At 34.5% G+C, this 87,052-nt stretch carries 90 protein-coding genes, 3 tRNA genes, 1 pseudogene and 1 riboswitch; of the genes and pseudogenes, 42 read left to right on the top strand and 52 right to left on the bottom strand.

Annotation, left to right across the window (positions count from 1 at the left end):
* The 3 genes and pseudogenes from J3495_RS19445 to J3495_RS12290 all read left to right on the top strand — a co-directional run.
* Positions 1-109: pseudogene (locus J3495_RS19445) on the top strand (IS982 family transposase); the annotation flags it as partial.
* A gap of 174 nt (positions 110-283) precedes the next feature.
* Positions 284-1,459, top strand: a complete 1,176-nt coding sequence (locus tag J3495_RS12295) for a GlmU family protein (protein ID WP_210666847.1) — start codon at positions 284-286, stop codon at positions 1,457-1,459.
* Positions 1,460-1,686: 227 nt separating this feature from the next.
* Positions 1,687-3,321, top strand: a complete 1,635-nt coding sequence (locus J3495_RS12290) for an ABC-F family ATP-binding cassette domain-containing protein (RefSeq protein WP_210666846.1) — start codon at positions 1,687-1,689, stop codon at positions 3,319-3,321.
* Positions 3,322-3,381: 60 nt separating this feature from the next.
* Here the strand turns inward: J3495_RS12290 and J3495_RS12285 are convergent, their stop codons facing one another.
* Positions 3,382-3,666, bottom strand: a complete 285-nt coding sequence (locus J3495_RS12285; RefSeq protein ID WP_210666845.1) for a GNAT family N-acetyltransferase — start codon at positions 3,664-3,666, stop codon at positions 3,382-3,384.
* 214 nt (positions 3,667-3,880) lie between these two features.
* Between J3495_RS12285 and J3495_RS12280 the strand changes: the two genes are divergently transcribed.
* Positions 3,881-4,540, top strand: coding sequence for an alpha/beta hydrolase (locus J3495_RS12280; RefSeq protein WP_210666844.1), 660 nt, complete (start codon positions 3,881-3,883; stop codon positions 4,538-4,540).
* Positions 4,541-5,091: 551 nt separating this feature from the next.
* Here the strand turns inward: J3495_RS12280 and J3495_RS12275 are convergent.
* Positions 5,092-5,607, bottom strand: a complete 516-nt coding sequence (locus J3495_RS12275) for a DUF2892 domain-containing protein (RefSeq protein WP_210666843.1) — start codon at positions 5,605-5,607, stop codon at positions 5,092-5,094.
* A gap of 166 nt (positions 5,608-5,773) precedes the next feature.
* Between J3495_RS12275 and rpmH the strand changes: the two genes are divergently transcribed.
* Together rpmH and carB are read left to right on the top strand one after the other, a co-directional pair.
* Positions 5,774-5,935, top strand: coding sequence for a 50S ribosomal protein L34 (gene rpmH / locus J3495_RS12270; RefSeq protein WP_008464848.1), 162 nt, complete (start codon positions 5,774-5,776; stop codon positions 5,933-5,935).
* Between the two features lie 145 nt (positions 5,936-6,080).
* On the top strand, positions 6,081-8,936 hold the full coding sequence (gene carB, locus J3495_RS12265) for a carbamoyl-phosphate synthase large subunit (protein WP_210666842.1): 2,856 nt from the start codon (positions 6,081-6,083) through the stop codon (positions 8,934-8,936).
* Between the two features lie 48 nt (positions 8,937-8,984).
* Here carB and J3495_RS12260 read toward each other — a convergent pair whose 3' ends face one another.
* From J3495_RS12260 to J3495_RS12230, 7 genes are all read right to left on the bottom strand, one after another.
* Positions 8,985-9,620, bottom strand: coding sequence for a hypothetical protein (locus tag J3495_RS12260; RefSeq protein ID WP_210666841.1), 636 nt, complete (start codon positions 9,618-9,620; stop codon positions 8,985-8,987).
* Positions 9,621-9,993: 373 nt separating this feature from the next.
* Positions 9,994-10,392, bottom strand: a complete 399-nt coding sequence (gene yiaA, locus J3495_RS12255; protein ID WP_210666840.1) for an inner membrane protein YiaA — start codon at positions 10,390-10,392, stop codon at positions 9,994-9,996.
* Between the two features lie 7 nt (positions 10,393-10,399).
* Positions 10,400-11,074 carry a TIGR02117 family protein gene (locus J3495_RS12250; RefSeq protein ID WP_210666839.1) on the bottom strand — a complete coding sequence of 225 codons (675 nt, stop codon included), beginning with the start codon at positions 11,072-11,074 and terminating at the stop codon, positions 10,400-10,402.
* A gap of 197 nt (positions 11,075-11,271) precedes the next feature.
* On the bottom strand, positions 11,272-11,808 hold the full coding sequence (locus J3495_RS12245) for a DUF4252 domain-containing protein (RefSeq protein WP_210666838.1): 537 nt from the start codon (positions 11,806-11,808) through the stop codon (positions 11,272-11,274).
* Position 11,809: 1 nt separating this feature from the next.
* Complete coding sequence (locus J3495_RS12240; protein ID WP_210666837.1) at positions 11,810-12,337, bottom strand: DUF4252 domain-containing protein; 528 nt, start codon at positions 12,335-12,337, stop codon at positions 11,810-11,812.
* A gap of 16 nt (positions 12,338-12,353) precedes the next feature.
* Complete coding sequence (locus J3495_RS12235) at positions 12,354-12,812, bottom strand: hypothetical protein (protein ID WP_210666836.1); 459 nt, start codon at positions 12,810-12,812, stop codon at positions 12,354-12,356.
* Positions 12,799-13,308, bottom strand: coding sequence for an RNA polymerase sigma factor (locus J3495_RS12230; protein WP_210666835.1), 510 nt, complete (start codon positions 13,306-13,308; stop codon positions 12,799-12,801). The genes J3495_RS12235 and J3495_RS12230 overlap by 14 nt, the downstream gene beginning before the upstream one ends.
* Before the next feature lie 160 nt (positions 13,309-13,468).
* Here J3495_RS12230 and J3495_RS12225 point away from each other — a divergent pair, with 160 nt between their 5' ends.
* On the top strand, positions 13,469-14,911 hold the full coding sequence (locus J3495_RS12225) for a S41 family peptidase (RefSeq protein WP_210666834.1): 1,443 nt from the start codon (positions 13,469-13,471) through the stop codon (positions 14,909-14,911).
* Positions 14,912-14,974: 63 nt separating this feature from the next.
* Here J3495_RS12225 and J3495_RS12220 read toward each other — a convergent pair whose 3' ends face one another.
* From J3495_RS12220 to J3495_RS12190, 7 genes are all read right to left on the bottom strand, one after another.
* Positions 14,975-16,021 carry a YncE family protein gene (locus tag J3495_RS12220; RefSeq protein WP_210666833.1) on the bottom strand — a complete coding sequence of 349 codons (1,047 nt, stop codon included), beginning with the start codon at positions 16,019-16,021 and terminating at the stop codon, positions 14,975-14,977.
* Positions 16,022-16,025: 4 nt separating this feature from the next.
* Positions 16,026-17,879, bottom strand: coding sequence for a TonB-dependent receptor plug domain-containing protein (locus J3495_RS12215; RefSeq protein ID WP_210666832.1), 1,854 nt, complete (start codon positions 17,877-17,879; stop codon positions 16,026-16,028).
* 27 nt (positions 17,880-17,906) lie between these two features.
* Positions 17,907-18,142, bottom strand: a riboswitch (cobalamin riboswitch).
* 67 nt (positions 18,143-18,209) lie between these two features.
* Positions 18,210-18,746, bottom strand: coding sequence for an alpha-ribazole phosphatase (cobC, locus tag J3495_RS12210; protein WP_210666831.1), 537 nt, complete (start codon positions 18,744-18,746; stop codon positions 18,210-18,212).
* Positions 18,731-19,528, bottom strand: a complete 798-nt coding sequence (locus J3495_RS12205) for an adenosylcobinamide-GDP ribazoletransferase (protein WP_210666830.1) — start codon at positions 19,526-19,528, stop codon at positions 18,731-18,733. Before J3495_RS12205 ends, cobC begins: the two co-directional genes overlap by 16 nt.
* A gap of 51 nt (positions 19,529-19,579) precedes the next feature.
* The gene (cobT, locus tag J3495_RS12200; RefSeq protein ID WP_210666829.1) at positions 19,580-21,259 is read right to left on the bottom strand and encodes a nicotinate-nucleotide--dimethylbenzimidazole phosphoribosyltransferase; all 1,680 of its coding nucleotides are present in this window, start codon (positions 21,257-21,259) and stop codon (positions 19,580-19,582) included.
* A 26-nt stretch (positions 21,260-21,285) separates the two neighbouring features.
* Positions 21,286-21,795 (bottom strand): bifunctional adenosylcobinamide kinase/adenosylcobinamide-phosphate guanylyltransferase, encoded by a 510-nt coding sequence (gene cobU / locus J3495_RS12195; RefSeq protein WP_210666828.1) that lies wholly within the window; start codon positions 21,793-21,795, stop codon positions 21,286-21,288.
* A gap of 54 nt (positions 21,796-21,849) precedes the next feature.
* Positions 21,850-22,212: a DUF5522 domain-containing protein gene (locus J3495_RS12190; RefSeq protein ID WP_210666827.1), complete on the bottom strand. Its 363-nt coding sequence runs from the start codon at positions 22,210-22,212 to the stop codon at positions 21,850-21,852.
* Between the two features lie 95 nt (positions 22,213-22,307).
* Between J3495_RS12190 and J3495_RS12185 the strand changes: the two genes are divergently transcribed.
* Genes J3495_RS12185 through J3495_RS12175 form a run of 3 tightly spaced genes read left to right on the top strand, consistent with a single transcriptional unit; the run spans position 22,308 to position 25,293 of the window.
* Positions 22,308-23,450, top strand: a complete 1,143-nt coding sequence (locus J3495_RS12185; protein ID WP_210666826.1) for an ABC transporter substrate-binding protein — start codon at positions 22,308-22,310, stop codon at positions 23,448-23,450.
* Between the two features lies 1 nt (position 23,451).
* The gene (locus J3495_RS12180) at positions 23,452-24,480 is read left to right on the top strand and encodes an iron ABC transporter permease (protein ID WP_236025459.1); all 1,029 of its coding nucleotides are present in this window, start codon (positions 23,452-23,454) and stop codon (positions 24,478-24,480) included.
* 36 nt (positions 24,481-24,516) lie between these two features.
* On the top strand, positions 24,517-25,293 hold the full coding sequence (locus J3495_RS12175; RefSeq protein ID WP_210666825.1) for an ABC transporter ATP-binding protein: 777 nt from the start codon (positions 24,517-24,519) through the stop codon (positions 25,291-25,293).
* A 124-nt stretch (positions 25,294-25,417) separates the two neighbouring features.
* Here the strand turns inward: J3495_RS12175 and J3495_RS12170 are convergent, their stop codons facing one another.
* The gene (locus J3495_RS12170) at positions 25,418-25,873 is read right to left on the bottom strand and encodes a tRNA (cytidine(34)-2'-O)-methyltransferase (RefSeq protein ID WP_210666824.1); all 456 of its coding nucleotides are present in this window, start codon (positions 25,871-25,873) and stop codon (positions 25,418-25,420) included.
* 26 nt (positions 25,874-25,899) lie between these two features.
* A complete protein-coding gene (locus J3495_RS12165) occupies positions 25,900-26,502 on the bottom strand; it encodes a pseudouridine synthase (protein ID WP_210666849.1) in 603 nt (200 codons plus the stop codon).
* A gap of 303 nt (positions 26,503-26,805) precedes the next feature.
* On the opposite strand from J3495_RS12165, the gene J3495_RS12160 reads away from it, so the two are divergent.
* Both J3495_RS12160 and J3495_RS12155 read left to right on the top strand, forming a co-directional pair.
* Positions 26,806-28,518: a sensor histidine kinase gene (locus J3495_RS12160; protein ID WP_210666823.1), complete on the top strand. Its 1,713-nt coding sequence runs from the start codon at positions 26,806-26,808 to the stop codon at positions 28,516-28,518.
* Positions 28,519-28,558: 40 nt separating this feature from the next.
* Complete coding sequence (locus J3495_RS12155) at positions 28,559-29,212, top strand: response regulator (RefSeq protein ID WP_210666822.1); 654 nt, start codon at positions 28,559-28,561, stop codon at positions 29,210-29,212.
* On the opposite strand, the gene J3495_RS12150 is transcribed toward J3495_RS12155, so the two are convergent.
* From J3495_RS12150 to J3495_RS12130, 5 genes are read right to left on the bottom strand one after another with little or no spacing between them, the layout of a single operon-like run.
* Entirely contained in the window at positions 29,175-29,711 is a 537-nt protein-coding gene (locus J3495_RS12150; protein ID WP_210666821.1) for a MepB family protein, read from the bottom strand. The genes J3495_RS12155 and J3495_RS12150 overlap by 38 nt on opposite strands.
* Before the next feature lie 45 nt (positions 29,712-29,756).
* Positions 29,757-31,910 (bottom strand): hypothetical protein, encoded by a 2,154-nt coding sequence (locus J3495_RS12145; RefSeq protein WP_210666820.1) that lies wholly within the window; start codon positions 31,908-31,910, stop codon positions 29,757-29,759.
* Positions 31,907-32,458, bottom strand: coding sequence for an RNA polymerase sigma factor (locus J3495_RS12140; protein ID WP_210666819.1), 552 nt, complete (start codon positions 32,456-32,458; stop codon positions 31,907-31,909). Before J3495_RS12140 ends, J3495_RS12145 begins: the two co-directional genes overlap by 4 nt.
* A gap of 49 nt (positions 32,459-32,507) precedes the next feature.
* Positions 32,508-32,906 carry a hypothetical protein gene (locus J3495_RS12135; protein ID WP_210666818.1) on the bottom strand — a complete coding sequence of 133 codons (399 nt, stop codon included), beginning with the start codon at positions 32,904-32,906 and terminating at the stop codon, positions 32,508-32,510.
* Positions 32,903-33,790, bottom strand: a complete 888-nt coding sequence (locus J3495_RS12130; protein WP_210666817.1) for a protease complex subunit PrcB family protein — start codon at positions 33,788-33,790, stop codon at positions 32,903-32,905. Before J3495_RS12130 ends, J3495_RS12135 begins: the two co-directional genes overlap by 4 nt.
* 195 nt (positions 33,791-33,985) lie before the next feature.
* Here J3495_RS12130 and rmuC point away from each other — a divergent pair, with 195 nt between their 5' ends.
* The 3 genes from rmuC to J3495_RS12115 are packed head-to-tail and all read left to right on the top strand — an operon-like array spanning position 33,986 to position 36,286.
* On the top strand, positions 33,986-35,359 hold the full coding sequence (gene rmuC / locus J3495_RS12125; protein ID WP_210666816.1) for a DNA recombination protein RmuC: 1,374 nt from the start codon (positions 33,986-33,988) through the stop codon (positions 35,357-35,359).
* A 6-nt stretch (positions 35,360-35,365) separates the two neighbouring features.
* Positions 35,366-35,731, top strand: a complete 366-nt coding sequence (locus J3495_RS12120; protein WP_210666815.1) for a 6-phosphogluconate dehydrogenase — start codon at positions 35,366-35,368, stop codon at positions 35,729-35,731.
* 6 nt (positions 35,732-35,737) lie between these two features.
* Complete coding sequence (locus J3495_RS12115) at positions 35,738-36,286, top strand: acyl-CoA thioesterase (protein WP_210666814.1); 549 nt, start codon at positions 35,738-35,740, stop codon at positions 36,284-36,286.
* A gap of 257 nt (positions 36,287-36,543) precedes the next feature.
* Here the strand turns inward: J3495_RS12115 and J3495_RS12110 are convergent, their stop codons facing one another.
* Positions 36,544-36,771 (bottom strand): hypothetical protein, encoded by a 228-nt coding sequence (locus J3495_RS12110; RefSeq protein ID WP_210666813.1) that lies wholly within the window; start codon positions 36,769-36,771, stop codon positions 36,544-36,546.
* 331 nt (positions 36,772-37,102) lie between these two features.
* Here J3495_RS12110 and J3495_RS12105 point away from each other — a divergent pair, with 331 nt between their 5' ends.
* Positions 37,103-37,684 (top strand): YceI family protein, encoded by a 582-nt coding sequence (locus tag J3495_RS12105; protein ID WP_210666812.1) that lies wholly within the window; start codon positions 37,103-37,105, stop codon positions 37,682-37,684.
* Between the two features lie 18 nt (positions 37,685-37,702).
* Here the strand turns inward: J3495_RS12105 and J3495_RS12100 are convergent, their stop codons facing one another.
* Positions 37,703-38,614, bottom strand: a complete 912-nt coding sequence (locus tag J3495_RS12100; RefSeq protein ID WP_210666811.1) for a TIGR01777 family oxidoreductase — start codon at positions 38,612-38,614, stop codon at positions 37,703-37,705.
* A gap of 95 nt (positions 38,615-38,709) precedes the next feature.
* Here J3495_RS12100 and J3495_RS12095 point away from each other — a divergent pair, with 95 nt between their 5' ends.
* The 4 genes from J3495_RS12095 to J3495_RS12080 are packed head-to-tail and all read left to right on the top strand — an operon-like array spanning position 38,710 to position 42,811.
* Positions 38,710-39,369 (top strand): TetR family transcriptional regulator C-terminal domain-containing protein, encoded by a 660-nt coding sequence (locus J3495_RS12095; RefSeq protein ID WP_210666810.1) that lies wholly within the window; start codon positions 38,710-38,712, stop codon positions 39,367-39,369.
* Complete coding sequence (locus tag J3495_RS12090; RefSeq protein WP_210666809.1) at positions 39,369-40,673, top strand: ABC1 kinase family protein; 1,305 nt, start codon at positions 39,369-39,371, stop codon at positions 40,671-40,673. The genes J3495_RS12095 and J3495_RS12090 overlap by 1 nt, the downstream gene beginning before the upstream one ends.
* Positions 40,674-40,699: 26 nt before the next feature.
* A complete protein-coding gene (locus J3495_RS12085) occupies positions 40,700-41,383 on the top strand; it encodes an SDR family NAD(P)-dependent oxidoreductase (RefSeq protein ID WP_210666808.1) in 684 nt (227 codons plus the stop codon).
* Positions 41,384-41,389: 6 nt separating this feature from the next.
* On the top strand, positions 41,390-42,811 hold the full coding sequence (locus J3495_RS12080) for an SDR family oxidoreductase (protein ID WP_210666807.1): 1,422 nt from the start codon (positions 41,390-41,392) through the stop codon (positions 42,809-42,811).
* Positions 42,812-43,001: 190 nt separating this feature from the next.
* Here J3495_RS12080 and J3495_RS12075 read toward each other — a convergent pair whose 3' ends face one another.
* The 8 genes from J3495_RS12075 to J3495_RS12040 form a co-directional block, all read right to left on the bottom strand.
* The gene (locus tag J3495_RS12075; protein ID WP_210666848.1) at positions 43,002-44,297 is read right to left on the bottom strand and encodes a cryptochrome/photolyase family protein; all 1,296 of its coding nucleotides are present in this window, start codon (positions 44,295-44,297) and stop codon (positions 43,002-43,004) included.
* Positions 44,294-44,758: an SRPBCC family protein gene (locus tag J3495_RS12070; protein WP_210666806.1), complete on the bottom strand. Its 465-nt coding sequence runs from the start codon at positions 44,756-44,758 to the stop codon at positions 44,294-44,296. Before J3495_RS12070 ends, J3495_RS12075 begins: the two co-directional genes overlap by 4 nt.
* A gap of 149 nt (positions 44,759-44,907) precedes the next feature.
* Positions 44,908-45,348: a sterol desaturase family protein gene (locus J3495_RS12065; protein WP_210666805.1), complete on the bottom strand. Its 441-nt coding sequence runs from the start codon at positions 45,346-45,348 to the stop codon at positions 44,908-44,910.
* A gap of 39 nt (positions 45,349-45,387) precedes the next feature.
* Positions 45,388-46,227, bottom strand: coding sequence for a phytoene/squalene synthase family protein (locus J3495_RS12060; RefSeq protein ID WP_210666804.1), 840 nt, complete (start codon positions 46,225-46,227; stop codon positions 45,388-45,390).
* A gap of 2 nt (positions 46,228-46,229) precedes the next feature.
* A complete protein-coding gene (locus J3495_RS12055; RefSeq protein ID WP_210666803.1) occupies positions 46,230-47,699 on the bottom strand; it encodes a phytoene desaturase family protein in 1,470 nt (489 codons plus the stop codon).
* A gap of 38 nt (positions 47,700-47,737) precedes the next feature.
* The gene (locus J3495_RS12050; protein ID WP_210666802.1) at positions 47,738-48,637 is read right to left on the bottom strand and encodes a MerR family transcriptional regulator; all 900 of its coding nucleotides are present in this window, start codon (positions 48,635-48,637) and stop codon (positions 47,738-47,740) included.
* Positions 48,638-48,711: 74 nt separating this feature from the next.
* Positions 48,712-49,671: an ion channel gene (locus tag J3495_RS12045; RefSeq protein ID WP_210666801.1), complete on the bottom strand. Its 960-nt coding sequence runs from the start codon at positions 49,669-49,671 to the stop codon at positions 48,712-48,714.
* Positions 49,672-49,806: 135 nt separating this feature from the next.
* Positions 49,807-50,307, bottom strand: a complete 501-nt coding sequence (locus J3495_RS12040; RefSeq protein WP_210666800.1) for a tetratricopeptide repeat protein — start codon at positions 50,305-50,307, stop codon at positions 49,807-49,809.
* 605 nt (positions 50,308-50,912) lie between these two features.
* Here J3495_RS12040 and J3495_RS12035 point away from each other — a divergent pair.
* The 10 genes from J3495_RS12035 (at position 50,913) to J3495_RS11990 (ending at position 61,532) form a co-directional block, all read left to right on the top strand.
* Positions 50,913-51,293, top strand: a complete 381-nt coding sequence (locus J3495_RS12035; protein ID WP_210666799.1) for a hypothetical protein — start codon at positions 50,913-50,915, stop codon at positions 51,291-51,293.
* A gap of 90 nt (positions 51,294-51,383) precedes the next feature.
* On the top strand, positions 51,384-55,724 hold the full coding sequence (locus J3495_RS12030; RefSeq protein WP_210666798.1) for a CusA/CzcA family heavy metal efflux RND transporter: 4,341 nt from the start codon (positions 51,384-51,386) through the stop codon (positions 55,722-55,724).
* Positions 55,725-55,732: 8 nt separating this feature from the next.
* Positions 55,733-56,860 (top strand): efflux RND transporter periplasmic adaptor subunit, encoded by a 1,128-nt coding sequence (locus tag J3495_RS12025; RefSeq protein WP_210666797.1) that lies wholly within the window; start codon positions 55,733-55,735, stop codon positions 56,858-56,860.
* A 32-nt stretch (positions 56,861-56,892) separates the two neighbouring features.
* Positions 56,893-57,330 (top strand): DUF2231 domain-containing protein, encoded by a 438-nt coding sequence (locus tag J3495_RS12020; RefSeq protein WP_210666796.1) that lies wholly within the window; start codon positions 56,893-56,895, stop codon positions 57,328-57,330.
* 11 nt (positions 57,331-57,341) lie between these two features.
* The gene (locus J3495_RS12015) at positions 57,342-58,031 is read left to right on the top strand and encodes a VIT1/CCC1 transporter family protein (protein ID WP_210666795.1); all 690 of its coding nucleotides are present in this window, start codon (positions 57,342-57,344) and stop codon (positions 58,029-58,031) included.
* A gap of 114 nt (positions 58,032-58,145) precedes the next feature.
* Positions 58,146-58,580 (top strand): thioredoxin family protein, encoded by a 435-nt coding sequence (locus J3495_RS12010; protein WP_210666794.1) that lies wholly within the window; start codon positions 58,146-58,148, stop codon positions 58,578-58,580.
* Between the two features lie 40 nt (positions 58,581-58,620).
* A complete protein-coding gene (locus J3495_RS12005) occupies positions 58,621-59,514 on the top strand; it encodes an FAD:protein FMN transferase (RefSeq protein ID WP_210666793.1) in 894 nt (297 codons plus the stop codon).
* A 53-nt stretch (positions 59,515-59,567) separates the two neighbouring features.
* Positions 59,568-59,744, top strand: coding sequence for a DUF4266 domain-containing protein (locus J3495_RS12000; RefSeq protein WP_229976335.1), 177 nt, complete (start codon positions 59,568-59,570; stop codon positions 59,742-59,744).
* An 18-nt stretch (positions 59,745-59,762) separates the two neighbouring features.
* Positions 59,763-60,947, top strand: coding sequence for a DUF3570 domain-containing protein (locus tag J3495_RS11995; RefSeq protein ID WP_210666791.1), 1,185 nt, complete (start codon positions 59,763-59,765; stop codon positions 60,945-60,947).
* A gap of 402 nt (positions 60,948-61,349) precedes the next feature.
* Positions 61,350-61,532, top strand: coding sequence for a hypothetical protein (locus J3495_RS11990; RefSeq protein ID WP_210666790.1), 183 nt, complete (start codon positions 61,350-61,352; stop codon positions 61,530-61,532).
* A gap of 69 nt (positions 61,533-61,601) precedes the next feature.
* On the opposite strand, the gene J3495_RS11985 is transcribed toward J3495_RS11990, so the two are convergent.
* From J3495_RS11985 to J3495_RS11965, 5 genes are all read right to left on the bottom strand, one after another.
* The gene (locus J3495_RS11985; protein WP_210666789.1) at positions 61,602-62,522 is read right to left on the bottom strand and encodes a helix-turn-helix domain-containing protein; all 921 of its coding nucleotides are present in this window, start codon (positions 62,520-62,522) and stop codon (positions 61,602-61,604) included.
* 17 nt (positions 62,523-62,539) lie between these two features.
* Entirely contained in the window at positions 62,540-63,439 is a 900-nt protein-coding gene (locus J3495_RS11980; protein ID WP_210666788.1) for an NAD(P)H-binding protein, read from the bottom strand.
* A gap of 328 nt (positions 63,440-63,767) precedes the next feature.
* A tRNA-Leu gene (locus J3495_RS11975) sits at positions 63,768-63,850 on the bottom strand.
* 42 nt (positions 63,851-63,892) lie between these two features.
* Positions 63,893-63,965 (bottom strand) — tRNA-Lys (locus J3495_RS11970).
* Positions 63,966-64,002: 37 nt separating this feature from the next.
* Positions 64,003-64,075: transfer RNA gene (locus J3495_RS11965), tRNA-Lys, on the bottom strand.
* Positions 64,076-64,202: 127 nt separating this feature from the next.
* Between J3495_RS11965 and J3495_RS11960 the strand changes: the two genes are divergently transcribed.
* Complete coding sequence (locus J3495_RS11960) at positions 64,203-64,721, top strand: shikimate kinase (protein ID WP_210666787.1); 519 nt, start codon at positions 64,203-64,205, stop codon at positions 64,719-64,721.
* Here the strand turns inward: J3495_RS11960 and J3495_RS11955 are convergent.
* Entirely contained in the window at positions 64,713-65,213 is a 501-nt protein-coding gene (locus J3495_RS11955) for a phosphoribosyltransferase domain-containing protein (protein ID WP_210666786.1), read from the bottom strand. The two genes, J3495_RS11960 and J3495_RS11955, sit on opposite strands and share 9 nt — an antisense overlap.
* A gap of 100 nt (positions 65,214-65,313) precedes the next feature.
* Entirely contained in the window at positions 65,314-65,703 is a 390-nt protein-coding gene (locus J3495_RS11950; RefSeq protein WP_210666785.1) for an RNA-binding S4 domain-containing protein, read from the bottom strand.
* Positions 65,704-65,782: 79 nt separating this feature from the next.
* On the opposite strand from J3495_RS11950, the gene J3495_RS11945 reads away from it, so the two are divergent.
* On the top strand, positions 65,783-66,937 hold the full coding sequence (locus tag J3495_RS11945; protein WP_210666784.1) for an FKBP-type peptidyl-prolyl cis-trans isomerase: 1,155 nt from the start codon (positions 65,783-65,785) through the stop codon (positions 66,935-66,937).
* Positions 66,938-67,017: 80 nt separating this feature from the next.
* Here the strand turns inward: J3495_RS11945 and J3495_RS11940 are convergent, their stop codons facing one another.
* The 5 genes from J3495_RS11940 to J3495_RS19205 form a co-directional block, all read right to left on the bottom strand.
* Positions 67,018-67,971: a transketolase family protein gene (locus tag J3495_RS11940; RefSeq protein WP_210666783.1), complete on the bottom strand. Its 954-nt coding sequence runs from the start codon at positions 67,969-67,971 to the stop codon at positions 67,018-67,020.
* Positions 67,972-68,042: 71 nt separating this feature from the next.
* Complete coding sequence (locus tag J3495_RS11935) at positions 68,043-68,891, bottom strand: transketolase (RefSeq protein WP_210666782.1); 849 nt, start codon at positions 68,889-68,891, stop codon at positions 68,043-68,045.
* 266 nt (positions 68,892-69,157) lie between these two features.
* Complete coding sequence (locus J3495_RS11930) at positions 69,158-69,469, bottom strand: hypothetical protein (protein WP_210666781.1); 312 nt, start codon at positions 69,467-69,469, stop codon at positions 69,158-69,160.
* A gap of 158 nt (positions 69,470-69,627) precedes the next feature.
* Positions 69,628-70,161 (bottom strand): GDSL-type esterase/lipase family protein, encoded by a 534-nt coding sequence (locus J3495_RS11925; RefSeq protein ID WP_236025457.1) that lies wholly within the window; start codon positions 70,159-70,161, stop codon positions 69,628-69,630.
* The gene (locus J3495_RS19205; protein WP_236025456.1) at positions 70,106-70,312 is read right to left on the bottom strand and encodes a hypothetical protein; all 207 of its coding nucleotides are present in this window, start codon (positions 70,310-70,312) and stop codon (positions 70,106-70,108) included. Before J3495_RS19205 ends, J3495_RS11925 begins: the two co-directional genes overlap by 56 nt.
* Before the next feature lie 388 nt (positions 70,313-70,700).
* Here J3495_RS19205 and tgt point away from each other — a divergent pair, with 388 nt between their 5' ends.
* The 10 genes from tgt to J3495_RS11875 all read left to right on the top strand — a co-directional run bounded on the left by tgt (position 70,701) and on the right by J3495_RS11875 (position 80,999).
* Positions 70,701-71,831, top strand: coding sequence for a tRNA guanosine(34) transglycosylase Tgt (gene tgt, locus J3495_RS11920; protein ID WP_210666780.1), 1,131 nt, complete (start codon positions 70,701-70,703; stop codon positions 71,829-71,831).
* Between the two features lie 71 nt (positions 71,832-71,902).
* Positions 71,903-72,991 (top strand): LptF/LptG family permease, encoded by a 1,089-nt coding sequence (locus J3495_RS11915; RefSeq protein WP_210666779.1) that lies wholly within the window; start codon positions 71,903-71,905, stop codon positions 72,989-72,991.
* Positions 72,978-73,865, top strand: coding sequence for a DMT family transporter (locus J3495_RS11910; RefSeq protein WP_210666778.1), 888 nt, complete (start codon positions 72,978-72,980; stop codon positions 73,863-73,865). Before J3495_RS11915 ends, J3495_RS11910 begins: the two co-directional genes overlap by 14 nt.
* 112 nt (positions 73,866-73,977) lie before the next feature.
* On the top strand, positions 73,978-74,931 hold the full coding sequence (locus tag J3495_RS11905) for an acetyl-CoA carboxylase carboxyltransferase subunit alpha (RefSeq protein ID WP_210666777.1): 954 nt from the start codon (positions 73,978-73,980) through the stop codon (positions 74,929-74,931).
* Positions 74,932-75,071: 140 nt separating this feature from the next.
* Positions 75,072-76,616 (top strand): replicative DNA helicase, encoded by a 1,545-nt coding sequence (dnaB, locus tag J3495_RS11900; protein WP_210666776.1) that lies wholly within the window; start codon positions 75,072-75,074, stop codon positions 76,614-76,616.
* 131 nt (positions 76,617-76,747) lie between these two features.
* A complete protein-coding gene (locus J3495_RS11895) occupies positions 76,748-77,134 on the top strand; it encodes a hypothetical protein (protein WP_210666775.1) in 387 nt (128 codons plus the stop codon).
* Positions 77,135-77,315: 181 nt separating this feature from the next.
* Positions 77,316-77,777, top strand: coding sequence for a hypothetical protein (locus J3495_RS11890; protein ID WP_229974791.1), 462 nt, complete (start codon positions 77,316-77,318; stop codon positions 77,775-77,777).
* Between the two features lie 70 nt (positions 77,778-77,847).
* Complete coding sequence (locus J3495_RS11885; protein ID WP_210666773.1) at positions 77,848-78,639, top strand: sensor histidine kinase; 792 nt, start codon at positions 77,848-77,850, stop codon at positions 78,637-78,639.
* Between the two features lie 88 nt (positions 78,640-78,727).
* Complete coding sequence (locus J3495_RS11880; RefSeq protein ID WP_210666772.1) at positions 78,728-79,393, top strand: response regulator transcription factor; 666 nt, start codon at positions 78,728-78,730, stop codon at positions 79,391-79,393.
* 346 nt (positions 79,394-79,739) lie between these two features.
* On the top strand, positions 79,740-80,999 hold the full coding sequence (locus J3495_RS11875) for an asparagine synthetase B (RefSeq protein ID WP_210666771.1): 1,260 nt from the start codon (positions 79,740-79,742) through the stop codon (positions 80,997-80,999).
* Here the strand turns inward: J3495_RS11875 and J3495_RS11870 are convergent, their stop codons facing one another.
* The 7 genes from J3495_RS11870 to thrS all read right to left on the bottom strand — a co-directional run bounded on the left by J3495_RS11870 (position 81,000) and on the right by thrS (position 86,662).
* Positions 81,000-81,803: an endonuclease/exonuclease/phosphatase family protein gene (locus J3495_RS11870; RefSeq protein ID WP_210666770.1), complete on the bottom strand. Its 804-nt coding sequence runs from the start codon at positions 81,801-81,803 to the stop codon at positions 81,000-81,002. It abuts the gene before it with no gap.
* Positions 81,804-82,060: 257 nt separating this feature from the next.
* Positions 82,061-82,495 (bottom strand): carboxymuconolactone decarboxylase family protein, encoded by a 435-nt coding sequence (locus tag J3495_RS11865; RefSeq protein WP_210666769.1) that lies wholly within the window; start codon positions 82,493-82,495, stop codon positions 82,061-82,063.
* A gap of 76 nt (positions 82,496-82,571) precedes the next feature.
* Complete coding sequence (locus J3495_RS11860) at positions 82,572-83,144, bottom strand: Crp/Fnr family transcriptional regulator (RefSeq protein ID WP_210666768.1); 573 nt, start codon at positions 83,142-83,144, stop codon at positions 82,572-82,574.
* A gap of 147 nt (positions 83,145-83,291) precedes the next feature.
* Positions 83,292-83,636: a 50S ribosomal protein L20 gene (gene rplT / locus J3495_RS11855; RefSeq protein ID WP_007810721.1), complete on the bottom strand. Its 345-nt coding sequence runs from the start codon at positions 83,634-83,636 to the stop codon at positions 83,292-83,294.
* A gap of 174 nt (positions 83,637-83,810) precedes the next feature.
* Positions 83,811-84,008: a 50S ribosomal protein L35 gene (gene rpmI / locus J3495_RS11850; RefSeq protein ID WP_007810722.1), complete on the bottom strand. Its 198-nt coding sequence runs from the start codon at positions 84,006-84,008 to the stop codon at positions 83,811-83,813.
* A gap of 133 nt (positions 84,009-84,141) precedes the next feature.
* Entirely contained in the window at positions 84,142-84,693 is a 552-nt protein-coding gene (gene infC, locus J3495_RS11845) for a translation initiation factor IF-3 (protein ID WP_160376746.1), read from the bottom strand.
* Between the two features lie 22 nt (positions 84,694-84,715).
* Positions 84,716-86,662, bottom strand: a complete 1,947-nt coding sequence (gene thrS, locus J3495_RS11840; protein ID WP_210666767.1) for a threonine--tRNA ligase — start codon at positions 86,660-86,662, stop codon at positions 84,716-84,718.
* Between the last annotated feature and the right edge of the window lie 390 nt (positions 86,663-87,052).

Here is an 87,052-nt window from a genome sequence, read left to right as displayed (position 1 = left end):
TATTAAAAAATTATTCCCCAGAACAATACATGCTGTTACATTGGAAGGATTTCTAATAAAGCTTACATTGTTTGTATTCGGATTACAATTAAATAAAACAATTAACTAGCAACTTGAATTAATTATTAATATGAAGGCCATGTTTCTTTACTATATTTAGCTTTAACTCTAGAAAGTAATTGTTTTCTTTATTTTGGATAAAATGCTTTTTAATGAAACTCATAAATATTTGTAACTTTGAATTCGGTAACCAAATCAATTTTAACAATATTAAATCAATTTTATGAACTACATTCTTTTTGACGGTCCCGTCCGGAATGCGTTATTGCCTTTTACATTTACCCGCCCGGTCGCCGATATTTTAATCGGAATTATGACTATTCGACAAAAATGGGAAATGCGTTTAGGGTCGACAACAACTACGATTACCGAAGAGTATTTGTCTGAGAAATTCCCAATGGTGGAGCTGGAAGAAAATATAATGATTAATGCTTCTTTTTTGCCTAATGATACGCTGGCCGAAATGGTTTCGGATCTAAAAGTTAATCAGGCAATTTTTAAAGGTGATGAAGTAATTGCTTTTTTTACGTACGAAAATCAGGAAGAAGTTGATTTTGATAGTTACGAAATCATTCAATATGACGGCGATTGTTTAACTGTTGAACATACTTGGGATATTTTTTCTAAAAATGATTTGGCGATTCGCGAAGATTTTAACTTTTTGACTGAAGATAGAAAATCACAAGCCATTCCTAAAAGTGTGAACGTAATAGCGCCAGAAAATATTTTTATAGAAGAAGGAGCAAAGTTGGAGTTTGTGACTCTTAATGCTTCGGCTGGTCCTATTTATATCGGAAAAAATGCCGAGATTATGGAGGGTACTGTAATTCGTGGGCCTTTTGCTTTGTGTGAGAATGCACAAGTAAAATTGAATGCAAAAATATATGGTGCAACCACTGTTGGACCTGGTTCTAGAATTGGAGGAGAAGTAAAAAATTCGGTTTTGTTTGCAAATTCAAATAAAGGTCATGATGGCTTTTTAGGAGATTCTGTTTTGGGCGAATGGTGTAATATTGGAGCAGACAGCAACAATTCAAACCTAAAAAATAACTATGAAGAAGTGAAATTATGGAGCTATGAGACGGAGGGTTTTGCTAAAACAGGACTTCAATTTTGTGGTTTAATGATGGGGGATCATAGTAAATGCGGTATCAATACAATGTTTAACACGGGTACTGTAGTTGGTGTAAGTGCGAATATTTTTGGTTCAGGCTTTCCGCGCAATTTTGTTCCGAGTTTTTCGTGGGGAGGAGCAGCAGGCTTTACAACTTACATCACCAAAAAAGCTTTTGAAACGGCTAAATTAGTAATGGGTAGAAGAAATATCGATTTTGATGCAACCGAAGCAGCTATTCTGGAATATGTTTTTGAAGAGACTAAAAAATGGAGAAAGGATTAATTAGATAATTGGTCAATTTGATAGTGAGATAATTTTTGCGAACCCGACAGGTTGTTAAAACTTGTCGGGTTTTGCTTTTTAGTAGGTTTAGAGAATTATCTAATTCGTAAATTCTCAAATTGACACATTTTCTAATTGCCTAATTATCTAATTAATCTATCTTTGCACCACAAAAAAATGGGTGATCAAAGTAACGATTAACCGATTAAACAAATTCATATAAAATAATGATTACAGTTAACGATATTTCGGTTCAGTTTGGCGGAACTACATTATTTAGCGATGTTTCTTTTGCTATCAATGAAAATGATAAAATTGCCCTTATGGGTAAAAATGGTGCGGGAAAATCGACGCTTTTAAAAATAATTGCAGGTCAAAGTAAGCCTTCTACCGGTAGTATTTCGACTCCAAAAGAGGCTGTTGTGGCCTATTTGCCACAGCATTTATTAACTCAGGATGGGTCAACTGTTATGGGAGAAGCATCCAAAGCGTTTGGTGAAATTTTTAAAATGAAAGCTGAAATGGATGAAATCAACGAGCAGTTGACGATCCGTACTGATTATGAAAGTGACGCTTACATGAAATTAATCGAAAGAGTTTCAGATTTAAGCGAAAAATTTTATGCGATTGAAGAAGTAAATTACGAAGCTGAAGTGGAGAAAATTTTGGTTGGTTTAGGTTTCGAACGTGAAGACTTTGGACGCCAGACTTCTGAATTTTCCGGAGGTTGGAGAATGCGTATCGAACTTGCAAAAATTTTATTGCAAAAACCAGATTTGATTTTACTCGATGAGCCAACCAATCACATGGATATCGAAAGTATTCAATGGTTGGAAGAGTTTTTAATAAATCAGGCAAAAGCAGTGGTAGTTATTTCGCACGATAGAGCTTTTGTAGATAACATTACCAATCGTACTATCGAAGTCACAATGGGAAGAATTTACGATTACAAAGCAAAATATTCTCATTATTTAGAACTTAGAAAAGATCGTCGCGTGCACCAGCAAAAAGCGTACGATGAGCAGCAAAAAATGATTGCTGATAACCGTGCTTTTATTGATCGTTTTAAAGGTACTTTCTCTAAAACAGATGCGGTACAGTCTCGTGTAAAGATGCTCGAAAAATTGGTTATCGTGCAAGTTGACGAAGTAGATAATTCGGCATTAAAATTAAAATTTCCACCTGCAGCGCGTTCAGGACAATATCCTGTTGTGGTAAAAGATTTGTCTAAATCGTATGGTGATCATGTGGTTTTTAAAGATGCAAATATTGTAATCGAAAGAGGTCAGAAAGTAGCTTTTGTGGGTAAAAATGGTGAAGGAAAATCGACTATGATCAAAGCTATTATGAAAGAAATTGGCATTGATGAAGGTAGTGTAGAAATTGGTCATAATTCACAAATTGGATATTTTGCTCAAAATCAAGCTTCCTTATTAGACGAAAATGCTACCATTTTTGAAACTATTGATAATATTGCAGTTGGAGATGTTCGAACTCAGATTAAGAATATTTTGGGCGCTTTTATGTTCCAGGGTGACGATATTACCAAAAAAGTAAAAGTGCTTTCAGGTGGTGAAAAAACCCGTTTGGCGATGATAAAATTGTTGTTGGAGCCAGTAAATTTACTGATTCTGGATGAGCCTTCAAATCACTTAGACATGAAAACTAAGGATATTATCAAAGACGCTTTGCGCGATTTTGATGGAACTTTAATTCTGGTTTCGCACGATCGTGATTTCCTTGACGGATTAGCGACTAAGGTTTTTGAGTTTGGTAATAAACGTGTAAAAGAGCACTTTGAGGATGTTGCCGGTTTCTTGGCACACAAAAAAATGGATTCGATGAGAGAAATCGAGAAGTAATCTTCGATTCGGTATAAAACCAAAAAAGCACAAGTTGAATCTTGTGCTTTTTTTATGAAATTACATGCGTATTCCTGGCGGGAGTAACTCTTTATAAATAGGGTTTTTTTTGATAAACTGTACAACTCTGGGGAAAATAGGCATCAATTTGAATTTTTTCTCGGTAATAATTTCCATGATGTTGGTTAGTACTTCATCAATAACGGCTTCGTCTTCAAATAGATCGGGTTTGTTGATTTTTGTTAGAAAAATTTTCTTTTCTTGAAATGAATATTCTACTGTCAGTAATCCTTCAGGGACTGTAATCTCAAATTGTCGTGCAAACGTATTGTCTTTGATTTCCATAGAGGCGAGAGGTTTCTTAATTATTGGGGATGATTGCAAAGATAATCATTTGATTTTCAATATTGAACTATTTAACAAAGTGGTAATTTTGACTTGTTTTACAACTGAATATAATTTTAAGACAATTAGGTATAAGATTTGCTATTGGTATTACTAAAAAAAGTAATTTTAGCTTTAAATTTTAAAAACATAATTCTAATTCCTTTTCAGAATAATGAGTAAGATTCCCGTTTATTTTATGCCAGGTTTAGCAGCAAGTTCGACTATTTTTGAAAGAATCAAATTGGATGAGTCTGTTTTTGAAATGTGTTTGCTGGAGTGGGAAATTCCGCTTGCAAAAGAATCGTTATCAGATTATGCGCTTCGAATTACTAAAAATATCAATCATGAAAACCCAGTTTTGATAGGGGTTTCTTTCGGTGGGATTTTAGTGCAGGAAATGTCAAAACATATTAAAATCAGAAAAATAATCATTATTTCGAGTGTAAGGAGCAATGTAGAGTTTCCGAGAAGAATGAAAATCGGAAAAACAACAAAAGCTTACAAATTGATTCCGATGAAATTATTACTGAATATAGAAAATCTGGCTAAATTTTCTTTTGGAGAAAAAATTAATAAACGAATTAAGCTCTACGAGAAGTTTTTGGCTGTTCGTGATTTGACTTATTTGCAATGGGCAGTAGAAGCAGTAATTTGTTGGGAAAGAAGTGAAATTGACGAAAAAGTTGTTCACATTCACGGAGATCAGGATGATGTTTTTCCTATAAAATATATCAAAAAATGTATTATTGTAAAAGGCGGAACGCACATAATGATCATCAATAAATACAAATGGCTGAATGAAAATTTGTCCTCGATTATTTTAGAGGATTAAAATTTTAAAAATTCCAATTTTTTGAAATTCCAAATTCCAATTGTTTTTTACGCAAACAAAGTCCTTGCGAGGAACGAAGCAATCTTACTTGCCAGATCAAACTTTGTATTTTATTATTAGTGAGATTGCTTCGTTCCTCGCAAAGACAAACTAAGGGTGAAATTTTTTAAACGTTGACAAAGGTTGCTGCGAAATCTTTACACAAAGTTATTTTGCACAATCTTGTCATTCCGAGGAGCGAGGAGTCTTAGCGAGAAACTAACACAAAGTTTGTTACTTTTTGAGCCGCTTATGGAGATTCATCGTTCTTCGGGATCACAAACTAGACGATAAATCTTCATGTGAAATGGGGTCTCCTAGCTCTGATAGCAGTGGTATCCTTTTTCTTGCTCCTTTAGCAAGGAAAAGATACAAGCGGATAGCAGGAAATAGCTCCTGATTGTTTTGATAATAGGTTTAGTGAGGTTGTTTCGTTGCTCACAATGATAAAAAAAATCCCAAACTCTTTAGAATTTGGGATTTTGAGATATTTTTGAAATTTTTAAAGAAGTTTAGATTTTCTTCATTTGATCTTTCATCATTGTGATTTGCTCTTTTAGCATGCCTTGTTTGTCTAATTTTTTTGCTTCGTTTAATAAATTAGTAGCTTCAAGTTTTCTACGTCTTGACATGGCAACTCCTGCAAGATTTAATTTAGCAACTGCCAAGTCCATATCCATAGAAAGTCCCAGTTCGATTGCTTTTTTAAAATGTTTCTCTGCTTGGTTGATATTGGTCTGCGATAACATGATTCCGTGCAAATAATTGAAGTATCCTTGTTGTTTTCGTACCAATGCAGTTTCAGGATTTTTGATGTATGCCAGCCATTTTTTTGCACCTTCGAAGTCTTGTTTTCTTAATTTAAGGAAGGCCAAAAGAATAAATTCGTTTTTGAAATAAAGAAAAATTGGAATCGCAGTCAATAAAATAAGGAAAATTCCATTCCCGATATTGCTCTCTGTAAATTGCCAAACGCCTGCGACTACAAGAAGTCCGGCTAAAATAAGTTTAATATTTTTGTGAAACATAATAGATGTATATTTGTGATTGCAAATATAGTAAAATGAATTAAAAATATTTTTATTAAAGTACTTGCCAGAAAAAAAAGTCTTTGTATATTTGCACTCGGTTTTAGAATAACGATATTCAAAAACAGAAAAGAGATATTAGATACCATTTTAAAGATACAAAGCAATGAGCAAAAGAACATTTCAACCATCGAAAAGAAAAAGAAGAAATAAGCACGGATTTATGGACAGAATGGCTTCTGCAAATGGAAGAAAAGTTCTAGCGCGCAGAAGAGCAAAAGGAAGACATAAATTGACTGTTTCTAGCGAACCTAGACACAAAAAATAATGTTTGTATAAACATAAATAAGGCGTTACTTTTTTAGTATCGCCTTTTTTTATACCTTGTTGGTAAAAAATTTGCAACGTTCTAGTTTAGAATACACTACGAATGTTTTTTAAAGTACTTTATATAACTACACAATACAAATAAAATGCCTAAAGACACATCAATAAAATCAGTTTTAATAATAGGGTCAGGACCTATTGTTATTGGTCAAGCTTGCGAATTTGATTATGCAGGTTCTCAATCTGCACGCTCTATTCGTGAAGAAGGAATTGAAGTTATCTTGATCAACTCAAATCCAGCGACAATTATGACCGACCCAACTATGGCCGATCATATTTATTTGAAGCCACTAACGACAAAATCGATTATTGAAATTCTAAAGGAACATCCGCAAATTGATGCTGTTTTACCAACAATGGGTGGTCAAACGGCTCTGAATTTATGTTTGGAGGCAGAAGAAAAAGGGATTTGGCAGGATTTTGGCGTAAAATTGATTGGTGTTGATGTAAACGCTATTAATATTACCGAAGACAGAGAGCAGTTTAAACAGCTTTTAGAAAGAATTAATGTGCCAACTGCACCAGCCAAAACAGCTACTTCTTATCTTGAAGGGAAAGAAATTGCTCAGGAATTTGGTTTCCCATTGGTAATTCGTCCTTCGTTTACCCTTGGAGGAACAGGAGCTGCGATTGTGTACAAAAAAGAAGATTTTGATGAGCTTTTAACTCGTGGTTTGGAAGCTTCTCCAATACATGAAGTTTTGATAGACAAAGCTTTGATGGGGTGGAAAGAATATGAGTTAGAACTTTTAAGAGATAAAAATGATAATGTTGTCATTATCTGTTCTATCGAAAATATGGACCCGATGGGAATTCATACTGGAGATTCTATTACGGTGGCACCAGCGATGACATTGTCGGATAAAACTTTTCAGAAATTACGTGATTATGCCATCTTGATGATGCGTAGTATCGGGAATTTTGCTGGAGGTTGTAACGTACAATTTGCGGTTTCTCCAGATGAAAAAGAAGATATTGTTGCCATAGAGATTAATCCTCGTGTGTCTCGTTCTTCTGCTTTAGCATCAAAAGCAACGGGGTACCCAATTGCTAAAATTGCTTCTAAACTAGCTTTGGGATATAACTTAGATGAATTGCAAAACCAGATTACAAAATCTACTTCGGCATTGTTTGAACCGACTTTAGATTATGTAATTGTAAAAATCCCTCGTTGGAATTTTGATAAATTTGAAGGTGCTGACAGAACGTTGGGACTTCAAATGAAATCGGTGGGTGAGGTAATGGGAATCGGACGCTCTTTTCAGGAAGCTTTACACAAAGCTACTCAATCTCTGGAAATTAAAAGAAACGGTTTAGGAGCAGACGGAAAAGGATATAAAAACTACGAACAAATTATCGAGAAGCTAACTTTTGCAAGTTGGGATCGTGTTTTTGTAATTTATGATGCTATTGCGATGGGAATTCCGTTGAGCCGTATTCATGAAATTACCAAAATCGATATGTGGTTCTTGAAACAATACGAGGAACTTTATACTTTAGAGAAAGAAATTTCGAACTATAAAGTAACCAATCTTCCTAAAGAATTATTGCTTGAAGCGAAACAAAAAGGTTTTGCCGACAGACAAATTGCTCACATGGTAAATTGTCTGGAAAGTGAGGTGCATACGTTGCGTATGGATCAGAAGATCAACCGTGTGTTTAAGTTGGTGGATACCTGTGCAGCTGAGTTTAAAGCTAAAACACCGTATTATTATTCGACTTTTGAAGCCGAAATCGAGAAAGCAAACGGCGAGCGTTATGTAGATAATGAAAGCATTGTTACAGACAAAAAGAAAATTATAGTGCTTGGTTCTGGACCTAACAGAATCGGTCAAGGAATTGAGTTTGATTATTCTTGTGTACACGGAGTTTTGGCTGCTAAAGAATGTGGTTACGAGACAATTATGATCAACTGTAATCCTGAAACGGTTTCGACTGATTTTGATACAGCCGATAAATTATACTTCGAGCCTGTTTTCTGGGAACACATTTATGACATTATTCAACACGAAAAACCAGAAGGTGTAATTGTGCAGTTAGGTGGACAAACAGCTTTGAAACTGGCTGAAAAATTATCTAAATACGGAGTAAAAATTATCGGAACTAGTTTTGATGCACTTGATTTAGCGGAAGACAGAGGACGTTTCTCAGATTTATTGAGAGAATTACACATTCCTTTCCCACAATTTGGAATTGCTGAAACGGCAGATGAAGCTTCTGCTCTCGCCGATACCTTAGACTTCCCATTATTGATTCGTCCTTCTTATGTATTAGGAGGTCAGGGAATGAAAATTGTAATTAATAAGAAAGAATTGGAAGAGCATGTTATCAATTTATTGAAAACGATTCCGGGGAACAAACTACTCCTAGATCATTATTTGGCAGGAGCGATCGAAGCCGAAGCAGATGCAATTTGTGATGCCGATGGTAATGTTTACATCATTGGGATTATGGAGCATATCGAGCCTTGTGGAGTACACTCTGGAGATAGTAACGCGACATTGCCTCCTTTTAACTTAGGCGAATTTGTGATGCAACAAATTAAAGATCATACTGTTAAAATCGCCAGAGCTTTAAAAACAGTTGGTTTGATCAATATTCAGTTTGCGATAAAAGATGATACGGTTTATATTATCGAGGCCAATCCTAGAGCTTCTAGAACGGTGCCATTTATTGCAAAAGCTTATGGAGAACCTTATGTAAATTATGCTACAAAAGTAATGTTAGGACATAATAAAGTAACCGACTTTGATTTTAATCCACAATTAAAAGGATACGCAATCAAGCAACCCGTTTTCTCTTTCAGTAAATTCCATAATGTAAACAAAGCATTAGGGCCAGAAATGAAATCGACAGGAGAAAGTATTTTGTTTATTGATGACCTAAAAGATGATCAATTTTACGAATTGTACTCAAGAAGAAAAATGTATTTGAGTAAGTAAAACTCGAAACTTGATAAAAAAAATGCTCCAATTTAGTTGGAGCATTTTTTATTTATTTAATTCATCAAAATTTTGATCCAATTGTTTTATTAATCTTATATATAATATTTTATATATATGCCAGATTGAAAATGAAACAATTGCTGAAAATAGAATTACTATGGTATAAAATATGACAATAATTAAGTTATTATGTGAATGATTTGAATTTATAAAATTTTTATAGTACAAATCATTGTTTAGATATAAATAAGCAAAAACAAGTGAGTTTAAATTGAAAATAATTAAACTGGAGTAAATGTAATTATATACTGATTTTCTTGTATTTAAAATATTTTTAGATAAATTATTTAAATTTGAATTTATATTGATTTTTTTAAAATTAATATAAAATTGTATTACAAAATACATGAAAACTATATAATAAATATAGTCTAAATAAATAATCACTTTGCTATTTTGAATTTGTATTATTTCTTTTGAAAGATATTGCTTACTTTTAAAGCAATATGGTAGTATAGATAGTAAAAATTCTATAAGACTTATTATAAGTATTTTTTTTACAACAGACTGCGAGTTTTGATGAATTATTTTTTTTAATTCAGTTTGCTCTATTATAGGGGTTTTTAAATCCAAACTTTCCCAAGTCTTTTTCAAAGCTTTTAAATCATTTGTATCTTTCATAACTAACTTTTAATAGTTAGACGTATTTTTTGGAATTAGTTACATTAATTTTTAAAAAAATATCCATATTACAATTGGTAATATGGATATTTACAATTTAATAATTTTGATTATTTTAATTGTTTAGATAGCCAATACATTGCGGCAAGAATAGCATTTGTCATAATATAAGTTTATTAGGTTATGAATAATATCAAAAGTCATTTTTACCTCTTGATTTAAACAAATGTACAATTTTTACTCAGAGTTTAAATAAAAATTATAGATAATTTCTTAAAAAAAAATGTTAAATATTGTTATTCTGAACATTGAAAAGAGTTCAAAACAGGTAAGTAAATATTTTAAAACTCGATAGTTTACGTTATTGATTCTTTTATTCAATTTTCTCAAACGACATATTATCTCTAGTGTTTTTCTGTACCGAAATAGCACCAAAAAGCGCTAATAAAAATGCAAAAGCATAAAAACCTTTTTCACTTGGTAAAATAGTCGCATTCCAAAGTCCGACAATCAGTAATACAATGGATAAAAGTGTTCCGAACCAGCAAATCCCATAATACATGTCTGTAACAGGTAATTTTTCTAGTCTGTCTCTAACGCTTTTTTGCAATGAAACTACAGCAAATAAACCGAACATTAAAACGGTAAAATAATATCCTTTTTCGTTCAATAGCATTTCTGCTCTTGCAAGTCCCACTATAAATCCGATTGTTCCTGCTCCAAGAGCTACCCAAGATGCCGCTATAAAGGCATTCGATGTTTTTTGTACCATGTTTACTTTATTTATATTTTGAAAAAATTCCTGAATCTGTCGCTGTCCATAAACAACATTTCTGACCGCTGCTTTTTAAGCCACTATTGGCCCAGGTGTTGCAGGTGCGTAATAAGCTGTAACTTCCGTTGGCTTCGTAAAAAGCATCGGTTTTACCATAATTGGCATCGGTTGTAATGAGTACAAAATTGCCTGAAGCATCTTTTTGAAAACTTTCGTTAATGTATTTTATCAAACGATTGTATTGCTCTTTACTGATCATTATTTTTTTGCAATCTTCACCTTCTTTTAGACTTTTATAGTACGTAGCATGTATGGCTGTGGTGCTTAAACCCGAAGCAGCTTTTAGCGCAACAGAAGCTTTTAGATCTGACCATTCTGGAGTTTCGAGGTAAAAACCTTTGTCACCCCAACCCATTGCTAAGTATTTATAAGTTGTGTCTGCCGACTTGGTGTTTTTAAATTTTATTTGTTTACTCCAATCTATCTGATCATTTTTTGCAGGCATCACAATATCAGTATGAACACCATTTGTCAGGATGTAGATAGGAACTTCTGATTTTGTATCGGATTCTCTTTCAATAGTTATTTTGGAAATTAAATAAGCAGATACAGCATATAAAAAGATAAATCCAACAAAGATTAGGATTGTTTTAAAAAGTACTTTTGCTATTTTTTTCAATTGAATGTATAGTTTTTATCGAAAGAATAAACTTATAAATAAATAATTGTAATTTGAATTATTTTCATCAAATTTAACTAAATATATTTCATATCAAAATAAAATTTAAACAATTACACAGAAAATTCTTTTTAAATATAAAGTATAAAAAAAGCTCCCGTAAAGGAGCTTTTAAGTACTAAAGTAAGATGATTTTATTATTTCATTAATTGCTGCAAAGGCTTCAATTGTTCCATGTCGATTTTTGATTCTTTCAGCACAGACAGTAAAGTCATGATGTTATTCGGATTCATGTCTTTTCCTAAGACACGAACCACTACAAATCCATTTTCTTTTCTGTTGGCAAAAACCACAAATTCTTCGATGTTTTCATCAGTGCCCACATAGCTTATAGATGCTCCGTCTTTACCCGAACCAACCTTTATTAATTGCTGGTATTTTGGATTTTTGATGATCGCATTGACTTTGATTCTTTCAGTCTCAAATTCGGCTTTGTTTTTATCAGTAACTTTAAAGGCAAGAATATTCATTTTATCAAAAGAATTTAAAGCTTCGGTTTGAGTCGCTGATAGTTTTGCCTTATCCAAATTTAAAATATTTGGCGAAACATCAAGGGCAATAAAATCTTTGTTCTCGCTATTTTCTACAAAATATTTTTGCAAAGAAGGTTCATAATTACAACTTATTAAAGTTAGTAAAACCAATAGGGCGGAGGTAAAAACACTTATTTTCATCTTATTTTTTGCCTTTAGAGGCTTTTTTTAAGTCTGCACCTCCAGGAAGTTGCATTTTGTCTGTTAGTACTGAAATTTCGTTTAGATCAAAGTTACCTGTTAGCGATAGTAAAACCGATTCCTGATTTTTTGCTCCGTCAATAAACATTAGTAATTCTTTTACTTGTGTGTCACTGGCACCTGATTTTACTAATATTTTTACGTTTCTTCCGCCATCGTTAATTCGCATTAATTCTTCCAAACCTGCTGTTTTGATATATTTGTCAGCTGTGGCTTTCATATCTGCTTCAACATGGGAACTTTTGGTGGTAAACACTTTTAAATAGTCTAATTTTTTGATTAGATTGATGTATTGTTTCATTTCTTTATCCGATGTGTCTACTTTTACTTTACTCATTAAGTCAAACATTTTTTTGTTGACAATTACTGAAGTTACGTCGTCCTGACCATCAAATTTGTCAAAGGCACTTTGGGCATAAAAAGCTGTTGTAAAAAGAGCAAAAACCAGGGTTATGATGAGATTTTTCATGATATATTTTATTTAATTATTGTTTAAAAATTTTGTTTTTTGATTGTTCGTATTCTTTAATGTATTGTACACTTTCAATACCTACATTTACATTGTTTGACAATAACGCCAAAGCTTTTTGAGTAGCCTCTAACGCTTCTTCGGGATTGTCATAGGTTCCTAATTCTGATTGCGCTACAACCGGTGTTGTGTTTTTTTCGCTCACATAAAAAAAGGTTCCTGCTGCCAGTAAAACAGCAACTGAAGCTGCAATTGATAACCACGCCACATTTCGTTTTTTAGTTTGTAGTGGAATCTCCTGCGTCGATTTTTGCTCTTTTACTTGAGAGAAATAACCAAACATTGGTTGGTATTGCTTTAAATGCTGCGCAACATTTGATGAAGAAAAATAGTCTTTTAATTGTTTTTCTTCTGCAATACTCGTTTCTCCCTGAAAGTATTTTTCTATTATGTTTTCTATATTATTTAATTCCATATTGATGTGTATTAAGCATTGATTCTCTAATTTTTTTTCTCGCTCTCGAAAGTGCTACCCGGATAGCAGTTTCATTCATGTTGACAATTTTCGCAATTTCATCAAATTCATATTGTTCAACATCGCGTAACTGAATTAATATTTGCAACTGTTCGGGTAACTGACTTATAATTTTTTCTACCCATTCTAAACTATTACTGTCTTCTAATTTTTTGTCTAATTGTGGCGCCCGATCGGTGTAATTATCGTGAACTATTTTAAGATTTCCGGCTCTTTTAGATTTTAACTGATCCAAACAATAATTTTTAGTCATCGTCATCGCTAGTGCTTCTACATTATTATAATGGTTTAAATCTTCTTTTTTGTTCCATAATTTTACTATTACTTCCTGAGTCGCATCTTCTGCTTCTTCGGTACTGGTGAGTAATCTTTTTGCCAGACGAAATACTTTGTCTTTAAAAGGATTTATTAATTCGATAAACACAATTTGATTCATAAATCAAAAATTATTCGTTAGCTTATATAGTCAAGACGAGGTACAATTATTTTTGTTACAGCAAGAATAATTTTTTTTTATAAAAAAGAGATATAAATTTCTAGTTGTTAAAACTAAAGGTAGTATTTTTACGTTAATACTATAATTGAAACCCTCTTTTATGAAACCAATATTAAAAACCCTACTATTACTATTTGTCGCTGTCTTTGCTTTGCAGTCTTGTGAAGATCAGGATGATGTTCGTGTTTCATCAGATTTACAAGTAAATGATTTCATCTGGAAAGGACTGAATCAATTCTATTTGTATCAGGCTGATATTCCTAATTTGGCAGACGATCGTTTTGCTAATCAGGATGCTTTAAATTCTTTTTTAAGCGGTTATGACGAACCAAAAACGTTATTTGATGCACTATTGTATAAATCGCAAGATCGTTTTAGCTGGATTGTAGATGATTATACGGTGCTTGAACAAGAGCTTCAGGGTACTTCAAAAAGTAATGGAGTAGATTTTAGACTGGCACGCATTAGTTCGGGTTCTGATAATTTGGTGGGTTTTGTACGCTATATTATTCCAAATTCTGATGCTTCGACAAAAGATATAAAACGCGGGGAACTTTTTACGGGTATAAATGGTACGCAACTTACGATTTCTAATTATCAAGCTTTGATAGCTGCCGATACTTATACTTTAAATTTTGCGACTTTAAGTGGATCAACGATTCAGTCTAACGGAAAAACGTTGTCTCTGACCAAAACAACTTTAGATGAAAATCCTATTCTTATCAATAAAGTGATTACTTCCGGAAGCCATAAAATTGGATATTTAATGTATAATGGTTTTTATGCCAATTACGATGCTCAGTTAAATGCTGCTTTTGGAGAATTAAAAGCACAAGGAATTACAGATTTAATTTTGGATTTGAGATACAATGGTGGTGGTTCTGTACTAACGGCAACTCGTCTGGCAAGTATGATTACAGGTCAGTTTACAGATAAAATATTTGCTAAAGAAAAATGGAATGCTAAAATTAATACTTATTTTGAAAGCGATGATCCCGAATCATTAAACAATAGATTTGTTGACAAAATAGATGGAACGGCTATTAATAGTCTGAATTTGACAAAAGTTTATGTCATTACAACAGATGCAACAGCATCTGCAAGTGAACTGGTTATAAATGGTTTGGTGCCTTATATTTCTGTCGTACAAGTAGGAGAGACAACAGTTGGTAAAAATGTGGGTTCTATTACGTTGTACGATTCTCCAACATTTGGAAAAGCAAACCGAAATCCGAATCATAAATATGCCATGCAGCCTTTGGTTCTTAAAATCATTAATGCTTCTGGTTTTGGTGAATATGCTGATGGGTTAACACCAACTTATGCCCAGAACGAACAAGTGGAGACTATGGGTGTTTTGGGAGATCCGTCAGAACCTTTATTAAGTACGACTATTTCAAAAATTACAGGTTCGGGTAAAAAAGCAATTGAAAATAAAAGTAAGCAATTTAGCGCTGTAGCGGATTCTAAAATATTAAGCGGAATACGCAATCAAATGTATATCGACGAAGCTCCGGAAGGGCTTTTAAGATCGCTAAAGTAGTAAACACAAAAAAAGCTCTCAGTTCTGAGAGCTTTTTTTTTAATAATAAAATTCCAAAAACATTTAATTATTAAAGTAAAAACCGTTTGGGGCTATACCAACCATTAATTCTTTTTCTAAAACTCCGTTGAAGTTGTAGATATAAGCTTTACTGTCTGATGTATAATTTCCACTATCTGCCATGTAAATGCGATTGTTGTTAACAGCAAATCCGTATAAATTAGCAACCGAAGCCGCTGTAACAATTGCCGTTGTAGAAGCAGTAGTGGCAGAACTGTTTATGGCGTACACAGAATTACTTACAGTATAATAAACTTTGTCATTATAAATGTCTAAATATCCGGCTCCGTCTAATGCTTCAGGAAATGTGATTTTAGAAGTTGTTTTGTCTGATAATTTTACTTTTACAATTTCACTTCTGTCGCTGCTAGGACTTCTTAAAATATATAAAACGCCATCTTTTACATCCATACAATCGGCACTAGTACCAATTGTCACTGGTGTTTCAAGTGTGTTTGTACTCGGATTAATTACTAACAATTTGTCGTTGTTGTATGGTTCTGTAATGTATAATTTCCCGTTTTCTAAAAGAATCCTGTTGGCAGTAGCATTTAATGCAATTTTGGTATCTACAGTGTTTGTAGCCAAATTGATCACTGCTACATAATCATCTGTATTTCCTGTTGTTGGGTTGATATAAGAGTAAGTATTTGCATTGGTTACATAGGCTTTTCCATCTTTTACAACACCGTATCTTGGGGTTGCTAATCCTGTCTCTATTTTTGCAATTAATTTAAAAGTATATCTGTTTACGACATTAATTACATTAGAACCACCAGCAATAATGTAAGCTCTGTCACCATCAAAAAAGATGTTTTGAGCATATTTTCCAAGCAAATCAGTTCCGTTGGCAGTAGTGTAAGCATCTTTTGTAAAGGCGTTGAAATCATCACTTGAGAACGAAACGGTACCTTGTCCTGAAGATCCTTCATTCAAAATAAAAAAACCATTATCATAGATTCCTTTTGGTTCATTAGATTCATCATCATTCGAACATGAAACAAATAACGAAACGCTAAGTGCTATTAAAAATAATTTGCTAAACTTCATTATATTAAAATTTTAAGGTTAAATACATATTAAAATTGCGACCCGGCATCGGTCTGTCTTCAAGACTCTCATACTCTTGATTAAAAAGATTCAAAACCTGAATACCAAGTTTGAAAGAGTCTAAAAATTTAAAATCATAATCAATTCCAATGTTGGAAATCAAATACGCATCTATAATTTCGTTAGGATCATTATCTGCCCTTGTGTATACAAAACCATTGTACAGGATTTGATAATTGGCCGAAATGTTGTTTCGGGAATAGGATATGGCTCCCGTGATTTTGTGAAATGGCACAAAGAAAAGTTGCTTTTTGGTGTCAATATTTTCAGAAATTGTGTAAGCGTAAGTCGCATTTGCTGCAAAATAATTTTTGTCAAACTGTTTTTTCCAACCTAATATTGTTTCGGTTCCGTAGCTTCTTACTTTGTTTGTGTTTTGGGGAGACCAAATACCGTTTTGGCCCGGAACCCATTGCAGTAAATCATTGATTTTAATGTAATAGAAGGTCTGAGTCAGCGATAAGTTTTTAAATGTAAAAACATTCCCGATTTCTGTTTGATAGGAATTTTCGGGTTTTAAATCTGGGTTGCCACCTTCTTCCCAATACAAATCATTGTAGGTTGGAATTCTGAAATTTCGGGAAAAATTAAATTTCAAATTATATAATTTACTAAACTGGTAAGAGGATCCTAGTGAGAATAAAATGGGTGATTTATAATTGTCTGTAAACTCTTTTCTAATACCAAATTCATTTTTCCAGTCTTTTGAAACATCTTGTTTGATCAATAAAGAAGCCGAGCTAATTTCTCTTACGTGACTGCCAAAACCAGAACCGTAACCTTTGGTTCTATTATAGTCTAAAATCCCGTTTATTTCTACCGATTTAAAAAGCCGATAACCCAAATCGACTTTGGTAATCAAACTTTCGGTTTTACCATACGTGAAATCTTTACGAGTATTATCAGCAAAATATTGATAATTTTCAAAAATATAGGCCGTTTTAAAATTGGTCGTTAATTTGCCAAAATCACCATTGTACTCAAGTAAATTTCGATTAAAACCATTGATGTATTTGCTCTTTGTTTCGTTTTCAGAAACCAACGAGGTATTTCGATCGGTGTTAGACGTTTGGCTGTATAGTTTTAAGCTGTTTTTAGTATCAAATTTATATCCTAAATTAGCGCTCATCGTAATTACATCATACTGCCCGTTTTGGTTCCAGCGCTGTTCGCCTCTCCAGGTATAACGGTTGAGATATTTATAATCATTGGTAGAGCTGTTTTTTGAAAAACCAATTTGCGTACTCCACTTTTCGTTAGAAATATTCGTTTTGTAATTGATTCCGATAGTGTTGAAGCTACCATAATCTAGTTTTAGATTGTTCTCAAAACGGTTGTAAAAACTCATATCATTGTTTAAATGAACGGTTCCTCCAACGGCACCACTTCCATAGATCACGCTTCCGCCGCCAGCTTTCACACTGACAGAATTGTAATCTGAACCCGAAATGGTGTTAAAATCAGTACTTCCATTCATTTGCGAATTGATGTTGATTCCGTTCCAGATTACGGCAGTCTGCGAAGACGTCGTTCCTCTAAACGATACTGTCGACAGCATTCCACGACCGTATTCTTTGAAATAAATTGAAGAATTAAAATTTAATAAATTGGTCAGTAATGCTGCATTTTTGTTAATAACCGAATCGCTAAGTTTTAATACCGATTGCGAATTGGAATATTTTTTGAGATTTTTATCAGCAACGATAACTTCTTTAAGATTGAGAATAGAGTCCTGCTGCGCCAAAAGTATCTGGCACAAAAATAGAAAGCAAAATGCAAAGCGTTTTTTTAAAGTCATAATTTCTACACTCTTTTTCCCGAGAGCTCGATAATTGTTTCAAAGGCAGGTCTCCTGGCTTGCGTCTTGTTGTTTACCTTCCCACTCGCGGCGGCGAGCAGTGGTTTGTAGCTAACAACAAGCATTCTTTTTACAGAACTAAGCTTACAGTTGCGGGTACAGCTCAAGATTTATAGTTGTCGAATTTTTGTCGATGACTAGTAACTTGATTCCCTTTTAATGTGTTTTGAAATTAAAACACAACCTTAATTGGATGCAAATATAAAGTTAAAATTATATAATTATCAAATTTCTTTGTTTTTAATTGTCAAATTTTAGGCAAAACAATATTTACAGAGCAATTTTTATGACTTGTCCAAAATCTACTTTATTTTGAAAAGCATCTTTTAGAGGTAAAGAAGTATGATGAGATAAGATGCTTCGAATGGCGCCTGCGTGTGTAACGATAACGAGAGGTTTGTTTGTTTTTTTTGAAAGTTGCTCTGATAGAAATTTGCCGATTCTTTGATGTAAATCTGTAAAAGATTCACCATTATAAGCAGGAATGTTTACAAAATCTTCCATCCACGGATTGAGTTGCTCTGGAGGGATTTCGTTCCAGTTTTTCAATTCCCAATTTCCAAAATTCATTTCCATTAATCGAAAATCTTCCTGATACGAAATAGTTTTTATGTTGCTTTGAATGTGTTTTGCTAAAATAGTACAACGTTGCAAAGGACTTGAAAACACAATTGCTTCTGAAGGTAATTGGGTAAGTATTGCATCAAAAGCAGGTTCGAAATTTTCAGCCAAAGCTACATCAGATTGTCCGTAACAAATTCCTTTTTCGCAAATTGTCTCGGTATGCCGAACTAGATAAATTTCCATAAAAAAAGAAGGCTTAGATAATATATAATTTCGCAAACTTGTTGTGTTGCGCCCAAACAATCTCCAGTGTAACCGCCAATCCATTTCTGGAAATAACGAGCCAAAAAATAGCGGATAATAAAAACTGGAATTAACGCAAGAAGTGTTTTGTAATGAAAGAAGGCAAGTGCAAGCAAAGGCAAAAGACCAAAGAAAAAAGCACCTAAAACCTCTTTCCAAGTGTAATTTTTAGCAATAGGTTTGCTTTTGCTGGTGGCGTCATTACGCGAATATTCATGTGTAAAAATAATCGTTATTGCCGCCAAACGACTCAAAGCATGAGCGGAAATGAAGAGCAGATAAACTTTAAAAATAGTATTTGTATCGGATGTTTGAAGCAATACAATCGAGTCTGAAAGCAATTTGTATTTTAGTAAAAAAAGCAAAACCACACCAATCGCTCCATACGCTCCAATCGCGCTATCTTTCATAATTAGCAAAATCTTTTCTTTAGTCCAGCCTCCGCCAAAACCATCACAAACATCTGCAAATCCGTCTTCATGAAACGCTCCTGTTGTAAGTACCGAGGCAATAATTGCCATAATGACAGCGATTTCTACAGATAGAAAAAGTGATGAAATATAGAAGATTGAAAACGAAATGGTTCCCACTATCCAACCAATCAAAGGAAAATAGCGGGTCGCTTTGTTGAGGTAATCCGGATGGTGATCGATGTTTTTTGGACAGGGAATGCGGGTATAAAACATCAGAGAGGTAAAGAAAATATGAAGTTCTTTTTTCATTAAAAAGAAGGTTTTTATTGGGGTTAAAATTATTTTTTAAATGACATCAGTTTATTTTTGACTCACGCCAGCACTTTCAAAACTAGCCATTTTATTCAAAAAAGATTCCGCTGATTTTAAAACAGGAAAAGCAATCGCACAGCCTGTACCTTCGCCCAAACGCAGATCGAGTTGCAAAATAGGTTTTACGTTTAAATAATCAAGTAGTTTTTGATGTGCTTTTTCGGCAGAACAATGGCAAAAAACAGTATTGTTTTTAATTGTGGGATTTATTTTGGATGCAATTAAAAAAGCGACAGTACAAATGAATCCATCTACCAAAATCAACATTTTGTTTTCGAAAGCCGTTAGCATTCCGCTTGCCATTTGTAGGATCTCAAAACCTCCAAAATAAGCCAGTTGCTCCATCAATTCGGCTTGACCGGAATAATTTTCAATTGCTTTTTTTAGTAAATTTTGCTTCACAATAAGTTTTTCGTCATCAACTCCAGTGCCTTTTCCAACACATTCCTCAATAGTGAAACCTGTTAAAACACTCATTAAAACAGCTGCTGTAGAAGTATTCCCGATGCCCATTTCTCCAAAACCGATGCAGTTGGAACAACTTTTGGTGATGTTTTCAACGATGGATTTTCCTTTTTCAAAACACAATTGTAATTCAGCTTCGCTCATCGCTGGAATATGCAGAAAAGACTGGGTTCCCTTGGCAATTTTAGCATTTATTAAATTGGTATTTGTTGGAAAATCATAATTCACGCCAGCATCTACAATCGATAACCGAATATCATTTTGCTGGCAAAACACATTTATTGCGGCACCACCGTCCAGAAAATTGGCAACCATTTGTCGCGTTACGTCCTGTGGATAGGCACTTACGCCATGATTGGCAATGCCGTGATCTGCCGCAAAAACCACTATATTAGGGTTCGTTATTTTAGGTTCTAAAGTTTGAAAAACTGTCGCCATCTGAAAAGCAAGTGTTTCTAAAACTCCCAAAGCACCGAGTGGCTTTGTTTTTGAGTCGATTTTGTCCTTTAAAAGCCGATCAAAATCAGCTGTTGTTTTAAAGGTTTTGGCAGATTGTAGAGGTAAATCTACAATACTACTTTCCATAATATTTTTTATTTCAGTACAATCCGGTGCTTCCGATTTTTGTTTCCAATGCAATTGTTGCAACATCGGCTGATTGTCATAGTTGGTGGCTGGTTTTCCGATGCAAAAATAGCCTAGTGGCTCTATTTCTTCAGGTAAATTTAGTATTTTCTTGAACTGATAATAATTTAAAATCGAAACCCAACCCATGCCGTAACCTTGTTCAGTAAGGGATAACCAAATGTTTTGCGCGGCACAAACCGAGCTAAATTTTACCGCTTCATTGCTTCCAACAGTGCCAATCGTAAATTGATTCAGAACCGAGCGATCATAAGCGATAATAAGTCCGATGGGCGCTTCTTCAATCGCTTCTAGTTTCAATGATTTATAATGTTCTTTTTGTTCTGGATTGTCAGTGAGCGCTTCTGCTTTTTTATTATAATCTAAAAACAAATTTTTAATGGCGCTTTTTACATCAGCAGACTTGATAATATAATATTTTGTGGCATCAGTCAAACCCACAGATGGCGCCCAATGTCCTGCCTGCAAAGCGTTCTGAATGACTTCATCAGGAACTTCATCAGCTGTAAAGTGGCGAGTATCGCGACGTGATTTTAATATATTATCTAAATAACTCATAAGTTTTAACAATCAAGTACCATTATTTATCCCTTTATTTTGACAGGAATTCCAGAAACCATTAAAACAACTTCATCAGCTTTTGAAGCTAGAAATTGGTTCATCCAGCCTTGCAATTCGGTAAATTTTCTGCCAATATGTGTCTCCGCATGTATGCCCATCCCGATTTCGTTTGTTACAATAATTAAAGTTGTATTTTCCTGGCCGGCCATCATGAGGAACTCTTTTTTGGCTTCTTCAAGACTAATATCTACATCGTTTTTTGTGTCAACAAAAAAGTTCGTTAACCAAAGTGTTACGCAATCAATCAAGGCTACTTTTCCTGAAAAATCAATTTCACTCAAGTGTTTTTCTTTTTCAATATTCGTCCAGCGTTCGTCACGTTCTGATTGGTGTCTGTCAATCCTGTTCTGAAAGTCTGTGTCCCATTTTCTAGCTGTTGCCACATACATTGGCGAATTAGAAAGTCTCAATGCCAAATTTTGAGCGTAACTGCTTTTTCCTGAACGTTCGCCTCCGGTAATCAAATAGATCATGGTTTAAATATTTTTTTTTAGTTTTAATTCGTCTTTAAAAGTATTTTTTCTAAACTAATATGGGCAATGTCTGCATTTGTTTCCACAGCAGGAACCTCTTTTTAAGTGAAACCAGGATTTAAATACGAACTTTTCGTCTTCCAGATAATAATCGATTCCTTCTATTAATTTTTCTGCCTTAGGCAAAGATAGGGCTTTATTTGTAAGTGCTTTTTGGGGTGTAATGGTTGCTACATAGTCATCTATTTTGTCGCTACAAGCCTTTTTGAAACAAGAAGGGCACAGACAATCTGCCGATTCTGAGAGCGTAAAAATAGGAGGAAAATCATTGCACCAGCATTTGTTTTCCTTAGAAATATCTCCGCAGCTAAAAGCCGTTTGACAATTGGAACAAACTTTTGTTTTTATGGCATTCATGATGTAAAGATATTATTTGTTTAATTTTTTACAATTAAAAATAAACACTAAATTTAGAAATAGCGCTACCTTTGTCACTATCCAAAACCTAAATCATGAATTTTTATTTGAAAAAAATAGTTTTTTTGGTACTTTTTTGTACCCTCATCGGATGTAAAAAAACGGAAACCGCAGAGGTTGCAAAAACCGCAATAGCCAAAAATAGTATAGAATATGCTTCTGGACTTTCGATTGTAAAACAAGAAGGATATTCTGTAGTTACGGTGACGAATCCTTGGCCAGAAGCCAATAAAAATTTTACTTATGTGCTAAAAGAAAAAGACGTAAACGTACCGGATAGTTTAAAAAGTTATACTACAATTCAGGTTCCTTTAAACTCGGTAGTAGTGACTTCTACAACAAATATTCCTTTTTTAGAAATGCTCGAAGTTGAAAGTAAACTTGTTGGTTTTCCGCACACCGATTATATTTCTTCAAAAAAAACAAGAGCTTTAATTGATAAAGGCGCCGTTAAAAACGTGGGGCAAAACGAAAAATTAAACATTGAACAATTAATTGCATTAGCGCCTGATCTGATTGTTACGTTTGGAGTAGATAATAATAATCCGACTTTGCATAATTTGAAAAAAAGTGGTTTAAATGTATTTATTCAGGGCGATTGGATGGAGCAATCTCCTTTAGGAAAAGCAGAATGGATCAAACTTTATGGCGCCTTATTTGGTAAAGAAGAAAAAGCCAAAGAATTGTTTGACAAAATAGTACTCAGCTATAATCAATCCAAAAAATTAGTAGCCAGTAAACAGGTTACTTCTAGCGTTTTGTATGGGTCAATGTATCAGGATTTGTGGTACGTAGCGAAGGGGAATAGTTGGGTGGCACAATTTATAAAAGATGCGCAAGCCAACTATTTATGGGAAAATTTAAAAGGAACCGGAAGCGAAGGTTTGTCTTTTGAGAAGGTTTTGGATAAAGCAAAAACGGCTGATTTCTGGATTGCGACAAGTTCTTTTAAATCTTTAGACGAATTAGGAAAAAGCAATCCGCATTATAGTGAGTTTGATTCTTTTAAAAAGAAAACAATTTATACTTTTGAAGCCAAAATGGGCGCTACTGGCGGAACGATTTATTACGAATTGTCACCAAGCCGGCCTGATTTGGTTTTAAAAGATTATATCAAGATTTTTCACCCTGATGCATTGCCAAGTTATGAGTTTACTTTCGCAACAAAATTGAATTAAATTGGCAAATAAAAAGCGAAATATATTTTTATTCCTGTTACTGGCTTTTGTGCTTGTAATCATGTTTTTTGTTAGTATCAGTTTAGGTTCTGTAACGATTCCTTTTAAGGAAGTTTGTACTAGTTTAACAGGTGGTCACGCCAGTAAATCTACATGGGAATATATTATAATCAATTATCGCTTACCCAAAGCAATTACGGCTGTTTTGGTAGGTACGGGATTATCAGTTAGTGGTTTGCTGATGCAAACTTTATTCAGAAACCCGCTGGCGGGACCTTATGTTTTAGGACTAAGTTCCGGCGCCAGTTTAGGGGTTGCTTTTGTGATTTTGGGAGCAGGGTTTTTGCCTTCTTTTTTAAGTGAAATTGCCTTATCGTCTTACGGGATCGTCCTCGCATCTACAGTTGGCAGTACCTTGGTTTTATTATTGGTTTTAGTAGTTTCGCAACAATTACGAGATACGATGGCCATCTTGATTGTAGGTTTGATGTTTGGAAGTTTTACCACCGCTATTGTCAGTGTTTTAACGTACTTTAGTACGGCAGAACAGCTTCAAAAATTTACTTTTTGGTCTATGGGAAATCTCGGAAGCCTGTCATGGAGTACGATTTTTATTTTGACTGTTTGTGTCGGTTTGGGTCTGACTTTAAGTGCGGGAAGTATCAAACCCTTAAATGCGTTGCTTTTGGGCGAGAATTATGCTAAAAGTATGGGTTTAAATTTTAAAAGAGCCCGTTTAGTCATTATTTTGGCTACTAGTATTTTAGCAGGAAGTATCACTGCTTTTGCGGGGCCAATTGCGTTTGTAGGTCTGGCTGTTCCTCATATTGCAAAGCTAACATTTCAAACTAGTAATCATACGATTTTGTTTTGGAGCACCTTGTTTTTGGGTGCCATAATAATGCTTTTTTGCGATGTGGTTTCACAAATGCCAGGTTTTGATGTCACCCTTCCTATCAACGCAATTACTTCTATAATCGGAGCTCCGGTCGTAATTTGGCTTTTGGTTCAAAAAAGAAATTTTCAGTAAAAAGGATTCATCTGGCAACGCAGTAAAGCAGTAAAAATGAAAAATATTTTAACCACTTCAAATTTAACTATTGGCTATAAGTCCAAAAATAATACGGTGACCATTGCAGAAAATCTAAATTTGAATTTCGCTTCCGGAAAACTCATCTCGCTAATCGGTGCAAACGGAATCGGAAAATCAACTTTGTTGCGCACTATTACTGGGATTCAGAAACCTTTGGCGGGACATGTTTTTCTCAAAGATAAAACCATCACGGCTTACTCACCCTTAGATTTGGCACAAAATTTAAGTTTGGTTTTAACCGAAAAACTGCCTTCAAGCAATCTGTCTGTTTTCGAGCTCGTAGCTTTAGGAAGGCAGCCCTATACCAACTGGATTGGGACTCTAACTTCAACCGATATCCAGAAAGTTCAGGAGGCGCTGGAACTCACCCAAATCTCGCATCTGGCCAAAAAAAAGCATTACGAAATTAGCGATGGACAATTGCAAAAAGTATTAATAGCAAGGGCTTTGGCACAAGATACGCCGCTCATTATTCTCGACGAACCCACCACACACCTCGATCTATTGCACAAAGTGTCGTTATTCAAATTACTAAAAAAACTCACGCACGAGACCAATAAATGCATTTTATTTTCTACTCACGACATCGATTTGGCGATACAATTAAGTGACGAAATGATTATTATGACGCCCAATTTAGTCGTGCAGGACGAACCGTGTAACTTAATTTCACAAGGAAATTTCGCAACATTATTCAAAGACGAACACATTGCTTTTGATGCAGAAAAAGGCAAATTTGTAATTACCTAATATTTTTCTCAGGAGCTCATCCTGCTGTCCGCTGTATCTTTTGTTTTTTAAAGAAAAAAACAAAAGGATGCCGCTCCCATAAGGGCTAGAGCAGTCGTATTCATAATTTAAAAAAAAAAACATATTAAAGTTTCAACCCAATTTGCCTTTTGGCTTCACCAAGTACAAAAGCCACAGAATTGGCAATATTAAAACTGCGTATCAATTTTGACATCGGGATTGTCAGATGATTTTCAAAAAGAGCCAACACTTCCTTGCTCAGTCCAACGCTTTCTTTGCCAAAAACCAACCAGTCTCCGTCACGAAATTCGGTTTCCAAATACGATTTCTCAGCATGCGAACTCATCAAAAAAACACGTGATCGATCCGGAATTTGCTGCATCCATTCTTCTATATTTTCATATTCAGTTACATCAAGGTGTACCCAATAATCCAAACCGGAGCGCTTTAGGTTTTTATCATTAATTACAAACCCAAACGGATGGATCAAATGTAATCTACTTTCGGTACCCACACATAATCGACCAATATTTCCCGTATTGTTTGGTATTTCAGGTTCTACAAGAACAACATTTAGCATTTTTTTATATTAAAAAGATTAAAAAATTAAAGCTTTTGAGTAGCATCATCGATGTTAAAATTAGAAACCTCTAAAACTTCCCCAGCTTTTAAGTTTTGCAAATATACATTTCCAATGCGTACACGAACCAATCGCAACGTTGGAAATCCTACTGCCGCAGTCATTTTTCGTACCTGACGAAATTTTCCTTCATTTACTGTTATAGAGGCCCATGTAGTTGGTCCATGGCGCTCATCTCTTATTTTTTTTGCTCTTGGCCCGAAATCAGGGACTTCAGTAACGATAAAAGCACGGCAGGGTTTTGTAATGTATTTGCCACCGTCAAATCCAATTTCGACCCCTTTTTGCAATTGCTCAATAGCTTCGGGAGTAATTACACCATCAACCTGAACATAATATTCTTTATCCACTTTTTTACTTCTTATTTGCTCACTTACTTTTCCGTCAGTGGTTAGCAAAAGCAATCCTTCCGAGTCTTCATCAAGACGACCAATGGCCATAGTGCCTTGAGGAAAATTATAAATTTCGCCTAAAAGTTTTTTCTTTCTTTTAAGTTCATAAATAAATTGACTTAAATAGCCATAAGGTTTAAAAAGTATAAAATGTTGATGCTGGGTATTTTCTAACATTGCGCTGTTTTGTAATGATGCTTTGGTGTACAAAAATAAGTAATTATCGAGCGACATAGGTTTTGTTTCGAAAACATTATACTCGTTTTCGTTTTATTATTCAAACCTAAAAACAGGATTTCTATAGTTGCTGTATTTGTTTTTATTGCAATTGACATAAATTACCTGTTAATTAAAATATCGTTCGCGCTAAGTTAGCCGTTAAGTGTTGTTTTTTGTAAGTTTTTGAATATAATTGTAGTACTTTTACAGTATTAAATTACTACAAATTAGAGATTAATTTACCAGGTAAAAAATAGTATCATGCGACTAAAATTTGAATATCGTAAAGCAATACATTACACGTTGTTGTGTTGCGTTATTATTTTGCAGATGGCGGTAATTTTTATTTGGTACCATCAAACATCAAACGAGGATAAGATTGCAAAAAAGTTTGATGAAATGGCTGTTTTGGATAAATTATCGGAGTTTACAATCAAGGTCAATAATTCTTTTATTATTTCTCAAGGATATTTTTATGATTATCTGAATACTAAAGACGAGAAGGCATTAAACAAATACACAAATTCATTAAAGCAAATGAGTTTTTTGATAGATAGTCTTGAGTCTATCACCAAGAATAACAATGCTTTGAAAGAAACATTATTAAAAAGAGATCAAACTCAGCTGGATATTTCTCTCCTAAAACATGCTATAGATTCTGTCTTGGATCACGGTCTAAAGTCAGGCAGTAATCAGCAATCGAGAATTGCGGATTTTACTAAATTTGAATCAGAAAAAATAATAGATAGTATAAAAGTACATTCGACTTTAAAAATAGACAGCATTGCAAAAAAAGGACTTCTTGCCCGTTTAGGAAGCGCCATAGCCGGAAAAACCGAGATACAAAAAGAGCAATTGAATATCGTGGTGACCATGAAATACAAAAATAAAGTGGTCTCAGGAAGTTTAGAGGAGCAAATAGCGAATCTTTTTGCAGAAACTAATGCATTTTATAAAACTGAATTTGATAAAATAAAAAGTACATTTTCTAATTTAAGAGAGAAAGATCAGGAGCTTATCGGCGTTAATAAAGATGTATTTAAGTTAAGCCAGAGCATTCTTCCTAGTTATATCAACACAATAAACGATTTGCAAAAAAAGAATAAAGAAAACATTCTAAATCAATATGAAGTCAACAAATCTGTACGAAGTTATCATATTGTGATATTGATTTTATTGATGTTGTTTATCACGATAATGCTTTTAAATTTTACCCGCATCTCGTTTGATTACGAAAAAAGACTAACTATTGCACAGCAAAAAATCAGTCAAAGTTTGAGTTTTAAAAATAGAATTATGGGAATGATTAGTCACGAAATCAGATCTCCGTTAAGTATTATTTCGATTTACAGTTCAATAATTGATTCGATGGTAAAAGAAAAAGAGGCGAAAGAAGTTTTTAAATCAATTGAGTTTACGACCAATTCATTATTGCTTCTGGCCAATCAAATTTTAGCTTATTCAAAAGATGAAAACCGCAAATTTGATCTGCAGCACAAGGAAATTATGCTGAAATCAGAACTGGATCAAATTATTAGTTCTTTGGCATATCTGGCCGAAAGTAAGGGTAATAAGGTAGAAATGCAATCGAATATAGATGCAAATTGTAAAGTTTACTCTGATGCAGGAAAAATTCACCAACTTTTTTATAATATTATAGGTAATGCCAACAAGTTTACTAAAAATGGACTAATTTTAGTGGTGCTTGATTTAGAAGACAAATCAAATTTGGAATATAATTTGAAAGTGTCAGTAAAAGATAACGGAATAGGTATTGCAGACCAGGATTTGAAAAATATTTTTGAATCGTATTATCAGGGTATGGTCTCAGAAAAAGTATATGATTTGGGTGTTGGTTTGGGACTGAATTTGTGCAGAGAAATAGTGACTTTGTTTGGAGGCGAAATCCATGTTGAAAGTCAGGAAGGAAAAGGAACCACAATCACATTCAGCTTGTTGTTAAATAAAATGTAAAAGAAATTTTAATCAAATAAAATAATTAGTCAAAAAAATAATGACACAACTATCAAAAAAAAATAATTTTTTATTATCAGATGATCATAGTGTTGTAAGGCAGGGCATTGCTTTGTTGATAAAATCTGAATTTCCCAGCGCAGAAATTTATCAGGCAGGAACTTTCAAAGATACTTTTAAAGTACTGAACGAAACTAAAATTGACATCATGATTTTAGATATCAATTTTCCTGACGGAAGTAGTTTAAACTTAATAAGCGATATTTTAAATATTCAGCCAGAGATCAAGATTTTGATGTTTTCTGCCTATGATGAAAATATTTATGCCATGCGATATCTGAACGCGGGTGCTTCAGGCTATCTTAATAAAGGGAGCACGATGGAGGATATGGCGGCAGCGATAAAAAGTATGGTACTCACAGGAAAATATTTGTCTGTTAATGTAAAGAACAAAATTTTGGATACTTATATCTCTAAAAAGTCAATAAATCCAATTGATCACTTGTCTAAAAGAGAGATAGAGGTTGCAAAACTGCTCATCAGGGGTTATGGAAATCTTGAAATTTCTGAATTACTTGACATTAAAAAAAACACGGTAAGTACCTTTAAAAACAGGATTTTTGAAAAACTGGACCTTGATAACGTTGCCGATTTGATTATGTTTTTTCAATTGTATTATGAAGAAAGTCAGTGATCAAATGGCTTTTTTCGGCAGTAATCCAAAAGAAATATTTTAACTGCCATTGTTGTGTTTTTTGTGCCTGCTTGCTGTTTGTTTCGTCCCAAGGCGGATAAACCCGAATTGCTCGCTTACCTTCTTTATTTGAAGTAGAAAAAACTCCTTCTTTAAGTAATATGTGTTTAGGAAAAATAAATTGCCCCAAATCGTTTTCCTTTCTAACACTAACAATTACGGCGTCTATAGGATCATCCGAATCAAAAGGCTCGATAATTTTATCTTTATTTCGTTTCCATAAAGTAACAAACTGCCCCGTTTTTGTAGGTGTGATTTTGGCTGTTCGATAACAAATTTTTATCGAATTAAGAGTAAATCTAAACGCATTATAATCCTGGCTTTCAGGTTCTGACAAAGGTACAGTGCACTCTAATTTATGCCTGTCGTAAATCAATTCTTTTGCAATAATTAAATCATTTGGTACGCTTTTTTCAATCCAATTATTGTGTGGTGTCATTTTAATAAGTATGGTAAATATGGGACTAAAAATACATCAATTTTTTTAGAACGAAACATTTAACCCAAAATTGAATGACCACTGAAACTGGTTGAAAGACTGATTATCCAACGGATTTACATAATAATTCATTCCAGGTTCTATAAAAACATTTGTTTTTTTGTACAAACGATATTGTAAAGTACTGCTTAACAATGAGCCATAGACAAAACTGTTCGCATTCTGGTTCTCGCCAATAGCGCTACCGTTTAGATACACATCATTCGAAATTAATTTTCCAACAAAACCTCCCGTATTCAGACTTACAGTCGTTTTATTTTTATTCAGAATAAAGTAGGAAACTTCAAAAGGCATTTCAAGATATTTCAAACGTTGGTCTACATCGCCACTTTCAAAACTAGCGGTATTCATGACTCCGTTATTTACATTATTAGTAACATTGTCATTGGTAGCAGAAGCTACAAAAACAAAATCAGTACTGTTTGAAATTCGGGTTGATGGTGAGCGATCGGCAGAGACTTCTTCTGGTTTCATAAAAGCAATGCTTTTTGTATCGATATACGAAACATTGGCGAGACTTTGCCCGAGTTCGTTAATTTTTAGCCCAGAACTTACTGCCCATTTTTTATTGAGTTTATAATTTGTTTTTACTCCGTAAGCATTACTTTGTTTAGGCGAGTTTACATTGCCCAAAGTTTTGTCGTTTTTATAGTTTTCAGAATTGGCGATACCTGCAAAAACTTCGACAGACCATTTTTCGGCTTTAGATATCAGACTTGCTTTTTCGTCTATTTCCTTCTCTTTTTTCGGGTTTTTTAGTGATTCTTCCAAGTTATGAAGTTCGGCTAATTGCAGAGAATCGGTTTTGGTCAATAAAACAGTTGCATCGGTATTTTTTCTTTCAGTAAAAGCAATCGCCTTCTGACTAGGTAAATTTTCGGTTACTATTCCAGATTGACTTCCGTTTGTTTTATTTTGAATGTTATTATTTGCAGTGATTGCCGTTTTATTTTCAGCATCGAATTTATCTTTTGCTATAAACTCTTTTGAAGCATTTTTATTTTGAATGTTATCATTTGCCGCGATTGCCATTTTGTTTTCAGCATCGAATTTGTCTTTTGCTACAGACTCTTTTGGAGCATTTTTATTTTGAATATTATCATTTGCAGCGATTGCCGTTTTATTTTCAGCATCGAATTTATCTTTTGCTACAGCTTCTTTTGGAGCATTTTTATTTTGAATATTATCATTTGCCGCGATTGCCGTTTTGTTTTCAGCATCGAATTTATCTTTTGCTACAGACTCTTTTGAAATATTTTTATTCTGAATATTATCATTTGCAGTGATTGCCGTTTTATTTTCAGCATCGAATTTGTCTTTTGCTACAGACTCTTTTGAAGTATTTTTATTTTGAATATTATCATTTGCCGCGATTGCTGCTTTATTTTCAGCATCGAGTTTATCTTTTGCTACAGCTTCTTTTGGAGCATTTTTATTTTGAATATTATCATTTGCCGCGATTGCCATTTTGTTTTCAGCATCGAATTTATCTTTTGCTACAGCTTCTTTTGAAATGTTTTTATTTTGAAGGGAAGTATTTAAAACTATGGCATTAGCATTTTCTACTCCTTTATTATCATTACTTTTAAAGGATGTATTTTGATTTGGAGAAAATCCATTTGGAAGTTTTTCTTCCGTCAATGTTGATTTTGCTGCTATAGTTTCAGATTTGACATTTTCTTTGGTTTTTTCGTGCGATGTTTCAGCATTCACTTTACTTGAAGAATTTGCTTCTACAACAACCAAATTGTTTTGATTGGCCGCATTCTGATTTGATTGTTCTGATTTGTTTTTGATGCTTGAAACTCTGATTGTTTTTTCAGTTTGAATATTTGTATTACTTTTTATTGTACTGTTTTTAGAATCTTGATCAGTATCTATTTCTTTATTTAAAAACACATTTTTATTTTCTATTGCTCCGGGAGAAATTGCTTTGTCAGATTTTGAATTAAAATAAAGCACAGACGGAATCGATAGACCCAACAGTAAACTTGCGGCGGCAGACCACCACAGAATAGCTCTTTTTTTCTTTTTGGGTTGGTCCAACTGCTCTTCTATTTTGTCCCACAATTCGGGTGGTGGAACGCTCGAAAAGTGTTCTATCGATGAAAAAATATCTTCTATATTTTGCTTTTTCATGCTGTCTTAAAATTTTTAATACTCAAAATTCTTTTTTGCAAAATTCGTTTGGCTCGGTTTAAATTTGATTTTGAAGTTCCTTCTGAAATTTTTAATAATTCGGCGATCTCTTTGTGTTTCATTTTTTCAAAAACATACAAATTAAAAACCATCCGGTATTGATCGGGTAAATCCCTTATGTATTCCAGTAATTTTTCTTGTTCTATTGGGAAAATTTCCAGCTCTTCTTCATCAGTAACATTGACATCGGGATCAAAAACATCCAGAAAAAAACTTTCTTTTCTTTTTTTATTCAATGTTTCAATCAGTTTATTGATAAAAATTCGTTTTAACCATCCTTCAAAACTTCCTTCAAATTTGTATTGATGTATTTTTTCAAAAACAATGATAAAAGCTTCTTGAAAAACGTCTTTGGCATCATCTTCGTTTTTCATGTATTTTAGACAAATACCATACAAAACAGGAGAGAACAACTGATAAATTTTCAGTTGTCCTCCTCTGTCATTTTGAACGCATTGCTTGATATATGTCTCTAAATCGTTTTTCAAAAAAGTATTAATTTGATTGTGCAAAAATAAGCTTTTCTATTGTATAGAATTATCTTTTATAAATAGACTTTGCTCCGTCTGTTGCGTTTATTACAATAGTTAGATGTTCATTATCAAGGTTTTCGATCACATACGTTGTGCCCTCAAAACTGATTAAATCGTGTTCTAAACTATCGATAGCACTAATGCCTTTTTTGAGCTCATACGTACTGTTTCTAATTTCTACATTGTTCTTAAAAGTAATAACTCTGCCATCGCTGGTAAAAGTAATTTTTTTGTTATACCCAATACTTTTTGGTGTTGAAACATAAGGATTGTTTGCACTGCCAATAGATTTTTCCCAAACCCATGTATCAATAATGGTATTAGACTTTTTGGTGGCAGATTCTAAAGAATAGGCATTCGAAAAAATACTTAATAAGATAAGGAATATGAAGTTTTTTTTCATGATGAGCTGTATTTTTTTAGAGCTGTAATTTTATCCTGAATCGCTTTTTTGAAAGCTTTGATTTCGACACTCTGGTCTGCTGTGTCTTTGTTATCAATATAAATTTTGGTTGTATTACCATCTTGACGAAGCTCAAAATAAACACCTCCCTGATCTGATGAATCTGGAGCACCATAGGTTTTTGTTTGTCCTTTTAAGTTTAAAATTTCGGCAGGAATGCTTTTTAGAAACAACGTATAATCGCCTACTTTTCCAGTAGTTGTATTTTTGTATTGGCTAAAATTGTACTGATTAAGAACTACGTTTTTAAACTCAATAGTGTTGTAATCGTTTATCTGAAAAAAGTTCAAACAACCACCACCAGCGCAAACACTAGAATAATTACCCACAATCATCGTATTGGCAGACTGTGTCGTTTTGTTAAAATAAATAGTTTTAGAAGTCTTCGGAATCAAAATAAAGTCTGTTGGGTAAGTAGTTCCGTCTGTGATCACTTCGTTTGGAAGTGGCGACTTCTCATAATAATTAATCACGATCTGGCAGTTGTTTTCTACGATAGAACTCATTTTTATAGCATAACCACTAGTAGGTTTTGCTCCGGCGTAAATACCGATCAAATAGTTTTTTGTAAAATCGATGGCTGGATCGCTTGGTACCGTGCAAGTATTTTCATGTTTTGTAAAATTGACTTCCAGTTTTTCTTGCGAATTTACGATTAGTGCGGTTGCATTATTAGGCATAGTTTTCACGCTATAATTGCATAAAAGAGGAAATCCCGTAAAAGAAACGTCTTCATACGCTCCGCATGTATCCTGAATATCATCACCAAGAGAACAAGAACTTAATCCGAAAGCGATCAACAAACTCAACATAATTTTTTTCATGGTCAATATTTTTTTAATAGATTATATGTTAAATAGATGCCTGATATTTGAAATGGTTGCGTCAAAAGAATTATTTTTTTGAGTCCGACTTCGATTTGTTTGTTTAATTTAGGGCTACAAATAAATAGTGAAATTTTATTTTTTGAATCCAGAACTAAGTTTTATGGCGTACTTTTACTCTAAATTAACCGTGATATGTTGCAACAGATTCCGCTTTTCGTAGCTTTTATAATAGCATTATTTTTAGGGATTTACTTGGGTAAATTGCTGTTCTCAGCTCGTTTTCAATCCGAGAAAGTGAGTTTGGATGAAAGATTAAATGCAGCAAACTTTCAATTGCTGGCCTTAAAAGAACAACTGGAAAAAGAAAGGAACAATTTCGATAAAAATTTTTCGCAGCTAAATTTCGAAAAAGAAAACATTCGAACAGAAAAAGACAGTCTGGCCATTCAGCTTTCTAAAAAAGAAGTAGATTTTGAGAATTTATGGGAGCGCCACAAAGAACAAAAAGCAGAGATAACAGAGTTGCAGGAAAAATTTACCAAAGAATTTGAAAATCTGGCCAATAAGATACTCGAAGAAAAATCGGCTAAGTTTACAGAGCAGAATAGCGAAAACATGAAGAACATCCTGTTGCCTTTGCAGGATAAAATTCAAGGTTTTGAGCAAAAGGTAGAGCAAACCCATAAAGAGAGTATCGATTATCATGCGGCATTGCGCCAACAAATTTTGGGTTTGAGTGAGATGAATGCGCAAATGAGCAAAGAAACCTTAAACTTAACCAAAGCTTTAAAAGGCGACAGCAAAATGCAGGGCAATTGGGGAGAGCTGGTTCTGGAGCGCGTTTTAGAAAAATCGGGTTTAGAAAAAGGACGCGAGTACGAAGTCCAGCAAAGTTTTACCAATGCCGAAGGAAGTCGCGTATTTCCTGATGTGGTGATCAATTTGCCGGACGGAAAAAAGATGATTGTAGATTCTAAAGTCTCGCTGACGGCCTACGAAAGATGGACAAACGAAGAATCGGAGATTTTAAAAATCGATTTTTTAAAAGAGCATGTCAACTCGATAAAAAGGCATGTCGAGCAACTCGGCAGTAAAAATTATCACGATTTGTATCAAATAGAGAGCCCCGATTTTGTTTTACTTTTTATTCCAATCGAACCCGCTTTTGCGATTGCGCTCAACGAAGATTCCTCTTTATACAACAAAGCCTTTGATCGCAATATTGTTATCGTAACGCCGACTACTTTATTGGCTACTTTGCGCACGATTGACAGTATGTGGACGAACCAAAAACAGCAGGAAAATGCCTTTGAAATTGCACGTCAGGCGGGTGCCTTATACGATAAGTTTGAAGGTTTTGTAGCCGATCTGGTTAGAATAGGAAACAAAATTAAAGATACCAAAACCGAATACGAAAGCGCCATGAGCAAACTTGTTGACGGAAGAGGAAACTTAATATCAAGTGTAGAAAAATTAAAAAAAATGGGGGCAAAAGCCAAAAAATCGCTTCCCGAAAATATTATCGCCAGAGCTAATAATGCCGAGGAAAATCAATCTTTAAATTAGAATAAGATGAAAAAGTTTATCATAATTGGTGTCGCTGCGGGTCTGTTTGTTGCTGCGGTTTATTTTGCATTTGTTTATTATGTGCCTTATAGCGAAGGGTATCGCTCTGGCGAATTGATCCGAATGAGCCATAAAGGCGTGCTGATGAAAACCTGGGAAGGCGAGCTGAGTCAAGGGGTTTCAGGCTCTCAGATTTTCAGGTTCTCTGTTCTCGACACAGATCAAAAAGTAGTAGACGACCTCAACAAATTTCAGGGGCAATATGTAAAACTTACCTACGAAGAGCGCTATAAAACGTTTAGCTGGTGGGGAGAATCTCGGTTTTATGTTACAGCCGTAGAAAAAGAAAGTTCCCCATTTAAATATAAATAATAGAATATGACTTCAGATTTCAAACCCGTTTCTTCCTCAAAAATTAGTATCTCAGAATTAATGCTGCCGTCACACACCAATTTTAGCGGCAAAATCCACGGAGGATACGTCTTGCAATTGCTCGATCAGATTGCCTTTGCCTGTGCCTCAAAATTTTGCGGAAATTACTGCGTAACCGCCTCTGTCGATACCGTCAATTTTTTAAAACCCATAGAAGTCGGCGAGTTGGTAACCATGAAAGCTTCGGTCAATTATGTCGGGAGAAGTTCCATGATTGTAGGCATTCGAGTAGAAGCCGAAAATATCCAGACCGGCGCCATAAAACATTGCAATTCCTCTTATTTTACAATGGTTGCCAAAGACAAAGAAGGCAAAAGTGTACAGGTTCCGGGGCTTATTTTATCCAATCTTGACGAGGTGCGCCGCTTTAGAAAATGCATCAAACAAATTCAGGCCAAGAAAGAAGTCGAAGAACACGCAAAGCGCACCAATGTCAATTCTATAGAAGATCTGGCGAGTCTCGATCAATACAATGTGCTTCTGGAAATCAATTAGTATTTCGGCAATTTATCCCAACATAAATAATAAAAAACGCAACTCTTCAATCGCTTAAAAATGCTGTACTTTTTGTTGGGCGTGCCACCATCCCGACAAGAGGGCTATAGTACTGTGCGCCTATACGCCCTCTTATCGGGATGCTGTCGGGCTATTCGCGCTACTTCGGTAGCTTGCTGCTATCCCTCACGCAAAACCACACCAGAAGAAGAGCTTTTTCAGGTAATAATCTTCAAACAGAAGTTTATTTTCGAGCTTTACACGTAAAATTTCACCCCTCCGATGCCAAATTTGACGTCTCCGATGTCAAATTTCACATCCCTGACGTCAAATTTCACGTCCCTGACGCCAAATTTCACGTCCCTGACGCCAAATTTCACACCCCTGACGTCAAATTTCACGTCCTTGACGCCAAATTTCACGTCCCTGACGTCAAATTTCACGTCCCTGACGTCAAATTTCACATCCTTGACGCCAAATTTCATGTCTCTGACGTAAAACTTCACATTTATTACCCATAAAATAGAGTGCTACTTCATTACCTACTCCAGAGGGCAGACATTCAAAGCCAATAACTCACAATTAAAAAACATCTCACCTTTCACATTTTTACCTCCCAAAAACATTTCACAAATTTTTAGCATACTGCAAACAACTAAGTGCCATTAAATTGCGTAACTTTAAGTGTGATCATTTGGTTACAGAATAATAGTTACGGAGTACTGCCATCCGATTTTTTTTGTGTTGAATTAATTTCTTTTTTTCCTTCTTTAAATAAAAAAATCGCTTGACATAATTGTTTAAATACTTACGATTATGAAAAAAACTACATTAATTATGTTACTTTTTACTGCTTTTTCAACGCTTGCGCAAGGAAAATTTAAAACCAGCACAGCAATCGTAAACTTTGAAGCATCGGTTCCTTTTTTTGAAGAAGTAAAAGCAGTAAATAAGCAGGGGAAGATTGTGTTGGACCCAAAGACAGGCTCGCTCACATGTGTGCTCGTTATGAGAGATTTTCATTTTAAAATGGAACTTATGGAAGAACATTTTAACGAAAATTATATAGAAAGTCATCGCTATCCTAAAGCGGTTTTTAAAGGTAAAATAGTAAAATTTGACCTTAATGATATCGATGAACTCGATAAAGAGTATAAAATTGCAGGAAAATTATACCTGCACGGAAAATCGAAAGAAATTGTAGTAAACGCATTTCTCAAAAAAATTGGCGGAGGTATTCAGATTGTATCAAATTTTCAGATTATGGTAGACGATTTTGATATTGATATTCCGTACATGATTGCGAACAAAATCTCAAAAACGGTCAATACAGACATAATCGGCACCCTGCAGGGAGAAGGTTTTCATTCTAACCCAGTTGCAGTAGCTAATAAATAATAATCCGGGAAAAACAAATTACGATAAGCAACTTGATAATGCGGTTTTTAGGTCGGTAAATTCAAACTGAAAACCTGTTTTTTCTATTTTTTCAGAAGAAACTCGCTGACCTTCCAGAATGGCAAGGCTCATTTCGCCCAAAATGATTTTCAATAAAAATACGGGAACTTTAGGCAACCAAATAGAGTACCCCAATAGTCTGGCAAATGTTTTTGAAAAGCTTTGGTTGGTTGTGTCATCAGTAACTGCGGCGTTGTAGGCACCACTCGTTTGTTGATCCTGGATGGTTTTTAGGTATATTTTGCACAAATCCTCGATATGAATCCAGGGTAGATATTGTTTTCCGGTTCCCAGAACAGAACCCAATCCTAATTTGAAGCTTGGCTGTATTTTTTCTAAAAAACCTTCGTTTCTGCCCAAAACAATTCCAGTTCTGATTTTTGCGGTACGTATACCCAAAGCACTAATAATATCGACAGCTTTTTCCCATTCCTGACAAGTATGTCCCAAAAAGTCATTGGCCGCAGGGGAGGTTTCGTTACAGATTGTATCGTTGGTAATCGCACCATAAATACCAATTGCAGATGCAGAAACAAAAGCATCTAATGGTTTATTATGTTTCTTTAAAACAGAAGCAATGAGTTCAATTGGTCGCACACGACTATCTAAAATGGCTTTTTTTCGTCGAGCAGACCATCTTTTTTCTACAATGCCTTCACCGGCAAGATGAACAATGTAATCTGCTTTGAGAATGGCTTCCTCTTCGATATAGCCGAGATCTACATTCCATTTGTAGTAAAAGGTTTTCGAAGTGTTTTTTCTTTCAGAACGACTCAAAATAGATACTGTGTAGCCGTTGGCAATCAAGACATCGGTGAGGTATTTGCCAATAAAACCAGTACCTCCGGTAATTAAAACATTTTTAGCCATATCTTTTGGAATATTTAACAAATTGTTTTGTTTAACAAAATGTAAATATACTTAAACATTTTGTATCTTTATAGCAAATTTTAAATTTTATAAAAATGGCAGCTAAAAAAAAGATTCTGACAAAAGAGGATATTGTTTCAATGTACATGAATGATGTTTTGGAGAAGGGAGAAAAGCTAAAATCGGTTTTTCAATTTGTGAAGGGAAAAGATTTTTCGGAGGCAGAATTTTATGCCTTTTTTGGAACTTTAGAAGGATTAGAAAAAGAAATTTTCAAATTGTTTTTAGTCAATACAATTGATTTATTGCATAAAAACACAGATTATCAGGACTATGACATGAAAAATAAAATGTTGAGTTTTTACTTTACTTTTTTCGAAATATTGACAGCCAACAGAAGTTTTGTGCTTTTGGCATTAAAAAACGATTCAAATCCAATCAAGAATTTAAAGCAGTTGAGCGCTCTTCGCGAAAGTTTTAAAGAATATGTTGCCGAAATTCTAACGGATGATTATAGAATCGAGCAGGAAAGGCTCCAGAAATTTCAGGAAAAATCGCTTCAGGAATCTGCTTGGATACAACTGATGTTAACAATTAAATTTTGGATGGATGATGTTTCTCCTGCCTTCGAGAAAACAGATATTTTTATCGAAAAGTCTGTGAATGCTTCATTTGAATTGATGAATATCGCACCGATCAATCATCTTATTGACTTAGGAAAATTTTTATTTAAAGAAAAAATATACAGCAAATAATGAAAACAATAGATTATATACCCACCTCAAAAATAGAAAGAGCCAGTAAATTGGTTCAAACAGGAGCCAAAGTTGGCGTGAATTACATTAAACATTATGCCGAAAAAATGGTCAATTCTGACCTGACGCGTGATAAACTGAACGAAAATAATGCAGAGGACATTTACGACGGACTAAAAAGCCTGAAAGGAAGCGCCTTAAAAGTAGCTCAAATGTTGAGCATGGATAAAAACTTTTTGCCACAAGCCTACGTAGAGAAATTTTCTTTGTCTCAGTTTTCTGTGCCGCCACTTTCGGCACCATTGGTTTTAAAAACGTTTAAAAACAATTTTGGCAAAACGCCTTACGAAGTTTTTGACGAATTTAATGCCAATTCTGTCAATGCGGCCAGTATTGGGCAGGTACATCTGGCGGTGAAAGAAGGTAAAAAATTAGCCGTAAAAATTCAGTATCCCGGTGTTGCCAATAGTATTTCATCAGACTTAGCTTTGGTAAAACCAATTGCCATCCGTATGTTTAACCTGCAAGGCAAAGATTCTGATAAGTATTTTAAAGAAGTAGAAGATAAATTAATTGAGGAAACCAATTACTTGCTTGAGCTAAAGCAAAGTCAGGAAGTGGTTGAGGCCTGTGGAAAAATAGAGAACATGCTTTTTCCTAATTATTATCCGGAGTTTTCGTCAGAAAAAATCATCACGATGGATTGGATGACCGGAATTCATCTTTCTGAATTTACAGCCAAAAATACCGACCGTATTGTTGGGGACAAAATAGGTCAGGCACTTTGGGACTTTTATATGTATCAAATTCATGTGCTGAAAAAAGTACACGCAGATCCGCATCCAGGGAATTTTTTGGTAGACGATCAAAATAATCTGATTGCCCTTGATTTTGGATGCATGAAACAAATTCCGCAAGATTTTTATGTCCCGTATTTTGAGTTAATCAATAAAAATGTAATTACAGATCCGAAGCTTTTCAATCAAAAATTATTCGAACTAGAGATTCTTCGCCCCGATGATTCTCCCGCAGAAATTGATTATTTTACCGAAATGTTTCACGATTTGCTATCTCTTTTTACCAAACCTTTTCAGGAAGAAACTTTTGATTTTTCAGACGAGACTTTTTTTGAAAGCATCGCAAAATTAGGGGAACGTTTTTCAAACGATACCAACCTTAAAAAAATGAATGGAAATCGTGGTTCAAAACATTTTATATACATGAACAGAACTTTCTTCGGACTGTATAATCTGATGTTTGATCTGAAAGCGAAAATTGTAGTAACTAACTTTTTAAAATATTAATATTTTTTACAAAAAAAGAAGAAATAATGAGGAATATTGTAGTTATTGGCGGAAGTAAAGGCATCGGAAGTGCCGTTTTATTGCAGCAATTAGAGACAAATAAGGTATATAATATTAGCAGGAGCGCCCCAGATCTTACGCATCCAAACCTGACTCATTATGGTTTGGATATTTTGCAGGATGATCTTCCGGATATAGAAAACATCGATGCTTTGATTTATTGCCCTGGTTCTATTAATCTAAAACCTATTGCCAGATTAAGCGTTGATGATTTTAGAAATGATTTTGAAATCAATGTGATTGGCGCTGTAAAAGCAATTCAGAAATATTTACCTGCTTTAAAAAACGGGAACGAGCCTTCTATTGTTTTATTTAGCACCGTGGCTGTAAAATTAGGAATGCCTTTTCATGCAAGTATTGCAACGGCAAAGGCTGGGATAGAAGGTTTGGTAAAGTCGTTAGGGGCAGAATTGGCTTCTTTTGTTCGTATTAATGCCATTGCGCCGACTATTACAGAAACATCGCTTGCGGCTTCTATTTTAAGAAACGACCGTATGAAAGAAAATATGGTAGAACGTCACCCGATGAAAAGTTATTTAAAACCCGATGAGGTGGCCGGTATGGTTGATTTTTTGATCTCTGAAAAGGCAAAATCCATATCGGGGCAGATTTTCGAAATGGATTATGGTTTGGTAACTTTTAAAATGTAAGCCAGTATGAAAATTCTCTTAACAGGTGCAACAGGTTATATAGGAAAACGTCTTTTGCCGATTTTAGTGGCGCAGGGACATCATGTAATCTGTTGTGTTAGAGATAAAAACAGGTTTTATATACCCGAAGATTTTCAGCAGAATTTAGAAGTTATCGAGGTCGATTTTTTAGAAAAAGATTCATTAAAAGCGATTCCAGAAGCTATCGATGCCGCTTTCTACCTGATTCATTCAATGTCTGGTCCAGATACAAATTATGACGAATTAGAGAGTCAGTCGGCAGCCAATTTCATAGAAAAAATAAATCAGACTCAGGCGCAGCAAATCGTTTATTTAAGCGGTATTGTAAACGATAAATCGCTTTCTAAACATTTGTCATCCCGCAAAAATGTCGAAACTATTTTGTCGCAATCCACAGTGCCATTAACGACTTTGAGAGCTGGAATTATTGTGGGTTCAGGAAGTGCTTCTTTTGAGATTATCAGAGATTTGGTCAACAAACTTCCAGTCATGATTACGCCCAAATGGCTCAATACCAAATGCCAGCCCATTGCTATAAACGATGTTTTGGAGTTTCTTTCTAAAGCATTACTAAACCCAGCAACGTACCATCAAAATTTTGACATTGGCGGGCCTGATATTCTTACCTACAAAGAGATGTTATTGGGCTTTGCAGAAGCAAAACGCCTCAAGAGATACATTTTTACTGTTCCGGTCATGACGCCAAAACTGTCATCATATTGGTTGTATTTTGTTACTTCAACGTCTTATAAACTGGCTTCGGCGCTGGTAAGCAGCATGAAAGTAGAAGTTGTTTGCAGCAATCAGCATATCAACAAATTGCTAAACGTCACTCCTATGACGTACAAAGAGGCACTTTCCCGCGCTTTGCAGAAAGTAGACGAAGATAAAGTGGCTTCGAGTTGGAAAGATTCTCTGGTAAGCGGTCGCTTTAAAAGCAATATTTCGGGCTATTTAAAGATTCCGAAAAAGGATTGTTTTATTGACAGGCGAAAAAAAGAAATCGTAAACCTCGAATATACGATCAATAAAATTTGGGCCATAGGTGGAGAAAACGGCTGGTACTACGGTGATTGGCTGTGGAGTTTACGCGGATTTATTGACAAGCTTTTTGGTGGAGTCGGCTCTCGTCGCGGTCGCACCCACAAAAACCAAATTTATTCTGGTGATGCGCTGGACTTTTGGCGCGTTTTGTACGCCAATAAAGAAGAAGGCAAATTGATTTTGTATGCCGAAATGAAATTGCCGGGCGAAGCGTGGCTCGAATTTAAAATCATTCACAACACGTTGTATCAGGCTGCAACCTTTAAGCCAAAAGGTTTTTTAGGAAAATTGTATTGGTATTCGGTTTTGCCTTTTCACGGTTTTATTTTCAACGGAATGCTTAATAAATTGATAAAAGAGTAGGAGCTATTTCCTGCTATCCGCTTGTATCTTTTGTTTTTTAAAGAAAAAAACAAAAGGATACCGCTCCTATCAGGGCTATGGCTTTAGTTTTCATGAGGCATTGCGAGGAACGAAGCAATCTCACGCACTATATTCTTGTTAATGAGATTGCTTCGTTCCTCGCAATGAATTCTGCGTAAAAAATTAGAGTTTACTTTAAAATTCCTGCTTTGTATGTTGCAATAGCTCGCTCTCTGGCAAAAGCATGATCAATCATGGGTTTGTTGTAGCCTAAAGTAAATTCCGGAATCCATTTGCGAATGTAAATTCCTTTTTCGTCAAATTTCTTCAACTGAATTTCGGGATTGAAAACTCTAAAATAAGGTGCCGCATCACAACCTGTTCCCGCTGCCCACTGCCAGTTTCCTACATTCGAAGCCAATTCGAAATCTAATAATTTTTCAGCAAAATAAGCTTCTCCCCATTGCCAGTCGATGAGCAAATGTTTGCATAAAAAGCTGGCCACGACCATACGCACACGATTGTGCATATACCCCGTTTGGTTTAACTGACGCATACCTGCATCGACCATCGGGTAGCCTGTAGTTCCTGAGCACCAGCGATTAAAATCATCTTCGTTATTTTGCCACTGAATACCGTCATACGCCGATTTGAAGTTGCGATTGGTCACATGTGGAAAGCTATAAAGGATCTGAATAAAAAACTCTCTCCAGATCAATTCACTCAAAAAGGTTTGGTTTTTGCGGTTGGCCCAATTGACTAATTTTCGGATACTTACTGTTCCAAAACGTAAATGCGGAGACAAATACGAAGTGCTGTCTAAGGCCGGAAAATCTCGTGTTTCTTTATAATTAGCAATCTGACTCAGGTTATGAGGAATAACTTTTATTGAACTTCTTTCAAAACCAATGTCCGAAAGTTGTGGAAATAAATAGTCGTTTTTAGCAAAATTTGCAAAAAAAGGCTGCGTATCATTTTCGGCAACGCTTCCCAAAATACGATATTGCTCCAGCCATTTGTTTTTATAAGGCGTGTAGATGGTATAAGGCAACCCATCTGATTTGCTGATTTCTTTTTCTTCAAAAATAACATGATCTTTAAAGGCAAAAGAGCCAACATTGTTTTCTTTTAATAAAGCAGAAATGGCCACATCACGTTTGATGGCATAAGGCTCATAATCTTTATTGAAGAATACGTTCTGAATGTCAAATTCTTCTACCAGCGATTTCCAAACTTCGGCAGTTTTACCTTTTTTTATCAAAATTGAGGCTTGCACTTTGGCAAGTTCTTCATTTATTTTTTGAAGAGAATCATAGATAAAACTCACCCTCGCATCGTTTTGAGGAAGTCTTTCTAGAATTGCATCATCAAAAATAAACACAGGAATGACAGGTAAAACAGATTGCAGGGCGTGAAATAAAGCGGTGTTGTCATCCAGGCGCAAATCACGTCGGAACCAGAAGAAGTTAACTTTTTGTTTCATTATTTTTTTGAGTTGAACAATTCTTCGATTTTATTGTAACGGTAAGCAAAAATGGTTTTTATTTTTTCTCGTACCATAAGTGTGTTCATAATACGGCCTAAAAATCCTAAAGGCAAGGCGTAGTGTACAACATCGGTCATTTTTACTCCAGTATCCGTAGCTTCAAAAAAGTGTTTGTGGTGCCATAATGCATAAGGGCCAAAACGTTGCTCGTCTACAAAGTATTCGTTTGTTTTGGAAGTAGTGATGATGGTCATCCATGAAATCTTGATGCCCAATAGCGGTTTTAAGGTGTAAGTTATAACTTGTCCTGGATACATTTGTTTATTGTCGTAATCCTGAATTTCGAAACCCATAGTGTCTGGTGTTATCGTTTCGAGGTTTCTAGGGCTTGAGAAAAAATTCCAACATTCTTCTATTGTGGTATTGAGGTGCTGAACTGTTTCTATTTTATAAATTTTCATTGTTCCTGAAAGTTATTTTGTGATTCATTGTTGTTATGAAAACGAGTGCGCGTTAGGGATAGTAGTGGAGCTCTTTTATATCGGGCTTTTTTGCCTGATATAAAAAGCGGGAACGGATAGCTCGACCTTTAGGGAACGCCCAAATAATACTACATTTTGTAATATTTGAAAGGAACAAACAACATCCCGAAACATTCTCCGTCTTCTTTACCGAGGTGTTTGTGGTGTATTTTGTGCGCTTTTCGCAATCCGATGAGGTATTTGTTTTTGGTGTTTTTGAACCATTTAAACCTTTGATGAATCAATACATCGTGAATCATAAAGTAGCAAAATCCGTAGGCCGTGATGCCGCAGGCAATAAAAAATAAATAATTGAAGCCGCCGATGACACCAAAATAAAACAGGGTGATGCTGGGAATGGCAAAAATGACAAAGAAAATATCGTTGCGCTCAAAGGTATTTTCGTATTTTGGCTGATGATGGTCGGCGTGAAAATACCACATAAGACCGTGCATGATGTACTTGTGTGTGAGCCAAGTTACACATTCCATAAAGAGAAAAACACCTAGAAATATTAAAAAAGAAATCATTTTGGTATGTGTTGAATTGTTAAAATTGTGATTGAAATATTAAACTAACTTGAGTTTATAAGTTACGAAAGATTGTGCTAAAAGTCCCGCTTTTGTGTAATTTGAAACCCTGATTCTGGAGTTTCCAATTTCGTAATACGGCGTATTTTTGAGTTTTTTTAATAGTTTTTGATAATAAACATACGCTGTGTAAACGCCAAATTTGGCTTCCATAGGCAATTTTACGATACCTTCGTAAGCGACTCTGAAATCTTCTTCGATTTCGGCGATGATGGCCGTTTTGGCATTTTCATCAAATGTTTTTAAGTCAACTCCCGGGAAATAATTTCGGTTTAAAACGAGATTATCATCTTTTAAATCTCTCAGAAAATTTACCTTTTGAAAGGCCGAGCCCAATCGCATGGCTTCGCTTTTAAGCTGCTGATATTTTTCTTCTTTTCCGTCTACAAATACTTTAAGGCACATTAATCCTACCACATCGGCAGAGCCATAAATATAGTCTTCGTACTCGGATTTGGAGCTGTAAGTCGATTTGATGAGGTCTAATTTCATGCTTTTTAGAAAAGCCTGAATAAGATCATCTGTGATGTTGTATTGTCTTACAGTATGCTGGAATGAATTGAGAATAGGGTTAAGGCTAATATTCAATTCGATTGCTTTGTAATACTCTTTTTCAAAATCTTCGATTAAAATTTCTTTATCATAACCATGAAAAGAGTCTACAATTTCGTCTGCAAAACGCACAAATCCATAGATACTATAAATGGCGTCGCGAATAGTTGGCGACAGCATTTTTACCGCCAAAGAAAAGGAAGTACTGTAGGTTTTAGTTACCAACTTGCTACATTTAAAGGAAACAGTGTCAAATAATGATTTCATTTTTATTGAGTTCTGATTGATTTCTTAATTAATTCAGCTACTAATTTTCCTGAAATTAAAGCAGGAGGAACACCAGGTCCAGGAACGGTTAATTGTCCTGTAAAGTATAAGTTTTTTACTTTTTTGCTTTTTAATTTTGGTCGCAAAAAAGCAGTTTGTAAAAGTGTATTTGCCATGCCGTACGCATTTCCTTTGTACGCATTATAGTCAGCCACAAAATCGTTTTTGCAAAATGATTTCTTAAATATAATGTTATTTTTTATCTTTTGTTGCGTAAGTTCTTCAAAACGAGTAATTATTTTATCAAAATATTCTTCTCTTAAATCTTCAGAATCATCAATTCCGGGTGCCAACGGAATGAGGAAAAAGCCGCTTTCCATTCCGTCAGGTGCGGCAGTTGTATCTGTTTTTGACGGAAAGTTGGCATAAAATAAAGGAGCTTCAGGCCACTTTGGCTTATCGTAAATATCGGAAGCGTGCTGATCAAAATCGACATCAAAAAATAAAGCATGATGACTTATATTCTCTATTTTTTTATCAAAACCGACATAAAAAAGTAAAGACGAAGGGGCGAAAACGCGACTGTCCCAATATTTTTCAGAATAATTGCGATGTTCGGCGTCCAGTAAAGTTTCGGAATGGTGATAATCGGCTCCACTCAAAATAATATCAGCTTTTATCACTTTCCCGCCAATTACAATAGCTGTGGCTGTTTTTTGCTCGACGATTATTTTTTCGATTACCGAGTTGGTTTTGATGGTGACGCCCAATTCAGTAGCGAGTTTTTCCATGCCTCGTACGACGTCAAACATTCCGGTCTTAGGATGCCACGTACCCAAACCAAAATCAGCGTAATTCATAAAATTGTAAAATGATGGCGTTTTGGTTGGTTTAGCTCCTAAAAAAAGTACTGGAAATTCTAGAATTTGAATTAATCTTTGGTTTTTGAACTTCTTTCTAATATCATTACTAACTGTGCCAAAAAACTGATTTAATTTTAATGCCGTTTCAGGTGTTATTAACTCCAGCGGAGAAACACCCGGTCGGTAGACCAAATCTTTTATCGCAACATCATAATTGCTTTTGGCTTGATTGATAAAGTTTTCCAGTTTTTTGCCACTGCCTTTTTCAATACTTTCAAAAGTAGTTTTGATTTCTTCGAGGTTGTCAAAAATACTTACGAAATCATTTACGCCAAAATAAACCCTGTATGCAGGATTTAGCTTAATGAGTTCATAATAATCGGCAGATTTTTTATCAAAATCATTAAAAAACCGTTCGAAGACATCTGGCATCCAGTACCAGCTTGGCCCCATATCAAAGGTAAAACCTTCTTGTTTTAATTGACGGGCTCTTCCGCCAATGGTTTCGTTTTTCTCATAAACAGTTACTTTATGCCCTTGCTGCGCCAAGTAACATGAGGCTGCGAGAGAAGAGAAACCAGATCCTATTATTGCTATTGTCTTTGTCATTTGTTTAACAAATATACAAAAACTTAAAACAAAAAAAATTAAATTTGATTAATTGTTTCATCCATAGAACTGAATACTCGAATTTTCTCTGATAAATTGTCACGATCGATATGTTCTGTCATGCTGCCCATAAGCCAAATTTCGTTATTGCCTTTAAGTAGTTTTTCTTCCATCGTTTTTACATATTGGTTGATAATATTGCGATCGGGCTGGATGGTCATAAAGGAAACAAAGGTGATGTTCTCAAAATGTTTGGTCAGGTCTTCCAGGTTTTCTATCGGCATGCTTTCGCCTAAATAAACCGTTTTATAACCTTGAAGCAGAATTTCGTATTGCAAGTATAACAGGCCTATCTCATGTATTTCGTTAAGTGGCAACGAAAGCACAAATACTTTGTCTGTTTTGGTTGGTTTCAGAATTTGTAAACTTTCGGTATGAATGATTATTTTTTGCTTAATTAAATGGCTCATAAAGTGTTCATTGGCAGGTGTGATGGTTTCGGACTGCCATAATAAGCCCAATTCTTTTAATAAAGGAAGAAAATGATCTTTGAAGACCTCTTTGAATGTTTTTTCTGAAATTAGCCAATCAAATGTATTGAAGAAGATTTCCTGATCAAAATTCATCATAGCCATCTTGAAAGAATTTATAGCGAAATTCTGAGAATTTTTTTTCGAAATGATTTCTCGAATTAATTGTTGAATTTTTTCTTCTGAATAAGTAGCAATTTTTGAAATTTTATAACCATACTGATGCAGTAATGTAATGTTTAATAATTTCTGTAAATTTTTTAAATTATAAAGTCTAATATTGGTGTCCGTTCGCATAGGCTCAAGGATATTGTATCTTTTTTCCCAGATGCGAATAGTGTGTGCTTTAATGCCAGATAAGTTTTCGAGGTCTTTTATACTGAAAACAGTTTTAATATTGTTTATCATTCTTTATAATTTGATAAACAAATGTAGAATAAAATTTGATAAAAAAAATAAAACCAGACTAAAATGATAGGTGACTAAAGGTTTACTGAGTTGTAATGGTTAAGTTTGTCCAAATGCAAAATCGTTTTTGAGCCATCTTTGCTTCTGTTATACATGGTTTCAAATTTTGCTCCGTAGATAATTTCTTCAAAAGTATACGAAGTTCGAGCCGCAACTGTATTACTAAACATATCATCAAAAGTGGTGATGAATACCAGGATTTCGCCATGAGTTTCTTTAAAATCTTCTTCAGTAAAGTTGTATAACGGGCTACTTTCTGTTATAGGATGAACCAAAGTCCAGCTTAACGAAAGCGCATTAATGCTATTTAATTCCAGATCTAAAGTATAAAAAGCGTTAGTTCTTTTTCCGTCTTCCTCTACGCTCATTCCTAAAGTAATATTGGCTTTTGCATCTGTAAAATTGGTATTTTTAAAAGGAACTAACCGAATCATTAATGCTTTTCCTTCTCCATAAGGCGAAATTAACGCATTGTGCGAGAATTTTAAAAAGGCTGTGGGTTTGCTAAATCTCCCAAAAAATAAACCTGTGGCGATGGCAAAACTCAGTAATCCAATTAATGCCTCTGCCGCTGACAAAGCACTTGTCAGGAAACCTGTTGGGCTGATGTGTCCGTAACCAACTGTAGTAAATGTTTGGGCACTAAAAAAGTAAGCTTGTCCAAATTGCGTCCATTCACTTCCCGATTTTGCGATTCCATCCAGATGCTCAATTCCGATGGCGTAATAGATTACAGCAAAAACAAAATTTATCGAAATATAAAAACTAAATAAGATGAGCATAAACTTCCAGTTGGGCATGTCAATCATCGTATGGTACCAGCTAATGCGGCGTAAAAAATGCATGCCTGTTTTTTCGATATTTGGAGTGCCGTTTTTGTTGACAAATCTTCCGCCGTAGCTATTGGCATTGGTTCCAAAGCCTGAGTTTTTGTCTGTTTGTGCTTTATTATTGGCTTTTTTAAGAAGTTCCATTGAAAATTGAAAGTTAATTCGCAAATGTATGAATATCTTTCAAACAAAAGAATATCACTAAACCATAATAAAAAAACAAAGCAAGCTATAAAATTTCTTTTGTAGTTTGCTTTGTTTTATAATTGATTTTGAGTGCTATTTGCAGAAAGTCGCTCTGTTTTTTATAGCGCTTTGGCTGCCCAATTCTATTGCTTTAGAAAAATCTTTACAGGCATTTTTTTTGTCTCCAGTTTTATTATATGCCAAACCACGCAAGTTGTAGGCCACATAATCTCTCGGATTCATTTCCAGACATGCAGAGCAATCATCAATTGCTTCGCGATAATTCATCAATTTATAATTGACGTTGGCTCTTCCTGTAAAAGCATCTGTATTCATGGTGTCCAATTCGATTGCTTTGCTAAAATCTTCAAGCGCGCCTTTTAGATCATTGAGTTTTAGTCTGGCGACACCTCTGTTTTGATATGCTTCTCCAAATTTAGAATTCATTTTAATGGCTCGGGTGTAGTCGTCGATGGCGCCTTTTGTGTTGCCTGCTTCGGCTTTTTTCATGGCTTTGTCAAAATAGCCGGTTGCTGATTGTGCCCAACAAGAGCAGGAGATCAGGAATAATAATGATAGTAAGATCTGTTTCATAAAAAATCTAATTTGGGGTTAGGTTGTTTAATTCTAAAACGAATATAGTAAAGATTTGTTTTGTCAGAGAACATCTTTTGTGAAATATTAATTAAAGAATTTCATATATTTTGAAATGTATCCTGTTGAAGATTTTTTTTATTAGAAATTTATAGTGAGCTTTTAAAAAAAAAACGCCAACTTATATAAATGACTATGATATCTATTTTTGCAAATTAGTATAAAGAAGACTACTAGATATTTTATTAGAGTTTACTTGCTTTATATTTAAGTCTTTTAAGTCGCTGCAGTTAAAGTCTAAAAAAATATCAATCATATCGTTTGTTTTTTTCGACATTGGCCTTTTAATTGATTTTATGAAGTTATAAATTAGAAACTTTTATGATAAGACTTTAGGGATGATAGCAAGTTTTTGCTTTCATGACTTACTCTGCTCATTTTGATAGTATTGGATGTTGATGCTTTTAATTACTACATGTGTGTCTCTGGAATCATATCTTAAAGAGATTTAAAGAAAGACATTGCTGTAAATTAAGTATTATTTACAACACTTCTAAACAGCAAATCACGAAAGATATTATAAGAATATTAGCTATATTTGTTATGTGAAAAAATATTTATCCATATTGTTTTTATCTGTTTACCTGCTGTCAATAACACAGTTAGGTGAATTATTAAAAGTGCCGCTGATGGTAGAACATTTTGTGGAACACAAGGAAAAAAACACTAAACTAACTATTTTGGGTTTTTTACGTCTTCATTATCAAGGTCAAGATGTTTTTGATGACGATTATGAAAAAGACATGAAACTTCCTTTTAAATCACATACTAATATTTGTTGTATTGCCTTTTATCCATTATTACAAGAATTTAAAACAATACAAAAAGTAAACTATAAATATAAAAAGGAGAATTTATATTCATATTCCTTTTTATATTCTTCAACTTTTCTTTCTTCTATCTGGCAGCCTCCCAGAAATTGTTAATCGTTTTTTTATAGCTTACAAATTTTCGCAACAAATTGCGTGTTTTGTGCTATGCTTTACTTTTTATAATCACGATTAACACATAAACGTATGTTAACTAAAATAATTGAGTTTTCCGTAAGGAATAAACTCATCGTAGGGCTTTTTATAATTGCCCTGATGGGCTATGGCACCTACCAAGCCACCCGATTGCCTATTGATGCTGTCCCTGATATAACCAACAATCAGGTCCAGATTATTACAATAGCACCTTCATTTGGCGCGACTGATATTGAGCGATTGGTCACTTTTCCTATAGAACAGGCCAACAGCAATATTTCGGGGATGAAGGAAATTCGCAGCTTTTCCAGATTTGGATTGTCGCTCGTAACGATTGTATTTGATGATGATATTGATATTTATTGGGCACGACAACAAGTTGCAGAACGATTGCAGCAGGTACAAAATGAGATTCCGCAAGGCATTGGAACGCCTACCTTAGGGCCTATATCTACAGGTCTTGGCGAAATTTATCAATATGTGGTGAAACCTAAAAAAGGGTTTGAGCAAAAATTTGATGTAACCGAATTAAGAACGATTCAGGACTGGATCGTCAGACGACAACTTCTTGGTGTAAAAGGCGTTGCTGAGGTAAGTAGTTTTGGCGGTAAGCTAAAGCAATACGAAATCAGCATCAGCCCCGATAAACTGCATGCTTATGGTTTAACGATTAACGATGTTTTTACGGCTGTTCAAAATAACAATCAAAATACAGGCGGTTCTTATATAGAAAAAGGACCAACAGTACTCTACATTCGCAGCGAAGGTCTCATCGGAAATGTTGAAGATATAGAAAACATTGCTATCCAGAATAAAGACAGCGATATTCCTTTATTTATAAGAGATGTAGCTGAGGTAAAAACGGGTTTTGCAACACGTTACGGCGCCATGTGTTACAATGACGAGGGTGAGGTTTCCGGCGCAATTGTAATGATGTTAAAAGGAGCCAACAGTAGCCAAGTCATTAAGGATGTAAAAGAAAAAATTGCCCAGATACAAAAAACATTACCTGATGGTGTAGAAATTGAACCGTTTCTTGACAGAACAAAAATGGTCAATAATGCCATTGGCACAGTCGAAAAAAACTTGCTCGAAGGTGCCTTAATTGTGGTGTTTGTTCTGGTGTTATTTCTGGGTAATTTCAGGGCTGGATTGCTCGTGGCATCGGTAATTCCGCTGGCCATGTTGTTTGCAATTTGTATGATGAATCTTTTTGGCGTAAGCGGCAATCTGATGAGTCTCGGAGCTTTGGATTTTGGTTTAATTGTAGATGGCGCTGTGATAATTGTAGAAGCCATTATGCATCAGCTTTCGAGTACCAAACAATATAAGGAACACGCTTCTCTAACTTCCGGACAAATGGATAAAACCGTTACAAGCTCGGCAAGTAAAATGATGAATAGTGCCGTTTTTGGGCAAATAATAATATTAATAGTGTATCTGCCAATTTTTACCTTACAAGGTATCGAAGGTAAGATGTTTAAACCAATGGCACAAACAGTCGCTTTTGCTCTGCTGGGCGCTTTTATTTTATCTCTGACTTATATTCCGATGATGAGTGCTTTTTTTCTAAGTAAAAAAACAGTGCACAAAGAAAATGCATCCGATCGAGTGATGAAATATCTTGAAAATGGCTATCAGCGCACCTTAAAAAAAGTACTTCGTTTTCCTAAAGCCGTTTTGGGTACCGTTGTGCTTCTTTTTGTCTTGGCCGTGATTACGCTTACTTCGCTGGGAGGCGAATTTATTCCGGCACTTGAAGAGGGAGATTTTGCTGTTGATACTCGAGTGCTTACGGGCAGTAATCTTAATACAACTATAGAAAGTACGCAAAAAGCAGCGCATATTTTAAAAAGTCAGTTTCCTGAAGTATTAAAAGTTGTCACGAAAATTGGGAGTGGAGAAGTGCCTACAGATCCGATGCCAATGGAAGCCAGCGATATGATGGTAATTTTGAAAGATAAAAAAGAATGGACTTCTGCTACAACTTTTAATGAATTGTCGGCAAAGATGAGCAAAGCTCTCGAAGATGTGCCCGGAATTACTACTGGATTTCAATTTCCGGTACAAATGCGTTTTAATGAGTTGATGACCGGAGCGAGACAGGATGTTGTTCTTAAAATATTCGGAGAGAATCTCGATACACTGGCTGTTACAGCAAGTAAACTAGGTAAAATTATTGCCACAGTAGACGGAACGGCAAATTTATTTATAGAACCCATTGCAGGTATGCCGCAAGTAATTATAGCCTACAACCGACCTGCAATTGCGCAACATCGTTTGTCAATAGCCGACATCAACAAGGTGATAAATACTGCTTTTGCAGGACAAAGTACGGGATTGGTTTTTGAGCAGGAAAAAAGATTTGATTTGGTCGTACGCTTAAATGCCACTGAAAGAAAAGATATCGATGATATTCAAAATCTTCTAATTCCTACACCAGGCGGTAGTCAGGTTCCTTTGTCGCAACTGGCTACCGTAGAAATTAAGAACGGTCCTAACCAAATACAGCGTGAAGATACAAAACGTAGAATCGTGGTTGGTTTTAACGTAAAAGACAGAGATGTACAAAGCATCGTGAAGGAGCTGCAAGCCAAAGTAGAGAAACAATTAAAGCTACCAACAGGGTATTATGTTACTTATGGTGGTGCTTTTGAAAATTTAAATCAAGCGAAAGATCGTCTTATGATTGCCGTACCTGTTTCGCTGATCTTAATTTTTATTTTACTGTTTTTTGCATTCAACTCTGTAAAACATGGGTTGCTTATTTATACTGCAATTCCGCTCTCTGCTATTGGAGGGATATTTTTTCTTGCTCTTAGAGGAATGCCTTTTAGCATTAGTGCCGGAGTAGGTTTTATAGCCTTATTTGGGGTAGCCGTTTTAAACGGAATTGTATTAATAGCGGAATTTAACCGACTTAAAAATAATGGCATGAAAAATCTGGTTCAAATTGTTTTAACAGGTACAAAATCAAGACTTCGCCCTGTATTAATGACTGCATTTGTCGCTTCTTTAGGGTTTTTACCAATGGCACTTAGCAACGGTGCTGGTGCAGAAGTACAACGCCCTCTGGCAACAGTAGTAATAGGTGGTTTGCTGGTGGCGACCTTTCTAACTTTGTTTGTATTGCCTTTGCTTTATATTTTGTTCGAAAAAGGATTTAAAACAAAGAATCTAACACAAAAATTAGCAGTTGTTGTGGTTTTCTTTTCTGTACTTTCCGGTGCTCATGCACAGGAAAAAATAAGTTTGGAGACCGCCTTAAAAATGGCAACAGAGCAAAATAATACTATTAAAAACGAAAGACTGAAAACGGCCTATGCTCAAGCACTTATAAAATCGGCTGCTGATATTCCGAAAGCAACCGTTTTTGCAGAAGCAGGACAAATAAATAGTGCCTACAATGATACCCGATTTGGTATTTCGCAAACCATTGCTTTTCCTACTATTTACAAAAAGCAAAAACAGCTTTTATCTGAACAGTGGAAAACGTCAGAATTGAATACTTCGTTAAAAGAACTGGAAACTAAAAAAGCGGTAACAAATGCGTTTTATACTTTTTTATATTTTAAAGAAAAAGAAAAACTACTGCAACAAGCCGATACACTATTTAGTGAATTTTATGCAAAAGCAAACCTTCGTTTGCAAAAAGGCGAAAGTAATATTCTGGAAAAAACAACTGCCGAAAATCAGCGCACTGCAATTACCATACAATTGATGCAATTGCAACAGGAAATACAAGCTAATTTACTGGAACTGCAAATACTTTTAAACTCGGAAGTTTCCGTGATACCTTCGGAAAAAAGTTTAAAATATCCACTTCTTCTGATGAATGGAGGAATTGATAACAATATGCTTTTAAAACTTTCGCAACAGCAGAAAAGTAATGCCATAGCACAAACAGAATTGGAGAAATCCAAATACTGGCCTGATCTTACGATAGGTTATTTTAATAATAGTTTTAGAGGTATGGGACCCGACAATAATTATTATGATGCGAGCAATCGCTTTAGCTCGATACAGGCAGGATTAGGCATACCTATTTTTACAGGAAGCCAAAGTGCTAAAATAAAAGCGTCTAAGGTAGGCGAAAGTATTGCAGAAAACCAGTACGAAATGCAAAGGCAAATTTTGCAAACACGCTACAAACAATTAATGGCTACTTATAAAAGTAATAGCGAGGTAACACACTATTTTGAAGATACAGGTTTAAAAAATGCCACTTTGATTAAAGAGACAGCCAGCAGGCAATTTAGCAATGGCGAAATTAATTTTCTGGATTTTGTAATGGTAGTCAATCAGGCAATTAGTATTCAAAATAATTATTTAGAAGCTGTACGATTATTAAATGAGAGCAGTATCGAACTTAACTTTATCACTTCAAATTAATACATTAGATGAAAAATATATCATTGTTTTTAAGCATGCTATTTATTGTAAGCGCATGTAAAAACACAAAAGAGAATCAGGAAATAGAGCAAAAACCGGCTAACGAAAATAGTGTCACACTTACGGATGCACAGTTCAAAAATGCAGGAATATCAACTGAAGAACTAACAGAAAAAAACATCTCTACCACCATAAAACTGAATGGAAAAATAGACGTGCCGCCGCAGAATTTAGTATCTGTAAATGCTCCTATGGGAGGATATTTAATAAACAGTAAGCTCTTACCGGGTATGCATGTAAAAAAAGGAGAAGTTATTGCAACTTTGCAGGATCAGCAGTATGTACAGTTGCAGCAGGATTTTCTCCTAGCAAAATCTAAACTGCATTTTGCAGAGCTCGAATTTGCACGTCAAAAAGATCTTAACCAGACCAAAGCCAGTAGCGACAAGGTTACACAACTAGCCGAATCTGAGGTGAGTAATCTTCGTATAACGGTCAATGCTTTATCAGAAAAACTGAAACTGATTAATATCAATCCGAATAATTTATCGGCAAATAAAATCTCTAAAAGTATCGTGATTTTGAGCGCTGTAACAGGTTTTGTGAGTAAGGTTAATATCAATATTGGCAAATATATCACTCCTGGCGAAGTAATGTTCGAACTTATAGATCCAAGCGACATTCATTTAAATCTTACTGTTTTTGATAAGAACATTGCACAGCTCGCCATCGGACAAAGAGTAATAGCGTACAGTAATGCGGCACCTAACAAAAAGTATGAATGCACCATTATATTAATTAATAAAGACATTAATGCCACAGGAAATACAGAGGTTCATTGCCATTTTTCAAAATATGACAAATACCTTTTGCCGGGAATGTATATGAATGCCGAAATTGAGACCACAGCTGGTATTGCCAATGCATTACCAGAATTAAGTATTGTAAATTTTGAAAATAAAGAGTATGTCTTTGTAGAATCAGGTAAGCAGCGGTACGAAATAACAGAAGTTACCACAGGTGAAAAAGAAAATGGGTATTTAGAAATTTTAAACCCTGAAAAACTTAAAAACAAAAAAATAGTTACCAATGGAGCTTATACTCTTTTGATGAAAATGAAGAATAAAGAAGAATAAAATAATAACAATTTTAAAAAAAAAAAAATAGTATGAACGAAGCACATTATCACTTAGTATTGAATCACTTTCCTATTATTCTCCCAATTGTAGGTTTGATGGTGATCATCGGCGGATTTATTGTAAAGTCTGAAATTATAAAAAGAACAGCCTATTGCATCTTTATATTTGGCGCACTGGCGGCTTTTGCAGCTATGGCGACAGGAGAAGGAGCCGAAGAAGTTGTAGAACACATGGATGGAATTTCTAAAAGTATAATTCATGAACATGAAGAAAAAGCAGAATTGCTGGCTCTTTTATCGTATGTATTGGGCATAATCTCTGTACTCGCATTGTGGAGCAACTGGAAAAGAAAATCGTATTCAAATTATGTTGCTTACGCCGTGATTGTCTGCTCATTTATAGTTTTATTCTTTGCACAACAAACGGGTACAACTGGTGGCGAAATCAGACATTCTGAAATTAGATAAACGGTAGAATTATGGAAAATGAAAATCATTATATCAACAGAAGCGGCTGGCTCAGGGCAGCCGTTTTAGGAGCCAACGACGGAATTTTATCCACAACCAGTTTAGCCATTGGCGTTGCAGCTGCAAGTGTTACTAGAGAGCCTATTTTATTGGCATCAGTGGCAGGTTTGGTGGCTGGAGCACTTTCGATGGCGGCTGGCGAATATGTTTCGGTAAGTTCTCAGGCTGATGTAGAAAAAGCAGATTTGAAACGTGAAAAAATGGAACTCGAAACGGTTCCAGAATCCGAACTTGAAGAATTGGCTCAAATTTACGTTAAGCGAGGATTAAACAAAGAACTAGCCCAACAGGTCGCCAAAGAACTTACTTCTTTTGATGCCCTTGGAGCGCATGCAAGAGATGAATTAGGAATCAATGAAATCACCCAGGCTTATCCGTTAACTGCTGCTTTTGCTTCGGCGGTTTCATTTGTAATAGGAGGTTTATTGCCGCTTATGGTAGCCATTTTTGCTCCTATAAAAGAAATGGTTCTTTACCAATACGGATTTTCGATACTCTTTTTGGCCTTTTCGGGAATGTTAGCGGCCAAAGCTGGTGGTTCAAATGTTTTAAAAGCGATAATGCGCATTTGCATTTGGGGCACTTTTGCAATGGCGATGTCGGCTCTTGTTGGTTATCTGTTTGGTGTTCAAACTAGTTGAAAATAAATAAATAAATTAAGCTTATTTTAAAAATTAATCGAATCTTAAGCAAATAAAAAAAATAAACCTATTTACTATTCGTTATTTCGTAAATATCTAAAAACAATCTACAAAATGAAACTAATTGCATTGTTCCTCTTATTAATAGTGCTTCCTATTAATTGGGAACCCGACTTTAATAATGCCAAAAAAAAGGCAAAGGAAAAAAATGAATTAATCTTGCTGAACTTTTCCGGTTCAGACTGGTGTGGCCCCTGTATTGTATTGCGAAGGGATTATCTTGAAAGTTCTGTTTTTTCGGACATGGCAGATAAAAATTTAATTTTAGTGAATGCTGATTTTCCCAGAAAAAAGAAAAATATCGGTACTCCTGAGCAAGTAAAACGCAATGAGGATTTAGCCGAGAGATACAACAAAGAAGGAAGTTTTCCGCTCACGTTGCTTCTTGATGCCGATGGCAAAGTAATCAAAACCTGGCATGGAAAACCAGAAACCAGTCCAGAAGAGTGGACTGCCGAAATAAAAGCAATCTGTGATAGTAGAAAATAACATACAGAAAAAACAAAAATATTCGCAATCCCTGAAACTCATGGGAAACAACTTTACGATTACTGTTGTGGCTCAAAATGAGAAGATAGGCAATGAGAATATTCAGCTTGCTATTGAAGAAATCAGGCGAATTGAAAAACTCCTGACGACATACAAGGAGGATAGTCAAACCAATCTGATTAACCAAAATGCTGGTATTGCTCCTGTAAAAGTCGATGCTGAAGTTTTTAATCTTATCGAAAGATGTCTGGGAATATCGAGAATTACTCAAGGTGCTTTTGATATTTCTTATGGTAGTATAGACAAAAGTCTTTGGAATTTTGATCAATCCATGACCCAGCTTCCTGATGCAGAAACGGCTTTAAAAATGGTACATCTTATTGATTACCGAAACATTATCCTTGACAAAGAAAATACAACCGTATTTTTAAAAGAAAAAGGAATGCGTATTGGTTTTGGAGGAATAGGAAAGGGATATGCCGCCGAAATGGCGAAACAAACCTTACTTAAAAATCATGTTGAAAGCGGAATCATTAATGCCAGTGGTGACCTTTCGGCTTGGGGAGTACAGCCTAATGGCAAAAAATGGACGATTGGCGTAGCAGATCCAGATGCTCCAAATGCTGCATTTTCGTATATGGAAATATCCAATAAAGCAGTAGCTACTTCGGGGAATTATGAAAAGTTCGTGACCATTCAGGGCAAAAAATATTCGCATACGATAGACCCAAAAACAGGCTTGCCTATAACAGGCATTAAAAGTGTTACGATTATTGCTTCAAATGCAGAATTTGCAGATGCAATGGCAACTCCAATAGCTGTTATGGGCATCAAAGCTGGATTGTATTTAATAGATCAAATACCTGATTTATATTGTATTATCATTGATGACAATAATAAAATTTATACTTCTAAAAACATAAATTTAAAATGAAAAAGCCAAAGCAAAAAAAAATCGCATTCTTATGTAGCATTGTTTTTACAGGCATGTTGCTTACTTCTTGCACTTCGGTAAAAGAATACCAAAAAGGTAAAATTAACGATTCTGAAATGGTGCTTTCTAACAGAAAAATCGAAAAAACAGAACTCAGTTTTCAATCCTACCGTGAAGGCGCTTCCGGAGCAAATGCAGGTAAAAGCGGCGGTGGCTGTGGTTGCAACTAATTCTTATTCGATAAAAAAATGAAAAGAATATTTATTACAGGACTTGCTTTGTTGGGACTTTTTCAGGCAAGAGCACAAAATGTGCCTACAGATTCTACAAGTTATAAAAGCAAAAAATTAAAAATAGAAGAAGTAAATCTAGTTTCTAGTTATTACACACAAGACGGAAACAATGCTGCTGTTACCGGAGGGATAGGTTCTCAGCACCTTACTGATATCGCCAATACTATTGATGTAAAATTGGTAAAGTACGGAGAAACAGGTATAAAACATACTTTTGATATTGAAGCGGGTATCGATCATTATACCTCTGCTTCTTCAGATATGATCGATTTGAGTGCCAATTCATCAGCATCTTCAGGAGACAATCGTTTTTATCCTTCCTTAACTTATATCAGAGAAAACGAAGAAAAAGGGCAGACTTTAGCCGTTGGAGTTTCGTCTTCAACGGAGTTTGATTACCAATCTTTTGGAGGGAATATTAGTTTTTCGAAAAAAACAAAAGACAAAAACGGAGAATTTACAGCCAAATTACAAACCTTTATCGATCAGTTAAAACTTATCGAACCCATTGAGCTTCGAACTCCCGGAGGCGGAGGTTATGATAGTGCTAGCCGAAATACTTTTGCGGGAACCCTGAGTTATTCTCAAATCATCAACCAAAGGCTTCAGGTTATGCTGGTAGGCGATGTTATTAGTCAAAATGGCTATTTAAGTCTTCCTTTTCACAGGGTATATTTTGCAGACGGATCTGTTCATCAGGAAAAAATGCCCGATACAAGGCTAAAAATTCCTTTGGGACTTAGAGCGAGTTATTTTGTAGGTGACAATGTAATTATTAGGGCGTATTACCGATATTATACAGATGACTGGAATTTGCAAGCGCATACGGCCGATCTTGAAATTCCTGTAAAATTAACTCAGGCTTTTTCATTGAGTCCGTTTTATAGATATTATTCCCAAACAGGGGCCAAATATTTTAAGCCCTACGGAGCGCATACTGCTGCTGATGAATATTACACCAGCAACTATGATTTGTCTAAGTTTGACAGTAGCTTTTTTGGAATGGGAATGAAATTTACGCCGCCCAACGGAGTCTTTGGCCTTAAACACTGGAATACCTTAGAGATTCGTTACGGACATTACACCAGAACGACGAACATGACTTCGGACATTATTAGTATCAATATTAAATACAAGTAGTCAAGAGTAGTAACTGAACTACAGGCTGCAAAAAAAATGATAATTGTATACGATTTCATTAATACAACCGGTCAATTATATTTTGGTATAATTGATTCGGTTTTTTTATTGTTATGACCATTGTTTTGCTTCTAAGTTTTGAATACAATAACATTTCCTCTTTTTAGTAATTTATAGTCAAAATAGCAAGTATTCAGTGTGTGAAAACTACAAATAAGCTCCTGATTTCAGCGGTTAGATTACTTTTTATTTCTTTGTTTTATAACCTACATTTACTTAGAATATAATCATTTTTGTTAAGGATAATTCTTATATTCGTTAAAAAATAATACTCAAATTCAAACCTTAAACTGAAGTATAAAAGGTAAATTTGGGTTAAGAATAAATGACAAAGACAGTATAATGGAGATTGGTCATACAGGTTATCATCCAAGTGAAGGATTTACAGCGGTTAATCTATATTATCCAAAAACTAAAACTAGCGTTATTGTCATAGAAAATCAAGCAAATGAAAATTTTGAGAATGCCTATTATTTTCAAAAAGAAATTAGAAAAATTATTAGAGAAAGTAACCTTTTAGAATAAGTTATAGCTCTAAAATATATATTCTTTATCGCTCTTTTATATCATCGCCCATTTTAAAGCGCCATTTTTTTAATTAAAAGAATTTCTAAACTCTAAAGGAGAAACGCCACTTTTAGCTTTAAACAATTTGCTAAAGGAAGGAGAGTGCTCAAATCCCAACTGAAAAGCAATCTCTGAAATAGATAAATTGGTAGTTGATAATTTTTCTTTTGCTTTTTCTATCAATTTATTATGAATATGTTGTTGTGTGCTTTGCCCAGTCAATACTTTGAGCATCGAACTTAAATAATTGGGAGATACATGGAGCGTTTCGGCAATACTATTGACCGTTGGTAAACTTTTTATTGTTACATCATCATGTTCAAAATAAGTATCTAATAATGCTTCCAGACGAGTTAAAATTTGGTGATTACTAATTTTTCGGGTTAGAAACTGGCGATTGTAAAATCTATCAGCATACTTTAGTAATAACTCTAATTGTGCAATAATTAAATCTTGACTGAACGAGTCAATATTTGATTGGTACTCTTGTTTGATATTCTGTAACATATTGATAATACTGGTTTCTTCTTTTTCTGAAAGAAACAAAGCCTCGTTTATGGAGTAGTCAAAATAATCGTATTTTTTTATTTTTTGTGCCAAACTTGTTCCCCATAAAAAATCAGGATGAACAAGTAACATCCATCCTGTAGTTTGAAAAACCTTACTTTTCTCAGCTTCTATACTGAAAATTTGTCCTGGAGCAATAAAAAACAAAATACCTTCATCAAAATCGTATTTTTGTTGACCGTATTTAATTTTACCATTAATATTTCGTTTTAGAGCAATTGAATAAAAATCCATAGACCAACTAATCGGACTTTCTTCACCCGAATACTTCATTTCTTCAAAATTGATTAAACTGATTAAGGGATGTTCAGGCTGAGGTAACCCTCTGTATCGATGGTACTCACTAATGGTTTTAAATTTATGAATTGAATTGCTTTTCATTTCTCAAAAATAAACATTTATAGCGAATTATAAGCGTTTGCAAAATCCTTAGCAAAATCTTTCAATTGTATCTTACCGATTTCCTTTGGTTTATTTGCTTTATAATCTTCATACAAAAAACCCGTATGAATAGCAGAATACATTTCGGTTAAACCAGCAGCGATTTTTGGTTGTATACCCATTTCTATAAGGCCGTTTTGCATTTCTTCATCAGTAAATTGAACCCATTTCAAGTCTTCTTTGCCAATTGCAGCACCAAGAATACGCGCTAATTCAGTATAAGTTAATTCTTCACTAGCGACATAACGAACATTTCTTCCTGAAATTCCGTTTTCAATTTCATCAACAATCGCGGCCGCAATGTCTATTGGTGAAACCCATGAGTTTACCACATCTTTACCGATATTTGAACCTATAAAACCATTGTTTTTTGCCGAATGAATTTGTGGTAATAAATTATAGTAAAACTCTGTTGGGCGAATATGTGTTATAGCAACATCTGCAGATAAATTGTTTAAAATATTTTCTACATGATGTGCTCCAAGAAGTATACCGTTTCCGTTATTCAAATTGCCTCCAATTGTACTCAGATTAATGACTTTTTTAATTGCATTTTGTTTAATCGCTTTAGCATAGTTGTTGCCTAATTTTTGATAATAACCTAGTAAATCCAAACTATGATCAAAGTAATTTGCTGGAGGAACCATGCTATAAACAATATCAGCATCTTTAAACGTGTTTACAAGAAAATCCAAATCATTCAATGAGCCAATAGCAGCAACAGTTCCTAAATCTTTAATTGATTTTGTTTTTTCAGCATTGCTGCTTATTACAGTTACTTGATGTTCTTTTTGCACTAGCTCTTGTGTTAATGGCTTCCCGATGTTCCCTAAAGAACCTGTTACAATAATTTTCATCTTTTTTATATTTAATTAATGATGCAAATTTCAGTAACATTTGAAGTTTAAAAATAGCCAAATCAACTTTTTAAGTAGCCTTTTATTATTGTTAAGACTATTTTAGATTTGAGTGTTGTTAAAATTAAACAAAAAGTATTTTGCATGTAGTATTTTGAGGTGTTAGAAATGTGGAATACTTCCTTTTTAGACTCACTACTATTTATGCATAATTTTTATCACTCCACAGGTTTTCGTCTTGATCCGTGTTGATCCAAAAATATTGAGAGAATTTTGAATTATAAAAAAGCCTGAGAATCTAAATTCTCAGGCTTTTTGTTTGTTGTAGTGACCACGGTGGGATTTGAACCCACACGCCCTTACGAGCACCACCCCCTCAAGATGGCAAGTCTACCGTTTCTCCACGTGGCCTTGAATAAAAAAAGGTCAAGTAAATAAATACTCGACCTTTTGTGACCCGACTGGGGCTCGAACCCAGGACCCCATCATTAAAAGTGATGTGCTCTACCAACTGAGCTATCGAGTCATTGCATTAAGAATCTTATATTGTGAGTCACAATTTGTGACCCGACTGGGGCTCGAACCCAGGACCCCATCATTAAAAGTGATGTGCTCTACCAACTGAGCTATCGAGTCATATTCGATCCTTGAATGCGGGTGCAAATATAAGGAGTTTATTTTATTATTTGCAAGCATTTTTATTATAAATTTGTGTTTTTTTAACCAAAGTTTACAATGCTCTAGTTTATAGGGTTTTATTAGAATGAAAAAAATTATATTATTAGGGTATATGGGGTCTGGTAAGTCTACTATTGCCCAAAAATTATCAAAAATAACCAATATTCCTTTTTTGGATTTAGATATTTGTATCGAAGAAAGAGCAAGAAAATCGATAAATTTAATTTTTGAAGAACACGGAGAAATTTATTTTAGAAAATTAGAACACCAAATTTTTTTAGAATTGCTTCAGTCTTCAGAAAAGAGTATCATCGGTTTGGGAGGAGGAACGCCTTGTTATGCCAACAATCACGAATTATTAAAAAGAGAAGATGTCATCTCAATTTATTTAAAAGCCTCAATTGAGACCTTGTATAATCGATTGGTGCATAATAAAAGCAAACGACCTCTTATCGCTTCGATGAATGAGGATGAAATGAGAGAATTTATCGCCAAACATTTATTCGATAGAAGTTTTTATTACAATCAGGCTCAGAACAAAGTTTCTGTCGATGGTAAAACAGCTGATGAAACTGTTCAGGATATCTTGGCTCTTTTAGCTTAAAAAAGCATAACTAGAACCGTTTTTGTCAAAAACAACTTGTACATGTTCTAACAAAGAGGTAGAAAGTGAGATTCCTTTAAAATCGGCTTTTACAGGGTATTTTTTGTGGTTTCTATCAACAAGTACTGCTGTTTTGAATTTCTTTAAAGGAACATCTAAAAAGTGTCGAACGGCATAAATTAATGTCGTGCCCGAGTTTAGTACATCATCTACCAAAACTAATCCTTTATTGGTGTATTCGGTAGCTGCTAATGAAGTTTTTATAGGTGATTTTGGATTTTGCTTATCGATAATAACTTCGCACAAAGAAACTTTTAAAGTCGAAATTTTGCTCAATGCTGCAGCTAGTTTTTCTGCAAAAACATATCCATTTGATGCAATTCCGGCAATAATTACCTCTTCTTCGTCGACAAAAGTCTCGTAGATTTGGTAAGCGATACGTTTTATTTTATGCTCGATTTCCTGATTTGTTAAGATGATGTTTTGGCTCATGATTTATTTTTTGTGCTAAAATACAAATTGAATTTTAGATGGAAGATTTTAGATGGAAGATTTCAGGTTTTTAGAATTTGGAATTTAAAAATATTAGAATCTATTCTGTTTCCTCTTCGTCAAATATTTCATTTCCAAATTCGTCAATGTCTCGGCGGTCTTTTTTCGTTGGTCTTCCGGTTCCGTTTTTACGATAGTGCTCTTTTGATAATTTTAGTAGTTCGAGATGTGCGTATGCTTCTGCAGGCGTCTCGTTTTTTCTATATATATCAACCAGTTTAGCGCCCACACGATTTTCGGGTATGTCCAGAACGGTAATGATCTGGGTGATCTGGTCTTTTCTAAATGTTATTTTATCAGTAGGAAAAACTTCTTTTGATGGTTTTGCTACTTGTCCGTTTACGGTAACGTGATTCTTTTTGCAGGCCTCTGTAACCATATTTCGAGTCTTGTAATATCGAACGCACCATAAGTATTTGTCTATTCTCATATTTTTTCTAAAATCGGAGTTAAAATCTTTACAAAAATAAATCAATATTGTATCTTGCGCACCTAAATAATTAAGAATAATGAATAAAATTAAATATTTTTTTATTTTACTAATCGCAGGAGCAAGTTTGGTGTCGTGCAGTAAAAGTGATAATAATGCTGAAATTGAACCATTACGAGATTTTGCAGTACAGTATGCAACAGATAAAGCTACTATTGAAAGCTATTTGAATACTCATTTTATTACAGTTACTGAAAATTCTGGAGATGTGTCAGATATGGATATTAAAATTGATTCTATCAAAGATGCCACAACTCAGGTGCCTATTATGTCTTACAAGGCCAATGTAGGAACTGCAACTTTTCCTCAGTTAAAATCTAAAATAGTTAATTTATACGGAGTAGATTTTGAATTGTATTATTTGGTTTTAAGAGAAGGTATTGGCGAATCTCCTATGAATACAGATGGTGTTCTAACATCTTATAGTGGTCGTTATTTAACTAATGTTGCTGCAAAAGGAATTTATTCAGCTTATATAAAATCAACCTCATTTGAAGAGGTGAAGTACCCGCAATCTTTTTTTGACTTAACAGGTGTTGTAACGGGTTGGAGTGAGGTTTTTCCAGAATTTAAATCGGGTTCAGTTGATTCCAATTCAAATACTGACGGAACTGTAGTGTACAAAGATTTTGGCGCAGGAGTGATGTTTCTTCCGTCTGCTTTAGGATATTATACAGGTAATGGTACAATACCTTCATATTCTCCCTTAGTTTTTAGTTTTAAATTGTATAAGATTACCAGATTGGATCATGATGCTGATGGTATTCCTGATTATTTAGAAGATCTTAATCACGATGGTTATGTTTATGATTACCGTAGCACCACTTTATATCCAACTACACCCGCTACAAATCCTGATGATACAGATGGTGACGGAATTCCTGATTTTATAGATGTTGATGATGATGGGGATAGTTTTACAACTAAACTTGAGATAACCAAGCCAACCACAGAAGTTGGAGTAGTAAATGGCGTTAATTTTGGGCCGAGTAAATATTATCCTTACAATGCTTTTACTGTAGAAGATGATCCAGCTACTCCTAATATAAATGAAAGTTTAAATAGTGAACCAAAAGGTATTCCGGCATTTGCGGCAACAGGCGAGCCAGATTACACTTCTTCCGGAAGATTGAGAATACATCTTGATAAAGCACATCATACAGCGAAGCCGTAATAAGTTTTGTTTTAACCATTAAAAAAAACCTCGAAAATGATTTTTCGAGGTTTTTTTGTATAAAGTAAGAAAGTAAAAAATTATTTTCTTTTGATCACTCTTTCTACAGCTTCAACAATCGCTTGATTGTTTAGTTTGTATTTTTCCATTAATTGTTCTGGAGTTCCAGATTCGCCAAAACTGTCGTTTACTGCAACAAACTCTTGTGGAGCCGGATGGTGTAAAGCCAATACTCTTGAAACACTTTCTCCTAGTCCTCCTAAAATATTGTGTTCTTCGGCAGTAACCACACATTTAGTTTTAGCCAATGATTTCAAGATAGCTTCTTCGTCAAGTGGTTTTATAGTGTGAATATTGATTACTTCGGCAGAGATTCCTTTTGCTTCCAAAGCTTCGGCAGCAATAAGTGCCTCCCAAACCAAGTGTCCTGTTGCTACAATGGTAACATCGGCTCCTTCGTTTAATAAAATTGCTTTTCCAATTACAAACGGCTCGTCAGCAGGCATAAAGTTAGGTACAACTGGACGTCCAAAACGCAAATAAGCTGGGCCATGATGATCTGCCAATGCTAAAGTCGCTGCTTTCGTTTGATTGTAATCGCAAGTGTTGATTACGGTCATTCCAGGTAACATTTTCATTAAACCAATATCTTCCAGAATCTGGTGTGTGGCTCCATCTTCACCTAGTGTTAAACCCGCGTGAGAAGCACAGATTTTTACATTTTTATCAGAATAAGCAACCGATTGACGAATTTGATCGTAAACTCTCCCTGTAGAAAAGTTAGCGAAAGTTCCTGTAAAAGGAATTTTTCCACCAATTGTTAAACCTGCGGCAATACCAATCATGTTCGCTTCTGCAATACCAATTTGGAAAAAACGCTCCGGGTGGTTTTTCTTAAAATCATCAAATTTTAATGAACCAATTAAGTCAGCACATAATGCTACTACTTTTTCATTTTTCTGACCTAATTCGGTCATTCCTGCTCCAAAACCAGAACGGGTATCTTTACTTCCTGTATTTGTATATTTTTTCATTTTTTTATTTGCTGTATACAATAAGCTGCGGCAATAGGCATAAAGCTTCCTGCTTAAAGCTTAAAGCTTTTTTAATAATCTGCTAAAGTCGATGTGTTTTGAGCCAAAGCATTTGCTAATTGGTCATTGTTTGGCGCTTTACCGTGCCAAGCATGCGTGTGCATCATAAAATCTACACCATTACCCATTTCGGTGTGTAATAAAATACAAACTGGTTTTCCTTTTCCGGTTCTTGATTTTGCATCTGTTAGCCCGGCAATGATAGCATCAATATTATTTCCTTCGGCAATTTCTAAAACATCCCAATCAAAAGCTTCAAATTTAGCGCGAAGACTTCCCATGGCAAGAACTTCATCAGTTGTTCCGTCAATTTGTTTTCCGTTAACGTCAATAGTAGCAATTAAGTTGTCTACTTTTTTAGCAGAAGCATACATGATTGCTTCCCAATTTTGACCTTCCTGTAATTCTCCGTCACCGTGTAAAGTGTAAATTAAGTGCTGATCACCATTTAATTTTTTTGCTTGTGCCGCTCCAAGTGCTACAGATAAACCTTGTCCCAAAGAACCAGATGCCATACGTATTCCAGGCAATCCTTCGTGAGTGGTTGGGTGTCCTTGCAGACGAGAGTTTAATAATCTAAAAGTCGCAAGTTCTGAAACTGGAAAATATCCACTACGAGCTAAAACACTATAAAATACTGGTGAAATGTGTCCGTTTGAAAGGAAGAAGATATCTTCTCCAATTCCGTCCATATCAAAACCTTCTTTGCGGTCCATGATGTTTTGGTAAAGTGTTACCAAAAATTCTGTACAACCTAGTGAACCGCCTGGGTGTCCTGAGTTGACAGCATGTACCATTCGAAGAATATCTCTTCTTACTTGGATAGTTAAATCGCTTAATTGTTGTGTGTTAGGCTTCATTTTATATGTAAAAGTTAAACTGATGCAAAAGTAATTTTTATTTTGCGGTAAGACAAATCATTTTTTGCTTTAGTTGATCAAAATTGTTGCATTTTAAATATTTTTTTACAAATAGTAGAAAAAAAATAGTGCTCTTTTGATTTTTATGAACTGTAAAATACATTATGTTGCAGATTTGACGTAAAAAATGTGTTTTTTTTAAAAAAATAGAAAAATAAAAAAAGCCCTGATTTTTCAAGGCTTTAAAGGTGTTTTTATGAGAACAGTTAATCGTAACTTTTTCTGTAAGAGTTGTTTTCTTCCTCTTCTGAGTCAATTTCTTCCTCATCTTCAGTTTCATTATTAGGAACATCTAAATCATCTTCGGGTTTTTCTTTTTCGTCAATGTTAAAAGTATTTTCGTTCCATTCTCCCTCTTTTTTATCTATCGTTTCTTCGTTCGTAATTTTTTCGGGATCAGTGTTTTCTAGTTTTTCTTCTTGATTGTAAATGTCCTCTGAAGCGGGATAGTTTAATTGCTCAAGATTTTTTTCGATTTCATTTTCGCTTCCTGATTTTTTTTCTTCTGAATTTTTCATTATTACTGTTTTTACTGTATTCTATAAAGTTATGCAATCAAAGTTGTTGCATTGTTATATTTTTGAATCAGTATCTTGCAGTATTCACAGCTTTAACATCACTAATTTTTAACACATAAATAGTAAAAAATGTAATTTAAAATTACTGTTTTGTAAGTTTATTTTAAAGCTTTTCTAATTGCTTTTTCTAATAATGGTTCCATTGTTTTATATCCTACTAAAGTTGGATGTACACCGTCTTGGGTGTATTTTTCATCCAGACCGTTTCTTTGGTCAACCATTGCAGAAAAATAATCTACATACACAATTTGATTTTCTTCGCAATAATTTTTTATCATACTATTTAGTTTTATTACTTTTTCTGCTGGTTCTAAGCCTTTTCTCCATGCAAAATCGTAAGCTGGTAAAACAGAAGAAAGTATTACTCTAATCTTATTTTGTTTGGCTAGCTCAACCATCGAAATGATATTTCCAAAAATGTCTTCGAGTGCTATCGGTCCATTATTTTGGGCAATATCATTAATTCCAGCAAGAATTACAACCAATTTGGGTTTAAGAGCAATAACGTCGGGGCGAAAGCGCACTAACATTTGCGATGAGGTTTGTCCGCTAATACCTCTGTTGATGTAGTTTTTGTTAGAAAAAAAAATCGGGATCACTGATTTTCCAGCCTTCGGTGATAGAATTTCCAATGAACACTATTCGGTTTTCGGTAGTTTTATCAAGTTTTAAAGTTTGATTTTCTTTAGAATATTTTGAAATATTGGCCCAGTCTGTTTTCATTTCTTGGCTGAAGGTTTTGGTTACGATAAGAAGTAATGCGATGATTATTTTTTTGTTCATTTGGGTTTTGTTGCTAAAAATAGGATGTAAAATATTGATTTTTCTATTTCTTTCCAAGTAAAGAATTGAATGTTGTTTTTTAGTCAAATTTAGAAATTTCTTATGAAACTTTTAGGTCTTTTTTTGCGTTAGGGATAATAACGGCATCCTTTTGTGATAGCCTAAACGTCTTTCTGAACAACTAATAGTCTAGAACAAAAGATATAGTGGATAGCCCGACCCTTGGGTAACGCCCGAAGGAGATTTTAGATTGAAGAATTTAGATTGAAGATTTTGGAGTTTGTTTTGGTGTGTTTGGAGGCGTACCCGTTTTATGAATTGACAAATTTTCTAATTAATAAAATTTCCCTCAAATTAACCTATCTTTGCCGACTGAAAAAAGAAACAGATGAAGTTTGATTTATTACAAAAAGATCCGCAATCAAAAGCCAGAGCGGGGAGTATTACGACAGATCACGGCGTGATCGAAACGCCTATTTTTATGCCTGTTGGAACAGTTGCTTCGGTAAAAGGAGTGCACCAACGTGAACTAAAAGAAGATATTAATCCGGATATTATTCTTGGAAATACGTATCATTTGTATTTGCGTCCACAGACAGAAATTCTTGAAAAAGCAGGCGGATTGCATAAATTTATGAACTGGGATCGTAATATTTTGACAGATTCTGGAGGTTATCAGGTATATTCTCTTTCTAATAACAGAAAAATTAAGGAAGAAGGAGTAAAGTTTAAGTCGCATATTGATGGTTCGTATCATTTTTTTACGCCAGAGAATGTAATGGAAATTCAGCGTACTATTGGGGCTGATATTATCATGGCTTTTGATGAATGCACGCCTTATCCTTGTGATTACAGATACGCGCAGCGCTCGATGCACATGACACACCGCTGGTTGGATCGTTGCATCAGCCATTTGGATAAAGTGCCGTATAAATATGGGTATGAGCAAACATTTTTTCCTATTGTTCAGGGAAGTACGTATAAAGATTTACGCCAACAATCTGCCGAATATATTGCAAATTCTGGTCAGCAAGGGAATGCGATTGGCGGATTATCGGTAGGAGAACCTGCCGAAGAAATGTATGCTATGACCGAAGTGGTGTGCGAAATTTTGCCGGAAGACAAACCGCGTTATTTGATGGGAGTTGGAACTCCGATAAATATCTTAGAAAATATTGCGTTAGGAATTGACATGTTTGATTGTGTTATGCCAACGCGTAATGCCAGAAATGGTATGTTATTTACATCAAACGGAACGATCAATATCAAAAATAAAAAATGGGAGGCTGATTTTTCTCCAATTGACGAAATGGGACATACTTTTGTTGATACAGAGTATACAAAAGCATATTTGCGTCATTTATTTGCTGCTAATGAGTATTTAGGAAAGCAAATTGCAACCATTCATAATTTAGGTTTTTATATGTGGTTGGTTCGTGAGGCTAGAAAACATATCTTAGCAGGCGATTTTAGACCATGGAAAGAAATGATGGTTAAAAATATGAGTCAAAGACTATAAAAGGATATGTTGATTTGTTTAATCGGTTATTCGGTTAAACGATTAAACAAATAATCGATTAAACTGTTGCTATGCTGACGATAATAGATAAGTATATTTTAAAAAGATATTTAGCCACTTTCTCGGTGATGATACTGTTATTTATTCCGATTGGAATTGTAATTGATGTCTCTGAAAAGGTGAATAAAATGTTAGAAAATAAAATTCCTTTTACTGCAATTGCGATTTATTATTACAATTTTACGGTTTATTTTGCTAATTCTCTGTTTCCGATTTTTTTGTTTTTATCGGTGATTTGGTTTACCTCTAAGCTGGCTAACAATACCGAGATTATTGCGGTTTTAAGTTCCGGAATTTCGTTTACACGTTTTTTAAGACCTTACATTATTGGTGCATCTATCGTTTCGGTTTTTGTGCTTTTGATGGGTTTTTTTATTGTTCCTGCCGCAAGTGAAGGCTTTAATAATTTTAGATATACGTATTTAAAAGGGAACGGGAAAGAGCTCATGCGGGGCGAAAACACCAATGTTTACAGACAGGTAAATGATAATGATTTTATTTTTGTAAATAGTTTTAATGATGAGTCTAAAACGGCTTTTAATTTTACTTTGGAACATTTTGAAAAAGACAAATTAAAATATAAAATTACTGCGAGCCGCATCAAATTCAACCCAAAAAGTAAAACGTATACACTTTACGATTATACCAAAAGAACTCTAGGTGATCTGAATGATGTGATCGAAAAAGCTCCTGAAAAAAATGTCGCTTTTAAGTTTGAGTTAGAAGATTTAACTCCGGTGGTCTACATTGCTGAAACTCTTACTTTGGGTAAATTAATTGATTTTATCGATAAAGAAAAAAAGAGAGGTTCTGGAAATATTAATACGTATTTGGTGGTTCTTTATAAAAAATTTAGTGTGCCAATTTCGGCTTTTATCCTGACCATTATCGCCGTTGCTGTTTCGGCTATGAAGCGTCGTGGCGGTATGGGAATGAATCTGGCCATAGGAATTGCTATTGCTTTTTCGTTTGTGTTTTTTGATAAAATATTTGGTACTCTTGCCGAAAAATCTACTTTCTCACCTTTATTAGCCGTTTGGTTTCCGAATATTTTCTTCGGAATTATGGCAATTTACCTATTACGTAATGCGAAACGATAATTTAAAAAGTTACCTGAATCTTCACTTTATAGTTTTTATTTGGGGTTTTACCGCCATTCTCGGTGCTTTGATTACCATCGATGCCGAAAATTTGGTATGGTTCAGAATGTTCTTGGCTGGGATCTTTCTGGCTGGTTTTATTGTGTATAAAAAGCAATCGTTTATTATTTCGATGCAATCTTTTGCCAAGCTAATTTTTGTCGGATTATTGATCGCTTTGCATTGGATTTTCTTTTTTAAAGCTATTCATGTTTCCAATGTGTCCATTACGCTGTCGATCTTTTCGCTAGGAGCCTTTTTTGCCTCTTTGTTAGAACCGTTATTTTATGGTCGAAAAATTTTATGGTACGAAGTATTCTTCGGATTGATAATTATTGGAGGTTTAGCACTCATTATGCAAGTAGAAGTAAAATATCTAAATGGTATGTATTATGCCTTAGCTTCGATAATTTTGGGTGTATTATTTACTTTAATGAATGGAAAATTAATCTCTGATCATGAACCTTCAGTGATTACCTTTTATGAGTTTGGTGCAGGAGTTTTTTTTATTTCTATTTATTTTTTAGTGCAAGGAAAATTCAACGCAGACTTTTTTTCAATGTCTTTAAATAACTGGCTTTTACTATTGCTTTTGGCTTCCGTTTGTACGGCTTATGCTTTTACAGCTTCAGTAAAAGTGATGCAAAAACTAACGCCTTATACCGTAATGTTAACCACTAATCTTGAGCCTGTTTACGGAATTATTTTGGCTTATTTTATTTTGGGAGGAAAAGAAAAAATGAGTACTGAGTTTTATATTGGTGCCATTATAATCGTAATTACGGTTATTTTAAATGGCGTTTTTAAACATTATCAAAATAAGACTAAAGTGTAATATTTTACTTATTTTTAAATTGCATTTTTATATTTTAAATACAAATTAATCACACGAATAGTATAATATTTTTATATTTGCGGTTCGATTTACAAACAAAATTCAAAAATCCATGGAATATTTAGATTTTGAGCTTCCAATAAAAGAACTTGAAGAACAATTAGAAAAGTGTGTTGTTATTGGAAAAGAATCTGATGTTGATGTAACGCCTACTTGCAAGGAAATCAACAAAAAATTAGAACAAACTAAAAAAGAAATATATAAAAATCTAACGGCTTGGCAGCGTGTCCAGTTGTCCCGACATCCTAGCAGACCTTATACTTTAGATTATATCAGAGCCATTTGCGGTGATACTTTTTTAGAGCTTCATGGAGACAGAAGTTTTAAAGACGATAAAGCGATGGTGGGTGGTTTAGGTAAAGTAAACGGGCAGTCGTTTATGATTGTTGGTCAGCAAAAAGGATACAATACCAAAACACGTCAGTACAGAAATTTTGGTATGGCCAACCCAGAAGGATATCGTAAAGCTTTGCGTTTGATGAAAATGGCAGAAAAATTCGGAATTCCAGTTTTGACTTTGGTTGATACTCCTGGTGCTTATCCGGGATTAGAAGCCGAAGAACGCGGACAAGGTGAAGCTATTGCCAGAAATATTCTTGAAATGGTTCGTTTGAAAGTGCCAATTATTACTATTATTGTAGGTGAAGGTGCTTCTGGTGGAGCTTTAGGAATAGGTGTTGGAGACCGAGTTTTTATGTTAGAAAACACATGGTATTCTGTTATTTCTCCTGAATCATGTTCTTCTATTTTATGGAAAAGCTGGGAGTACAAAGAGCGTGCAGCCGACGCTCTAAAGCTAACTTCATCAGACATGAAAAGACAAAAATTAGTAGACGATGTTATTCCTGAACCATTAGGAGGAGCACATTATGACAGAGAAACGACTTTCAAAACGGTGATAGAATATATTACTAAAGGATATAACGAATTAAAAGACTTATCAACAGCTGACTTAATTGCCCAAAGAATGGACAAATACAGCAATATGGGTGAATATAAAGAGTAAAATCATCAAAAATGATTTAAAATCCGAAGCCTTGCTGTTTCGGATTTTTTTTTGGTTATAAACAAAAAATACTTATTTATAAACATTTATTACTAACAACTCTACAACGATATTTTTTTAAAATTCGTTACTTTCGCAATATGGAAAATTTCAAAAATATAAACCCTATAAAGGTTGATAAAACAACTATCATTAATTTAGAAAAAGGGAAATTACCACCTCAAGTACTTGATTTAGAAGAAGCTGTACTTGGGGCAATGATGATTGATAAAAAAGGGGTTGATGACGTAATTGATATTTTGCAGCCAGACGCTTTTTATAAAGATGCGCACAAATATATTTTTGAAGCAATTGTACAGCTTTTTACCGAAACTCAGCCAATTGACTTGTTGACTGTTTCGACACAACTAAAGAAAAACGGAAAACTGGAATTAGCAGGAGGCGATTTTTACTTAATTCAGCTTACGCAAAAAATTGCGTCATCAGCGCATATTGAGTTTCACTCCAGAATCATACTTCAAAAATATATTCAGAGAAGTTTGATTAGAATTTCTTCTGAAATTATCGAAGAATCCTATGACGAAACTACAGATGTTTTTGATTTGCTGGACAAAGCCGAATCAAAATTATACGAGGTAACTCAAGGAAACATCAAACGAAGTTCAGAAACTGCTCAAAGTTTGGTGCTGCAAGCCAAAAAGCGTATTGAAGAAATTGCAGGAAAAGAAGGCCTGAGTGGAGTGGCGACAGGTTTTGAAAAATTAGATCAGGTTACTTCTGGATGGCAGCCGTCGGATTTAATTATTATTGCGGCACGTCCAGGTATGGGAAAAACAGCTTTTGTACTGTCGATGGCAAGAAATGTTGCTATTGATTTTGGACATCCTGTAGCGGTTTTTTCTCTGGAGATGGCATCGGTACAGTTGATTACACGTCTTATATCTTCTGAAACTGGTTTGTCTTCAGAAAAATTGAGAACTGGAAAACTTGAAAAACACGAGTGGGAACAGCTAAGTACCAAAGTAAAAGATTTAGAAAAAGCTCCTTTATTTATTGATGATTCACCTTCGCTTTCTATTTTTGATTTACGTGCAAAATGCCGTCGTTTGGCATCGCAACACGGAATCAAATTGATCATCGTCGATTATTTGCAGTTGATGACCGCCGGAGGAAGTGGTAAAGGAGGAGGGAATCGTGAGCAGGAAATTTCGACGATTTCGCGAAACTTAAAAGCCTTGGCAAAAGAGCTTAACGTTCCGGTTATTGCACTTTCGCAGTTATCGCGTGCGGTAGAGACACGTGGTTCGAGTAAGCGACCTTTACTGTCGGATCTTCGTGAATCTGGAGCTATCGAGCAGGATGCCGATATCGTTTCGTTTATCTATCGTCCTGAATATTATAAAATTGAAGAATGGGATGATGACGAACAATCCCCAACGGCAGGTCAGGCAGAATTTATTATTGCCAAACACCGTAATGGTGGTTTAGAAAATATTCGATTAAAATTTATAGGAAACTTAGGTAAATTTGATAATCTAGAGGATTTCACAGGTGGTTACGATGATTTGCCATCCAAAATGAATCATGATGATAATCCGTTTATCACTAAAAATCTACCGTCGGCCAATGACGCATTTGGCAGTAATTTGAATGATGACGATGACGATAGCGATGTTCCTTTTTAATAAAATTTAAAAGCCTTTTACGAGGCTTTTTTTTATGTACAAATGTTAATTTATTAAATAAAATTCGATATTTTAGCAAAGCGATGACTTAAACAATCGCTTATTAGTAACAACCAAAAACAACATGAATTATGGCAGAAAATTACGAATTCGAAGATCAAAACACTCAAATTTCATTGGCAGATGCTCAAGAATGGGTAAAGAAATGGAAAGATACTTCAGGAGAAGCAGATATTAAGAAAAAAGTCAATTCTTATTTGATCCCTAAAGTAAATCTTGAAAAAGTTTTAGCACAAGATATTGATGCCGCTAGGGCTTATATCGGAATTAACAACAAAGGTGAACAAACGATAATGATTGTAGGTACTAAAAGAGATCCTGAAACTGGAATTTATGTAGATCTTATTCCTGGTTACGGAACAGCTCAAAAAATGGCTCAAACAGATTCTGGAATCTATGATTTCTCGCAGCCTAGCCCTCCTGAAGTTGGTGATGTGAATAGTCCTATGAACCAATAATATGAGATTATTTTTTGTAAATTTAGGGTATGCTCTGCTTTTACTGAACTTTATTTTGTATGCGCTACATTATTCTAAGCAAACTAAGGTATATAAAATTTTCACAGGCTATATATTTGTTATAGTCTGTGTTCAGATTGCTACTTATACATGTTTTAGATTGTACAATAACAACCTTTTTTTGTCGCATTTTTATTTTATTGGGCAATTTATAATGTTGAGTTTGTTTTATTCAAAATTAGTAAAAGGTGATTTTCAGAAGAAAGTAATCCGCATTGGTTTAATTTTGGTCTTATCAACTTTAGTCATTCAGTATACTGTAAAACCAGAGCTGTTTCTCAAATTTAATTTGTATGAAATCTTTATCACTTCGTTTTTAATAATTATTTACGCAACGTTTCATTTTTATAACATGCTGGACGAAAAAAAAGAGTTCTACTTTATCAATATGGGAGTAATAATGTATTTATTTGGAAGTACAATATTATTTCTGGTAGGAAATCTTACTACAAATTTTAGTGCTAAATTTAGCTTCATAACATGGACATTAAATGTCGTTTTGTATGCTATTTATCAGCTTTTTATATTATACGAATGGAAAGTAAGTTTTTCAAAAAGCAAAAAAGAAAAAGTACTAGAATAAAAAATAAGCCTTTGACACCAATAGTCAAAGGCTTTTATTGTATTTTAATGATCTTTAAAAATAGTAATAGATGATTTTAAAACCAATTCCAGAAGGCGAAATTGTTGCTACCGTTATTTTTAGTTGTGTTTCTTTTCTATTAATGGGACTAGTGCTAGTGCTGTTTTTTTATTATTCAAGAAAAAAAATCACACAAAAAGAACTTGAAAAAAGAGATTTAGAAATTCAATACCAAAAAGAACAGTTGCATGCTGTAATTATCACGCAGGAAGAAGAACGCAAACGAATTGCGCAAGATTTGCATGACGATATAAGTTCTAAACTCAATGTCGTTTCTCTTAATTGCTATCTTTTAAATTCACCCAACCTCACCGAAAAAGAAACTGCAGAGATAACTGACAACATTATTAATCTAACGGCGAAAGCTTTGGATAATTCCAGAAAAATAGCGCATAATTTGTTGCCGCCTGTTTTTGAAAAATTCGGACTTCACGCAGGTGTTGAAGAATTGTGTGAGGAGTTTGAAAGCAGTAAAGCCGTAAAAGTGCAGTATACCAATGAGATAAATTTTGATAAAAAGGATATCGATCGGCATTTGCACGTGTTTCGTATTTTGCAGGAATTAATGAATAATTCTCTCAGACACGGAAAAGCGACTGAAATTCGGATTTATTTTAAAGATATTAACGGAATTGCCACGTGCAATTACGAAGATAACGGAATAGGATTTGACGATACAAAAGTGGCAGACTACAAAGGATTGGGAATGAAAAATATCGATAGCAGGGTTTCTTTTTTGAATGGAACTATTAAAATCAGCTCACAAATCGACCACGGAATTGCGGTTAGTTTTACTTTTTAGATAATTATTAAGAAAAGTAGTTAATTTTAGAATCATATTTTGTAATTTCGAAAAATACTACGAAACCAAAAACCAAAAACAAAACCAAATGAGTACGGCTATTAAAATTGCTTTGGTCGATGATGAAATTTTATTTCGGAAGGGAATTTCTTTTTTATTGCAAAGAGAACAGAATATCGAAATTGTTTTTGAAGCTTCAAATGGTGAAGAACTGATTTCAAGCTTGAATGAAGTTGAAAACAAACCTGATATTATTGTTATGGATTTGAAAATGCCCGTCCTGAATGGGGTGGAAGCAACCCGAATTATCAGAAATAATTTTCCAGAAATCAAAATTATTGCATTAACCAGTTATGATACAAAATCATTTATCACCAATATGATACATGTTGGTGCGGTTGCTTACTTAATAAAGAATACTACCCCAAAAGACCTAATTCATACCATAAATGAAGTTGCTAAAAAAGGTTTTTATTACAGCGATAACATCTTAAAAACAATGCAAGAGACGATAGTTTCTGTTAAAAATTGTAAAGGAAATTTAGAAACAGGTTTTTTATCGCCTCGCGAAATAGAAATTCTTCAACTGATATGCCTGCAAAAAACAACTTCTGAAATTGCCGAAGAACTTTTCTTAAGCCCCAGAACGGTAGAAGGACATCGCAATAATTTATTACTCAAAACCGATTCCAGAAATATTGCCGGTTTGGTAGTCTTTGCTATTCAGAATGAAATTGCAGTTTTGGCTATTTAAAAATAGTTTAGCTTGCAAGATATTGAATAGACAGTGCGTAATATAAAATAATCGTTAATACGAGAAAAAATAAACCTATTTTTTGTATTAGATTTAGACCTTCCGGTTGGTTATTGCTTTCATTGATTTTCATAACTAATAATTTCCGTGATTTATATTTGATTTCTTACTAAAAGTAAAATTACTTATAAAATATTTTTTTTTAGTAGGTATATTTACCTGTTTTTTAAAAATTTGCTTTTATTTTAAATAGTAGAATAATTTTTCAGAGACGCGCGTAATTATTAAGAGTATGTTGTGTTATTTTTAGAGCTTACTTTATATCTTTACTTAAAATAGTTTTGTAATGAATAAGTTGCTGCTTTATATCCTTATTTTCTTTATTTCCGCAAATGCAAATGCCTCGTTTATTTTGCTTCCAATGGATGAAACAACACAACAAAATCATCTAAAAGCCTATGGTATAACCTATTGGTGTTTAAGTAAAGATTATAAAGCAAGTTGGTTGCTCAATTACCGTGGGGGCTCATTTTTGTTGCCTGATGTTGAGGAAATCCGTAAAGAATGTCAAATTCGTGGTGTGAGTTTCGAAATACTTTCAGATAATGAAGAGGCTTCTATTTTAGATGAAATTTCAAGTCCTTCGCAAAATATGGAGTCGGTTGTACTCGAAAAAGCACCAAAAATAGCTGTTTATACTCCCAAAGGAAAACAACCTTGGGATGATGCCGTGACATTGGTTTTGACCTACGCAGAGATTCCTTTTACACCGATTTATGATGAAGAAGTTTTAAGCGATCAGTTGCTACTTTATGATTGGCTGCATTTGCATCACGAAGATTTTACCGGGCAATACGGAAAATTTTTTGCTGCTTATAAAAATACGCCTTGGTATATTGATCAAAAAAGAGATTCTGAAGCTTTGGCGACCAAACTGGGATATCCAAAAGTGTCACAAGAAAAAGGTGCTGTAGCCAAAAAAATAAGAGATTTTGTTATCGGTGGAGGCTTTATGTTTGCAATGTGTTCTGCAACGGATAGCTTTGATATTGCACTTTCTGCAGACGGAGTTGATATTTGCGAAGCAATGTTTGATGGCGATGCCAGTGAACCTAATTATCAGTCGAAGTTGAATTTTGGTAATTCATTCGCTTTCAAAAATTTTACATTAGAACGCAGACCTGAGCAATATGAGTTTTCAGATATTGATATGACCACTAAAAGACGTGTACCACCAGATAAAGATTATTTTTCTTTGATGGAATTCTCAGCAAAGTGGGATCCTATTCCCAGTATGTTATGCCAAAATCATACACAGTTGGTAAAAGGTTTTATGGGACAAACGACTTCTTTTGATTCGGCTCTAATAAAATCCAATGTTTTGGTCATGGGAACTTGTGAATTAAATGGCGAAGCTCGCTATATTCATGGCGAAAAAGGAAAAGGAATGTTTACTTTTTTTGGAGGTCATGATCCTGAAGATTTTCAGCATCAGGTGGGCGATCCTCCAACAGTGCTGGATTTGCATCCAAACTCTCCCGGATATCGTTTGATTCTGAATAATGTTTTATTTCCAGCAGCCAGAAAGAAAAAACTTAAAACATAATTATTTTATAGAAAATTCAAACCAAACAGGAATGTGGTCTGATATTTTTCGAGCCTCTTTTAAGGTGTTGAATTTTGTATAGAACGAAATCACTCCAGAATTTATATAATTAATGCTATTTATGTTATAAAACATATTATCAAATTCAGATGCCAGACAATTATTTGTTTGGCATTTTTGCTTTAAAGATGTTTTTTGATTTTGTAAAATAGACGTATAGCCTGCTTTTTTTAAAGGATTGAATACAGAATGAGATTGAGGACAGTTGAAATCCCCCATGAAGAGTAGATTCAAATTAGGGTATTCCTGCGGCAAAAACTTAAAATATTTTATCTCAGTCTCTGGCTGTTTGCTTTTGGTTATGGCGTGAAAATTGACCAGTGTGATGTTTTTTTTGCCAATTTCAAAAGTTGCAAAATACGGTTCGCGATCAATTTCTAAATGGTATTTTTTTTCCAGCCAAGCGTCTTGTTTTAGTTTTGCTTTACTTGTTTTCCAGATAAAAGCATAACGTTCTGTTTTATAAGCGCTGCTGCTGGTGGGGTTACTAATGCTGTAATCCCATGAAGAACCTTTTGTGTTTAATATACTCGTAAGGTTTGCTACAGCTTGTGCGCCGCCATAACCCGCCACAACTTCCTGCAAGGCTATTATGTCGTAATCTTTTATTGTATTGGCGATAAATAATAACTCAGCAGTAGATCTTGACTTACCGAAATTTTCTAAATTCCATGATATTATTTTGGTTCGAGAAAATAGGAGGGTATGTGATAGAAGTATAAAAAGTAAAAGAAGTTTTCTCATATGGGCTTAAAAAGTTTCAAATATACTCAATTCAAAAAGCGAGTTTTACGGTTTTGTATTATTTCAAAAAATATGTTTTTTAAGCGTTTGATTTTTTACACTATTTTAAATCTCTAACACAAAGAGTTTGCCATTTTTTAAAAGGTAACTAATTTTTAGATTTGTTTTACTTTCGATTCTTTAAATTTTGATTTGTATTTTTAAAAAAAGCAAACCTTCCAAAATAGAGGGTTTACAAAAAGAGTGTTTTTTTGAAATTATGCAACTCTTAATCCTGTGGTAATGGCGAATCTGTTCCATGAATTGATGGTAATGATCATCAAAATGATTTCTGCTAAATATTTATCACTAAATAAACGCGCTGCATTTTCATATACTTCGTTCGAAACATGATTACTAATCATGGTAATTTCTTCAGTTAATGCAAAGATTGCCTTTTCTTCTTCGGTATAAATATCAGCTTCTCTCCATGCATTTGCCAGATAAATTCGTTGCTCTGTTTCGCCTTGTTTTCTAGCATCTGCAGTATGCATGTTAATGCAAAATGCACATCCATTTAGTTGCGAAGCTCTAATCTTGATTAACTCTTTATGTGTTGGTGTTAATGAAGTAGTAGCAATGTATTTTTCTAAATTCATTAAGGCTTGATACGCTTCGGGTGCCACTGTTGGGATAACAATTCTTGTTTTCATTTTGTTTGTTATTTAAAGTTTGATACAAAGTTCCTGGAATATTTCTTCAAAAAACTTGAACTACTTCAAGAAACAATTATACCTTTCCAACTCTGATTTTACTCATAAATTCTGCCGAAAAATCAAGATAGGAGGCCAACATATATTGAGGAATGCGCTGTACAAAATCGGGATTGACATTTTTAAAATGACGATACCTTTCTTCTGCAGACATAGTAAACAGAAATTTGATGCGCATTTGAGAGGCTCCAAATGTTTTTTGCGAGATAATTCTAAAATACCTTTCGAGTTTCGGAATTTGAAGTAGCAATGATTCAAACGATTTTTTTTCAATTGCAATGACTTCTGTGTCTTCAATTGCTTGAATGTAAAAGTGTGACGGAACATGATTATGATAACTTAGATAGTCGGTAATCCACCAGTTTTCAATGGCAAATTGTAGTGTTTGTTCAGTTCCTTTAGTATTGATGATGTATTGTCGAAAACAGCCTTTGGTAACAAAATACATAGTGTTAGCAATTTCTCCTTCTCTCAGAACATGTTCTTTCTTTTTAATTTTAGAAAGTATTAGAGAAGAGTCCAAAATAGCTTTTTCTGAAGGCTCTAAGGTTATAAATTTTTGAATGTGTTCAAGAAGTACGGCGTGCATGTTGAATTGAATTTATGATAAAGATAAATATAAAATCGGTTGAGGACTAATGCAGGTTGTAAAGGTTCCTAAAAGCAAAAACCCACTCGTCGAGACGAATGGGTTTTCTATGATAAGTAAGTAATCTAAATTGAGTTTATAAAACGTTTATTTTACTTTGTTAAGTATTGCTTTGAAAGCTTCAGGGTGATTCATTGCTAAATCTGCAAGAACTTTACGGTTCAATTCGATTCCGTTAGCTTTTACTTTCCCCATGAATTGAGAATAAGACATTCCTTCCAATCTAGCTCCAGCGTTGATACGTTGAATCCATAATGCACGGAAATTTCTTTTATTTTGTTTTCTATCGCGGTAAGCGTAGCACATTGCTTTCTCTACTGCATTCTTAGCAACTGTCCAAACGTTTTTACGTCTACCAAAGAAACCTTTGGCTTGCTTCATTATTTTTTTTCTTCTTGCTCTTTTAGCAACTGAATTTACCGATCTTGGCATAATTTTAATGTGTTTTTGTAGCAGGCGTCCTGAATTAAATCAAAGGAACTTAAAAGCCATACTCCAAGGTTATATTTAAATATTTTTTTAACCTAAAGATTATTAGTCAAAAGTTTTTGAAGTTGAATGTCGAAAGTCTTTAAGACTTTTGACTTTTCAACTTTTAAGACTTAATTAAATAATTCTTAATTGTTGTTTGATGCTTTTCATATCTGTAGAGTGAACTAGCGCTGAGTGTGTCAAAGCTAATTTACGTTTTTTAGATTTTTTAGTCAAGATGTGACTTTTAAAAGCATGCTTTCTTTTAATCTTTCCAGAACCAGTAACTTTAAAACGTTTCTTGGCGCTAGATTTTGTTTTCATTTTAGGCATTTTTCCTAGTGTTTTAATTTATTCTTACTTACTTATATTTTCAAAAGCTTTAAGCTTTAGGCTTTAGGCTTTAGGCAAAAGTTTAAATTAACTATTTGCTTTTGGCTTATTGCTTATTGCTTACAGCAAATAATTATTTCTTTTTCTTAGGAGCAATGAACATAATCATTCTCTTTCCTTCCAAAACCGGCATAGCTTCTACTTTACCATGTTCTTCTAAATCTGTAGCCAAACGTAATAATAAAATCTGTCCTTGATCTTTATAGATGATAGAACGTCCTTTAAAGAATACAAATGCTTTTAATTTAGCACCTTCTTTAAGGAACTTTTCAGCATTTTTTCTTTTAAATTCGTAATCGTGTTCATCTGTTTGAGGACCAAATCTGATTTCCTTTACGACAACCTGAGATGACTTAGCTTTCAAAACCTTGTCACGTTTCTTTTGTTCGTAAACAAATTTCTTGTAATCCATGATTTTACAAACCGGTGGCTCAGCATTAGGAGAAATCTCTACTAAATCCAATTCGAACTGGTCTGCTAATCGCAAAGCTTCAGCAAGTTTAAATACACCGGGCTCGATGTTTTCACCTACTAGTCTTACTTCTTGTACACCACGAATAAGGTTGTTTATTCTGTGTGCATCCTTTTTTTCTACGCGAGGTTGATAACCTCTGTTGCTTCTTATTGCTATGACTTTATAATTTAAGTTAAACTGTAAAAACTTTTAATGTCTTTTTTATTTCTTCGTTTACAATTGCGACAAATTCTTCAATTGTAACTGTAATATTCCCTTTTCCTTCTTGTCCGTGACGACGAATAGAAATTGTTCCGTTTTTCTCCTCTTCCTCACCAACAATCAGCATAAATGGTGTTTTTTGCATTTCTGCATCTCTAATTTTCTTACCAATTGTCTCGTTTCGGTTGTCAATTAGGGCGCGAATTTCGTGATTTTCTAGCAAATCTAAAACTTTTTTAGCATATATTTCATATTTCTCGCTCAAAGACAATATTATAGCCTGTTCCGGCATCAGCCAAAGAGGGAAATTTCCTGCAGTATGTTCTAGTAAAATTGCGATAAATCGTTCCATAGATCCAAAAGGAGCTCTATGAATCATAACTGGACGATGTAATTCATTATCAGCACCTTTGTAAGTCAAATCAAAACGCTCAGGAAGGTTGTAGTCTACCTGAATTGTTCCTAATTGCCATTGTCTGCCCAAGGCATCTTTTACCATAAAGTCAAGCTTCGGGCCATAAAAAGCAGCCTCGCCATATTCTACTACTGTATTCAATCCTTTATCAGCTGCAGCGTTGATAATTGCGTTTTCGGCTTTCTCCCAATTTTCATCTGTACCAATATATTTATCTCTATTCTCTTTATCTCTTAATGAGATTTGAGCAGTAAAATTCTCAAAACCTAACGAACCAAATACATATAATACTAAGTCAATTACTTTTTTAAACTCTTCATCCAATTGCTCTGGAGTACAGAAAATGTGTGCGTCATCCTGAGTAAACCCTCTTACACGAGTCAAACCGTGCAATTCTCCAGATTGCTCATATCTATATACAGTACCAAATTCAGCATAACGCTTTGGTAAATCTTTATATGACCAAGGTCTTACATTGTATATCTCACAGTGATGAGGACAGTTCATCGGCTTTAATAAAAACTCTTCGCCTTCCGCTGGTGTATTAATCGGCTGGAAGCTATCTGCACCATATTTAGCATAATGTCCTGAAGTTACATAAAGTTCTTTCTGACCAATATGTGGAGTAACTACTTGCTCGTAACCTGCTTTCTTTTGAGCTTTCTTTAAAAATTGCTCTAAACGATCTCTTAACGCAGCACCTTTAGGTAACCATAAAGGTAAGCCTTGTCCAACTTTCTGCGAGAAAGCAAACAATTCAAGTTCTTTACCTAATTTTCTGTGATCACGGCGTTTTGCCTCTTCAAGGAGTTCCAGATATTCAGTCAAGTCTTTTTGTTTAGGAAAAGAAGTTCCGTAAACACGAGTCAATTGCTTGTTTTTCTCGTCACCTCTCCAATAAGCACCGGCTACGCTCATGATTTTTACCGCTTTGATGATTCCGGTATTCGGAATATGTCCACCACGACATAAGTCAGTAAAAGTAGCATGATCGCAAAAAGTAATCGTTCCGTCTTCAAGATTCGAAATCAATTCTGTCTTGTAAACGTTATCTTTATATAATTCCAATGCTGCTGCTTTTGTAACAGGGCGCATCTTAAATTCGTGTTTCTCTCTCGAAATTTCTAAAATACGATCTTCAATTTTTTTAAAATCAGCTTCTGTGATTTTTCCTCCTTCAAAATCCACATCATAATAAAATCCATTTGCAATCGCTGGACCAAGAGTTAACTTTGCTCCGGGATAAAGTTCTTCAAGAACTTGAGCCATCACATGCGAAGTCGAATGCCAGAAAGCTTTTTTTCCCTCAGCATCATTCCAAGTATATAAAACAAGACTACCGTCGGTCGTCAATGGAGTTTCGGTTTCTATAGTTGTACCATTAAAGGCTGCCGAAATCACGTTTCTTGCAAATCCTTCACTAATGCTTTTAGCAACCTCCATCGGAGTTACGCCTGAAGCAAACTCTCTAATCGACCCATCGGGTAAAGTAATCTTAATCATTGTTTATAATTTTGTGAATGCAAATATAGCGCATTACAAAAATACATACAATATATATGTAGAAGTTTATACATTATATATAAGGTTGTATTTTGTAGTGTATACATAGGTATCTATTATATAATGTATTTTTTTGAGGAGCTATTTCCTGCTCTTCGTTTCAATCTTTTGTTCCGAACGCCGTCACAAAAGGATTTCCACTTCTATCAGGGCTAGGGGAGTTGTTGTCATGGGAAGACTTGTGCTTAATACTATAATATTGTATACAAACGAAAAGATATCGCCTTTGCATTCACGATTAAAACGTTTTAAAAGGTTTAAATATGGTGTTAAGGAGAAAAAAGTGTTGTTTAGGTGTAGTTTCGAATTGGTTAAAAAAGGGTTTGTAAA

This window comes from Flavobacterium geliluteum, from assembly GCF_017948595.1.
GTDB lineage: Bacteria > Bacteroidota > Bacteroidia > Flavobacteriales > Flavobacteriaceae > Flavobacterium > Flavobacterium flavipigmentatum.
Note: the sequence above shows the minus strand (reverse complement) of the source record. Positions and strands in the feature narration are given on the sequence as shown.

Bases quoted from the DNA above. Each gene is read 5' to 3' on its own strand.
- J3495_RS12295 (WP_210666847.1), top strand. From the start codon at position 284: ATGAACTACATTCTTTTTGACGGTCCCGTCCGGAATGCGTTATTGCCT.
- J3495_RS12290 (WP_210666846.1), top strand. From the start codon at position 1,687: ATGATTACAGTTAACGATATTTCGGTTCAGTTTGGCGGAACTACATTA.
- J3495_RS12285 (WP_210666845.1), bottom strand. From the start codon at position 3,666: ATGGAAATCAAAGACAATACGTTTGCACGACAATTTGAGATTACAGTC.
- J3495_RS12280 (WP_210666844.1), top strand. From the start codon at position 3,881: ATGAGTAAGATTCCCGTTTATTTTATGCCAGGTTTAGCAGCAAGTTCG.
- J3495_RS12275 (WP_210666843.1), bottom strand. From the start codon at position 5,607: ATGTTTCACAAAAATATTAAACTTATTTTAGCCGGACTTCTTGTAGTC.
- rpmH (WP_008464848.1), top strand. From the start codon at position 5,774: ATGAGCAAAAGAACATTTCAACCATCGAAAAGAAAAAGAAGAAATAAG.
- carB (WP_210666842.1), top strand. From the start codon at position 6,081: ATGCCTAAAGACACATCAATAAAATCAGTTTTAATAATAGGGTCAGGA.
- J3495_RS12260 (WP_210666841.1), bottom strand. From the start codon at position 9,620: ATGAAAGATACAAATGATTTAAAAGCTTTGAAAAAGACTTGGGAAAGT.
- yiaA (WP_210666840.1), bottom strand. From the start codon at position 10,392: ATGGTACAAAAAACATCGAATGCCTTTATAGCGGCATCTTGGGTAGCT.
- J3495_RS12245 (WP_210666838.1), bottom strand. From the start codon at position 11,808: ATGAAAATAAGTGTTTTTACCTCCGCCCTATTGGTTTTACTAACTTTA.
- J3495_RS12240 (WP_210666837.1), bottom strand. From the start codon at position 12,337: ATGAAAAATCTCATCATAACCCTGGTTTTTGCTCTTTTTACAACAGCT.
- J3495_RS12235 (WP_210666836.1), bottom strand. From the start codon at position 12,812: ATGGAATTAAATAATATAGAAAACATAATAGAAAAATACTTTCAGGGA.
- J3495_RS12230 (WP_210666835.1), bottom strand. From the start codon at position 13,308: ATGAATCAAATTGTGTTTATCGAATTAATAAATCCTTTTAAAGACAAA.
- J3495_RS12225 (WP_210666834.1), top strand. From the start codon at position 13,469: ATGAAACCAATATTAAAAACCCTACTATTACTATTTGTCGCTGTCTTT.
- J3495_RS12220 (WP_210666833.1), bottom strand. From the start codon at position 16,021: ATGAAGTTTAGCAAATTATTTTTAATAGCACTTAGCGTTTCGTTATTT.
- J3495_RS12215 (WP_210666832.1), bottom strand. From the start codon at position 17,879: ATGACTTTAAAAAAACGCTTTGCATTTTGCTTTCTATTTTTGTGCCAG.
- cobC (WP_210666831.1), bottom strand. From the start codon at position 18,746: ATGGAAATTTATCTAGTTCGGCATACCGAGACAATTTGCGAAAAAGGA.
- J3495_RS12205 (WP_210666830.1), bottom strand. From the start codon at position 19,528: ATGAAAAAAGAACTTCATATTTTCTTTACCTCTCTGATGTTTTATACC.
- cobT (WP_210666829.1), bottom strand. From the start codon at position 21,259: ATGAGTTATTTAGATAATATATTAAAATCACGTCGCGATACTCGCCAC.
- cobU (WP_210666828.1), bottom strand. From the start codon at position 21,795: ATGATCTATTTGATTACCGGAGGCGAACGTTCAGGAAAAAGCAGTTAC.
- J3495_RS12190 (WP_210666827.1), bottom strand. From the start codon at position 22,212: ATGAATGCCATAAAAACAAAAGTTTGTTCCAATTGTCAAACGGCTTTT.
- J3495_RS12185 (WP_210666826.1), top strand. From the start codon at position 22,308: ATGAATTTTTATTTGAAAAAAATAGTTTTTTTGGTACTTTTTTGTACC.
- J3495_RS12175 (WP_210666825.1), top strand. From the start codon at position 24,517: ATGAAAAATATTTTAACCACTTCAAATTTAACTATTGGCTATAAGTCC.
- J3495_RS12170 (WP_210666824.1), bottom strand. From the start codon at position 25,873: ATGCTAAATGTTGTTCTTGTAGAACCTGAAATACCAAACAATACGGGA.
- J3495_RS12165 (WP_210666849.1), bottom strand. From the start codon at position 26,502: ATGTTAGAAAATACCCAGCATCAACATTTTATACTTTTTAAACCTTAT.
- J3495_RS12160 (WP_210666823.1), top strand. From the start codon at position 26,806: ATGCGACTAAAATTTGAATATCGTAAAGCAATACATTACACGTTGTTG.
- J3495_RS12155 (WP_210666822.1), top strand. From the start codon at position 28,559: ATGACACAACTATCAAAAAAAAATAATTTTTTATTATCAGATGATCAT.
- J3495_RS12150 (WP_210666821.1), bottom strand. From the start codon at position 29,711: ATGACACCACACAATAATTGGATTGAAAAAAGCGTACCAAATGATTTA.
- J3495_RS12145 (WP_210666820.1), bottom strand. From the start codon at position 31,910: ATGAAAAAGCAAAATATAGAAGATATTTTTTCATCGATAGAACACTTT.
- J3495_RS12135 (WP_210666818.1), bottom strand. From the start codon at position 32,906: ATGAAAAAAAACTTCATATTCCTTATCTTATTAAGTATTTTTTCGAAT.
- J3495_RS12130 (WP_210666817.1), bottom strand. From the start codon at position 33,790: ATGAAAAAAATTATGTTGAGTTTGTTGATCGCTTTCGGATTAAGTTCT.
- rmuC (WP_210666816.1), top strand. From the start codon at position 33,986: ATGTTGCAACAGATTCCGCTTTTCGTAGCTTTTATAATAGCATTATTT.
- J3495_RS12120 (WP_210666815.1), top strand. From the start codon at position 35,366: ATGAAAAAGTTTATCATAATTGGTGTCGCTGCGGGTCTGTTTGTTGCT.
- J3495_RS12115 (WP_210666814.1), top strand. From the start codon at position 35,738: ATGACTTCAGATTTCAAACCCGTTTCTTCCTCAAAAATTAGTATCTCA.
- J3495_RS12110 (WP_210666813.1), bottom strand. From the start codon at position 36,771: ATGAAATTTGGCGTCAAGGATGTGAAATTTGACGTCAGGGACGTGAAA.
- J3495_RS12105 (WP_210666812.1), top strand. From the start codon at position 37,103: ATGAAAAAAACTACATTAATTATGTTACTTTTTACTGCTTTTTCAACG.
- J3495_RS12100 (WP_210666811.1), bottom strand. From the start codon at position 38,614: ATGGCTAAAAATGTTTTAATTACCGGAGGTACTGGTTTTATTGGCAAA.
- J3495_RS12095 (WP_210666810.1), top strand. From the start codon at position 38,710: ATGGCAGCTAAAAAAAAGATTCTGACAAAAGAGGATATTGTTTCAATG.
- J3495_RS12090 (WP_210666809.1), top strand. From the start codon at position 39,369: ATGAAAACAATAGATTATATACCCACCTCAAAAATAGAAAGAGCCAGT.
- J3495_RS12085 (WP_210666808.1), top strand. From the start codon at position 40,700: ATGAGGAATATTGTAGTTATTGGCGGAAGTAAAGGCATCGGAAGTGCC.
- J3495_RS12080 (WP_210666807.1), top strand. From the start codon at position 41,390: ATGAAAATTCTCTTAACAGGTGCAACAGGTTATATAGGAAAACGTCTT.
- J3495_RS12070 (WP_210666806.1), bottom strand. From the start codon at position 44,758: ATGAAAATTTATAAAATAGAAACAGTTCAGCACCTCAATACCACAATA.
- J3495_RS12065 (WP_210666805.1), bottom strand. From the start codon at position 45,348: ATGATTTCTTTTTTAATATTTCTAGGTGTTTTTCTCTTTATGGAATGT.
- J3495_RS12060 (WP_210666804.1), bottom strand. From the start codon at position 46,227: ATGAAATCATTATTTGACACTGTTTCCTTTAAATGTAGCAAGTTGGTA.
- J3495_RS12055 (WP_210666803.1), bottom strand. From the start codon at position 47,699: ATGACAAAGACAATAGCAATAATAGGATCTGGTTTCTCTTCTCTCGCA.
- J3495_RS12050 (WP_210666802.1), bottom strand. From the start codon at position 48,637: ATGATAAACAATATTAAAACTGTTTTCAGTATAAAAGACCTCGAAAAC.
- J3495_RS12045 (WP_210666801.1), bottom strand. From the start codon at position 49,671: ATGGAACTTCTTAAAAAAGCCAATAATAAAGCACAAACAGACAAAAAC.
- J3495_RS12040 (WP_210666800.1), bottom strand. From the start codon at position 50,307: ATGAAACAGATCTTACTATCATTATTATTCCTGATCTCCTGCTCTTGT.
- J3495_RS12030 (WP_210666798.1), top strand. From the start codon at position 51,384: ATGTTAACTAAAATAATTGAGTTTTCCGTAAGGAATAAACTCATCGTA.
- J3495_RS12025 (WP_210666797.1), top strand. From the start codon at position 55,733: ATGAAAAATATATCATTGTTTTTAAGCATGCTATTTATTGTAAGCGCA.
- J3495_RS12020 (WP_210666796.1), top strand. From the start codon at position 56,893: ATGAACGAAGCACATTATCACTTAGTATTGAATCACTTTCCTATTATT.
- J3495_RS12015 (WP_210666795.1), top strand. From the start codon at position 57,342: ATGGAAAATGAAAATCATTATATCAACAGAAGCGGCTGGCTCAGGGCA.
- J3495_RS12010 (WP_210666794.1), top strand. From the start codon at position 58,146: ATGAAACTAATTGCATTGTTCCTCTTATTAATAGTGCTTCCTATTAAT.
- J3495_RS12005 (WP_210666793.1), top strand. From the start codon at position 58,621: ATGGGAAACAACTTTACGATTACTGTTGTGGCTCAAAATGAGAAGATA.
- J3495_RS12000 (WP_229976335.1), top strand. From the start codon at position 59,568: ATGTTGCTTACTTCTTGCACTTCGGTAAAAGAATACCAAAAAGGTAAA.
- J3495_RS11995 (WP_210666791.1), top strand. From the start codon at position 59,763: ATGAAAAGAATATTTATTACAGGACTTGCTTTGTTGGGACTTTTTCAG.
- J3495_RS11990 (WP_210666790.1), top strand. From the start codon at position 61,350: ATGGAGATTGGTCATACAGGTTATCATCCAAGTGAAGGATTTACAGCG.
- J3495_RS11985 (WP_210666789.1), bottom strand. From the start codon at position 62,522: ATGAAAAGCAATTCAATTCATAAATTTAAAACCATTAGTGAGTACCAT.
- J3495_RS11980 (WP_210666788.1), bottom strand. From the start codon at position 63,439: ATGAAAATTATTGTAACAGGTTCTTTAGGGAACATCGGGAAGCCATTA.
- J3495_RS11960 (WP_210666787.1), top strand. From the start codon at position 64,203: ATGAAAAAAATTATATTATTAGGGTATATGGGGTCTGGTAAGTCTACT.
- J3495_RS11955 (WP_210666786.1), bottom strand. From the start codon at position 65,213: ATGAGCCAAAACATCATCTTAACAAATCAGGAAATCGAGCATAAAATA.
- J3495_RS11950 (WP_210666785.1), bottom strand. From the start codon at position 65,703: ATGAGAATAGACAAATACTTATGGTGCGTTCGATATTACAAGACTCGA.
- J3495_RS11945 (WP_210666784.1), top strand. From the start codon at position 65,783: ATGAATAAAATTAAATATTTTTTTATTTTACTAATCGCAGGAGCAAGT.
- J3495_RS11940 (WP_210666783.1), bottom strand. From the start codon at position 67,971: ATGAAAAAATATACAAATACAGGAAGTAAAGATACCCGTTCTGGTTTT.
- J3495_RS11935 (WP_210666782.1), bottom strand. From the start codon at position 68,891: ATGAAGCCTAACACACAACAATTAAGCGATTTAACTATCCAAGTAAGA.
- J3495_RS11930 (WP_210666781.1), bottom strand. From the start codon at position 69,469: ATGAAAAATTCAGAAGAAAAAAAATCAGGAAGCGAAAATGAAATCGAA.
- J3495_RS19205 (WP_236025456.1), bottom strand. From the start codon at position 70,312: ATGAACAAAAAAATAATCATCGCATTACTTCTTATCGTAACCAAAACC.
- tgt (WP_210666780.1), top strand. From the start codon at position 70,701: ATGAAGTTTGATTTATTACAAAAAGATCCGCAATCAAAAGCCAGAGCG.
- J3495_RS11915 (WP_210666779.1), top strand. From the start codon at position 71,903: ATGCTGACGATAATAGATAAGTATATTTTAAAAAGATATTTAGCCACT.
- J3495_RS11910 (WP_210666778.1), top strand. From the start codon at position 72,978: ATGCGAAACGATAATTTAAAAAGTTACCTGAATCTTCACTTTATAGTT.
- J3495_RS11905 (WP_210666777.1), top strand. From the start codon at position 73,978: ATGGAATATTTAGATTTTGAGCTTCCAATAAAAGAACTTGAAGAACAA.
- dnaB (WP_210666776.1), top strand. From the start codon at position 75,072: ATGGAAAATTTCAAAAATATAAACCCTATAAAGGTTGATAAAACAACT.
- J3495_RS11895 (WP_210666775.1), top strand. From the start codon at position 76,748: ATGGCAGAAAATTACGAATTCGAAGATCAAAACACTCAAATTTCATTG.
- J3495_RS11885 (WP_210666773.1), top strand. From the start codon at position 77,848: ATGATTTTAAAACCAATTCCAGAAGGCGAAATTGTTGCTACCGTTATT.
- J3495_RS11880 (WP_210666772.1), top strand. From the start codon at position 78,728: ATGAGTACGGCTATTAAAATTGCTTTGGTCGATGATGAAATTTTATTT.
- J3495_RS11875 (WP_210666771.1), top strand. From the start codon at position 79,740: ATGAATAAGTTGCTGCTTTATATCCTTATTTTCTTTATTTCCGCAAAT.
- J3495_RS11870 (WP_210666770.1), bottom strand. From the start codon at position 81,803: ATGAGAAAACTTCTTTTACTTTTTATACTTCTATCACATACCCTCCTA.
- J3495_RS11865 (WP_210666769.1), bottom strand. From the start codon at position 82,495: ATGAAAACAAGAATTGTTATCCCAACAGTGGCACCCGAAGCGTATCAA.
- J3495_RS11860 (WP_210666768.1), bottom strand. From the start codon at position 83,144: ATGCACGCCGTACTTCTTGAACACATTCAAAAATTTATAACCTTAGAG.
- rplT (WP_007810721.1), bottom strand. From the start codon at position 83,636: ATGCCAAGATCGGTAAATTCAGTTGCTAAAAGAGCAAGAAGAAAAAAA.
- rpmI (WP_007810722.1), bottom strand. From the start codon at position 84,008: ATGCCTAAAATGAAAACAAAATCTAGCGCCAAGAAACGTTTTAAAGTT.
- thrS (WP_210666767.1), bottom strand. From the start codon at position 86,662: ATGATTAAGATTACTTTACCCGATGGGTCGATTAGAGAGTTTGCTTCA.